At 45.2% G+C, this 115,343-nt stretch carries 89 protein-coding genes, 3 tRNA genes and 3 rRNA genes (1 of these 95 cut by a window edge); 51 read left to right on the top strand and 44 right to left on the bottom strand.

Features of this window, described 5'->3' with window-relative positions:
- The 5 genes from C1N53_RS19840 to C1N53_RS19820 all read left to right on the top strand — a co-directional run.
- A protein-coding gene (locus C1N53_RS19840; protein ID WP_137760967.1) for a hypothetical protein crosses the window boundary here: on the top strand, positions 1-615 show its end. It extends 1,269 nt beyond the left edge of the window; the window shows 615 of its 1,884 coding nt (coding positions 1,270-1,884); its start codon lies beyond the left edge, outside the window; it ends in the stop codon at positions 613-615.
- A gap of 115 nt (positions 616-730) precedes the next feature.
- Complete coding sequence (locus C1N53_RS19835) at positions 731-1,582, top strand: S1 RNA-binding domain-containing protein (RefSeq protein WP_137760966.1); 852 nt, start codon at positions 731-733, stop codon at positions 1,580-1,582.
- A gap of 77 nt (positions 1,583-1,659) precedes the next feature.
- Positions 1,660-2,331: an oxidoreductase gene (locus C1N53_RS19830; RefSeq protein ID WP_137760965.1), complete on the top strand. Its 672-nt coding sequence runs from the start codon at positions 1,660-1,662 to the stop codon at positions 2,329-2,331.
- 101 nt (positions 2,332-2,432) lie between these two features.
- On the top strand, positions 2,433-3,218 hold the full coding sequence (locus C1N53_RS19825; protein ID WP_137760964.1) for a cyclopropane-fatty-acyl-phospholipid synthase family protein: 786 nt from the start codon (positions 2,433-2,435) through the stop codon (positions 3,216-3,218).
- A 109-nt stretch (positions 3,219-3,327) separates the two neighbouring features.
- Positions 3,328-3,816: a hypothetical protein gene (locus tag C1N53_RS19820; protein ID WP_137760963.1), complete on the top strand. Its 489-nt coding sequence runs from the start codon at positions 3,328-3,330 to the stop codon at positions 3,814-3,816.
- Between the two features lie 127 nt (positions 3,817-3,943).
- On the opposite strand, the gene C1N53_RS19815 is transcribed toward C1N53_RS19820, so the two are convergent.
- The 4 genes from C1N53_RS19815 to C1N53_RS19800 all read right to left on the bottom strand — a co-directional run bounded on the left by C1N53_RS19815 (position 3,944) and on the right by C1N53_RS19800 (position 7,715).
- Complete coding sequence (locus tag C1N53_RS19815) at positions 3,944-4,885, bottom strand: succinylglutamate desuccinylase/aspartoacylase family protein (RefSeq protein WP_137760962.1); 942 nt, start codon at positions 4,883-4,885, stop codon at positions 3,944-3,946.
- 3 nt (positions 4,886-4,888) lie between these two features.
- Complete coding sequence (gene rimK / locus C1N53_RS19810; protein WP_137760961.1) at positions 4,889-5,791, bottom strand: 30S ribosomal protein S6--L-glutamate ligase; 903 nt, start codon at positions 5,789-5,791, stop codon at positions 4,889-4,891.
- A gap of 5 nt (positions 5,792-5,796) precedes the next feature.
- Positions 5,797-6,282, bottom strand: a complete 486-nt coding sequence (locus tag C1N53_RS19805; protein ID WP_137760960.1) for a RimK/LysX family protein — start codon at positions 6,280-6,282, stop codon at positions 5,797-5,799.
- Between the two features lie 209 nt (positions 6,283-6,491).
- Positions 6,492-7,715, bottom strand: a complete 1,224-nt coding sequence (locus C1N53_RS19800; RefSeq protein ID WP_137760959.1) for a sorbosone dehydrogenase family protein — start codon at positions 7,713-7,715, stop codon at positions 6,492-6,494.
- 159 nt (positions 7,716-7,874) lie between these two features.
- On the opposite strand from C1N53_RS19800, the gene C1N53_RS19795 reads away from it, so the two are divergent.
- A complete protein-coding gene (locus C1N53_RS19795; protein WP_137760958.1) occupies positions 7,875-8,402 on the top strand; it encodes a hypothetical protein in 528 nt (175 codons plus the stop codon).
- A 60-nt stretch (positions 8,403-8,462) separates the two neighbouring features.
- On the opposite strand, the gene C1N53_RS19790 is transcribed toward C1N53_RS19795, so the two are convergent.
- From C1N53_RS19790 to C1N53_RS19780, 3 genes are all read right to left on the bottom strand, one after another.
- The gene (locus C1N53_RS19790; protein WP_137760957.1) at positions 8,463-9,473 is read right to left on the bottom strand and encodes a M28 family peptidase; all 1,011 of its coding nucleotides are present in this window, start codon (positions 9,471-9,473) and stop codon (positions 8,463-8,465) included.
- Positions 9,463-10,953, bottom strand: a complete 1,491-nt coding sequence (gene cysS, locus C1N53_RS19785; RefSeq protein ID WP_137760956.1) for a cysteine--tRNA ligase — start codon at positions 10,951-10,953, stop codon at positions 9,463-9,465. Before cysS ends, C1N53_RS19790 begins: the two co-directional genes overlap by 11 nt.
- Positions 10,954-11,114: 161 nt before the next feature.
- The gene (locus C1N53_RS19780) at positions 11,115-12,239 is read right to left on the bottom strand and encodes an endonuclease/exonuclease/phosphatase family protein (protein WP_137760955.1); all 1,125 of its coding nucleotides are present in this window, start codon (positions 12,237-12,239) and stop codon (positions 11,115-11,117) included.
- Positions 12,240-12,544: 305 nt separating this feature from the next.
- Here C1N53_RS19780 and rimP point away from each other — a divergent pair, with 305 nt between their 5' ends.
- From rimP to infB, 3 genes are all read left to right on the top strand, one after another.
- Positions 12,545-13,018: a ribosome maturation factor gene (gene rimP, locus C1N53_RS19775; RefSeq protein WP_240773293.1), complete on the top strand. Its 474-nt coding sequence runs from the start codon at positions 12,545-12,547 to the stop codon at positions 13,016-13,018.
- Between the two features lie 7 nt (positions 13,019-13,025).
- On the top strand, positions 13,026-14,279 hold the full coding sequence (gene nusA / locus C1N53_RS19770; RefSeq protein WP_137760954.1) for a transcription termination factor NusA: 1,254 nt from the start codon (positions 13,026-13,028) through the stop codon (positions 14,277-14,279).
- 121 nt (positions 14,280-14,400) lie between these two features.
- Positions 14,401-17,619, top strand: coding sequence for a translation initiation factor IF-2 (gene infB / locus C1N53_RS19765; RefSeq protein ID WP_137760953.1), 3,219 nt, complete (start codon positions 14,401-14,403; stop codon positions 17,617-17,619).
- Between the two features lie 121 nt (positions 17,620-17,740).
- Here infB and C1N53_RS19760 read toward each other — a convergent pair whose 3' ends face one another.
- The 3 genes from C1N53_RS19760 to mscL all read right to left on the bottom strand — a co-directional run bounded on the left by C1N53_RS19760 (position 17,741) and on the right by mscL (position 19,732).
- Entirely contained in the window at positions 17,741-18,079 is a 339-nt protein-coding gene (locus C1N53_RS19760; RefSeq protein ID WP_137760952.1) for a hypothetical protein, read from the bottom strand.
- 91 nt (positions 18,080-18,170) lie between these two features.
- Entirely contained in the window at positions 18,171-19,133 is a 963-nt protein-coding gene (locus tag C1N53_RS19755) for a DUF3078 domain-containing protein (RefSeq protein ID WP_137760951.1), read from the bottom strand.
- A gap of 152 nt (positions 19,134-19,285) precedes the next feature.
- Positions 19,286-19,732 (bottom strand): large-conductance mechanosensitive channel protein MscL, encoded by a 447-nt coding sequence (gene mscL / locus C1N53_RS19750; RefSeq protein ID WP_137760950.1) that lies wholly within the window; start codon positions 19,730-19,732, stop codon positions 19,286-19,288.
- Between the two features lie 191 nt (positions 19,733-19,923).
- On the opposite strand from mscL, the gene C1N53_RS19745 reads away from it, so the two are divergent.
- The 17 genes from C1N53_RS19745 (at position 19,924) to C1N53_RS19665 (ending at position 45,959) form a co-directional block, all read left to right on the top strand.
- Positions 19,924-20,709 (top strand): enoyl-CoA hydratase/isomerase family protein, encoded by a 786-nt coding sequence (locus C1N53_RS19745; RefSeq protein ID WP_137760949.1) that lies wholly within the window; start codon positions 19,924-19,926, stop codon positions 20,707-20,709.
- A gap of 36 nt (positions 20,710-20,745) precedes the next feature.
- Positions 20,746-22,257 (top strand): lipopolysaccharide biosynthesis protein, encoded by a 1,512-nt coding sequence (locus C1N53_RS19740; protein WP_137760948.1) that lies wholly within the window; start codon positions 20,746-20,748, stop codon positions 22,255-22,257.
- Positions 22,258-22,480: 223 nt separating this feature from the next.
- On the top strand, positions 22,481-22,930 hold the full coding sequence (gene dut / locus C1N53_RS19735; RefSeq protein WP_137760947.1) for a dUTP diphosphatase: 450 nt from the start codon (positions 22,481-22,483) through the stop codon (positions 22,928-22,930).
- A gap of 132 nt (positions 22,931-23,062) precedes the next feature.
- The gene (locus C1N53_RS19730) at positions 23,063-24,070 is read left to right on the top strand and encodes a sugar phosphate nucleotidyltransferase (RefSeq protein ID WP_137760946.1); all 1,008 of its coding nucleotides are present in this window, start codon (positions 23,063-23,065) and stop codon (positions 24,068-24,070) included.
- A gap of 7 nt (positions 24,071-24,077) precedes the next feature.
- Complete coding sequence (locus C1N53_RS19725; protein ID WP_240773292.1) at positions 24,078-25,847, top strand: tetratricopeptide repeat protein; 1,770 nt, start codon at positions 24,078-24,080, stop codon at positions 25,845-25,847.
- A complete protein-coding gene (locus C1N53_RS19720) occupies positions 25,840-26,583 on the top strand; it encodes a DUF4292 domain-containing protein (protein WP_137760945.1) in 744 nt (247 codons plus the stop codon). The genes C1N53_RS19725 and C1N53_RS19720 overlap by 8 nt, the downstream gene beginning before the upstream one ends.
- Positions 26,584-26,666: 83 nt before the next feature.
- On the top strand, positions 26,667-27,908 hold the full coding sequence (locus C1N53_RS19715; protein ID WP_137760944.1) for a murein hydrolase activator EnvC: 1,242 nt from the start codon (positions 26,667-26,669) through the stop codon (positions 27,906-27,908).
- Positions 27,909-28,537: 629 nt separating this feature from the next.
- A complete protein-coding gene (locus C1N53_RS19710; protein ID WP_137760943.1) occupies positions 28,538-28,750 on the top strand; it encodes a twin-arginine translocase TatA/TatE family subunit in 213 nt (70 codons plus the stop codon).
- Positions 28,751-28,779: 29 nt separating this feature from the next.
- On the top strand, positions 28,780-28,992 hold the full coding sequence (locus C1N53_RS19705) for a twin-arginine translocase TatA/TatE family subunit (protein ID WP_137760942.1): 213 nt from the start codon (positions 28,780-28,782) through the stop codon (positions 28,990-28,992).
- A gap of 1 nt (position 28,993) precedes the next feature.
- Positions 28,994-30,436, top strand: coding sequence for an Asp-tRNA(Asn)/Glu-tRNA(Gln) amidotransferase subunit GatA (gene gatA, locus C1N53_RS19700; RefSeq protein ID WP_137760941.1), 1,443 nt, complete (start codon positions 28,994-28,996; stop codon positions 30,434-30,436).
- A 6-nt stretch (positions 30,437-30,442) separates the two neighbouring features.
- A complete protein-coding gene (locus C1N53_RS19695; RefSeq protein ID WP_240773291.1) occupies positions 30,443-31,987 on the top strand; it encodes a lytic transglycosylase domain-containing protein in 1,545 nt (514 codons plus the stop codon).
- Positions 31,988-32,292: 305 nt separating this feature from the next.
- The gene (locus C1N53_RS19690; RefSeq protein WP_206077587.1) at positions 32,293-34,566 is read left to right on the top strand and encodes an NADP-dependent malic enzyme; all 2,274 of its coding nucleotides are present in this window, start codon (positions 32,293-32,295) and stop codon (positions 34,564-34,566) included.
- Positions 34,567-35,157: a Holliday junction branch migration protein RuvA gene (ruvA, locus tag C1N53_RS19685; protein WP_137760940.1), complete on the top strand. Its 591-nt coding sequence runs from the start codon at positions 34,567-34,569 to the stop codon at positions 35,155-35,157.
- Positions 35,158-35,289: 132 nt separating this feature from the next.
- Positions 35,290-42,348, top strand: coding sequence for a cell surface protein SprA (gene sprA, locus C1N53_RS19680; RefSeq protein WP_240773290.1), 7,059 nt, complete (start codon positions 35,290-35,292; stop codon positions 42,346-42,348).
- Positions 42,349-42,410: 62 nt separating this feature from the next.
- Positions 42,411-42,791, top strand: a complete 381-nt coding sequence (gcvH, locus tag C1N53_RS19675) for a glycine cleavage system protein GcvH (RefSeq protein ID WP_137760939.1) — start codon at positions 42,411-42,413, stop codon at positions 42,789-42,791.
- A 69-nt stretch (positions 42,792-42,860) separates the two neighbouring features.
- Positions 42,861-43,190, top strand: a complete 330-nt coding sequence (locus C1N53_RS19670; protein ID WP_240773289.1) for a VanZ family protein — start codon at positions 42,861-42,863, stop codon at positions 43,188-43,190.
- Between the two features lie 105 nt (positions 43,191-43,295).
- Positions 43,296-45,959 carry a S8 family serine peptidase gene (locus tag C1N53_RS19665; protein ID WP_137760937.1) on the top strand — a complete coding sequence of 888 codons (2,664 nt, stop codon included), beginning with the start codon at positions 43,296-43,298 and terminating at the stop codon, positions 45,957-45,959.
- Positions 45,960-46,025: 66 nt separating this feature from the next.
- Here the strand turns inward: C1N53_RS19665 and C1N53_RS19660 are convergent, their stop codons facing one another.
- Positions 46,026-46,832 carry a M57 family metalloprotease gene (locus tag C1N53_RS19660; RefSeq protein ID WP_137760936.1) on the bottom strand — a complete coding sequence of 269 codons (807 nt, stop codon included), beginning with the start codon at positions 46,830-46,832 and terminating at the stop codon, positions 46,026-46,028.
- Between the two features lie 608 nt (positions 46,833-47,440).
- Positions 47,441-48,322 (bottom strand): YicC/YloC family endoribonuclease, encoded by an 882-nt coding sequence (locus C1N53_RS19655; protein ID WP_137760935.1) that lies wholly within the window; start codon positions 48,320-48,322, stop codon positions 47,441-47,443.
- A 437-nt stretch (positions 48,323-48,759) separates the two neighbouring features.
- Here C1N53_RS19655 and C1N53_RS19650 point away from each other — a divergent pair, with 437 nt between their 5' ends.
- Positions 48,760-50,292, top strand: a complete 1,533-nt coding sequence (locus C1N53_RS19650; protein ID WP_206077586.1) for a SulP family inorganic anion transporter — start codon at positions 48,760-48,762, stop codon at positions 50,290-50,292.
- A gap of 92 nt (positions 50,293-50,384) precedes the next feature.
- Here the strand turns inward: C1N53_RS19650 and C1N53_RS19645 are convergent, their stop codons facing one another.
- Together C1N53_RS19645 and C1N53_RS19640 are read right to left on the bottom strand one after the other, a co-directional pair.
- The gene (locus C1N53_RS19645) at positions 50,385-53,606 is read right to left on the bottom strand and encodes a hypothetical protein (protein WP_137760934.1); all 3,222 of its coding nucleotides are present in this window, start codon (positions 53,604-53,606) and stop codon (positions 50,385-50,387) included.
- A gap of 30 nt (positions 53,607-53,636) precedes the next feature.
- Complete coding sequence (locus C1N53_RS19640; RefSeq protein WP_137760933.1) at positions 53,637-54,698, bottom strand: FAD-binding oxidoreductase; 1,062 nt, start codon at positions 54,696-54,698, stop codon at positions 53,637-53,639.
- Positions 54,699-54,783: 85 nt separating this feature from the next.
- Here C1N53_RS19640 and C1N53_RS19635 point away from each other — a divergent pair, with 85 nt between their 5' ends.
- The 6 genes from C1N53_RS19635 (at position 54,784) to C1N53_RS19610 (ending at position 62,841) form a co-directional block, all read left to right on the top strand.
- A complete protein-coding gene (locus C1N53_RS19635) occupies positions 54,784-55,419 on the top strand; it encodes an MBL fold metallo-hydrolase (RefSeq protein WP_137760932.1) in 636 nt (211 codons plus the stop codon).
- A 23-nt stretch (positions 55,420-55,442) separates the two neighbouring features.
- Positions 55,443-56,147 carry a CDP-diacylglycerol--serine O-phosphatidyltransferase gene (gene pssA / locus C1N53_RS19630; protein WP_137760931.1) on the top strand — a complete coding sequence of 235 codons (705 nt, stop codon included), beginning with the start codon at positions 55,443-55,445 and terminating at the stop codon, positions 56,145-56,147.
- On the top strand, positions 56,144-56,386 hold the full coding sequence (locus C1N53_RS19625) for a phosphoribosylformylglycinamidine synthase subunit PurS (protein WP_137760930.1): 243 nt from the start codon (positions 56,144-56,146) through the stop codon (positions 56,384-56,386). Before pssA ends, C1N53_RS19625 begins: the two co-directional genes overlap by 4 nt.
- Before the next feature lie 111 nt (positions 56,387-56,497).
- Positions 56,498-60,373 carry a type IX secretion system sortase PorU gene (gene porU, locus C1N53_RS19620; RefSeq protein WP_137760929.1) on the top strand — a complete coding sequence of 1,292 codons (3,876 nt, stop codon included), beginning with the start codon at positions 56,498-56,500 and terminating at the stop codon, positions 60,371-60,373.
- Between the two features lie 50 nt (positions 60,374-60,423).
- Complete coding sequence (gene porV / locus C1N53_RS19615; protein WP_137760928.1) at positions 60,424-61,542, top strand: type IX secretion system outer membrane channel protein PorV; 1,119 nt, start codon at positions 60,424-60,426, stop codon at positions 61,540-61,542.
- Between the two features lie 18 nt (positions 61,543-61,560).
- The gene (locus C1N53_RS19610; protein ID WP_137760927.1) at positions 61,561-62,841 is read left to right on the top strand and encodes a pitrilysin family protein; all 1,281 of its coding nucleotides are present in this window, start codon (positions 61,561-61,563) and stop codon (positions 62,839-62,841) included.
- Positions 62,842-63,242: 401 nt separating this feature from the next.
- Here the strand turns inward: C1N53_RS19610 and rrf are convergent.
- The 10 genes from rrf to rpmH all read right to left on the bottom strand — a co-directional run bounded on the left by rrf (position 63,243) and on the right by rpmH (position 73,117).
- Positions 63,243-63,354: ribosomal RNA gene (rrf, locus tag C1N53_RS19605) — 5S ribosomal RNA — on the bottom strand.
- Between the two features lie 100 nt (positions 63,355-63,454).
- Positions 63,455-66,348: ribosomal RNA gene (locus C1N53_RS19600) — 23S ribosomal RNA — on the bottom strand.
- A gap of 216 nt (positions 66,349-66,564) precedes the next feature.
- A tRNA-Ala gene (locus C1N53_RS19595) sits at positions 66,565-66,638 on the bottom strand.
- A 90-nt stretch (positions 66,639-66,728) separates the two neighbouring features.
- Positions 66,729-66,802, bottom strand: a tRNA-Ile gene (locus C1N53_RS19590).
- 105 nt (positions 66,803-66,907) lie between these two features.
- A 16S ribosomal RNA gene (locus C1N53_RS19585) occupies positions 66,908-68,431 on the bottom strand.
- Together the 16S, 23S and 5S rRNA genes with 2 tRNA genes alongside form the textbook arrangement of a ribosomal RNA operon.
- 1,005 nt (positions 68,432-69,436) lie before the next feature.
- Positions 69,437-69,949: a DUF2480 family protein gene (locus C1N53_RS19580; protein WP_137760926.1), complete on the bottom strand. Its 513-nt coding sequence runs from the start codon at positions 69,947-69,949 to the stop codon at positions 69,437-69,439.
- Between the two features lie 9 nt (positions 69,950-69,958).
- A complete protein-coding gene (gene tsaB / locus C1N53_RS19575) occupies positions 69,959-70,657 on the bottom strand; it encodes a tRNA (adenosine(37)-N6)-threonylcarbamoyltransferase complex dimerization subunit type 1 TsaB (protein ID WP_137760925.1) in 699 nt (232 codons plus the stop codon).
- A 175-nt stretch (positions 70,658-70,832) separates the two neighbouring features.
- Positions 70,833-72,482: a S41 family peptidase gene (locus tag C1N53_RS19570; RefSeq protein ID WP_137760924.1), complete on the bottom strand. Its 1,650-nt coding sequence runs from the start codon at positions 72,480-72,482 to the stop codon at positions 70,833-70,835.
- A gap of 30 nt (positions 72,483-72,512) precedes the next feature.
- A complete protein-coding gene (locus tag C1N53_RS19565; RefSeq protein WP_137760923.1) occupies positions 72,513-72,917 on the bottom strand; it encodes a ribonuclease P protein component in 405 nt (134 codons plus the stop codon).
- 41 nt (positions 72,918-72,958) lie between these two features.
- Complete coding sequence (gene rpmH, locus C1N53_RS19560; RefSeq protein WP_074988011.1) at positions 72,959-73,117, bottom strand: 50S ribosomal protein L34; 159 nt, start codon at positions 73,115-73,117, stop codon at positions 72,959-72,961.
- 253 nt (positions 73,118-73,370) lie between these two features.
- Here rpmH and C1N53_RS19555 point away from each other — a divergent pair, with 253 nt between their 5' ends.
- Positions 73,371-75,095, top strand: coding sequence for a M61 family metallopeptidase (locus C1N53_RS19555; RefSeq protein WP_137760922.1), 1,725 nt, complete (start codon positions 73,371-73,373; stop codon positions 75,093-75,095).
- On the opposite strand, the gene C1N53_RS19550 is transcribed toward C1N53_RS19555, so the two are convergent.
- The 6 genes from C1N53_RS19550 to C1N53_RS19525 form a co-directional block, all read right to left on the bottom strand.
- Positions 75,092-76,324 (bottom strand): NAD(P)/FAD-dependent oxidoreductase, encoded by a 1,233-nt coding sequence (locus tag C1N53_RS19550; protein WP_137760921.1) that lies wholly within the window; start codon positions 76,322-76,324, stop codon positions 75,092-75,094. The two genes, C1N53_RS19555 and C1N53_RS19550, sit on opposite strands and share 4 nt — an antisense overlap.
- Positions 76,325-76,450: 126 nt before the next feature.
- Positions 76,451-76,681: a hypothetical protein gene (locus C1N53_RS19545; RefSeq protein ID WP_137760920.1), complete on the bottom strand. Its 231-nt coding sequence runs from the start codon at positions 76,679-76,681 to the stop codon at positions 76,451-76,453.
- A 123-nt stretch (positions 76,682-76,804) separates the two neighbouring features.
- Positions 76,805-77,731 (bottom strand): PfkB family carbohydrate kinase, encoded by a 927-nt coding sequence (locus tag C1N53_RS19540; protein ID WP_137760919.1) that lies wholly within the window; start codon positions 77,729-77,731, stop codon positions 76,805-76,807.
- A 118-nt stretch (positions 77,732-77,849) separates the two neighbouring features.
- Positions 77,850-77,926, bottom strand: a tRNA-His gene (locus C1N53_RS19535).
- Positions 77,927-78,052: 126 nt separating this feature from the next.
- A complete protein-coding gene (locus tag C1N53_RS19530) occupies positions 78,053-78,421 on the bottom strand; it encodes a hypothetical protein (RefSeq protein WP_137760918.1) in 369 nt (122 codons plus the stop codon).
- 15 nt (positions 78,422-78,436) lie between these two features.
- On the bottom strand, positions 78,437-79,771 hold the full coding sequence (locus C1N53_RS19525; RefSeq protein WP_137760917.1) for a dihydroorotase: 1,335 nt from the start codon (positions 79,769-79,771) through the stop codon (positions 78,437-78,439).
- A 275-nt stretch (positions 79,772-80,046) separates the two neighbouring features.
- Between C1N53_RS19525 and C1N53_RS19520 the strand changes: the two genes are divergently transcribed.
- The gene (locus C1N53_RS19520; protein ID WP_137760916.1) at positions 80,047-81,399 is read left to right on the top strand and encodes a DEAD/DEAH box helicase; all 1,353 of its coding nucleotides are present in this window, start codon (positions 80,047-80,049) and stop codon (positions 81,397-81,399) included.
- Between the two features lie 64 nt (positions 81,400-81,463).
- Here the strand turns inward: C1N53_RS19520 and C1N53_RS19515 are convergent, their stop codons facing one another.
- Both C1N53_RS19515 and upp read right to left on the bottom strand, forming a co-directional pair.
- Complete coding sequence (locus C1N53_RS19515; protein ID WP_240773288.1) at positions 81,464-81,868, bottom strand: hypothetical protein; 405 nt, start codon at positions 81,866-81,868, stop codon at positions 81,464-81,466.
- A 202-nt stretch (positions 81,869-82,070) separates the two neighbouring features.
- Positions 82,071-82,727 carry a uracil phosphoribosyltransferase gene (upp, locus tag C1N53_RS19510; protein WP_137760914.1) on the bottom strand — a complete coding sequence of 219 codons (657 nt, stop codon included), beginning with the start codon at positions 82,725-82,727 and terminating at the stop codon, positions 82,071-82,073.
- A 222-nt stretch (positions 82,728-82,949) separates the two neighbouring features.
- Here upp and C1N53_RS19505 point away from each other — a divergent pair, with 222 nt between their 5' ends.
- The 8 genes from C1N53_RS19505 (at position 82,950) to C1N53_RS19470 (ending at position 92,207) form a co-directional block, all read left to right on the top strand.
- On the top strand, positions 82,950-84,629 hold the full coding sequence (locus C1N53_RS19505) for a hypothetical protein (protein ID WP_137760913.1): 1,680 nt from the start codon (positions 82,950-82,952) through the stop codon (positions 84,627-84,629).
- A gap of 291 nt (positions 84,630-84,920) precedes the next feature.
- Positions 84,921-86,759, top strand: a complete 1,839-nt coding sequence (locus tag C1N53_RS19500) for an ABC transporter ATP-binding protein (RefSeq protein ID WP_137760912.1) — start codon at positions 84,921-84,923, stop codon at positions 86,757-86,759.
- Between the two features lie 213 nt (positions 86,760-86,972).
- On the top strand, positions 86,973-87,311 hold the full coding sequence (locus C1N53_RS19495) for a hypothetical protein (RefSeq protein ID WP_137760911.1): 339 nt from the start codon (positions 86,973-86,975) through the stop codon (positions 87,309-87,311).
- Positions 87,312-87,317: 6 nt separating this feature from the next.
- Positions 87,318-87,905 (top strand): D-sedoheptulose 7-phosphate isomerase, encoded by a 588-nt coding sequence (lpcA, locus tag C1N53_RS19490; RefSeq protein ID WP_137760910.1) that lies wholly within the window; start codon positions 87,318-87,320, stop codon positions 87,903-87,905.
- A 143-nt stretch (positions 87,906-88,048) separates the two neighbouring features.
- The gene (locus C1N53_RS19485; protein WP_137760909.1) at positions 88,049-89,587 is read left to right on the top strand and encodes a YifB family Mg chelatase-like AAA ATPase; all 1,539 of its coding nucleotides are present in this window, start codon (positions 88,049-88,051) and stop codon (positions 89,585-89,587) included.
- A gap of 247 nt (positions 89,588-89,834) precedes the next feature.
- On the top strand, positions 89,835-90,404 hold the full coding sequence (locus C1N53_RS19480) for a porin family protein (RefSeq protein WP_240773287.1): 570 nt from the start codon (positions 89,835-89,837) through the stop codon (positions 90,402-90,404).
- Positions 90,405-90,725: 321 nt separating this feature from the next.
- Positions 90,726-91,385 (top strand): porin family protein, encoded by a 660-nt coding sequence (locus C1N53_RS19475; protein ID WP_137760908.1) that lies wholly within the window; start codon positions 90,726-90,728, stop codon positions 91,383-91,385.
- A 165-nt stretch (positions 91,386-91,550) separates the two neighbouring features.
- On the top strand, positions 91,551-92,207 hold the full coding sequence (locus C1N53_RS19470; protein WP_137760907.1) for a porin family protein: 657 nt from the start codon (positions 91,551-91,553) through the stop codon (positions 92,205-92,207).
- Between the two features lie 56 nt (positions 92,208-92,263).
- On the opposite strand, the gene C1N53_RS19465 is transcribed toward C1N53_RS19470, so the two are convergent.
- From C1N53_RS19465 to uvrA, 7 genes are all read right to left on the bottom strand, one after another.
- Positions 92,264-93,625: a dipeptidase gene (locus C1N53_RS19465; RefSeq protein ID WP_137760906.1), complete on the bottom strand. Its 1,362-nt coding sequence runs from the start codon at positions 93,623-93,625 to the stop codon at positions 92,264-92,266.
- Between the two features lie 100 nt (positions 93,626-93,725).
- Positions 93,726-94,370, bottom strand: coding sequence for a glycerol-3-phosphate 1-O-acyltransferase PlsY (gene plsY, locus C1N53_RS19460; RefSeq protein ID WP_137760905.1), 645 nt, complete (start codon positions 94,368-94,370; stop codon positions 93,726-93,728).
- A gap of 171 nt (positions 94,371-94,541) precedes the next feature.
- Positions 94,542-99,332: a hypothetical protein gene (locus C1N53_RS19455; RefSeq protein WP_137760904.1), complete on the bottom strand. Its 4,791-nt coding sequence runs from the start codon at positions 99,330-99,332 to the stop codon at positions 94,542-94,544.
- A 25-nt stretch (positions 99,333-99,357) separates the two neighbouring features.
- Entirely contained in the window at positions 99,358-100,188 is an 831-nt protein-coding gene (prmA, locus tag C1N53_RS19450; protein WP_137760903.1) for a 50S ribosomal protein L11 methyltransferase, read from the bottom strand.
- A 9-nt stretch (positions 100,189-100,197) separates the two neighbouring features.
- Positions 100,198-100,569, bottom strand: a complete 372-nt coding sequence (locus C1N53_RS19445; protein ID WP_137760902.1) for a DUF6150 family protein — start codon at positions 100,567-100,569, stop codon at positions 100,198-100,200.
- A 93-nt stretch (positions 100,570-100,662) separates the two neighbouring features.
- Positions 100,663-101,424 carry a triose-phosphate isomerase gene (gene tpiA / locus C1N53_RS19440; protein WP_137760901.1) on the bottom strand — a complete coding sequence of 254 codons (762 nt, stop codon included), beginning with the start codon at positions 101,422-101,424 and terminating at the stop codon, positions 100,663-100,665.
- Positions 101,425-101,661: 237 nt separating this feature from the next.
- Entirely contained in the window at positions 101,662-104,463 is a 2,802-nt protein-coding gene (gene uvrA, locus C1N53_RS19435) for an excinuclease ABC subunit UvrA (RefSeq protein ID WP_137760900.1), read from the bottom strand.
- A gap of 428 nt (positions 104,464-104,891) precedes the next feature.
- On the opposite strand from uvrA, the gene C1N53_RS19430 reads away from it, so the two are divergent.
- Entirely contained in the window at positions 104,892-105,020 is a 129-nt protein-coding gene (locus C1N53_RS19430; RefSeq protein ID WP_137760899.1) for a 30S ribosomal protein THX, read from the top strand.
- A 74-nt stretch (positions 105,021-105,094) separates the two neighbouring features.
- Here C1N53_RS19430 and C1N53_RS19425 read toward each other — a convergent pair whose 3' ends face one another.
- Complete coding sequence (locus tag C1N53_RS19425; RefSeq protein WP_137760898.1) at positions 105,095-106,363, bottom strand: MFS transporter; 1,269 nt, start codon at positions 106,361-106,363, stop codon at positions 105,095-105,097.
- 494 nt (positions 106,364-106,857) lie between these two features.
- Between C1N53_RS19425 and C1N53_RS19420 the strand changes: the two genes are divergently transcribed.
- The 5 genes from C1N53_RS19420 to nth all read left to right on the top strand — a co-directional run bounded on the left by C1N53_RS19420 (position 106,858) and on the right by nth (position 109,969).
- Positions 106,858-107,199 carry a hypothetical protein gene (locus C1N53_RS19420; protein WP_240773286.1) on the top strand — a complete coding sequence of 114 codons (342 nt, stop codon included), beginning with the start codon at positions 106,858-106,860 and terminating at the stop codon, positions 107,197-107,199.
- A 229-nt stretch (positions 107,200-107,428) separates the two neighbouring features.
- Positions 107,429-107,824: a group III truncated hemoglobin gene (locus C1N53_RS19415; RefSeq protein ID WP_240773285.1), complete on the top strand. Its 396-nt coding sequence runs from the start codon at positions 107,429-107,431 to the stop codon at positions 107,822-107,824.
- A 358-nt stretch (positions 107,825-108,182) separates the two neighbouring features.
- Positions 108,183-108,785: an RNA polymerase sigma factor gene (locus tag C1N53_RS19410; protein WP_137760897.1), complete on the top strand. Its 603-nt coding sequence runs from the start codon at positions 108,183-108,185 to the stop codon at positions 108,783-108,785.
- On the top strand, positions 108,760-108,990 hold the full coding sequence (locus C1N53_RS19405) for a hypothetical protein (RefSeq protein ID WP_137760896.1): 231 nt from the start codon (positions 108,760-108,762) through the stop codon (positions 108,988-108,990). The genes C1N53_RS19410 and C1N53_RS19405 overlap by 26 nt, the downstream gene beginning before the upstream one ends.
- A 298-nt stretch (positions 108,991-109,288) precedes the next feature.
- Positions 109,289-109,969 carry an endonuclease III gene (nth, locus tag C1N53_RS19400; RefSeq protein ID WP_137760895.1) on the top strand — a complete coding sequence of 227 codons (681 nt, stop codon included), beginning with the start codon at positions 109,289-109,291 and terminating at the stop codon, positions 109,967-109,969.
- Here the strand turns inward: nth and C1N53_RS19395 are convergent.
- From C1N53_RS19395 to budA, 3 genes are all read right to left on the bottom strand, one after another.
- Positions 109,893-111,302: a sensor histidine kinase gene (locus C1N53_RS19395; RefSeq protein WP_137760894.1), complete on the bottom strand. Its 1,410-nt coding sequence runs from the start codon at positions 111,300-111,302 to the stop codon at positions 109,893-109,895. The genes nth and C1N53_RS19395 overlap by 77 nt on opposite strands.
- Before the next feature lies 1 nt (position 111,303).
- On the bottom strand, positions 111,304-111,879 hold the full coding sequence (locus C1N53_RS19390; RefSeq protein WP_168194065.1) for a DNA-binding response regulator: 576 nt from the start codon (positions 111,877-111,879) through the stop codon (positions 111,304-111,306).
- A gap of 142 nt (positions 111,880-112,021) precedes the next feature.
- Positions 112,022-112,774 (bottom strand): acetolactate decarboxylase, encoded by a 753-nt coding sequence (gene budA, locus C1N53_RS19385; RefSeq protein WP_168194064.1) that lies wholly within the window; start codon positions 112,772-112,774, stop codon positions 112,022-112,024.
- A gap of 289 nt (positions 112,775-113,063) precedes the next feature.
- On the opposite strand from budA, the gene C1N53_RS19380 reads away from it, so the two are divergent.
- Positions 113,064-113,573 (top strand): biopolymer transporter ExbD, encoded by a 510-nt coding sequence (locus C1N53_RS19380; protein ID WP_137760891.1) that lies wholly within the window; start codon positions 113,064-113,066, stop codon positions 113,571-113,573.
- Between the two features lie 11 nt (positions 113,574-113,584).
- Positions 113,585-114,430 carry an energy transducer TonB gene (locus tag C1N53_RS19375; RefSeq protein WP_137760890.1) on the top strand — a complete coding sequence of 282 codons (846 nt, stop codon included), beginning with the start codon at positions 113,585-113,587 and terminating at the stop codon, positions 114,428-114,430.
- Positions 114,431-114,611: 181 nt separating this feature from the next.
- On the opposite strand, the gene C1N53_RS19370 is transcribed toward C1N53_RS19375, so the two are convergent.
- Positions 114,612-115,094, bottom strand: a complete 483-nt coding sequence (locus C1N53_RS19370) for a DUF4890 domain-containing protein (protein ID WP_137760889.1) — start codon at positions 115,092-115,094, stop codon at positions 114,612-114,614.
- Positions 115,095-115,343: the final 249 nt, after the last annotated feature.

Raw genomic sequence — 115,343 nt, 5'->3', positions numbered from 1 at the left:
GGCACAGAATTCGCCTTTGCCAAATATGCCCCTAGCTTCGGTTATTTGTTTGGCAGAGCAGCTTATAGCTCTTTTGTTACCAGCAGCGAATGGGAACAAGGAGTACTTGAGCTAGAGGCCCTCTACTTTACGAAACTATACGAGCGGAACAACTGGAAGCTACGCCACTATATTATGGCTCGCACCACCTATGGCATTAACCGAAATCCCGAAGAGTTGATTTCTATTAATAACGAAGAGGGGTTGAGAGGCTTCAGATCGGAATTCCTGCGCGGAAGCAGACGCATGGTAGTTAATTACGAAGCCAACCTTTATACTCCACTTTCGGTGTTTGGCTTCAGGCTGGCTACGGTTGCTTTTGCAGATCTGGCATGGCTATCGGTCGGCAACAGCAGTTCACCACTAAAAGAAAAACCCTACCATGGTTATGGCATCGGCTTCAGGTTTCGAAACGAATATTTGTCGTTCAGTACAATCCAGATTATGCTGGGTTATTACCCCAGAATGCCCGAGTACGAAAACCTCAATAGCTTCCGCTTCTTTCAGACATCCCGCCCTTACTATGAGTTTGAGGACTTCCGGTTTAACAGGCCCGGTGTAGCACAGTTTCGCTAATCGTAGCGAACAGCTTTTTTTAACAGGCACGTACCAAGTAGCAGAGCGGCTGGCCTGAAACCTTCTGCTTTATTTTCTCTATTTTTGCAGCATACAAGAACAACCTATTAAAACTATGGTAGACCTCGGCAATTACAATGAACTGGAAATAGCACGCGAAGTGGATTTTGGTGTATACTTAACTTCTGAGGATGGCGATATTTTGCTCCCCAGGAAATATGTACCTGCTGGAGCCCGCATTGGGGACAAGGTGCGCGTGTTTGTTTACCGTGATTCCGAAGACCGTGTAATTGCCACAACCGCAGAACCAAAGGCAACGGTACGGGAATTTGCCTGCCTCAGGGTGAAAGACAGCACTCCCATTGGCGCTTTTCTGGATTGGGGATTGGAGAAAGACCTGCTGGTACCTCTGCATCATCAAAAAGAACGCATGGTTACGGGGCGCACCTACTGTGTGTACATCTACCTGGATGAAACAACAGACCGTATTGTGGCCACTACCAAACTGGGCAAATACCTGCAGAACGAAAATATAGAACTTACCGAAAATCAACAGGTGAGCCTATTGGTAACCGGCTTTACCGATATAGGGATAAAAGTTATCATTGATCAGCTTTATGCTGGTTTGCTTTACAAGAACGAAGTGTTCCAGCATGTGCAGGTTGGGGATAAACTGCAGGGCTACGTTAAGGCAATCAGGCCTGACAACAAAATAGATGTAACCCTTCGCAGAACTGCCAGTGCAAAAGATGAAATAACAGAAGCCGCTGACAAAATATTGGATGTTCTGAAAAAAGCCAAAGGCTATTTACCTATCTCTGATAAAAGCAGCCCAGATGAAATTTACGGCATGTTGAGCATGAGCAAGAAAACATTTAAAAAGGCTATTGGTTCTCTTTATAAAGCAGGCATAATCTATATAGCAGAAGATTATATCCAGCTAAATACTCCTGAAGACAAGTTTTAGCGCTCTGACAGGAGAAAGATGCTGGCTTCTTAGCCAAGTTAACTGCAAAAGCGTAATTCCAGCATAAATAGTAGCTCATGCAAAGAATAAGAACCGCCCTAATTGCCGGAGCCAGTGGTTTAGTAGGTGGCCACTGCCTCAACTACCTTTTAAGTAGCGATCGCTACAGCCAGGTTATTTCGGTTGGTCGCCGCGAGCTACCCCTCATCAACCCTAAGCTGGAACAACTGGTAGTTGATTTTGACAACCTGAAAAGGTTTGCCTCCGAACTGGCAGCTGACGATATTTACTGTTGCCTTGGCACCACTATAAAGAAGGCAGGCTCTCAGGATGCATTTTACAAGGTAGACCATACCTATGTTGTGCAGCTGGCTAACATTACCGCCAACAGGCAGGCCTCTCAGTTCTTAGTGGTTTCGGCCATGGGAGCAGATGCAGGCTCGAGCCTGTTTTATAACAGAGTGAAAGGAGAAATGGAGGCTGACATTGTGAAAAACAGCTTTACGTCAGTACAGATTTTCCGCCCTTCGCTCCTGCTTGGCGACAGACCTGAAAAACGCCTGGGAGAGGCAATTGGTGCTGCCATTATGAAGCCTCTCAGCAGTCTGATGATCGGTCCTCTAAAAAAATACAGGCCTATACAAGGCGAAACAGTTGCAAAAGCCATGTTGCAGGCTGCCTCACGGGAGCAGCCGGGTATTCATATTTACCCTTCCGACCAAATTGAAAAACTTGGTTCTCAACCGTAAGCCCAGCCTTTCCGTAAGCTGCTAAGCACTAAGCAAGAGCTTCTTTCAGGTGCAAACGAGGGAGGTAAAACCTCGTCTTATCATATAAGCAGCAATAATTTATGCAGGAGCAAACTCTACATCATATATTCCCTAAAGCATCCCGTTACGATCCGGATTGGGTGCGCAAGCACTCTATGGGCGAAAACGTGCTTTTCAACCTCGAAAGCTTAACGAAGTCGGTTCCTCTGAAAGCCGGAATGCGTGTTCTGGATCTTGGTTGTGGCAAAGCCATCAGCTCTATTTTCCTGGCAAAGGAATTTGGCGTTACAGTATGGGCTGTAGACGAGGCTATCTCGGCCAGTTCCAACTACGAACGCATCAAAAGCGAAGGCTGCGAAGACAAGGTAATTCCGCTCGAAGCCGATGCCCGCGCGCTGCCATTTGCAGAAGAGTACTTTGATGTTGTGGTAGTAGTAGACTCATATACCTATTTCGGCACCGACGAAAAATACCTGCCTTACATTGCCCGCTTCATAAAGCCTGGCGGCTACATTGCCATAGTAGATGTATGCTTCACCCAGGAAATAAAATCTTTGGAGCAGGTGCCTTCCTTTCTGCAGGAAGATTACCAAAACTACTGGTATTTTATTCATACAACCGACTGGTGGCGCAAACTCTGGGAGAAAACAGGCCTTGTGCAGATTGAGGCAGCAGAAGAGCTGGCAGAAGCCGACGTGGTCAGGCAACACTATATACAGGATTTCGAGAAGAAAGGAAAGCCTGATCCGTTTGCTAAAGCGCTACAGCTTGACCAGCAAAACTTTATCTCTTTTTTTAAGCTGATAGCCCGACGAACAAAAAAGACAGTTTACCTGCAGGACTATAAAACCACAGCTAAAAAATAAAACCTCTGTGTAATATTTTCTCTTCTCTTCGTTAGAAGTTATAATTTTGCGGCATAAACAGGACGAGCAATGCTCTTCTGCCACAGTTCAACCTTTTTAACAATAAAACATGAAAACTTTTATCCGCCTATTTTTTACTCTTGCGCTTGTAGCCGCTTTTTCTGCAGTGCAGGCACAGGAATACACAACAGGCATTGGCTTAAGAGGTGGTGTAGCCTCAGGTCTTACTGTAAAGCACTTCATAGAACGTGATGCCGCTATCGAAGGGATTTTAAGTACAAGCTTTAACTACAGAGGCACTGTAATTACCGTGCTGTATGAAAAGCATGCTCCTGCCTTTAACGCAAGAGGCCTGCAATGGTACTATGGTATTGGCGGACACGTTGGTTTTTATAATGGCCGTTATTATTATAACGCGGGCCACAGACGCTATGGCGATAAGGGCATTTTTGGAGTGGGTGTAGATGGCATTCTGGGCCTTGAGTACTATATCCGCGATATTCCTTTCACAATTGGTGCTGATATCAAGCCTTACATAAACATACCTAGCGGAGGTGGCTTCTGGGATAGCGCCCTGCATGTACGCTATGTATTCTAAACTAGAAACCTGCTTAACCTAAAGCAAGAGGGGCCGTTGCACATCTGCAGCGGCCCCTCTTGCTTTAAAGCTCTTCACAAAGGAGTAGCGGTACCTTATCTGTTACCTACACTTTTAAAGCCAAGGCTTAAAACCCGATATGCACCAAAGCATCGCCTTGATTTACAACGGGCATGTTATTTACTCCTATAATATAACCGGCGGCAGGTGAGTTAACCTTTACCTCCATTTCTCCATAAGGATCTGTAATGGTACCTATTAATTGGTTTTTCCTGATATAATCACCTGACCGGATGCTGCTTCTGAATAAACCTGCGTTCTTGGCTCTTATCCACAGATCTTTTGAACACACAATTGTTTCTTTAGTAGCTGCAGGAGCTGCTTCAACCATTCCCAGGTGGCGCAGCAAGCGGCAGGTGCCTTCTATACCGGTTGCGATGCCTACTTCATCAAAGCGCAGGCTCTCACCTGTTTCGTATACCAGAATGTGTTTTCCTAATTTAAAAGCTTCTTTTCGCAAGGAGCCCTGCCGGTAAGGTGCATTTAAGATAAAGGGAGCCGCAAAGGCTTTTGCCAGTTCCACATTTTCCGGCTCACTCATCACACAGCGGATTTGCGGATAGTTTGTACGGCTGGCGCCACCGGTATGAAAGTCTACGCCATAATCTACATAGGGCATTACTTCTTTCATGAAACGATGCGCTACACGACTTGCCAAAGAGCCATCTCTGCTACCCGGAAAGCTGCGGTTAACATCTTTTCCATCCGGCACCTCCCTGGAGAAATTCAGGAAACCATAGATATTAAGTATAGGCACTGCAATAATGGTCCCTTTTAGCGGGTACAGCATCTTTTTGGTAAGCATACGCCGCACAATTTCAATACCGTTCACCTCATCGCCATGCATACCTGCCATAAGCAGCACAACAGGCCCATCGTGCACCGAACGGAAAACATACACAGGTATTTCGATAACGGTGCCACTCGGCAGCTTTGAAATGACCAGCTTTGTTAATACTTTTTCTCCTCTGTCTATAGACTTACCATTGATAATAATTGATTCGGGCATGCTTTACTCGGTCATTTTCTTGGTGGTCTTCTTCTGCACCAGGTCTTCCACATATTTGATCACCTTTCCGGCAATATCTTTGTTTGTAGCTTTTTCAATTCCTTCGAGCCCCGGAGAAGAGTTTACCTCCAGTATAAGCGGTCCTCTTTTCGACTGCAGCATATCTACGCCTGCAATACCTAGGCCCAAAGATTTAGCGGCCAGCAGTGCCGCCGCTTTCTCCTGCCGGGTAAGCTTAATCAGGCTGGCATTGCCGCCACGATGCAGGTTAGAGCGGAATTCACCTTCTTTTCCTTGCCGCTTCATGGCTCCCACCACCTCGCCATTTACCACAAAAGCACGAATGTCGGCACCGCCCGCTTCGGCTATAAATTCCTGCACAATAATGCGCGCCTTCAGGTTATGAAATGCCTCAATAACAGATTCAGCAGCTTTTTTTGTTTCGGCCAGCACTACTCCGAGGCCTTGCGTACCTTCCAGTAACTTTATCACCAGCGGAGCACCACCTACTTCTTTCACCAGTTCAGCCGTGTTTTTAGAGTAATTGGTAAAAGCGGTTTTAGGCATACCCAACCCTGCTCTTGACAAGATCTGAAGGCTGCGCAGCTTATCGCGGGAGCGCAGAATAGCCTGAGAGTCTACCGCGCTTTTTACTTTCATCATGGCAAACTGCCGTACTACCGCCGTTCCGTAAAACGTAACCGAAGCACCTATACGAGGTATAACAGCATCAATTCCGCTTAGCCTCTCTCCTTTATAAAGAATATGCGGGTTACCTTGCTCTATTACCAAGTCGCAGCGCAAGTGGTCGAGTACGATGGCCTCATGCCCCCGCTGTTGTGCCGCCTCTACTAATCGCCTTGTAGAGTACAGCTTGGGATTACGGGAGAGAATGGCTATTTTCATAAATATTATATCTTCTTTTGTTGCTTGTTTCTTGATTTAAAGGCGACATTTTTTCGGGAAACATCTACCACAAACCTGCCTTTCAGGAGCTTCCGGCCAATCAGAACAGGGTATTTCATATCGCTACGGTCCGAAAGCGAAAACTCTGCTTCTATCACTTCGTCGAAAACCTGAATTTTAGTAGTGATAACGTATCGTTCCTGCACATCGCCAAAAGAGTTTTTAATTTCCCTGAAATCGTACTCAGAGAATTTTAATTTTTTATGGTTGTACTGCGGATGGGAAGGATCGAGCAAATCCAGTGCTATTACTTTTGTACCGTCTGGCTGCACCTCTTCGTGTATATCAGAGCAATGAATAGCTGAAGTATAAGCCCCGGTATCAATTTTGGCTTCAATCTCCTCTATTCCGAGTTCTGGGAAAGAGACTTTCTCCCGTCTCCCGATTAACTTCTTTTCAACGTCTGATCTTTTAACATCCTTGTTTTTCATCAATTGCTAGTTAGAGGCTTCCTGATTTAGAAATTGGCAATATGCACCAGTTACGCTTCTTATTTCCTTTCTCCTGCCCAGGCACTACTGGCTTACCTTTATAAAAGAAGTAAAAGTACAGGTAACATTCTTTAGGTAAAAGCCCCTGTACTTTTACCTAAAGCTTATTCTGATACATCCGTTGCTCAGGTTCTGTACAGCAACCAACCCTACTGATTGGCGGTAGCGGCGGCATTACTACTGTACGTGATCCGGTAGATGGCATTGTGCTTATCATCTGACACCAGCAAAGAACCATCCCGCATTGTTACCACGTCCACAGGGCGCCCCCAATCATCTTCGCCCTCCAGCCAGCCTTCGGCAAATGGTTCATAAGCCACGGCTTTGTTTCCTTCCAGCGTTACCGTCATTAGCCTGTAGCCTACTTTGCTGTCTCTGTTCCAGGAGCCATGCTGTGCCATTATAATCTGATTTTTATACTTGGCAGGAAACATGTTACCTGTGTAAAACTTAAAGCCTAAAGAGGCAACGTGCGCTCCCAGTTTCTGAACAGGCTTTTCGAACTCGTTACAGTTGCGCTGGTTGCCAAATTCCGGATCAGAAATATCGCCCTGGTGGCAGTACGGATAACCAAAATGTAAACCTTTCTGAGGTGCTCTGTTCAACTCATCCGAAGGAACATCATTGCCTAACATATCGCGGCCGTTGTCGGTAAACCAAAGCTCTTCTGTTTCAGGATGCCAGGCGAACCCTACTGAGTTACGCACACCTTCTGCATAAATTTCCTGGCCTGTACCATCTTCATTGATGCGTGTGATGGTAGCATAAACAGGATTATCACTCTTGCAAATATTACAAGGCGCACCAACAGGCACATACAGTTTCCCGTCAGGGCCAAAGGCTATATACTTCCAGCCATGGTGCGCGTCGCTCGGATACGTATCGGTTACTACTTCAAATTGAGGTTTATTGCGAAAACTCTGTTCTATATTACGGAAACGAATGATACGGTTGATCTCTCCTACATACAAATCCCCATCTTTAAAAGCCACTCCGTTGGGTGAGTTCAGCCCGGAAGCAATTTCTACTACCTCATCTGCTTTTCCGTCTCTGTTCTCATCCACCACAGCATACACCTTGTCTTCAGTACGCGTACCTACAAACACAATCCCAGACGGGCTTATAGCCATTGAACGTGCGTTTTCAACACCTTTGGCATAGTAATCTATCCGGAAACCCTGCGGCAGCTTTATTCTTTCCAGGTCTTTATCCAGAGGACCTGTCGGTAAGCTGATGCCTGTATCTTCTGCCTGCTCATTTTCGGTCGGGCCGGTTTTAGCTACATCATTATTCGATTTGTTGTCGGATGAGCAGCCTGCGTTTAGAGCCAAGGCAGTTATACCGCAGCACACGTACAAGAATATTCTTTTCATAGAGGTTTAAATATGTCTGGTGTAGTATTAGTTAACAGAGATTATTTGCGCGGTGCTCTTTAACGACTGTTGCACCTGTATTGCTAAGATACGTATACTTGATAATATACCTCACAGTTTTTGCCTGAAGGTAGTATTCACACTACAAAAAACAGCCCGATGCTTTACACACTTGCTTTTCTATGTATAACAGTTCTACAGCCCCAACAGGTTAGGCCTGGTGCGCCTGAGGCCTTTGCCTCTGCACTGCACACTTCTATAAAACCTGATGGCGCGAGCACCCTGGATGAGTTAGGAAACAGGCTGCTCGATGCTTTAAGCGCCGGTTCTTCTGATGAGCTAATGCCTTATGTGCTAAACCAGCAGGCATACGAAAGGCTTCAAAAACAAAGTTCCGCACAGGTAAGCCAAACCTTGGAGTTAACATCTCCGGAAACTCTGGTGGAGGCGTTTCAAAGCGGGTTTAAGACTGTTATAGCAGAAGGCGTTTCAGCCAACATAAACTGGTCGCAGGTTTCGCCCGGCGGAGTAGAGCAACAGAAGGCGGCTAAAGCACAGCAAATCATTCCTGCCGTACTCCTGCTTTCTGACCAGAACAACCGCCAGATCAAAATTGATTTCGAAGCGGTGGAAGTAAGCGGCAGGTACTATTTCTTCAGGCAGATGCGCCTGGCAACAGCTCCTTAAGCTTTAGGTAAAGCTGAGCCGTTTATTCACAGTTACCAAACTAAATCAGCAGAAAAACTGCTATTCGTTATAAATAACATGCAGCACTGTCTGCCCCACTGCCTTAAGAGTGTTGCGGCTGATAACATCCATGTTATCTGTATGCCTGTGATGATAGTCGCCAAAGTAGTCGCCGTCAGAAGACACTAAATTGTACTCGATAATATCGATCATGCGAACACCGCCCCACTCGTTTACATACACATGGTCGTCGGTTATAGCCGGAGCATTTTCGTAAATAAAATATTCAGAAAAGCCCAGGTTATTGCCTGCTCTCCACACCTTATCCACCACCTCTTTGGCATAATTCATAGAGGCTCCTTCACGGGCAAACTTAGCGCCCTCGGCTCCCACCATATCTAACAGAATGCCGTATTTGGCCCTGTAGTTTGGCACATGCTTGTTTTTACTCCAGTATTGTGCTCCAAGGCACCAGGTGTTATCCTGGTAAGGGAATTCGCTATTATCCGGCTGGCCATAGTCTTCTCCATCAAAAAGAATAATATCAACACCAACATTGGGTTTAAGCTCAGCAGCATGCATGGCACGCGCCACTTCAAGCAATATGCCTACACCACTGCCTCCGTCGTTAGCTCCGTCTATTGGTTTATCCTGATCTGTTTCTGCTTTATCGGCAAAAGGACGCGTATCCCAGTGGGCTGCCAGTAACACACGGTTGGCAGCTTTTGGGTTATAGCTGGCAATAATATTGCGCAGGTTCAGCATGGTGCCGTTAAAGGCCCGCATCTGGAAGCTTTGCACCTGTACTTCCAGGCCATAGCTTCTCAGTTGGCTGATAAGCCAGTCGCCTGTGGCATAATGTTCTGCTGTGTTAGGAACACGAGGGCCAAAGGCCACTTGCTTTTCCACAAACTGATAGGCAGAATCAGCATTAAAGGCAGGAGCCTCTACAACGGGTTTCTCTACTTCGACTGTTGCCTGCCCGTTACTACCTCTCTCAGACGAATCGCAACGGTAGAGAATAACAGTAAAGAAGAGCAGCACCGCCAGCGTGTTGAGTCTATTCTTCATAAGCCCAGTCTATTCCAGTTTTAAGATCTTTAATGACAATGCCCTGCTTTTTAAGCTCTGCACGAATAACATCTACCTTATCGTATGCTTTTGCCTCTTTCGCTTCTTTGTAAAAGTCGAGTACCAGGTCCAGCATATTTTCCAGGTCGCCGGTCGGTTCTTCTCTTAAGCCCAGCACATCCAGCACCAGCTCATTATAGGTATTGCGGATAGTATCGAAAGTACCTCTAGACAAGGCATCTATCGGCAACTGCCCCAGGTAAAGGCTGTTAATCTTTTTAAGCAGGTTAAAGAGCGAAGCAATGGTTCTGGCTGTATTCAGGTCGTCATTCAACCCACGATAGCAATCCTCGCTAAGTTTGAGCAGCTCCTGGTTCAGCTTTTCATCGGGAGTGGCCTCTGCTTCTGAATACTGCAGTTTCTCCAGTACACGCAGGCCGTTTATAAGCTTGGTATAGCCTTTCCGCGCAGCCTGCAAAGCTTCATTACTAAAATCGAGCGTGCTTCTGTAGTGTGCCTGCAGTATAAAGAAACGTATTGTCATAGGACTATACGCCTGCTCCAGCATCGGATGATTTCCGCTAAAAAGGTCGCTCAGGTTAATGAAGTTACCCAGCGATTTGCCCATTTTCTGGCCATTTACTGTAATCATGTTATTATGAATCCAGTAGCGGGCAGAGTCAGAATGGTTATGGCTGGCCTGGCTTTGCGCAATTTCACATTCGTGGTGCGGGAACATCAGGTCCAGGCCTCCTCCATGAATATCGAACATAGTGCCCAGGTACTTCCGGCTCATGGCAGAGCATTCGAGGTGCCAGCCCGGGAAGCCATCTCCCCAGGGCGATGGCCAGCGCATGATATGTGTTGGTGAAGCCTTTTTCCAGAGGGCAAAATCCAGCGGCGAATGCTTCTCTCCCTGCCCCTCCAGCTCACGTGTATTATTCAGGAGGTCCTCCACTATACGCCCCGAAAGCTTTCCGTAGTTATGGTTTTTGTGGTAAGCCGGTACATCAAAGTAAACCGATCCGTTTTCGATATAGGCCATACCGTTTTCCAGTATCTCCTCAATCATCTGGATCTGCTCGATAATGTGCCCGGAAGCACGCGGCTCAATATCAGGCGAAAGAACATTCAGCTTGCCTATATCACGCTGGTAAAGATTAGTATAATACTGTACCACCTCCATGGGCTCCAGATGGTGCAGTTTTGCCTTCTTCTGGATTTTGTCTTCTCCTTCGTCAGCATCGTTTTCCAGGTGCCCTACATCAGTTATGTTTTTTACATAACGCACTTTATAGTTAAGTTGCTTCAGGTAGCGGTACAGCACATCGAATGTAACAGCACTACGGGCATGCCCCAGGTGCGGCTCGCCATACACTGTTGGCCCGCATACATACATGCCAACAAATGGCGCATGTAAAGGCTCAAATACTTCTTTCTTGCGTGTAAGCGTGTTATAAAGACTTAGTTTATGTTGCATGTGTATCTTCAGACAAAGCTTTTCACCAGCTTTGTAATTTATACTTTAATGTTAATTATTCAGGTACTGTACAAAAAACAGACCTGTCAGGGGCTACTAAGGCAGCAATTCCGGTTTCACGCCTCAAAACTATAAATTCCACACCCTAACTCCTAATAGTTCTATTCCGTGTTTGGTTCCAGTACGTATTTGGCTGCTATCGGCAGGTGATCCGATAGCCCCATTTCCTGGTGTGTTCGGAATTCATAGGCTTTCAAACCCTGACTATAAAACTGGTTATCAATCCGGAGAAAAGGTATTGGCCCGTTATAAGTTGCACCAAGCCCGCTCCCCGCTTCCTCGAAAGCATTGCTCAGATCCTGCCGCAACACCTGGTAAGTATAACTAAAAGGAATGTCGTTAAAATCTCCGCAAACTATAAAAGGATACGGACAATCATCAAAGTGAGCCTTCAGCACCTCTACCTGGTGGCCTCTGGCAACAAAACCATTTCTTAAACGCCTGGCTAAATTACGCCCCTCCTTCTCCATAGCATCCTGGTCACCGATAGACTGATACGTATTTTCTATGTCTTCGCTTTTGATGCTCATCGACTGCAGGTGTGTCGCATATACACGTACCGTATCTCCCTGTATATTAATATCAGCCCATGCAACACGATTAAGGCTGGATTCCGAGAAATGAATTGTTCCCTGATTTACTATGGGATATTTTGAAAAGACAGCCACTCCAAATCCCTTCTGTCTCCTGTCGGAATTCACTGCTGAAAAATATTGCGCTTTATCATACCTGGTCCCGATCCGGCTGATAGCATTAAACACATCAGAGCTTGGGTCGTTGTAAAATTCCTGTATGCAGTAGATATCGGCAGGATGAGTGGCTACCCAATCTACCATTTCGGCTGTTGCCTCACGCTCACTTTCATCGTGGTTGGCATGCCTGTTAAACATGTGCACATTGTAGCTCAATACCTGAAAGGCTTTAGAGTTATCAGGTATTGCCCCTTCACCGCCATGTATCGAGAACTGCCTCCCGTAGTAGCTCCAGCCTAATACCAGCACCATTAAAGAAAGTACCAGCAACCATGACCGCTTTAAGATCCAGTAAACTAAAAAAAGAAGATTGAGCAGAAGTGCCCCCGGCAAAGAGAAGGCAATAAAACCGGCAGGCCAGAACTGGTAAGGCGGTATTTTCAGGCATATCACCCCCGCGAGCACCCAGAACACCACCCCGATGTTCAGGATTACCCAAATCCATTTCCTTACTTTTTTAAAAACTCCAGCCACAGCGGCAAACTTACTAAATCTGCATTTATGTAGGTTAACGAATGGCTTAGAATATATTTTAAATTAAATAGATGCTTTCGAACTATGTTTAGCAGATACATGTTATCCTAGCATTATCCCCTCATTCTGCCTTGCACAGGATTTTCAGAAACATTTTATACTATTTTTTATTGATAATGATTAATTCCTGACGCTGTAATCACTATCTATTGTTTATAAAATGTTTTTATAGTAAATTTGTGGCATAATTTCTAAGGAGATGAGGGGGACACAAAGTCCCCTTCTTTATTTTCTTTTAGCGAACTATGGCACTAACAGCACAAACTATACGCGCAATGGCGGAAGCAAGTCTTCCGGATTCGGATCTGTTTATAGTAGACGTGGCCGTGTCTGACACACCTGTACGCCCGAAGATTACGGTTCTGGCAGATGGTGAGCAAGGCATCACCATTGATCAGTGTGCCACTATCAGCCGCCGCATAAACAGCAGGATAGCAGAAACGTTCGGCGAGGAAATGAGCTATGTACTGGAGGTTAGTTCTCCGGGGGTAGATTTTCCTCTGTCGCAGCCGCAGCAGTTCAGACGCAATATCGGGCGTAACCTGAAACTGAAGCTGCAGGACGGATCAGAAAAAACCGGAAAACTGGAGGAGGTAACGGAGAGCGGCATTAACCTGATGGAGGAAATTAAACAAAAAGGTAAAAAAGCTTCGTATCTGCCGGTGCAGGTACCTTTCGAAGAGATTGTGAAAGCAAATGTTGTAATATCTTTTAAATGATAAAATAATGAATAGTTCAGTCCTGATCGAGTCGTTCGCTGAATTTGCGAAATTCAAGAACATAGACCGCCCAACCATGATGCGTATCCTGGAGGATGTATTCCGCACCATGATCCGCAAAAAGTGGGGTACTGACGAGAACTTTGACATCATCCTGAACGTGGAGAAGGGTGACCTGGAAATCTGGCGTAACCGTGAAATTGTAGACGATAACTCAGAAGATATCTGGGATCATGACAAGATCAGCCTGTCTGAAGCTCAGAAAATTGAGCCTGACTTTGAGGTAGGTGAAGAAGTATCGGAAGAGATACAGCTGGAAGACTTTGGCCGCCGTGCTGTACTTACTGCCCGCCAGACCCTGATCCAGCGCATCAAGGATATGGAGAAGGAACTGCTGTTCCAGAAGTACAAAGACCTGGTAGGTGAGATTATCTCCGGCGAAGTGTACCAGGTGTGGAACCGCGAAGTGTTGTTACTGGATCAGGAAGAAAACGAGCTGCTTATCCCAAAAGGAGAGCAGATACCAAAAGACCGTTACCGCAAAGGCGATGTGGTACGTGCCGTAGTACAGCGTGTGGAGATTGTGAACGGAAACCCGAAGATCATTCTGTCGCGCACCGCACCGGCCTTTTTAGAGCGCCTGTTCGAAAACGAAGTGCCTGAAATTTTTGATGGCCTGATCGCTATCAAGAAAATTGTGCGTGAGCCAGGTGAGCGCGCCAAGGTAGCAGTTGAGTCCTTTGATGATCGTATCGACCCTGTTGGTGCCTGCGTAGGTATGAAAGGATCGCGCATCCACAGCATTGTGCGTGAACTGGAAAACGAAAACATAGATGTGATCAACTATACAGATAACCTGGAACTCTACATTCAGCGTGCCCTTAGCCCTGCTAAGATCAGCAGCATGAAAATAGACGATGAAAACGGAAGGGTTTCTGTTTTCCTGAAGCCGGACCAGGTATCACTTGCCATTGGTAAAGGTGGCCAAAACATTAAGCTGGCCAGCAAGTTAGTAGATATGGAGATTGATGTGTTCAGAGAGTCTGAAAGCTATGAAGAAGACATCAGCCTGGAAGAATTTACAGATGAAATTGAAGACTGGGTAATTGCTGAATTGCGCCGCATTGGCCTTGATACGGCGAAAAGCGTACTGGCAGTTTCCAAGGAAGATTTATTGCGCAGAACAGAACTGGAGGAAGAAACGATTGATGATGTGCTCTCTATTCTGCGCGAAGAGTTAGAAGAAGAAGATAACCAATAGTTGTAAGTTGTGCTCTATTCGTATTATTTTTGAAAATCAATAAGAATAGAGCACCATTTTACCTGAAGCTTAGGTTACCATTACGAACATTAAAGAATTAAAAAAGACAGCATATTAGAACATGGCAGAAGAAAAAATAAGGAGGCTTAAACAGGTTGCAACTACTTTGAACATTGGTACATCTACAATTGTAGATTACCTCTCTGCTAAAGGTTTTGATGTGGAAAATAAACCCACATCCAAAATCACAGGAGAACAGTTCAATATGCTGGCTAAAGAGTTTGCTTCTTCTATGCAAGATAAGATAGAAGCAGAAGAATTATCCATCAGCAAAAAACCGCAGAGCAACCAGGTTATAGCTTCAGAACAACCGCAGGAAACTAAAAAGCCTGCAGAATCTGACCAGGATATTCTTATTAAAACAGTGCATCAGCCTAAAGCAGACACTACTCCTAAAGCCCCGGCAGAACCTGCCAAACCAGAGCCTACTCCGGTAACCAGTAAATTGCCCGGCTTTAAAGTATTAGGTAAAATTGAACTGGATGAAAGAGGACGTCCGATTCCGAAGCAATCAGAACCTAAACCGGCAGCACAGCCTGCTGCACCAGCTCCTAAGCAGGAGGCAGCTCCACAGGCAAAAACAGAAGCACCTAAAGTTGAAGAACCTAAGCCGCAACCTGTTGTAGCGCCTGAACCTGCTAAACCAGCACCTGTAGCTCAGGCACCGCAACAGCCAGCAGCTCCACAGGCAGAGGTTCCTGCAAAACCTGCACCAGAGGTAAAACCTCAGGCACAACCAGAGGCTCCGAAGCAAGAAGCTCCGGCCCCTGTTGTAGCTCAACCAAAACCAGAAGCACCGGCTGCACCAAAACAGTCTGCCGCGACACCGGCTGCAGCCACAACACCAGCACCGCAAGCACCAGCAGCTCCTTCACAGGAAGGCAATAAAGCTCCGGCGCAACCGACTGCTCCAACAGAAGATAGAGAGACAGAACAAATAGAAACAATTACAGCAAAAGCCGACCAACTGAAAGGCCTTACTGTACTGGGCAAAATTGAATTACCCGATAGCTCACGCAGAAAAGGTTCTAAACCAGTTGCATCCTCAGATGACAGGAAGAACGGCAAAAAGAAAAAGCGCAAGCGCATTATTGTACCTGGCCCTGAAGGGAACCAACCAGGACAAGGACAACAAGGCGGAGGACAAGGTAATCAACAGCAACGTCCTCAGGGCCAGGGAGGCCAGCAACAGGGTAATCGTCCGCAAGGTGGTGGAAACCGTCCTGGCGGAGGCGGTCACCCAGGCGGACCCCGTACAGGAGGCGGCCCCGGTGGTCAGCGCCCAGGAGGAGGTTACCAGGGTAACCGGCCTGCCGGAGGCGGACAAGGAGGACGCAACAACTTTACGCCACGCCCTGAGAAAGCAGAGGTTTCGGATAAAGAAATCCAGGAGCAGATCAAGGCTACGCTTGCTAAGCTGAGCAGTGGCAAAGGCGGAGGCGGTAACCGTGCGAAGTATCGCCGTGAGAAGCGCTCAGCTATAGCTGACTCTCTGGAAGAGCGTCGTATGCAGGAGCAGGAAGAATCTAAAACACTACGTGTAACAGAGTTCGTTTCTGCTAATGACCTGGCGGCTCTCATGAATGTGAGTGTAAACGACGTTATCAAGGTGTGTATGCAGCTAGGTATGTTCGTTTCTATAAACCAGCGCCTGGATGCAGAAGCCATTACCATTATTGCTGATGAATTTGGCTATAACATCGACTTTATTACATCTGAAGACGAACAAAGCTTAGATGTAGTAGCAGAAGATAGCGACGCAGATTTACAGGAGCGTGCCCCTATTGTAACAATCATGGGCCACGTTGACCACGGTAAAACATCTTTGCTCGATTACATCCGAAATGCCAACGTAACGGCTGGTGAGGCTGGTGGTATTACCCAGCACATTGGTGCCTACAGCGTTAAAACAGAAGATGGCCGTCAGGTAACCTTCCTCGATACACCAGGTCACGAAGCCTTTACAGCGATGCGTGCCCGTGGTGCTAAGGTAACAGACGTTGTTATTATTGTGGTAGCAGCTGACGACTCTGTAATGCCACAGACGAAAGAAGCCATTAACCACGCTCAGGCGGCAGGTGTACCAATTATTATTGCCCTGAACAAAATCGATAAACCGGGAGCAAACCCTGATAAAGTTCGTGAAGAGCTTGCCCAGATGAACATTCTGGTAGAAGAATGGGGTGGTAAATACCAGGCCCAGGAAGTTTCGGCTAAAACAGGTGTTGGTATACCAGATCTGTTAGAAAAAGTATTGCTTGAGGCCGAGTTACTGGAACTGAAAGCGAATCCTGATCGAAATGCAGTAGGTACAGTTATAGAAGCCTCCCTTGATAAAGGACGTGGCTATGTAGCTACCGTACTGGTACAGACAGGTACTCTTAAAATTGGAGATGTGGTATTGGCTGGTTCTCACTACGGTAGAGTGAAAGCAATGACCGATCACCGTGGTAAGAAAATGAAGATAGCCGGCCCATCTACTCCAGTGCAGTTATTAGGCCTGGATGGCGCACCACAGGCAGGTGATAAGTTTGTTGTGATGGAATCTGAGCGTGAAGCAAGAGAGATCGCGTCTAACCGTTCTCAGGTACAGCGTGAGCAAAGCCTGCGCACACGTAAGCATATCACCCTTGATGAGATTGGCCGTCGATTGGCAATCGGTTCATTTAAAGAGCTGAATGTAATTGTAAAAGGCGACGTGGATGGTTCGGTAGAAGCACTTTCCGATTCATTACTGAGACTTTCTACAAACGAAGTACAGGTTAACATTATCGGTAAAGGTGTAGGTGCTATATCTGAATCAGATGTACTGCTAGCTTCGGCATCGGATGCCATTATCATCGGCTTCCAGGTTCGTCCGTCGATTAACGCTCGTAAACTGGCAGAACAGGAACAAATTGACGTTCGCCTGTACTCTATTATCTACGATGCGATTAACGAGGTAAAAGACGCCATGGAAGGTATGCTTGCCCCAACCGTGAAAGAAGAAATTGTGGGTAACGCTGAAGTTCGTGATGTATTCAGAATTTCGAAGGTGGGTACCATTGCCGGATGTATGATTACAGATGGCTCTATCCACCGTAACTCTAAAATACGTCTGGTTCGGGATGGTATCGTGGTGCATGATGGTGAAATCCTGGCTTTGAAACGATTCAAAGACGATGTTTCGGAAGTACGCCAAGGCTACGAATGCGGTATCAGCATCAGAAACTACAATGAAATTGAAATAGGCGACGTAATAGAAGCTTACGAAGAAAAAGAAGTGAAGCGTACACTGTAAACTATGCTTCAAAAGAAAAGCCCTGGTTGTTTGCAACAGCCAGGGCTTTTTCGTTTTATAGGTAGAGCCTAAAAAAGGGAAGGCTGCTCCATGGAGCAGCCTTCCCTTTTTTAGGCAAATGTTAGTTACGATTCTTTTTTAACCGCTTTCTGTCACGCTCACGCTTCTTCAGCATTTTCTTTTCTTTCTTCTCGATTTCTTTCATCTTCTTCAACCTGAAGCTTGATTTGGTAAAGCCACTCTGCTTTTTCCCCTCATACGCATTTAAACGTTTGTCGACGTTCGCTCCGCGGGCACCAATGGCATCAGCAGATGTGCCTTTGTGTTCGACTTTGCGTGTACCCCAGAATTCATCTTTAGCAGCCGAAGTAGATGTAGTAGTTTGCGCCGTCTGCGCCTGGGCATTGGTTAGCAAGGAGATGGCTCCCAGCAGCAGTATAGATAAAAAGAGTTTCTTCATAAGGAATCAAGGCTTTTAAGTAAGGAACGTAGTTCTCCTTCTAAAGTATATAAATTAAATCAGAAACATAGCACCTGCCAAAGAAGTTCTACTATTTAAACTTGTAAGATAAGCCTATACCCAATGTCTCTTTAAGCTGAAGCCTTGGCCCTGTACCATCTAACACGCCATCACCAGTACGATCAACCTTTACCGGAATATCATCATCATATATCATGTGCACAAAAATGCTGGCCGACACAAACTTGTTTACTTTAAAGTTCAGCAGGTTCTCGAAGTTCACATCTATATTCTGAGGCCTGACAACATAATTGGAGAACAAATCAATTTTAGACTGCAAGGTGATGTTCTTCATGATCTCCTGCCGGAACCGAACATTTACAAAGCCACCAAACTCACCCCTGAAGTGCCTTCCTGTACCCGGCACAGGATTTCCCAATATGTCTGGCATAGCCGGTTGCACACCAAAAGCACCCGTATCTGCCAGGCCCTGGCTAGCTACAATGGTAAACTTACTGGTTAGAGGCGATAAGAAAACAGAAAGCTTCTCATTAGGCTTATAATCCATCCCTAAAGATGAAGTGATAAAAGCAGGTGAAAAGAAGTTAGACAGCCTGTTTGTTCTGGTATCGTTATAGGTAGGGGTAAGCTGGGTGCGGGCATTTAACTGTGCGGTGTAGAACCACTGTTCAGAAGCTCTGCGGCCATACTTCAAGTTCAGCTCAATACGGTCATCACTTTTCCGCAGGCGCTGGTTCTCAATTTTTACAGTTCCAAACGTCACATCCAGATTATTATTCCAGGTATTAGGTCCGTCTTTATAATTGGCATACAGATTAGCAATACCTAACACAGAAAGTGAGTTCTGCCCTCCGGCAGCCCAGTTGCTCAGGCTAACCTGGCTAAAGTTGATTGTGCCTGTGCCACCATGGTCCCACAACACCCTGGCTGTTACACTGTCTGCCAGAGTAGTATCCTGGGCAAGAGCAGGTTGTAACCAAAAACAGGCACAAAAAAAAAGTATAGCAATGAGTCGACGAAAAAACTTGGACATCTAAATGAAAGTAAAATGCAGGATGCTAACGAAGTAAAGGCATCCGAGCAGGTACGATAGTTATGATACAGAGAAGGGTTTAGCCGGAGTAAGAGAAAACTTTAGTATAACGAAAAGCAGAACTTCTTCCGGAATATCCGGTTTCTTGCCCGCTACACCACCTTTTCACCCGACGAAGCCTCACCTCCACCCTGCGCCTTTAAAATATCGCGAATTTCGGCTAGCAGTTGCTCTTCTTTATTGACAGGAGGAGCAGGTTTAGCCGCTTCTTTTTCTCTTGTTCTGTTTATTAAGCGCACCAACAGAAATATGGCAAAGGCAATAATGATAAAATTCATGACAGCCTGCATAAAATTACCATAAAGTATAGCTACTTCCGGTTCAACTACCTCTCCATTTTCTATAACAGCGGCTTTAAGAATCAATTTTAGTTTTGTAAAGTCTACCTTACTGATAATAAGACCTAACGGAGGCATGATTACATCTTTTACCAAAGAAGAAGTAATGGCACCAAAGGCAGTACCAATAACCACACCTACAGCTAAATCTATTACATTGCCTTTTACAGCAAACTTCTTAAACTCTCCCAGAAAACCCATATCTGCTAAATTATTTTAATTTTTGATTGAATTAAATCTTCACACAAAAGCCTCTTCACCACAAAAATAGCCATGAATGACTGAGTTTTGCAATAAAACAGGAGAGTTGGATGCTATTTAGCTTTTCAGGGATACGAATGAAATCTTTATCTTTGCAGCAAAATTGTCATTCTGACCAGCGTATAGAAACTATGGCTACATTCCAAAACCTACTGCTTCAACTCGAAGATAACGGCATCCTTACTATCTCTATCAACAGAGCTGATAAGTTGAACGCCCTCAACAGCACAACCATACTAGAGCTGCAGCAGGCTATACAGGAGGTTTACGACGACACCACTATAAAAGGAGTTATTATAACCGGCGTAGGCGCAAAAGCCTTTGTTGCCGGAGCTGATATTGCAGAAATAGCAGAACTAAGCGAAGTTAATGCCCGCAGTTTTGCAGAGCGTGGCCAGGAGGTGTTCAGCATGATTGAGCGCTGCAATAAACCTGTAATTGCCGCTGTAAATGGTTTTGCCCTGGGTGGCGGTTGCGAGCTCGCCATGGCCTGCCACATGCGCATTGCCAGCGAGAATGCTAAATTCGGACAGCCAGAAGTTAATCTTGGTCTTATTCCGGGGTACGGTGGCACACAACGCCTGACACAGCTTATAGGCAAAGGCAAGGCCATGGAACTGATGATGACAGCCGACATGCTTTCTGCCCCGGAGGCTTTAGCCTTAGGTTTAGCCAACCATGTGGTAGCTCAGGAAGAACTGCTGCCTAAATGCCACGAAATATTAACAAAAATATTAGCAAAAGCACCTCTCGCTATCGGTATGGTAATAGATTGTGTAAATGCCGTTTACGCCAAAGATGAAAACGGCTACCAGACCGAGGCCAATTCTTTTGCCCGCTGCTGCACTTCCGAAGACTTTGTAGAAGGCACCAATGCTTTCCTGGAAAAACGCAAGGCCAATTTCAAAGGCATATAACCTGAATTACTGTATTCCCGGCCACAGAAAGAGAGTATGAGTATAGCCAAAAAACTGGTTGGGCAAACAGCTGCCTATGGTTTAAGCAGTATAGTAGGCAGAGCGATAAACTATCTGCTTGTGCCTATTTATACAGCCGTGCTCCTGCGTGAGGAATATGGCGTTATTTCTTATTTATACTCGTTTACGGCATTCTTCAACATCCTCTACACCTACGGAATGGAGACTGCCTTTTTCCGCTTCGCCAACAAAACAGGAGCCGACAAGCGCGCCTTGTATAACAGAACACTAAGTTCGATTCTCGTTAGCAGCTCGATCTTTACGACTGTTCTTATAGTTGCCGCTCAGCCTATTGCTGTTTATGTAGGCTTACCCGATCATCCGGAATATATTATATGGCTGGCACTGGTACTGGCAATCGATGCTATTGTAGCCATACCTTTCGCCTGGCTTCGGCTCCACAACAAGGCTATAAAGTTCGCTTCTCTTAAACTCGCCAATATTCTGCTTACGGTGGGGGCCAATACATTTTTCCTGGTAATTTGCCGCGACATTTATGGAGGCGAATATCTAATAGGATTACAGCCCATAGTAGCGCAGATATATGACCCAGGCTTTAATATAGGCTACATATTCCTAATTAATTTAGTAGCCAATGCGCTGCTACTGCCTATGCTTTGGCGTGAGCTAAGCATTTTCAGGTTTAAACTTGATTTCGGTCAGCTTAAGCCAATGCTGCAATACGCTTACCCGCTTCTCTTTATGGGAATTGCTGGTATCGTAAATGAGGTAATAGACCGCATTCTGCTGGAGCGGTGGCTACCGGAAGGCTTTTACCCAAACACTAGCAATATGGCGGCAGTAGGAGTTTATAGTGCCTGTTATAAACTCGCTATTTTTATGACACTAGCGATACAAGCATTTCGTTATGCGGCCGAGCCTTTCTTTTTCTCACAGGCACAGGATAAAAGCTCACCACAGACCTTTGCGCTTATTATGAAATGGTTTGTAATTGTGTGCGCCTTTATTTTTCTATTCATATCTGCTAACCTCGAAGACTTTGCTATTCTAATACGTACTCCTGCTTTCCGGGAAGGAATTGCCATTGTTCCGGTGCTGTTGCTAGCGAATCTTTTCTTAGGAGTTTACTATAACCTTACCGTCTGGTTTAAGCTTTCAGATAAGACGCACTATGGCACCTATATAAGCCTGGGCGGTGCCGCTATCACAATACTTTTTAACCTGCTGCTCATCCCGGTGCTGGGTTATATGGGATCTGCTATTGCCACCCTTATCTGCTATTTTAGCATGGCACTGATTTGCTACCTGCTAGGCAATAAACATTATCCCATCCCCTATCCTGTTGCTACCATTACGGCTTACATTGCCTTGGCTACCGGTTTGGTTATAATTGCCCGCTATATTACACTTGAAAATTTCTGGCTGGAGCACCTGCTTAATCTGGGCATTTGCGCCCTGTTTGCCCTCGTGATATGGCAGCGTGAGGGAGCAAAGCTATGGAAGCAAAGAACTGCAAAAGTTAATTAAGCCACTCAGACACCTGTTCAGCCATTTCAGGTTCAACGCTGTAATTATCGCCTTACCTGATTTACAGTCATTTTTTAATGCCCCTTTCTAAGATTCTTTGAGGACTTTAAAAAATTATTCTTGAAATTTACAAAATCCTATATACCTTCATCTATATAGAATAAAAGGCACATGTCTTTTGGCAAAAGCTTGTGTACCATCGCATAATCTTTATTTTTGAAAGATGAATAAAAACAGCTTACAGGTTAATGTAATTAACCAATCCAAACACGCACTTCCTTCTTACCAGACAGTGCATTCGGCTGGCATGGATTTACGTGCCAACTTAGATGCTCCTGTTACGTTAAAGCCTCTTCAGCGAACCTTAGTATCCACTGGTTTATTTATAGAGCTTCCCGAAGGGCACGAGGCACAGATACGGCCCAGAAGTGGCCTGGCCTTTAAACATGGTATTTCTATAGTAAACAGCCCTGGTACTATTGATGCCGATTACCGTGGCGAAATTAAAGTATTACTGGTGAATTTGTCGGATCAGGACTTTGTGATAGAAGACGGAGAGCGTATTGCCCAAATGGTTGTAGCAAAGTATGAGCGTGTATCGTGGCTGGAGGCAGCCACTCTAACGAACACAGAAAGAGGTGCAGGTGGCTATGGCAGCACAGGCACTAATTAATACCTTCGTTTATTGCAGATAAACGTTAACCTGCTTTGCCCACGTAGTTAGAGTAAAATAAATTTTAAATAGATCATACCCAGGCAGCCTTTGCTCCCTGGCTTCACTTTAACAATAAATAAAAAACACGCTATGAGGATTATAATACCAATGGCTGGTATGGGAAAGCGCATGCGCCCACACACTTTAACTATTCCAAAACCACTTATCCCTATCGCAGGCAAGCCCATCGTGCAGCGCCTGGTTGAAGATATTGCTAAAGTTTGTCAGGAACCTATAGAAGAGGTTGCTTTTATTATAGGTCACTTCGGTGATAAAGTGGAGCAGGACCTGAAAAAGATTGCACAGGCTGTTGGTGCTAAAGGCAGCATTTACTACCAGGAGGAGGCCTTGGGCACTGCACACGCTATTTTGTGTGCACAAGAGTCGCTGGAAGGTAAAGTGGTAGTAGCTTTTGCTGACACACTTTTTAAAGCAGATTTCCAATTAGACACCAATGCAGATGGCACTATCTGGGTACAGCGCGTAGAAGACCCTCGCCCGTTTGGTGTAGTTAAGCTAAACGAGAACAACGAAATCACAGATTTTGTAGAAAAACCAGAAGAGTTTATTTCTGACCTGGCCATTATTGGTATCTATTACTTCCAAGACGGAGCCTACCTGCGCAGCGAGCTGCAATACCTGCTCGATAACGACATCAAAGATAAAGGAGAATACCAGCTAACCAATGCCTTGGAGAACATGAAGAACAAAGGCACCACCTTTATACCTGCTGTCATATCCGAATGGCTCGATTGCGGAAATAAAAACGCAACTGTGTATACTAATCAGCGGTATTTGGAGTATATAAAGGATGAGGAAGGTTTAGTCGCTTCGTCGGCGCAGCTGCAGAACTCTGTTATTATACCTCCGGTATACATAGGTGAAAATGCTATTATCAACAACTCTGTGATAGGGCCTCACGTTTCCATAGGAAACAACACCAGCGTAAACAGTTCTGTAGTAAGCAACTCCATCGTACAGGAGAACGCTACCCTTACAAACGGAAACATATCAAACTCAATGGTGGGTAACTTTGTTTCCTATGAAGGGCGCCAGTCTGACCTCAGCCTCGGCGACTACAATACGCTTAAAGACTAGTACTAAAATGAATCGATTCAGAAACATTGTCCTTGCAGCAAGCTGCCTGGCCTTGGTAATGGTGGCGGAAGACAGCCAGGCGCAGTCTTCCAGGAAGAAGAAAGAGAAGGTGACGCGAGAGACAGCTGAATCTGCTATCGCTCCTGTGCCACAACCCTCGGAGCAGGAAAAGCAAATAAGCGAGGCACTGTTTCTGGATGGTTTAAAGTTTTTTATGCTGGAGGACTACGACCAGGCCCTCAAGCTTTTTCAAAAAGCACATACGCTTACACCTGCCAATGCTGCCCTCAACTATAAGCTGGCAGAAACAAACCTGATGCTCCAGAAAGCGACCAACGCTTTACCCTATGCGCAGGCTGCTGTAAGCCAGGACCCGAACAACTCCTACTATTACCTGTTGCTTGCCCAGTTATATACAGAGCAAAAGCAATATACCGAAGCAGCCCAGGTTTTTAACGATTTGCTGCAGAAAGTTCCTAACACAGAGCAATACCTTTTTAACCTGGCCGATTTATACATGTCGCAGTCTAAGTTTGAGGATGCCCTGAAAACGTATGAGCGCATAGAAAAACAGTTCGGCCCGATCGAGCAGGTTTCTATCAGCCGACAGCAGATTTACCTGAGGCAGAAAAATGTGGCAAAAGCCATAGCGGAGGGTGAAAAGCTTATTGCCACAAACCCTACCGAAATACGCTATTTTCTGGCTCAGGCCGAGCTATACAATGCTTCTCAAAAGCCTGACATTGCCATTGAAACACTTCAACGCGCCTTACGGTTAGATCCGAACAATCCTTTTGCGCACCTGATGCTTTCTGACCTTAATCGCCAGAAAGGTAATAAGGCGGAGTCGGAGCGGCAGGCTAAACTGGCTTTTTCCAGCTCAGAGCTGGAGATCGACACCAAAGTCCGTATCCTGGTTGACTTTATACGCCAGCTACCAAACCCGGAAGTAGAGAAAGTAGCGCTGGATCTGGTAAACCTGACCATAAAGGCTCATCCGGAAGAAGCAAAAGCATATGCCGTTGCTGGTGATTTACAAGCCATTGCCGGTAAAAAAGAGCAAGCCCGCAATAACTACTTAAAAGCAGTTAAACTAGACGATTCGCACTTTAAAATCTGGCAGCAGATTGTATTGCTGGATGCAGAGTTAGCACAGTCTGATTCGCTTATTAAGCACTCGGAGCAGGCATTAGAGCTATTCCCTAACCAGGCTGTGTTCTGGTTCTACAACGGCACAGGTTACCTGATAGAGCAGAACTTCGATAAAGCTGTTAAGTCGCTGGAATATGGCAAACGTTTATCAGCCAGCGAGCCTGAGCTGGTGATGCAGTTTAACATGCAGCTGGGTGATGGCTACAATTCGCTGAAAAACTTTAAAAAATCAGATGAAGCCTATGAAGCTGTACTGGCACAGGATGCTGATAATGAGCATGTATTAAACAATTACAGTTATTTTCTTTCGCTCCGCAACGAGAAGCTGGGCAAAGCAAAAGAAATGGCGGATCGCCTGGTAAGAAAGCACCCGAACAACCCTACTTACCTGGATACTTACGCCTGGGTACTATATAAGCTGGAAGACTACGAGGGAGCTTTAAAACATTTAGAAGAAGCTATTGCCCTCTCAGACGATGCCACTATTGTAGAACACTATGGCGATGTACTTTTTAAAATCGGGAAAAAAGACGATGCTGTGCGCCAGTGGCAAAAAGCTAAAATAAAAGGCGAAGCATCTGCCTACATTGATAAAAAAATAAAAGAAAAGAAACTGTATGAATAAACAGTTCTTCATTTACCTGCTGGCTATAGTTATGTTTTCAGCATGTAAAAAAGAAATTGCACCTACCACCGCCTCTACCACTACCGAAACTGTTGGAAATGTATCTATCAAAAACCTCGAGTTTAACTACCTGAGCGCAAGAGGCAATTTAAAATTTGAAGATAAAGGCCAGACCACTTCCTCGGGTTATGCTCTTCGCATGAAGAAGGATAGTGTTATCTGGATATCTGTGCTTCCCGGTTTGGGCATAGAGGCTGCCCGCATTAAAATAACGCAGGACTCTGTTTATGTTATGAACAGGCTGCAGAAAGAGTACATTGCCACAGACTACAGGTTCCTGAGCAACCAGTTTCGGGTAAACCTGAACTTTGATGCCGTGCAAGCCATCCTGATTGGCAACTACCAGCCTGTTGGCAGGGAAAAGGCGATAGATGAAGGCCAGATGCACCATGTACAGCAACTGCGGAATTATTTGCTTTTCGACTACTTTATTAACAAAGAAAGCGAAAAGCTGCAGCAGCTTCATGTAAACGACCAGCAATCCGGCAATAACATTGTGGTAAAATACGAGAACTTTCAGAACATTGGCGCGGTTCCCTTTGCCCATGCGCTGGCTGCACAGATACTCCAGGCAGGCCAGACCTCTGTTTTTAACCTGACACATAACAGAGTTACCATTACAGATGATCCTCAGGACTTTCCGTTTACTGTACCAGGCGACTACAAAAAGTTATAAAGCCCAATAAAATTCTCTTGCCTACTGGTACTTCGTATTTAGATTCGCCATATTTGTAAGCTAGAGTTACGAACCCACATTACATGAAGGCCCTTTACAAACCTGCCTTCTTTCTGTTGCTGTTATTGCTGCCTTTTGCCACTTATGCGCAAAAGCAGAAGCCTAAGTCGAAGGCTCAGCTAGAGAAAGAAAAGACAGAAAACCTGAAACGCATCAAAGAAGCAAACCGCATTCTGCAGCAAACAAAGGCGCAGAAGGAAGCGTCGCTTGGGCAGTTAAATGCTATACAGGAAAAGATTACAGTGCAACAAGGGGTAATCACTAATATTTCAAAAGAAGTTAGCTTTATAGATTCTGAGGTACGGGAAACAGAAAGCATTGTAAATGCACTGGAGTCGGACCTGGAAAAGCTCAAGAAAGAGTATGCCACTATGGTATACGCTGCTTCCAAGTCAGCGAACAGCTACAACAAACTCATGTTTTTATTTGCTGCCGACTCTTTTAATCAACTGGTAAGGCGGATGCGTTACCTGCAGCAGTATTCCGAGGCGCGCAAAAAGCAGGTAGAGCAAATTAATAAAGTACAAATTGCGCTTACACGCCAGCTTAATCTCCTGGCTTCGAAACGGCAGGAAAAGAGAGGCTTGCTGAATAAACAGATTGCGGAGAGTAAAAATCTGCAGAGCCTAAAACAGGAGCAGAATAATGTAGTGAGCCGCCTAAGCCAGCAGGAGCAAAACCTGAAGCAGGAGGTAGCACAACGGCAATCGGCAGTAAAGAAACTTGACAACCTGATTGCAGACATCGTTCGGGAAGAGATGGCCAGAGCTGCCCGCGAAGCCAGAGAAGCAGGCAGAGCCACCAGTGGCAGTGCCAACAAAATTACCCTTACGCCAGAGGCTGCTCTTATTTCGTCTTCGTTTGCCGGTAATAGAGGCCGTTTAGCATGGCCGGTAGAAAAAGGCTTTATCTCACAACGCTTTGGCCGTCATAATCACCCTGTTTTAAAAGGAGTTGTGGTGGAAAACCGGGGCATTGATATTCAGACAGCACAAGGCGAAAATGCCAGGGCTATTTTCGAAGGTAAGGTGCTTACAGTAGCCAGTGTACCAGGCATGAACAACATTGTCATGGTTCAGCATGGGGAATACTTTACCGTATATGCCAAGTTACGGACAGTAAATGTAAAAGAAGGGCAGAATGTAAAGATGAAGGATGTAATCGGCACTGTTTACACCGACGCAGATGGCACAACAGAGCTTCAGTTCCAAATCTGGAAAAACAATGCAAACCTGGACCCTTCCGGCTGGATCATCAGCAAATAATTTCTCTGTTTAAGGGCTGGTTTCTCAGCCCCTGAAAATATTCTCGGCAGAAACCGCTAAAAACAAAAAAAGCACCCCACAATGTAGAGCGCCTTTCCAAGCTATGAAAACAAACTTAATGTTTTTATCTATGTACAAACCCCATCAGGGGCTGAAGATTTCATTTTATTAAACCGAAAGATACCTTCATCTAAGATATTCTGTTCTATTCACCCGAAGTAATTTTCAGGTCGGTTTCTATGCGTTGCTATAAACTATATTCAAGCAACCTTGTTGGAACAGCCTCTTTCTGTTTAATGGTTGAACAACAATGATACCAAAGTTAAATAAAATTACAACACACTGATTATCAACAATAAATTTAAAAACAAAATTTAAAATCATCCCATATTTGGAATAATTTTATCATTTTTGGGAAATTCAGAAAATCAAACCAGCTCTTTTAGAATTTAGCCTGACAAGCTAAGCAAAAATCCGAAAGTCTCAAACTGTGTGCTGCAAAATCCGGTGAAGTGCTGCCATTCGTATATTTTATATTATCAGGCTAAAATAAACTTATATCACCTTATATGAGTTTATTTAAAATATTAACTTTAATTTTGTAGCAGTTACCTTTAAAATCTAATATTATGGCAATCACCAACATTTTCTTGTTTTTAGGTGCATTAGGCGGTACAGAGATCCTTATCATCTTGTTCGCTATCCTATTGCTTTTTGGAGCTAAACGTATTCCGGAACTGGCAAGAGGCATGGGGCGCGGCATTCGTGAGTTCAAAGACGCTACTAAAGAAATCAAAAGCGACATTGAGAACTCTGTAAAAGACGATAAGCAAACCAAGTAATATTAACCAACTAGTTATCAGTTACTAGTATGTACGCAGGTACAGTTCTTCTCTTCCTATCGGATTTAGGTGGTGGAGAAATCTTTGTGATTCTTGTAGCAGTTCTGCTAATGTTCGGTGCAGACAAAATTCCAGGCATTGCCCGATCATTTGGCCGCGGTATACGGGAATTTAAAGACGCAACAAACGAAATTAAATCAGAACTCGAACGACACGTCGACGACATAAAGAAGCAGGATTAGTTTGAAACAGTATAATTCGTTAAGTGAGATCCGCGCGGATATTGCCAATGGGCAGGTTACGTGCAGACAGCTGGTAGAGCATTACCTCCACAATATTAAGGAGCAGGAGAAGCTGAATGCCTTTTTAGAGACATTTGATGAAGAAGCCTATGCACAGGCCGATACCGTAGACCAAAAGCTTGCTGATGGTAGTGCCGGTAAATTGGCTGGCATGGTGATCGGCATCAAAGATGTACTGGCTTATAAAGGCCATAGCTTACAGGCTTCCAGTAAGATTCTGGATGGCTTTAAATCGCTTTATACTGCCACTGCCGTAGAACGCTTACTTGCAGAAGATGCCATTATTATTGGCAGACAAAACTGCGATGAGTTTGCAATGGGTGGCTCTAACGAAAATTCTGCTTTTGGACCGGCACTGAATGCCGACGACCATACCCGTGTTCCCGGAGGCTCTTCTGGCGGTTCTGCAGTAGCGGTACAGGCCGATTTATGCCTGGCTTCTATTGGCTCAGATACAGGAGGTTCTGTTAGGCAACCGGCATCCTTTTGTGGTATTGTGGGCTTAAAGCCAACATATTCCAGAATATCACGCTTCGGCCTTATCGCTTATGCTTCTTCTTTCGACCAGATTGGCATTATAGCCAAAAGCGTAGAAGATGCGGCGCTGCTGCTAGAAGTAATGGCTGGTAACGATGAGCTGGACAGCACTGTTAGCCGCCGCGAAGTACCGGTTTATAGCCAGCAGTTAGCTATAGAAGAAGGCAAAAAGTATAGAATAGGGTATATCAGAGACTGCTTCGAAAGCGAAGGGCTGGATGCTGAAGTAAAAGAAAGCATCTTGAGCGTAAAAGATATGCTGCGGGAAGCCGGGCATACCGTTGAAGCAGTTGAATTCCCATACCTGGACTACATAGTTCCAACTTATTACATCCTGACAACAGCCGAAGCCAGTTCAAACCTGGGCCGTTATGACGGGGTAAAGTATGGCTTTCGCAGCCCAAATGTAACAGACCTTAACTCTCTTTATAAAAAAACCAGGTCTGAAGGCTTTGGAGAAGAAGTGAAGCGCCGCATCATGCTGGGCACTTTTGTGCTCAGTGCCGATTATTACGACGCTTACTATACCAAGGCGCAGAAGGTAAGAAGGCTGATAAAGGAGAAGACAGATGAGTTGCTTCAGTCTTACGATTTTCTTATATTGCCTACAGCTCCAACCACAGCCTTTAAGTTTGGAGAAAATGCAACAAATCCGGTAGCAGTTTACCTGGAGGATATCTTTACGGTTCAGGCCTCTTTAGCAGGGGTTCCGGCTATTTCAATACCAGTCGGACGCGATTCAAAAGGCCTTTCCATTGGGTTACAGCTTATGACCCGCTCATTCGAAGAGTCAGCACTGCTTTCTTTCTCGAATTATATCTTGGACAAGATAACCGTTGAAGCATAATATATAATGACTTACTCTAAACTCTTTACAGTACTTGCAGCTTTTATAGGCAGCATGGGGATGGGGTATGCCCAAAGCTCCGGCTCCTTTAGCTTCAAGCACGAAAAGCCAATAGCAGAAGATACATTTGCATCAGACACAACGCTTCTTTCGCCAGAGGAGCTTGCACTGTTAGTAGAGTACATTCCCAATGTACCCAACGATGTTATCCAGGACAGGCTAAACTGTATTGAGGCAGATATTCCGCTTGTGTTCAATCCTTTTGTAAGGAGCCACATCGATTATTTTACCATCAGAAACAGGAAGTATACCCGCACCATGCTTACGCGTGAGAATGTATACTTTCCGCTTTTTGAAAAGTACCTTAAGAAGTACAACATGCCACAGGACATGAAGTACCTCTCTATAGTTGAATCGGGCCTTAACCCAAAGGCGGCATCCTGGGCCGGTGCTGTAGGCCTCTGGCAGTTTATCAAAACAACCGGCAAAGAGTATGGCCTGGACCAGAACCAGTACATTGATGAGCGCATGGACCCTGAAAAGGCCACTGATGCAGCTTGTCGTTTCTTAAGCAGGCTTTACAAAACCTATGGCGACTGGGAACTGGCTATGGCCGCTTATAACTGTGGCCCCGGCAACGTGAACAAGGCCATAAAAAGAGCTGGTGGAGGCCAGAAAGGCTTCTGGGATATTTTCCCATACCTGCCAAAAGAAACCCGTAGTTATGTACCGTCCATGACGGCTGTTATCTACTCGATGAAGTACGCCCCTGAGCATAATATTTTCTCTGATTCCATACTTTATGCACAGGATGTAGAAACGCTTAAGGTAAGTCATGCCCTGGACCTGGAAAAACTGGCGGAGGAGCTGCATATGGCTCCGGAAGTAATTTTGGCACTGAACCCCGAAATAAAGCAAAAAATGCTTCCTGATCATACCCGCAATTACGCTTTGCGTATTCCGGCCCATCGTTCTGCTTTGTTAGCCTCTTCTACAGACCTTAGCTGTATTTTAGCTGCGGCTAAACCTACTCCGCCGCCCGTTATACAAGATATACCAGCAAAAGCACCTGTTATGCTGGCATCTGCTAACACAAGCAATAACGATACTATTACCGCAAAAAGCCCGGCTCCTAAAAAGGCAGAAGAAAAGACCTATCTGGTACAAAAAGGAGATAACCTGATACAAATTGCGCGCAGCCATAATGTAACAGTTGAAGAATTAAAAGAGTGGAACAACTTGAATGGTGCGTACATTACTGTAAATCAAAAACTTACTATACATCAATCAGCAGCTGCACAGCCTGAAGAAAATACATTGTTAGCTTCAGCCGAGGCAAAGGCAGAGCCTGTCGCTAAAACAACTGCCAAGGCAGCTCCCAAACAAGCACCTGTAGCCAAAGTAAAAGAAATGATCCATCATGTGCAGCCAGGAGATACACTCTGGAACATTTCACAGCGCTACGATGGCATTTCAGTCGAACAGATCAAAAAACTAAACAAGTTAAAGTCTGATAATCTGAAACCAGGACAGAAACTTATATTAAGCTAACCTTATCCAGCAACAACAAAAAAGCACCTTCAACCGAATGGTGCTTTTTTGTTATACCTGAGCCGCTTCATACAAGCCAGCAATTTGTTGCGCTAACGTATGATTTTCCGGTTCTTTTCATCAAAAAAATTAATTTAACCAAAATATAAAGCCGAAAAAGCCACAAAAAGTATTAGAACAAAACCAACTGATGTATCTTTGAAGCTTGTATTTTGAATAACCGCAAATTCTTAGGAAATTGGTTTTTAGCAAACTTAACCAGCTAAATTGCTAAAGCCGCTTCCGCTACAAAACAAATACCGACAATGATTAAAGTAAACAAAGAAGACGCTCTAAACTACCACATGCAAGGGCAGCCAGGAAAGATTGAGGTAGTCCCGACAAAAATGCTTAGCACCCAACACGATTTAGCATTAGCGTATTCTCCAGGAGTAGCCGAGCCATGTAAAGCGATCGCAGCTAACAAAGACGATGTGTACAAGTATACAGCTAAAGGCAACCTGGTTGGTGTAATTTCGAATGGTACGGCTGTACTTGGCCTGGGCAACATTGGCCCGGATGCATCCAAGCCAGTAATGGAAGGGAAAGGCGTATTATTTAAGAAGTTTGCCGGCATTGATGTTTTCGATATAGAAATAGACAGTACCGACCCGGAAGAATTTATCCGGATTGTAAAATCGCTGGAGCCAACTTTCGGGGGCATCAACCTGGAAGACATAAAGGCTCCGGAGAGCTTTAAAATTGAGATGGCGCTGAAAGAGCAGATGAACATTCCGCTCATGCACGACGACCAGCACGGCACGGCCATTATTTCAGCTGCCGCGCTTCTGAATGCGCTTGAACTGACAGGCCGGACAATAACAGAAACACGCCTAGTTATAAATGGAGCCGGAGCAGCGGCCATCGCCTGTGCCAAACTATATGTGGCCCTTGGCGCAAAGCTGGATCATATTGTTATGTTCGATAAGAACGGCATCATCAGCCCGGACCGTAACGATTTAGACATTTACCAGGCGCAGTTTGTTACGATGCGCAAAATTACGACGCTCGCAGAAGCAATGGAAGGGGCAGATGTGTTTATTGGCCTTTCTGCAGGCAATGTGCTGGCACCTGAGCTGGTAAAAACCATGGCAGCAAATCCGATTATTTTTGCCCTGGCTAACCCTGATCCTGAAATTGCTTACGATGTAGCAATGGAAACCAGAACCGACCTGATTATGGCAACAGGGCGTTCTGACCATCCTAACCAGGTAAATAATGTGTTAGGGTTTCCTTATATTTTCAGGGGAGCATTAGACGTACGTGCGACAGAAATAAACGAAGCTATGAAATTGGCTGCTGTACACGCCCTGGCTACTTTGGCAAAGGAACCTGTACCAGACATTGTACACAAAGCCTATGGCGACAATACCATTTCTTTTGGCCGTACTTACCTGATACCAAAGCCCCTGGACCCACGCCTGATTACCACGGTTTCGCCGGCTGTGGCAAAAGCAGCTATGGAAAGTGGCGTGGCGCGCCAGCCTATCACCAACTGGGAAAACTACGAGCAGGAACTGCAGGAGCGTATCGGTATAGACCAGAAGCTCATGACCCGCATCACCAACCAGGCTAAAAAGGACCCTAAAACTATTGTTTTTGCCGAAGCGGATAACTATAAGATTCTGAAGGCAGCTCAAACAGTAAAAGAACAACGGATCGCTAACCCTATTCTACTGGGTAGAAAAGAAGTTATCGCTTCTATCATCGAAGAGTTTAACCTCGACCTCCAGGACTGTGTTATCATGGACCCTTACGAAGAAGAGAAGAGACGAGAAACCTATGCGCAGCTATTCTACAGAAAACGCCAGCGCAAAGGCCTTACCTTATTCGACAGCCGTCGCCTGATGCGGGACCGTAACTACTTTGGCAGTATGATGGTGGAGGTAGGAGAAGCAGATGCCCTGATTTCTGGTCTGACGCACGATTATTCCAAAACTATTCTTCCAGCCTTACAGGTTATCGGCGTTGAGCCGGGCATCAACAAGGTAGCAGGTATGTATATTATCCTGAGCAAAAAAGAGCCTTTCTTCTTTGCCGATACCACCGTAAACGTAAATCCTACGGCTGATGAGCTGGTAGACATCACGAACCTGACAGCGCGTGCAGTACGCTTTTTCGATACAGAGCCACGCATAGCCATGCTTTCTTACTCTAACTTTGGTTCTGTACGGGGCGATATACCAAATAAAGCGGCAGAAGCAGTAAGAAAAGTTAAGGAACGTTTCCCTGACTTGCTTATTGACGGAGAGATGCAGGCGAATACAGCCCTTAACCGTGACTTATTGCGCGAACACTATCCGTTCAGCGAATTGGCCGATAAAGGAGCCAACACCCTGATATTCCCTACACTGGCCTCAGGCAATATTGCCTATAAAGTGTTACAGGAAATAGGCGGCAACGAAGTTATCGGGCCCGTTTTGATGGGTATGCGTAAGCCGGTACATATTCTACAGCTGGGAAGCTCTATCCGTGAGATCATCAACATGATTTCGATTGCCGTTGTAGATGCACAGAACCAAGTAAATAAACCTTTATAAATGATAGCCTACATTGATGGTAAGTTAGCCTACAAAGAGCCCGCTTATGTTATTATTGATGTGAACGGCGTAGGCTACCAAATTAAAATTTCTCTCAGCACCTACTCTGCCCTGCCTCAGGGCGAGAGGTGCCGATTGCAAACGTACCTGCACATTAAAGAAGATGCGCATACCTTGTATGGCTTTTTAACAACAGCCGAGAAAGATCTTTTCCTGCACCTGATCTCCATTTCAGGGGTTGGGCCCAATACAGGACTTACCATTCTTTCCTCGCTTTCGGTAGAAGAAGTACAACAAGCTATCCTCCGGGAAGATGTTCGCACCATACAGCATGTGAAAGGGATAGGAGCTAAAACAGCACAACGTATTATCCTGGAGCTGCGGGATAAAATTAAAAAAGAAACTTTAACAGCAGACTCTGTTGTTCCTGCTGCAACGCACAATACTGTACGGGCAGAAGCGTTATCTGCTTTAGTTACACTGGGTTTTGCAAAAAACGTGGCCGAGAAAACCATAGATGCCATTATCAAGCGTGAAAGCAGGAACTTAAGCGTAGAAGAGCTGATAAAATTTGCATTAAAATCTTCATAAGAGTTATATCCAATTTTGATCTGGAAAAGTAAAAAGAACAGCCTCCTATTTACTCTGGTTGTTGTTATAGCTTTGCTGTCTTTGTGGTCGCAGGCCGAGGCCGAGCGCATTCAAAAACAGTTCACCTCTGCTATGATTCCAAGTTTACTGTTGCTGCAGGACACTACAGGAACAGATACTACTAAATATAAACCGAGCCGCAGACCTACTGTTACACCACAGGATAGAGTTGGTGATCCTTTTGGTAATAGAACAGGCTCCTCTCCCCTGTTGCTGGGCAAGCCAAGCAAGATTGAGCTTGAGATGCAGTATAACGATAGCCTGCAGCAGTATAACATTAATGAATCGATCGGGGATCTGAACTACAGAACTCCTTCTTCCATGACGCTAAAGGAGTATTCTGAGTGGCAGCAGAAAGAAGCCATAAGAAGCTACTGGCGTAGCAAGTCTGCGGGCTTAGACGGAGAGAGCGTTGTGAGTGGACGTCGCCTGGTTCCAAAGATCTATATTAGCCCTATTTTCGACAGAATATTTGGTGGAAACTTTGTAGATATACAGCCTAACGGAAACGTGGCCGTTAAATTTGGAGCACGCTTTAACCGTAACTCCAACCCGACCATTCCGATACGCCAGCAGCGCACCGGCGACTTTGAGTTTGACCAGAATATTTCCCTGAACCTGGTCGGCAAAGTAGGCGAGAAAATGCGCATAAACTTTAACTGGGATAATAACGCCAACTTCGACTTCGAGAATAACATGAAGTTGGATTATACTGGTTACGAAGAAGAAATTATCAGAAAAGTGGAGGCCGGTAATGTAAGCCTTCCGCTGAACAACTCTCTTATAACAGGTGCTCAGAACCTGTTCGGCATAAAAACCCAGTTACAGTTTGGCCGACTGGCTGTAACAGCTATTGCGGCCAATGTAAGGGGCAGAAACGATGAAATCGTAGTGCAGAACGGGGCTCAGAACAAGCCTTTTGAAATCCGGGTAGACCAGTATGACAGGGACCGCCATTATTTCCTGTCGCAGTTCTTTCGCAATCGCTACGACAATACGCTTAAGAACCTGCCGCTGGTTAATTCAGGTATTGTGATCCGTCGCCTGGAGCTCTATGTTACCAATAACAACCGCTCTACAGAAAACCTACGTAACATGGTTGCCTTTATGGACTTAGGTGAGCCTGACCCGTACCGCGACCAGTACGAGACACAACCTACAGCACCCGCAGCCAACAGCGCCAATACACTTTACAGCCAGATTTCATCCAACAGAAATGCCCGCGACAACAACCAGGTAGCTGCTTACCTGGAAGGTTTAGGGCTACGCAAAACAGTAGATTTTGAGCACGTAAGAGCCAGAAAGTTAGATCCGAGAGAATATAATTTCAACCCTCAGCTAGGCTACATCTCTTTAAATACAGCACTGCTTCCAGACCAGGTACTAGGTGTTGCTTTTGAGTATACCTATAACGGCAAAACCTATAAAGTTGGGGAGCTACAGGAAGATTATCAGAACCTGAGCGATGAGCAGGTAATTCACATGAAGTTGCTTAAAGCAACTAATCCTTCCCTGCAGTACCCTACCTGGGACCTGATGATGAAAAACGTGTATAGCCTGGATGCAACCCAGATCAACCGTCAGAATTTTCAGCTCCAGATCATCTATAAAGACGATGAAACAGGTGTAGATATAACCAGCTTAAAAGAGGCAAGTCCCATCCAGAATATACCACTTGTAGAGGTAATGAACTTGGATAATGTAAACACAAACAACGACAAACCTAGCGACGGTAACTTCGACTTTTTACCGGGCATCACCATCGATCCGGAATCAGGGCGCATCTTCTTTCCGCAGGTGGAGCCTTTTGGCAGCTACCTGCGCACACAACTGGCAGGCAGGCCTGAACTAATAGATCGTTACGTTTTTCAGGAGTTGTATGAGCAAACGCAGACAGATGCCCAGCAGAATACTTTAAAAGCAAAATTCTTTCTGAAGGGGCGCGTGCAGGGCTCCTCAGCCGATGAAATTATGCTTCCAGGATTTAGAATAGCAGAAGGTTCGGTAGCCGTATATTCCGGGGGAACACGCCTGGTAGAAGGCACCGATTACCAGGTATTCTACGACATGGGCCGTATTAAAATCCTGAATCCAAGCTATATCAGTTCGGCCAGCGATTTACGTGTAACCTACGAAAAGGCAGAGCTGCTTAACATACAGCCCCGCTCTCTGCTAGGTGCCCGCTTCGACTATAGAGTGAATGACGACCTGAATTTGGGCGCAACCGTTCTGCACCTGAATGAGCGTCCATACATCAACCGTGTGAGCATTGGGGATGAACCAACCAATAATACCATCTATGGTTTTGATGTTACCTTAAACAAAGAATCCAGGTTTCTGACAAAGCTAACAGATGCTATTCCGCTGGTGCAAACAAAGGCACCTTCCAGTATATCATTTACAGGTGAATTCGCCCAGCTTGTGCCATCCAACTCTAAACTACCGGCTAATGAAGACGGCACATCCTACCTCGATGACTTTGAAGGAGCAGAAACGCCGTATAGTTTAGGTGGTTTTAACAATACCGGCTGGCGCCTGGCAGCTACACCTGCACCACTCATACCAGGTGCGGGCCTGGCTTATTCTTATAATCGCGCAAAAATGGCCTGGTACACTATAGATCAGCTTTTTTACCGCCAGAACGATAACCAGCGGCCAAGTAATATTACAAAAGAAGAACTGGAAAACCATTACGTGCGGGGTATACGCCGCAATGAGGTATTTCCTGGCCGGGATCCCGAGGTTGCCAACGCTTTTGAGTATACTTTCGACTTGGCCTATTACCCGAGGGAGCGTGGCCAGTACAACTATAATCCGAACCTCGACCCACAAGGCAGGCTGTTAAGTGATCCCCGCAAAAACTGGGGTGGCGTAAGCCGTGATATAGCTTTTGACACTGACTTTGATAATGCCAACATAGAGTATGTAGAGTTCTGGCTCATGGACCCGTTTATTACAGGTGTGAACGGCCGGAAAGATGAATTTGGGAACCCTGTTCAGAATAACGAAGGTGGGGAGCTGGTTCTGAACTTAGGCAGTGTTTCAGAGGATGTATTGCGCGATAACCGTTATTCTTTTGAGAACGGCTTACCTATCTCGGCTACCGATATCCAGAATCTGCAAAACACAGATTGGGGACGTGTAACCACACAGCAATTCTTAACAGATGCTTTTACAGGTACAGCAGGAGGCCGGCAATTCCAGGATATTGGCTTAGACGGCCTAAGCGATAGCGATGAGCAGCTGTTCTTTCAGAATGCGTTCCTGAGTAGGATACCTGGCGGTGCTCCACAATCAGTTTTAAGCGATCCTTCTGCTGATAACTTCCTGCACCACCTCGACCCGGCTTACGATGCTCAAAATGCTGGTGTACTGGCTCGCTATAAAAACTTTAACGGCATGGAGGGCAACTCCCCCGAAAACAGCCGATTCTCCAACTATGCTTATCCGGATAAAGAGGACCTGAACCGCGACAACGTGATCAGTGACCTGGAGCAGTACTGGGAGTATAAGATAAACCTGCGCCCAGACCAGCTGAACGTAGGCCAGAACTTTATTGTGGATCGCATTGTACACGAAAACATTAACGGTGACAGAGTTACCTGGTACCAGTTTCGAATTCCTGTTCGCCAGCCAACAGGTAGCGTAGGCGATATCAGTGGGTTCAAGTCTATTCGCTTTATGCGTATGTACCTAACCGAATTTGCCGATCCGGTGGTGCTTCGTTTTGTACAGTTCCAGTTTATTGCGAACCAATGGCGAACTTTCCTGCAACCTATCACAGACGGTACTCCTTGTATTAACTGTACCGACGATGCCAAATCCTTTACCGTTTCTACTGTAAACATAGAAGAAAACGGCCAGGCTGTAGAAGGCGATATCCCTTATGTATTACCGCCAGGCATTGAGCGTTTACGTGATTATGCGGCTACAAACAACCGTCGCCAGAACGAGCAATCGATGCAGCTATGTGTAGAAGACCTGAGAGACTCTTTCTCGAAGGCGGTTTACAAAAACCTTAGCCTGGACATGCTTATTTACAAGCGCCTGAAGCTTTACCTGCATGCTCAGACCAACGATCCTAACACGCGCGACGGAGACGTGGAAGCTTTCATCCGGATAGGTACAGATTATACCCAGAACTACTACGAGTATGTAGTGCCTCTCAAAATCACACCCAGAGGTACTACAACCCGCGAAGCTATCTGGCCGGCCGAAAACGAAATAGATATTGCGCTGGAAGAGTTTGTAAACGCAAAAGTAGCCCGCAACAAAGCGGCAGGATTTGATACTCGCATTCCGTTTGAGGTAAACTACAACGGAAAGAAAATTCGTGTTGTTGGTAACCCCGACTTTAGTGAGGTACAGAGCGTGATGATCGGAGTAAGAAACCCAAGAACACCTGACGACGACGGCAGGCCTCAATCTGTTTGTATCTGGGTGGATGAGCTGCGGGTTAATGACTTCAGAAACCAATCCGGTTGGGCCACCAATGCCAGGTTAAACACCAAACTGGCAGACTTTGCCAACATAACTGCAACAGGCGCATATACCACCGTTGGATTTGGAGCCCTGCAGCAAAAGATTGCGCAGCGTTCGCGCGAGAACACAGCTTTGTTTGATGTAAGTGCCAACATTGTGGCCGATAAATTCCTGCCAGAGAAGCTGGGAATTAAGATACCTGTTACGGTGCAGTACGGCACGCTTAACAGTTCTCCTCAATTCGACCCACTGGATAAAGATGTACCGCTGGAACAGTCGCTAACCAGGTTCGAAACAGATGCAGAAAGAGATGCTTATAAGAAAGAGGTAATTACACAGGAAACCAGGAAGAGCTTTAGCCTTCTGAATGTACGAAAAGAGCGCACTAACCCGGATGCCAAGGTAAGGCCATACGATGTGGAGAACCTCTCCTTCTCCTACTCTTATGCAGAACGGCTTTATACTGATATTGAAACAGACCGCGACTTTACGAAAACCTATACAGGCGCGATAGCCTATACTTATACCAATACACCTAAGAACTATAGTCCTTTTGCCAAAAGCCAGGCCCTAAACTCACCGTACCTGCGCCTGCTGAAAGACCTGAACTTTACCCCGCTGCCAAGCAGGTTCTCGTTCAGGGCCGACTTAGACAGAAGGTATAATGAAACATTCCTGCAAAGGCGTGATCCTGAAACAGGCCTAATCACCAGCAGAGGTATAAATCCGACTTTCCAGAAGTACTTCTTTATTAACAGAATATACGACCTGAGGTGGGATATCAGTAAAAACCTGTCGTTCGACTACACAGCCACTAATCGCTCGGTAGTAGACGAGCCGGATAATCGTATCAACAAAGACATCGATTCGTTACGCTACAAGAACCAGGTAATATGGGATAACCTGAGAAGAGGGGGCCGTAATACAAACTTTAACCAGGTAGCAGCTGTTAATTACAAACTGCCGCTTGATAAGTTTCCGCTAACAGACTGGATTGGTGCCGAAACACGTTATGCTGTAACTTACATCTGGACAGCCGGCTCTACAGCCCTTAACCAAGATGCTACATTCAGATTGGGTAATACAGCAGAAAATAACACAGAGTTTAACGTGAACGGACGCTTGGACCTGGTGAAGCTGTATAATAAAGTTAAGTTTCTGAAAGAAGTTAACTCCCCTACACCTCAGCGGCCTAATCCAGCACCAGCGCCTACTGATACAACTGCGCAGAAGCCAAAATCTGAAATGAGAGTGGCAAAGGCTTTGGCACGCGTGCTCATGATGACGCGTTCTATAAACTTTACCTACCTGCAAAACCAGGGAACATTAATGCCGGGCTACCTGCCAAGTACCAAGATGTTTGGTTTTGATGAAGGATTTACGGCACCGGGCTTACCATTTATCTTAGGCAGACAGTATGACCTGGATGAGCTTTACTACAGAGCTAATTCAAACGGCTGGTATACCGACAGCAGCCAATATCTGAATACCGCCTTTAGCTCAATCTTAACAGAAACTTTTACGGCAAGAGCTAACCTGGAGCCGTTCCGCAACTTTAACCTGCAGCTCGATGCCAGACGCAATAAATCAGAGATAGCAGAAGTGTTTTACAGAAAGGAGATTGACGATTTCGGAGAGATCAGCCAGGAAGATCGCCGGCAGAACCCAATCAATACAGGCTCTTTCAGTACTTCCTTCATTGCAATAGGTACCTTGTTCGAATCAACTTCAGGAGGCAGCTCTAATGCATTTGAAAACTTTATCAGAAACCGCTATGCCATTCAGGAGAGGCTTATGGCTGCCAATGCTGCTGCAGGCGATTCTGGGTATTCTCTTAATTCGCAGAATGTACTTATAAAAGCATTTGAGTATGCCTATCAGGGCCGTGACATAGATGGATACCGAGCTAAAGCAAGCAATCCGTTCAGCCGCCTGCCTATCCCGAACTGGAACATTACTTATAATGGTTTGTCGCAGCTAGCCTTCTTTAAGCAATGGTTCAGCCAGGTAAACCTGCGGCACGGCTATAATGCCAGCTATAACATCAGCAACTTTACAACATCGCTTGCTTATGATCAGGCTCCGGCAGACTTTCCAACACAACTGAATGAGTTTGGCAGAATTGTACCTTACTATATTGTTACACAGCTAACAGTTTCTGAAAGACTTGCACCTCTGCTAGGGGTCGATTTCAGAACCAATAAAAACCTGACAGGTCGCCTGGAGTATAAAATTGAGCGTAACTTGTCGCTGAACCTGACAAATGCCCAGATTACAGAAACCAATGTGAAAGACTATGTAATTGGCCTGGGTTATGCTACTACCAATTTTAAAATACCATTTAGAATTCGCGGCCAGCGCAAGGTGCTCGAGAATGAGCTAACGATGCGCCTCGATCTTTCGGTGCGCGATAACCAGACGATACAGCGGGCCATTGCACGCGATGAATTTGGAAACGAATACAGCCAGAACCAGATTACAAACGGCACAAGGCAATTGCAATTGCGACCTACAGTAGACTATGTTCTGAGCCAGCGCGTGAACCTGCAATTTTATGTATTGCGTACTGTATCAGATCCAAAAATCTCAACCTCTTTCCGTAGCAGTGTATCGGAAGGGGGAGTGCAGCTCCGAGTTAGTTTGCAATAATGTTTTGGCATTGCAAAAAAGACTGTAATTTTGGAAGGTCAATTTATTAACAGATAAAACAGATGAACTTACCTGAAACACTAAAGTATACAAAAGATCACGAGTGGGTACGTATTGAAGGAGATGTAGCCTACATAGGTATTACCGACTTTGCTCAAAGCGAACTGGGTGACATTGTATATGTAGACATTGATACAGTTGATAAGCAAATCAGCAAAGAGGATGTATTTGGCACAGTAGAGGCTGTAAAGACAGTTTCTGATTTGTTCAGCCCACTTAGCGGTACCGTTTTAGAGTTTAACAGCGAACTAGAGAACAGCCCTGAATTAGTAAACTCCGATCCGTATGGCGAAGGCTGGATCATTAAGTTATCTATAGAAGATACAAGCGAAATAGAAGGTCTGCTTTCAGCAGAGGCTTACCGTGAACTTATCGGCCAGTAACCGAAAAAACATTAAGTAGGTTTGATACTCCGATACAACCTATTTACTATTATGTGGGCAGCAATGATTATGTTAACAACATTGCTGCCCTCTTCTTCTATGCCCTCCACCCTTTCTATCTGGGATTTGCTTTCTTTTGATTCGTTTGCCCATGCTTTTATGTTTGCTGTTCTCACTTTCTTTATGATCGTGGGGCTTAAAAAACAGTTCTCTTACCCGAGGTTAAAGCATTACGCCATCCGAACCTCCTTCTTTATCTGCTCCATATTCGGTATCCTGATCGAGCTATTACAGCACTTTTTTATTCAAGGCAGAGAAGGTGATATCATAGACATTATCAGCGACACCATCGGCAGCCTCACCGGGATTCTCCTCTATAAGTGGATCTACGGGCAATAGCGATACAAGCCATAAAATAATTGTAAGTATAGAGGTAATTAATTAGCTTTAAGACTGCTGCTAAAGCTAGAGCGGCTACTCGCCGGCATATTACCTGATTACCTTATGTTTACATCCTGTGGCTACCCTACTACCATAGCAGGCTGGCTGTTTATATACTTGCTTCTGTGGCAACTGCCTCAGCCGCTGCTTGCTCAAAGCAAAGCGCTGGCTCCTGTATACCAGGTCCGGTACCATAAACTCGCTGCTCCACTACAGGCAACCATAGTCAGTGGCCGGGATTCTGTGCGGGTGCTTTTAACAGATCCTGACAAAGCCAGGGAATGGTTAAAGCAGCAGGACATCAGCTTAAAAGCTACTGTTTCGCCAGATATATACCTGGCAAGCCTATCAAATCCAGCTCAACTACAGGCACTACAAAACTGCCCCTGGGTAAAGTACATCGACAGGACCAGCCGTACGCCCCGGGAAGAACTGGAGCTGAAGGATGCCGATTTCAGTGCCAATTATATTACAGCTGTGCATGGCCTGTACCCTCACCTGAACGGCCAGGGTGTAGCAGCCTCCGTAAAGGAAAATGCTTTCGATGCTTCCGATGTCGATTTTAAAGGACGCGTAATTTCTTCGCCATTTCTGCATACTGCTTCTTCTTCCCATGCCACCACTATGGCTACGATTATTGCAGGGGGAGGTAATTCGGCTCCGGCTGGAAAAGGAATAGCCTGGAATGCCAAAATCGCTTCCGCTGATTTTGCAGAGCTGATGCCAGATGACAGCCAGCAACTTCTTGAGGCGGGTGTTAGCGTGCAGAACCATTCTTACGGCGTCGGACCAGAAAACTACTACGGCTTGGAAAGCTATGAATACGACAGGCAGGTCAGGCGCTTCCCCACACTGCTCCACATATTTTCTTCCGGTAACAGTGGTAACTTGACACCTGAAACTGGCCCTTATGCAGGTATACCAGCTATGGCAAACCTGACCGGGCAGTTTAAACTTTCTAAAAACACCTTGAGTGTAGGAGCCCTGGACGCTGATGGTAAAGTTGGCACATTGAGTTCCAGAGGCCCCGCCTATGACGGCAGAATAAAACCCGAACTGGTAGCGCACGGAGCAGGCGGTACTTCAGAGGCATCGGCAGTGGTGTCGGGTATAGCCCTTCTGGTGCAGCAGGCTTACAAAGAGGTTCATAACGGCCTGCTACCATCAGCAGCATTGGTAAAAGCCATACTTATAAACAGTGCCGACGACAGAGGAGCACCGGAAGCCGACTTTGAAAGCGGTTTTGGCAATGCTGATGCCATTGGTGCTGTGCAGGCTGTTCTGGCGCAACGGCATTTCTCGGGAGAGGCTACAACAGGTAGCTCTCAAATATTCAGAATACAGGTTCCGGAAGGTACACAGCAGCTCAAAGTAACGCTTGTGTGGCACGAACCCGAAGCAGAACCCGATGCTCCCGCCGCACTCGTAAATGATTTAGACCTTGTTTTAAGGCATCCTACAACAGGTACAGAGTGGCTGCCCTGGGTACTGAATGCTTACCCACACCCCGACTCGCTACGCCTTCCGGCCAAACGAGGTATAGACCGAACAAATAATGTAGAGCAAATCACACTGCTTACTCCTGCCGCTGGTGTATACGAGATTCAGGTAGAGGGGCATCAGGTAACTTCTAACCCTCAGGTGTTTGAAATTGCTTACGAATACGAGGCAACGCCACAGTGGATTTACCCTTCGAAAGGTAGCAATCTAAGCGCGGCAGGTATTAACCGTATTCGCTGGCAGGCAAAACCAGCTTCTGCGGCCGCTACCAAAGCCAGGCTGGAGTTTAAAGGCGGAGGGACAGAAAACTGGGTTCTGGTAGCCGATAACATCGATGTTGCCCTCGGCTACTACGACTGGTCTGCACCAGCCATATCAAGCACAGGGCAGTTACGCATATCTACAGCAGAAGAGGTTTTATATTCCGAAGAGTTTATACTGTCGGCTACTTTACAACCTGCCATTGCCCTTTATTGCGGTAATACCTTATTGCTTCAGTGGGATGCCATACCCTATGTTTCTGAATATGCACTTTATCAGCTAGGAGCAACGCACCTGGAACTTATGCAAACTATATCCGACACACTTGTTGTGTTAGAGAAGCACCCGGGAGATGATGCGCAATTGTACGCCGTGGCACCGGTTTTATCCGGCCTTACAGGAAATAAAAGCCGTGGCTTGAGGTATGATCCACAACAGGAACTGTGCTATATCAAAACGTTTCTTCCCCGCCAGTTGGTAATGGATACAGTAGTTTTCGACCTGGAGCTAAGTACTAATTATAATCTGGCCTCTATCCGATTTGAAAAATGGCAGCAGGGTGCTTTTCAGACTATACAGACACTTTCACCTGCACAAAGTTTACGCTTTACATTAGAAGACCTGCAGGCAACACCCGGCCTGAACAGGTATAGGGTTAAAGCCACAGATATCTACCAAAACACCTACTATAGCTCTGTTGAAGAAGTATTTAACTCAGACAAGGGTTTTATACAGGTGGCACCCAATCCTGTAGTAGCTGGCCAGAACCTGGAGGTATTGGCAGGCGAAGGAGATGGAGTTGCCCGCATTCAGTTGATTAGCCCTGTTGGTAAGCTAATGTACGAAACAGCAGACAGTGGTGCACTAAAAACGATTCCAACGACTGGTTTAACAAAAGGCTTATACCTGCTGCGAATTTATACAGCAAAAGGAGAGATACTAACCAGCAGAGTAGTGATTTTGTAAAGCTTCTAACAGCAAAAAAGGCGGCTGCTCCCAGGAGCAACCGCCTTTTTTGCTGTTAGAAGCCTGTTAGTACAGGTAGTTCAAAGCAATTCTGTCGTTCGCGTTAAACGGACGGTTTTGCCCTGTTGCCACACAAGCCAGCATCCAGGATGTTGCATCAGCAGTAGTTGGCGTACCCGGAATGTGTACCGCGCCAACAGAACTTGCACCTTCGTTTGTGTAAGCACCACCACAGCTATAGCTTCTGTCCATATAGTCGGTATGTCGGAAGCCGATGCAATGGCCCAACTCATGTGCCAATACAGTAGCCAGATAATTCGTACCTGGGTTTGAGCCCATATACGTAGAGTTAACCAACACCTGGTTGTAAGGGTTTCCACCAGACGGGAAGCCTGCAGAGGCCAGGTAGCTGGCATTGTTAGGCGCTTTAGTTAACAAGATGTTATAGCCGGAAGAAACACGTGCAAACCTGATCCGAAGGTTTTCGGCATTATATCTTCTAATGGCTTCATCAACAGCTGCCACATAACTTTGCGGAAGCGTGGTAGATATAGCCACGTTGATTGTACGTACAGAGCTGCCTACACTTACCAGGTTGTTGGTTCGGTATTGCTCCACCTCCCCTACACGTAGTGCCTGTGTCTCAAAATTGCTGCTTAGCTCTTTTTCAGAAATCATGATGTCTCCCTCCACCAGATAGCCACCTGCTACACGCTGCACCCCCTGGTTACTAAAGCCCATTTGTGAGATTTTGATCAGTGCCTGTTCAGAAATTTCATCTGTACTTGTTACGGCATCTTCTTCTTGCTGGCAGGAGGTAAAGCCTAGAGTTAGCGCAATAGCTGAAAGGAAAAATAAACGTTTGGTTTTCATAAAATTAGATTTTTAAATAGTTAAAAATGTGAGCTTAAAAACACAAAACATCGGTTTCCCGCAATTACAAAAGCAAAGGCAATAGTTGTTCACCAGGCGCTCGGAAGCTACTCCGGCGTCTTATACTATCAGCACCTATTGTAATGGTGGAAAATCTAAATCAACAGCAATAAGTAGCGCGCTATACTGGTTGAGGCTTTGTATAGTGCTATTTTAGCAGATAAGTTTCAAATGGAACAGGAATAAGTATGGTAAAAAGTAACATCAAAATAATGCAACTACATTGCAGTAGCACACCTGCACCGGCAGCCCCAGATGTAATTTTTAATGATCTGTTTTGCAAAATTATTCTATTTATAGTGTAGCTACTTTTTGCCCGCACTTTTAGAAACAACTATACCAAGTATAGTTAAGCCAGAAAGTAGTTAAAAGTAACATCCGACAACCCGAAAACTTTTATGAATTCTTGCTTCGACACCACGTATAGCTCTTATGTTATACACTATTCTGATGCTATACCACTGTTAACCTTATTCGGAGCATACATCAACAGCCATAAAAAAAGCAGCCCTCCTGCGAGAGCTGCTTTAGCTGTAAGCTGTATTAGCCTATAAGATATTGTTGATTTGCTCTTTTATCTTCTCCAGCTCCTCCTTCATTTCCACTACATGATGCTGTATGGTAACATCGTTGGCTTTGGAACCGATCGTATTGATTTCACGACCGATCTCCTGCGAAATAAAGCCTAGCTTTTTGCCTGTTGGCTCTGGCAGGTAAACTGTCTCGGTAAAGTAGTGTAAATGGTTTAAAAGCCTTACCTTCTCTTCTGCAATATCGAGTTTCTCCATAAAATAAATCATTTCCTGCTCAAAACGGTTCGCGTCGAAATGATCGGAGCTGGAAATATCTGCTAAATGTCCTTTTATACGTGCCCGAATCTGCTCCATACGCACCGGATCATGCTTCTCTACCTCTGCCAGCAAAATACGGATGCGGTCGATATAAGAAATAATTTCGGCTGTAAGTGCTTTGCCTTCATCCACTCTAAATGTTGTAATGCTCTCAATGGCTTCAGACAACAATGGCTGAATCAGGCTCCACTCACCTGCTCCGCTGCCACTTTCCTCCTGCTCCTGCTGCAGTACATCAGGCATTTGAAGGGCAAGGCGAAAAAGATCTGCTTTAGATGCCCCCACCATATCTGCGGCATCGCTCAGCTCCGTATAATAAGCCTGTAATAACTCTTTGTTTATATTATTCTTTGCTTTTTGGGCTTTGTTTCGGGTTAGGTCGATGTTTATGCTAACTTTTCCCCGTACTAATGCTTTTGTGACTAAATTCCTGACTTCATACTCGTGCTCTGCCAGAAAGCGCGGTAAACGCACACTCAAATCCATGCCTTTAGAATTAAGCGAACGAATCTCTACTGTGATCGAAAATTGGTCGGTATCCAGGCGGGCACTGCCAAAGCCTGTCATAGACTGTAACATAAATCTCTACTAAATGATATTTTGGCAAATTAAGTATTATTATTCACTTTTACGCAGTCGGAGCACTAAAGCCCCCAAAACTACAAGTTAATCATCGTCGTTCAACCATGAATTTTTATGCTACTCTGCACGATAAAACTAGGTGTAGTTGTTTTTCCAAAGTCTAACCGTCCCTAAGATTTTGTTGATGACATCAGCCATGGCATACTAATAATTGTTTTTAAGTTTTATAAAGAAGAGTAAGGTTTCAACCCCTGAAAAAAGCTACCTTTGCAGCTGTTATGGAAAGCCCCTTATTATTTATCGCTCTTACTCCACCCTGATCCTCACGCTCCCTGAGGCTTTTTAACCTCTTCCTTTTCCTCATTCTTATTTGAAGTATTCGCGCGTGTACAATTTTCTATTGTATACATCTTAACTATTATAGTACATTTAGTATGATTTACAGTCCTATTAACTTTAGAGAGATTAACTATAAAAATGAAATTCTCTCTGGTTTAACGGTTGCTCTGGCTTTAGTACCAGAAGCAGTAGCCTTTGCTTTTGTGGCAGGTGTAGAACCTTTAGTTGGCTTATATGCCGCCTTTATAGTTTGCTTTATTACTTCCGTTTTTGGCGGAAGACCAGGCATGATCTCTGGCGCCACCGGTGCTTTGGCCGTTGTTATGGTAAGTCTGGTTGCCACACATGGTATAGAGTACTTATTTGCAGCTGTTGTATTGATGGGGATTATCCAAATCCTTTTCGGGGTACTCCGGCTAGGTAAATTTATTCGCCTGGTACCGGAGCCTGTTATTTATGGCTTTGTAAACGGATTGGCTATCGTCATTTTTATGGCTCAATTCGGGCAGTTTAAAATACCTGCTGCCACCGGTGGTTTAGCCTGGCTTACAGGAACGCCACTCTATATTATGCTGGGATTGGTTGCGCTTACCATGTTCATCATTTTTGTATTACCAAAACTTACCAAAGCAGTGCCAGCCGCTCTTACAGCTATTGTAGTAGTTTCGGCCGTGGCTATCGGGTTTAACCTCGACACCAGAACAGTAGGCGATATGGCATCTGTGGGAGGAGGTTTACCTCAGTTTCACATTCCGATGGTACCTCTGAACCTGGAAACACTGCAGATCATTTTCCCTTACTCGCTTATTCTGGCAGGTATAGGCCTGCTGGAATCGCTGTTAACCTTAACGCTTGTCGATGAACTGACCGATACCCGCGGACGTGGCAATAAAGAAAGTATCGCACAGGGAACAGCCAATGTGGTAGCCGGCTTTTTTGGTAGCATGGGTGGTTGCGCAATGATCGGGCAAAGTATTATCAATGTTAGCTCCGGTGGCCGTACCCGTTTATCTGGAATTACTGCCGCAGTTATGCTGCTGGTATTTATTGTTTTTGCTTCCAGCCTGATCGAAATGGTACCTCTGGCCGCACTTGTAGGCCTAATGTTTATGGTAGCAATTGGCACGTTTGAATGGGCAAGCTTTAGAGTATTGCGCAGAATTCCTAAATCTGATGCTATTGTACTGGTAGCTGTAACTGTACTTACTGTCGTATTCGACCTAGCTATTGCTGTAGCCATTGGTGTTGTCATTGCTGCCCTTGTTTTTGCCTGGGACAGCGCCATCCGGATCAGAGCGCGTAAGTATGTAGATGAAAAAGGCGCAAAGCATTACGAGATATTCGGCCCGCTATTTTTTGGTTCTACCTCTACTTTCCTGGAGAAATTCGACATCGCCAACGATCCTGATGAAGTTATAGTTGATTTTAAAGAGTCGAGAGTGGTAGACCATTCTGGTATTGAAGCTTTAAATAAGCTAACGGAAAAATATTTAAATGCAGGCAAAAAACTCCATTTGCGCCACTTAAGCCCAGACTGCAGACGCTTGTTAGCCAAAGCAGGAGACATGGTAGAAGTAAATATACTAGAAGACCCACATTATGCAGTTTTGACAGACGAACTTGCATAACCAGGCTTTTACAAAAGCAGCGGCCCCGCTTACTAAAAAGTATAAGCGGGGCCGCTGCTTTTATATTATTATAAGAGAAATTACCTATGTCTTTAAAAATCGTATCCTAGCGTAACATAAAATTTAGGTCCTCTTCTTGATTCTGTGGTTACATTAAAGATGTCATCATCCTGGCTCCAGGCTACATCCAGCTTGCCATATACTCCAAAAAGACTGCTTCGCGCTCCAACACCATATCCCATCAGGAAGGGGTTCCGATAATTGATTACTGTAATTTCAAATGGGTTATTACCTGTTGTACTCTCACCACCAACTATACGGGTATTAATTGAGTTATTGCCTGAGAAAGGGTTGATACCATCGTAAGCAGATCCTGCATCAAAAAAGCCGGTAAACTGTAGGTTCCTGAAAAAGCCGGAAGGAATTGGCCCATCATATAAATACTGCACAATTGGCACCCGCAACTCAATATTGGCCAACAGGTGTTTGCTGCCGTTTCGGGCATTAAAATTAAACCCTCTCATAGGCATAATATATTCCATATACAGAAGGTCAGCTGGTCCACCAATGGTAATGTCGTTCCGCTCATTATCCTCAGCCTGGCTTGCAAACAGCCAGTTGTCCATGCCACCAATCAGATACGATTTAGGAGCATTGCCAAAGAAAGCGCCATAGCTCAGTCGTGTAGCTAATGTAATTTGGCGGTGTAGTTTCTGATACCGGCGAAAATCGAAGTAAAACTTATTAAAGTTTACGGCTGAGTTAGAGAAGCTTTTCATTGTCATTACGCCCACTTTAAAGCGGGTGCCTTCCAACATATTTACTCCTTTAACAATGCTGTTGTCGAATACCAGTTCCAGGTTACCGCCCCAGAAATTATTCACGCTGTCGGGCAGCGGGAAATTATTGATATAAGTAAAGCGGGTATTGGCAAACCGTGGCTGCGCCCTTAAGCTAGTGCTATAGGTCAGGGGATATACAAGCACGGGCGAAATCTCATTTTTGCCATACCAAACATAAGAATCAGGTAGATTGTAGTACGACCCGTAAATTACATCTCTTCTGTATTGGAAGCCCATGTTAAACCGGTGAGAGCGGTTCATATATTCACCGAATATCCGGCTGGTTTTCAGATCGGAGGTGCGCAGGAAAGCCTGCCCCCGGATAGTATGGTTTTCAAACAGGTCGCTCATGTTAACGCCGGCTACTATTCCGAAGCCGTATAGCGGGTCTGAGTAAACGGTTGTAACAATTTCCTGCACACTAAAGCGCAGATCGTAGTCAATTGGGCCAGCCATACTACTATTACCTGCACCCGAAGCTCTTCTTTGCGTAGTACCTGCATTACTATTTTGTGTCGCCTCTTGTGCCTGATCCGAATTGAACTCATAGTTCTCAATATTCACTTCTCCGTCTGTCCTCTGGGTTCTTCTTCTCCTGTTATTGTTTTCCAGTAAGCGCCTGCTGGAGTTTGCAGGATTTAGAGAAGGATTTCTGGCACGAGTTTCCAGTATGATCTGTCTGGAAGTTTTAGGTAAGGTATCAAGAGCTGTTGCCTCAAAATCAGGAAACAGGTAAACAAAGCTCTTCGCCAGGTCATTGGCTGTAACTGCCAGTGTGTTGTTTGTGGCGTTATAGTCGAAGTTTTCAATGTTCTGATAAAAGTTAGAGAACGGAACCGCTCTGCCTGTAGCCATATCATACTTAAACAAGCTCCGGATGCCGCTTTCTTCACTTACATATATAAAACCACCATCATTGGTAGCTCTTGGGCGAACTTCACTGGCTATAGAAGAGGTCAGCTGCTCCAGGTTGGCCTCACGCCCTGTTTTCTCTAATAAAAAGATATCATAGTTATTTACCACCGCCGTAAACCCGGCAGCAGTTGCTGTTGCAGTAGTATCTATCCAACGATTAGAACTAAAGGCAATCTTATTGCTATTCTTCAGGAAAACAGGATTTATATCATCAAAGATATCGTTTGTAAGCCTGTCTAAAACCCGCCCATTGCTCCTTAGCAGAAACAAGTCTGACTGGCCGTTTATAACTGCACTTACCACAATGCTTTGCCCATCTTCAGAATAACTCATATCACGCACCTGCGAAAAGTCTCCCAGGGTAGCCGCAGGCGTAGTTACTTCGTCGTAGAAAGGAATACGGGAACGCCTGTCTCTGGCACTTACCTGCCGCAGCGTCATTTTCCCTTTTTTCGCTTCTATAAAACCCAGTTCGGAGTTAGTGCGCCATGCTAATACAGGCAGCTTATAGTCTATTTGCTGGTCTACTGCTTTATAGCCACTTTTCCATACTTCACGGGTACGGCGGCTCTTCACATCCTGCACAATAATTTTATAGCTTCCTTCATCGTTTTCAGCATAAGCAAGCAGGGTACCTGCCGGGTTTAAAACAGGTTCTGTATAATGATGGTTTTTCTTATTCTGGTTAAAGAGCTTGTTGTTTTCAGGTAAGGAAACCAGGGGGTTGTTAGCTCTATTGTTGATCTGCATGTAATAGTTGTACCAATCCTGCTGAAATCTTTTGTAAGGAATATTCAGGCTACTGGTAATCCCTATTTCTACATCTCGTGTGATACGGGTGAGGTTTAGTATATTCTGAATAGAGGTATAGCCGTAACGCTCTGCAATATAATTCCAGATAGCGTGCCCTGCCAAACCCTGGTTCATCTTTACGAGCTGCTCAGATCCGTTCTTAGGATCTTTAACAAGCATATCCCGCACGAAATTATCCATTGGCAAACTCCAGCCTTCTGCTGTATAGGCTGCCACACCACTGATAAACCAATCCGGCAGCTTTAACAGATAGCTGCTTTGCAGCGCCTCCTTTAAGCTACCGCCATACATCATGTCGTTTAACAGCAGTTCTGTTAAGCCATAGCTTAAATCACGCTTAAAATCAGTTTGAGTACCATTAAAAGCCAGTTCGATCTTGTTCTTCAGAAAAAGAGTTTCTCCTCCGGTTTCAAACTGATCGCTGTTGAGGCCAATGTTACTTTGCTTCAGGTCTGTGGCTGAATTGTAGAGAATGAGAGTAACTTTAGAGTAAGGATAGTATCCTATAAAGCTGGTAATGCGCTTTAGCTCCTGCTCGGCATAAGCTGAAGCATTTTTGGCCGCCTGCTCCCCATCCTGATAGAAGTACACATTAAAGTTCTGGGTGCTGTAAAGCTTCCAATCGAAGTTTTTGAATTGGATCCGGCTTCTGCCGAATGTATCGTTGTTGGGTTGTGCCTGCAGAGTAAAACCCGACAGCCAGCAAAGCATTAGCATCAACGATAACTTCGTAGTAAAACGCATGCGTCTGGATTTATTTTTGTAGTGTTATTTCTATTCGTAATATAACGATAAATATCGTGAAATATTTACTCCAGGCAGCAATTCTGCCTGACCGGCCAGGTAAGCTGCATAATGATCTGCCAGATATGGCGCCATCATAACCCCCTTAGAGCCCATGCCATTAAAAATACTCAGTTGTGCATGCTCCGGATGAACCCCCACCAAAGGTCTCCTGTCCCGCACCGCCGGCCTGATACCCGCCCAATGCTCCAGTACACTATACGTATGGGAGGTTATCTGTTCAAAGCGCTCCGTCAGTTCCTGCTCCCCTTCTCTGCTCACCTGCTCATCAGGCTGACGCCAGTTGTAAGTTGCGCCTATTTTAAATCTGCCTTCCCCTACGGGAACAACGTAAACTGCTTTATTGTAGATACATTCAGGAGCAAAATTGTCTGCTTTTACTTCTAAGACTTCTCCTTTGGTAGGTTGTAAAGGTAGCCATTTAAAGTAAGGATTATGTATAACCTGGTAGCCCTCACAAAATACCAGGTGCTTTGCCACCAGGTGCTTATACCTGACTCCCTCCTTATCGAGCTGCAGATGTGTCATTTCAAAACGTTCAGGCAAAAGCAAGCCAAGCTCCTGAAGTTCCTGTGCCAGCAAAAACAGCATCTCCGATACTTGTAAATATCCTCCTCTCCCGATCATGATTCCTCCATTCTCATCGTGCACTGCTGGCTCTCCCTTGCTTTGGGTATAAGTATCCTGGATATAATCGCCCCATCCTCCTCCGGCACTTTTAGCCATCCAGTTATTCTGCTCTTCAATAGATGAGAATATTTTATAAATCGGCTTATGATAAAATAATGGTTTCTGAAACCGCCTCTCCAGCTCATCATAAAAAGCATCTGCAAACGGAATAAACTCATCTGCCATCCAAGACTTTGCAAATCGTTTACCTGCCAGCGGGTTCAGCAGCCCCGCCGCTACATTGGAAGCAGAATTAGGTTTAGGTTCATCTATAACCATTACCTGATGCCCCTTCTTACGTAAGGTATAAGCCAGAATTGCTCCGGCCAGGCCATGGCCAACAACTATAAAATCATAAATCATAAGGGCAATTTACGACAAGTACGCCTTTAATTTGTAACTTCGAAGCTGATTTTGTCAGTTTGCCTGGTGAATAAATATCATAGCTATGAAAGTGACCTGCCTAACTTTTAACCCATTTCAGGAAAATACCTACCTACTCCACGACGACTCAAAAGAATGTGTAGTAGTAGACCCAGGCTGCTACGAAAAGCACGAGCAGGAAGAGCTGAAACAATACATTGAGGCGCAAGGGCTTCGGGTAGTAAAGCTGCTTAACACGCACTGCCACATAGACCATGTACTGGGTAACCACTTTGTAGCACAAGCTTATAACGTTGCGCTGGAGATACACCAGGACGACCTGCAAACACTACGGGCAGTGCCGGCTTATGCACCGGCTTATGGCTTTCCGATGTACCAGGAAGAATTACCTGCTTCTCATCTGAAAGAAGGCGACACAGTAAAATTCGGTACTACCGAACTTCAGGTTCTCTTTACGCCAGGCCACGCTCCGGGACACGTTGTATTTTATAATGCAAAAGAGAAAATATGCATCGGCGGCGATGTTCTCTTCCAGAACAGTATAGGTCGAACCGACCTGCCCGGCGGAGATTTTAACACTCTCATTCAGAGTATCCGCACAAAGCTGTTTACCTTGCCTGAAGAGGTAACTGTTTACCCTGGCCATGGCCCTGAAACAACAATCGGGCACGAGAAAAAATATAACCCATTTTTACGGTAATTAAACCGTTGCTATACCCTTTCATGAAAAAGCACATACCAAACGCAATCACATGCCTTAACCTGCTCTCAGGGTGCCTGGCTCTTTATTACGCATTTGGAGGAAAACTGACCTATGCAGCCTACATGGTGGTGATTGCAGCAATTTTTGACTTTTTAGATGGTATGATTGCCCGGGTTATAAAAGCTTATTCAGAAATTGGAAAGCAGTTGGATTCTCTGGCCGATATGGTATCTTTTGGTGTGGTACCAGGTGTTATTATGTTTGGCTTACTGTCTCAGTCAGGGGCGTCTTTTTTTGGTATTCCCGCAACTATACTGCCTTTCTCCGGATTCATCATCACTGTATTTTCAGCCTTAAGATTAGCTAAATTTAATATAGATACACGCCAGGCCGAATCGTTTATAGGAGTACCTACGCCAGCCTGTACCATGTTTATTGCTTCGCTTCCGCTTATACTGGCTACTTCGGGTTTTTTGTACGAAGATATAATTCTGAACCCTTACTTTTTGCTGGCCGTTACTTTTATTTTTTCGTTTTTGCTGATAGCAGAGCTGCCTTTATTTGCTCTTAAGTTCAAGAACCTGACCTGGAAAGACAACTCTATCCGCTTTATTTTTCTTGGAATTTCGGTAATCTTACTAGCGCTTGTTAAATTCGCAGCTGTACCACTAATTATAGTACTTTACATACTTTTATCGATCGTTAAAAGAACATCACATTCATGATATTTACTGCCGCCACTGATATGATGCTTCGTCCTGAGTTAGTAGACCTGCAAAGAAAAGCAGTGCTGCCGGGTCTGGGGCATCTTGGGCTTAACCAGGCAGACGATGTACGCATTGGCAAGCTCAGCAACATGCAGCTTGAGGCAGAGAATGAAGAAATAAGCAGAGATAAAATCTCTAACAAACTTTTAGCTAATCTTATTATGGAGTCTTTTACTTATGAGCTTAGGCAGCGCTAAGTAATGCAGGCATCCCACAATAACTTAAGGCTTTATCAGTTAAATTAGCGTAATGCTGTGTTTAAAATTTAAATCTGCAACAGCAACACACTACTATCACTCAGCATTATTATGAGGCCTTTCCGACTTCTTTACATATGCATATGGCTGCAGGGTATGCTGGCTGTAGGGGCAAAGGCACAAGGTCAGGCTTCCTCAAACGTAGTAGCATTGAACTGGAATAGCTACGAAACCGTTCTGCCAAGCCAAAATTTTCCCTCAGGCAAAATTCCGTCTTTTTCCGGTGCCAGCATAGATGCTACCTCACAGCTCCCATACTACAAGCTCCAACTGCCAGGCATCAGTATAAACGATTTTCAGATAACGGCACCTATCTATGAGCCACTGTCTGCCGACGACCAGAAGCTATATGCAGATGCTGCAATCAGTTCTGAACCCGCCGTTACTATCAATAACAGCAGGCAAAATAAGGTACCTGTGAGCTTGATCTCAGTTATTCCTCTGCGCCGAAACCCACAATCAGGCCAGGTAGAAAAACTGGTGAGCTTCAGCTATACCTATATCACACCGAGCCAGACGGTGCAAAGCCTCCGGCGCGATAACACAAGTAATATTAAAAACACCTCGGCCCTTAGCTCAGGCGAATGGTATAAAATAGGCGTAACGGCATCTGGCATTCATAAAATAGACAAAACCACCCTGCAGGCGCTGGGGCTTAACACCCAAAGCCTGGACCCCAGAACCATTCAACTTTATGGGAACGGTGGCGGTATGCTGCCGCAGAAGAACAGCGATACCAGAATAGATGACCTGGCCGAAAACGCGATTTTTGTTAACGGAGAATCAGATGGCCGCTTCGACGACAGCGACTATATTTTATTTTATGCACAAGGGCCGCATACCTGGAGCTATGATGCCAGCCAAAGCACGTTCTCGCATCAATATAATGTTTATTCTGATACCTCTTTTTACTTTATAAGAGTAGGCGGCGCTACTGCCGGAATGCGGATAAGTACACGTGGTCAGTCTGCTGGCAGCAACCAGACGATTACGAGCTACGATGAACGATTCTTTCATGAGAGAGACATCAACAAAGGGCTGATACCATCCGGCAGAGAGTGGTATGGCGAAGAATTTAATTTCTTTACCGCTTCCCGTGAGGTCACTTTTCCTGTTACAGATGTTGTACCTGGTTCCACGATCAGGTATAAAGCAGCCATGATGGCAAATGCACCAACCGCTACATCATACACGCATACGCTCAACACACACACTTTAGGCACACAGAGCATTGGCGGCAGGGGCACCTACGACTATCACCCGGAGGGAATAGAGAACATCCGTTCTTTTACGGTTGCACAGCAGGCACTGGGAAACTTTTCAGAACTAAAAGCTAACATTAGTCTCAACTCATCCGGCAGTAGTTCTGCACTTGGTTACATAAACTACCTTGAGCTGCATGTGCAAAGGCTTTTAAAACTGTACGGTAACCAGACCGCCTTCAGGTCCATAGCAAGTCTGGCAGCGGCTAACACTACGTTTCAAATAGATGCACCAGCAAGTGCTGTTGTATGGGATGTGACAAATCACCTGCAACCTGTTGTGCAGGCAACCCAATCAGTAAATGGCCTTAGCTTTAGCACCTCCACCACTACTTTACGCGAATTCGTGGTTTTTCAGAATGGTACCGGCATCAGGCCTATTGCTTTAGGCAAGTTGCAAAACCAAAATCTGCATGCCCTGAACCTGAACGGAGATCTAGATTTTGTTATTGTTACACATCCGCTGTTCCTGCAGGAAGCCACCAGGCTGGCCCGGCACCGGGAGCAGCACAGCAATCTGAAAACCGTAGTGGTAACAACAAGGGAGATCTATAACGAATTTTCTTCCGGAGCACAAGATGTGACAGCGATCCGTGATTTTATGCGCATGATTCACCGCCGCAGTCGTAAATCAAGAGACGAGATACTATACCTGTTGCTCTTTGGCGATACCTCATACGATTTTAAAAACAGGATTCCGAACAATACAAATTTCATTCCTGCTTACCAGTCACGGCAATCTCTGCACCCCATTACCAGCTATTCATCCGAAGACTACTATGGCTTTTTAGATGATGATGAAGGAGAATGGGCTGAAGATAATTCTGGCGATCACTTGCTGGATATAGGTGTAGGGCGTTTGCCTGTAAAGTCCTCTGCCGAAGCTGCCACTATAGTTGATAAAATAATAGCCTACGAAAGTCCGTCTCATTTTGGCAAATGGCGGAACCAGATTACTTTCATAGCCGACGATGGCGACGGGAATGAACACCAGGACGATGCTGAGTTCTTGGCTAATTACATAGAGCAGGAGCATCCGGCTTATAATAATAACAAGGTTTACCTCGACCTGTTCCGCCAGGTAGTCGTTTCAAACGGTCAACGTTCTCCTGAGGCTTCCGCAGCAGTAGACAAGGCGGCAGAGCAAGGCTCTCTGATTATGAACTATACGGGCCACGGAAATGAAACCTGGCTAGCTTCAGAACAGCTTTTAACCCTGCCACAAATCACCAGCTGGCGCAACAAAGATAAGCTTACTTTTATGCTTACAGCTACCTGCGAATTTGGCCGCTACGATAATCCGGCACGTGTATCAGGCGCAGAAATAGCTTTGTTACACAAACAGGGAGGTGCAGTAGGATTGATAGCCACGACACGTCCTGTGTACTCGAACGGTAACCGTGTATTAAACCGCAACTTCTTTCAGAGTGCATTTACACCTATAAATGGCCGCATGCCACGGCTTGGGGATCTGGTACAGCAGACCAAAAATAAAAGCATAACCGATAATGTCAGCGGTTCAAGAGGAGTAAACAACAGAAACTTCACCTTGCTGGCTGACCCATCTATGCAATTAGCTTATCCTACCTACCAGGCCCAGGTTACTCGTATTACGAATGCTGCAGATGTAGCCACCGATACACTAAGTGCCTTGGGTAAGATAACGATAGAAGGTCAAATTGTTTCTGCATCAGGAGTGAAAGCAGATAACTTCGATGGCAACATTCATTTAACAGTATACGAAAAGCAAACCACTTTAAACACACTAGGCGACGAGGACTCTAAGATTGTGCCTGTAAAACTGCGGGAGAATATTATATACGATGGACAAGCCTCTGTTAAAAATGGTATTTACAATATTTCGTTTGTTGTACCTAAAGACATTGCGTATAACTATGGTGCAGGGAAAATAAGCTTGTATGCCAATAGCCAAACACAGGATGCTTTAGGAGCTACAACGTCAATAACTATAGGTGGAACAGCTAAAAATGTACCGGCAGATAATACGCCCCCTACAATTGAGTTATTTATGAATGATGAGTCTTTTGTGTTTGGTGGGCACACAGGCAGAAATCCTGTTTTGCTGGCTAAGTTTTACGATGAAAACGGTATAAACACTGCTGGTTTAGGTATAGGGCACGAAATTACCGGCACACTTAACGATAACCGCGACAATCCTCTTATCCTGAACGACTATTATACTGCAGACGTAGATAGCTATCAGTCAGGAAAATTGAATTATAATTTTAAAGACCTCGAAGATGGGCTGCATACTATTAAAGTAAAAGCCTGGGATACGCATAATAATTCTACTGAGGAATATATAGAGTTTTTTGTATCAAATGACGCGAAAATTGCGTTAGAGCACTTATTGAATTATCCTAACCCGTTTTCGAACAAAACGACTTTTCATTTTGATCATAACAGGGCAGGCGAAGACCTTGATATTCAGATTCAGATTTACACTATTTCTGGCAAATTGATTAAAACACTAGAAACAACAAGCTTCAGTAGCAAAAGCCACGTAGCAGATTTAACCTGGGATGGACGCGATGAATACAATGATGTGATTGCTCGTGGCGTTTACATTTATAAGGTAAATGTCCGCTCTCACCAGGATGGCTCTAAAATCTCTAAATTTGAGAAACTCGTAATATTAAACTAAATTATTTTCCCATTATTTCTATATTTGATTTAGCTATCAACGCCCCACATATGTATAAAAGAAGTAGAATTTTAAAAGCAGCTTTATTTCTGTTCACCTTTGCTTCAGCTCCTATTACTTACGCACAGACTACAATAGGCTCAGACTTAAATGCTGTTACTACAGCTGTACCAATTTTAACAGTAGCACCTGATGCACGCTCTGCTGCACTCGGTGATGCTGGTGTTGCTCTTTCCCCAGATGCGAATGCGCCCTTTTGGAATCCCGCTAAGCTAGGTTTTGTTCCGAACGACTTGGGTGTTAGCTTTTCATATTCCCCTTGGTTAAGAAACATTGTAGATGACATGTCATTAAGCTATGTTTCAGGTTATAAAAGAGTTAGCGAAACATCAGCGCTTTCCTTGTCTTTACTCTACTTCGATTTAGGAGAAATCCAGTTTATAGATGAAAACAGAAACCCTACTCAGAATTTTAACCCTAAAGAGTATTCCGTTTCTGTTGCATACGGTCAGGCATTAAGTGAGTACCTAAGTTTAGGTATCGGTGCCCGCTTTATCCGGTCTAACATTGCCGGTAATGTAAATGTGAGCAGCACCAGCAACTACGAGTCAAGACCTGGAAATACAGCTGCTGTTGATGTGGGTGTTTACTATAACAGAGATCTAAACCAGACGCTTAACCTTGGTTTGGCAGCTGCCATATCAAATATCGGTGGCAAAATTTCTTACACCAATGCCGATCAAAAGGACTTTTTGCCTACAAACCTGAAGCTTGGTACTGCTTTAACATATAACCTCGACGCTTATAATTCCTTAACTTTTACAGTTGATGCAAACAAGCTATTAGTACCTTCTCCCAGCGCCGACAGAGACCAATCTGTTATCAGCGGTATCTTCTCTTCTTTTGGTGATGCAGAAGGAGGATTTAGTGAAGAGTTACAGGAAATAAACCTTTCCGGAGGTGTAGAGTATTGGTACAATGAATTATTCTCTGCCCGGGCAGGTTATTTTTACGAGAATCCTAACAAAGGCGGTCGGCAGTATTTCTCAATGGGTTTAGGTTTACGCTATCAAAAGTTTGGACTTGATGCTGCTTACCTGATTCCAAATGAGCAGGCAAATCCTTTAGCTCAGACATTGCGTTTTACCATTGCCCTTAATTTAGATTAATAAACTTTATAAGACAGAATGCTTGATAGAAGTAAAGCACCAGACATACAAGAAATAGAAGCAATAAGCCTTCAGACAGCTGAAGTAACAGAACTTCAGAATGGAGCAAGGTTACATATTATAAAAAGCGAAACCCAGCCTGTTGTCAGGCTGGATTTTGTTTTTAAAGCGGGTAAATGGTTTGAACCCCATAATGGCATCTCTGATCTGGCCGCCAAGATGTTGCTGGAAGGCTCTGCCAATTATACAGCCAGCCAGATAGCTGAAAAAGTAGCCTATTACGGCGCCTCTTTCGACAGCAACCATGGTTACGACCGATCAGAATTTACGCTTTACTGCTTATCTAAGTATTTAACTGATCTGCTTCCTTTAGTTTTGGATGTGCTCCAGAATCCTGTTTTCCCAGAGGAAGAGTTTAAACTTCTTAGAAAGAGGATTTCTCAGAATGTAAAGGTTCAGCGCCAGAAAAATGGTTACCTGGCCACCAATAGCTTTACCAAGCTAATTTATGGAGAAGGTCATCCTTATATATTCGGGTATGATGGTCCTGAAATAGAGCATATTGAGCTGATTCAGCTGCAGGATTATTATAAGAACAAGTTTAGCACAAAAGAACTGGAAATCTTTGCCTGTGGCAGCCTAGACGCTGAAGCTCAACTATATTTAAAGCGAGAAATTGAGCAATTAATATTGAATGCTCCTAACGTAGCTGGTACAAATAACTTTGAGAACCTACCTGCTCAAGCAGAAGCTTTTGTTAATATGCCGGAAAGCCTGCAGTCTTCTATCAGGGTTGGCAAAAGATTCCCTCATATTCAGGATGAAGAGTACCTAAAGCTGCTTGTATTAAATGAAGTACTGGGAGGGTACTTTGGTTCCAGGTTAATGCGTAATATTCGGGAAGACAAAGGCTTTACTTATGGGATATACTCTGCTGTTTCTCCTAAAGAGCATGACACTTTGTTCTACATTGGAACCGATGTGAATTATGCTGTTACAGATCAGACATTGCATGAAATTAAAAAGGAGATACAAATCCTGCAGCAGGAAGCTATTCCGGCCGACGAGCTACAAACTGTCAAGAGCTATATGATTGGTAAGTTTATAAATGATCTGGCTACCATTTTCGAACAATGCGATCGTTATAAGCGAATAGTTTTAAATAATCTACCTGCTGATTATTACAACAACTATATCTCGTCAATAAAAACTGTTAGCGCAGCTGATTTATTAGCTTTGGCAAACAAGCATCTTTCATTAGACGATTTGAAAATAGCTATAGCGGGTAAAAGAGCATAAATCAATTATTAACTTAAAACAAAGTCAAAGAGGCTGCTCAATTATAATGGGCAGCCTCTTTGATTTTGTTCCTTCTAATTTTCTTTCTCAGCTACAACTAAACACTATATTCTATAGCAGACGCATCTTCCTTAATTTTGTAAGCACATCTTCCTAAAGTAGTGATGATATATAAGAAAGTCAGAATAATCATCCGTTCCTAAGCCTGTCTGTGAGTATGTGCGGCAAACCTTGGGTTAAGGCTTCAACGGTAAGGGCCTCTGGAGGAGTAGCTACGCTTAAGCAGGACCAGCTTCTTCTTGTTGCATCCTTTCTCCTGCCGCGTGCTGTCGGTTTTCAGCGTGTGAGGTGTGCGGAATGAAAAAAGGGTTACCCTTTTTGGGGGTAACCCTTCGTGATGTGGTTGGCGGCCACCTACTCTCCCGGGTGTGACCCCAGTACCATCGGCGCAGCCGGGCTTAACTTCTCTGTTCGGGATGGGAAGAGGTGAACACCGGCGCCATAGCCACCATTGCCGTCGCACGGTTGCTGTCCGTGCCTGATGCTGTGGTGTGTCTTTGACCTTGTGGGGGAGAGGGAAAGGGGGGGAAGCGGCGGGCCGTGTCCGGCCTCTTGGAGAACGCGCCCGGGCAATTAGTACCGCTCGGCTTTGCCGTCTCCGGCTTTACACCTGCGGCCTATCGACGTGGTCGTCTCCCACGGCCCTTCAAGGGAGATCTCATCTTGGGGCGGGTTTCGCACTTAGATGCTTTCAGCGCTTATCCCGTCCGAGCGTAGCTACCCTGCGCTGCACCAGGCGGCACAACAGGTCCACCAGAGGCTCGTCCATCCCGGTCCTCTCGTACTAAGGACAGAGCCCCGCAAATCTCCGACGCCCGCAACAGATAGGGACCGAACTGTCTCACGACGTTCTGAACCCAGCTCGCGTGCCACTTTAATCGGCGAACAGCCGAACCCTTGGGACCTTCTCCAGCCCCAGGACGTGACGAGCCGACATCGAGGTGCCAAACCTCCCCGTCGATATGAGCTCTTGGGGGAGATCAGCCTGTTATCCCCAGAGTACCTTTTATCCTTTGAGCGATGGCCCTTCCATGCGGAACCACCGGATCACTATATCCGCCTTTCGGCCCTGCTCGGCTTGTGGGCCTCACAGTCAAGCCCCCTTCTGCTATTGCGCTCTGCGCACGGTTACCAAGCGTGCTGAGGGAACCTTTGAAAGCCTCCGTTATTGTTTTGGAGGCGACCACCCCAGTCAAACTACCCGCCAAGCAATGTCCCGCTCACGCGGTTAGGCTCCAAGCCACTCAAGGGCGGTATTTCAAGGACGGATCCGCGACGCCTGGCGACGCCGCCTCTTCTCCTCCCGCCTATCCTACACATGAGTGACCCAGAGGCAATGCTAAGCTGTAGTGAAGGTTCATGGGGTCTTTCCGTCCCGTTGCGGGTAATCGGCATCTTCACCGATACTACAATTTCACCGAGCTCACGGCTGAGACAGCGCCCAGATCGTTACACCATTCGTGCAGGTCGGAACTTACCCGACAAGGAATTTCGCTACCTTAGGACCGTTATAGTTACGGCCGCCGTTTACCGGGGCTTCGATTCAGAGCTTCGCCTTGCGGCTAACCCCCCCTCTTAACCTTCCGGCACCGGGCAGGTGTCAGGCCTTATACGTCATCTCTCGATTTGGCAAAGCCATGTGTTTTTGTTAAACAGTCGCCTGGGCCTTTTCACTGCGGCTTCTTGCATCGCTGCAAGGAAGCGCCCCTTCTCCCGAAGTTACAGGGCCATTTTGCCGAGTTCCTTGGCCGTGATTCACTCGAGCACCTTAGGATTCTCTCCTCGACCACCTGTGTCGGTTTGCGGTACGGGCGGCGCGCCATTTAAACGCTTAGCGGGTTTTCTAGGGAGCCTGCTTAGGGACGATCTCCGCCCCCGGGGGGTTGGAGTACTTTCCACTTTCGGCTAGCCCGGCGTGCTTGACGACCGGCCCAATACCTACGGTGTTAAACGCACTATTCCGTCAGTGCGCCGTCCTTTCACTTCTCCGTCACCGCATCGCTATGGCGCGCCGGTGCTGGAATATTAACCAGCTGTCCATCGACCTTAGCCTTCGCCTCGGCCTTAGGACCCGACTAACCCTGATCCGATTAGCGTTGATCAGGAAACCTGGGTCTTTCGGTGTGCGGGTTTCTCGCCCGCATTATCGTTACTTATGCCTACATTTGCTTTTCCAAGCACTCCAGCGCCCCTTGCCGGGACGCCTTCGCCGTCCTTGGAATGCTCCCCTACCAGTATGACCCGTGTCATAATCCGCGGCTTCGGCGCCTCGCTTGATGCCCGATTATTATCGATGCCCTGCCGCTCGACCAGTGAGCTGTTACGCACTCTTTAAAGGAATGGCTGCTTCCAAGCCAACCTCCTGGCTGTCCGGGCAGCTGGACCCCCTTTGTTCAACTTAGCGTGGACTTTGGGGCCTTAGCCGGCGGTCTGGGTTCTTTCCCTCTCGGCGCGGGACCTTAGCACCCCGCGCCTCACTGCCGCGTATGTCAAGTGGCATTCGGAGTTCGTCAGGATTCGGTAGGATGTGACTCCCCCTAGTCCTATCGGTAGCTCTACCTCCACATGACTCCACCGCGACGCTGCCCCTAAAGGCATTTCGGGGAGTACGAGCTATTTCTCAGTTTGATTGGCCTTTCACCCCTACCCACAGGTCATCCAAATGCTTTTCAACGCAAACTGGTTCGGACCTCCAGTTGGTTTTACCCAACCTTCATCCTGCCCATGGGTAGATCACAAAGTTTCGCGTCTACCCCCCCTGACTCTGCGCCCTATTCAGACTCGCTTTCGCTGCGGCTCCGCGCCTCCAGACGCTTAACCTTGCCAGGGAGGAGTAACTCGTAGGCTCATTATGCAAAAGGCACGCCGTCACCCCACACAGGGGCTCCGACCGCTTGTAGGCGCACGGTTTCAGGTTCTCTTTCACCCTCCTATTCGGAGTGCTTTTCACCTTTCCCTCACGGTACTGGTTCACTATCGGTCTCTCAGGAGTATTTAGCCTTGGCGGATGGTGCCGCCGGATTCAGGCGGGATTCCTCCGGTCCCGCCCTACTCAGGATTCCACTACGGCCAATCAACTTGCGCTCACGGGGCTATCACCCGCTCCGGCCTGCCTTCCCAGGCAGTTAAGCTTCGTTCATTGGTCCGACGGCGTGGTCCTACAACCCCAGCCCTGCCGTGACAGCGCTGGTTTGGGCTCCTGCGCGTTCGCTCGCCACTACTTGCGCAATCATTGTTATTTTCTCTTCCTCCGGGTACTTAGATGTTTCAGTTCCCCGGGTTCGCCCACCCGAAGGTGTAGTGCATCTTCAATGCACTGGGTTGCCCCATTCGGACACCCGCGGATCAAATCGTATGTGCCGATCCCCGCGGATTTTCGCAGCTTGTCGCGTCCTTCATCGCCTCTGAGAGCCTAGGCATCCCCCGTGCGCCCTTCTCTGCGTTCTCGGCCGCCCCACAAGCGTGGGGGCGGCCCGCCTCTTCTCTTCCGTCCCGGCCCTAAGGCCGGAACGTCCTTCTTTCTCTCTCTCCCATCATGTCAAAGAACTTTCCCCAGGGCACAAGTCCAGAGTCCAGAGCCAAGAGTTGTCTAACCCTTCACCCCGCTCTCTCTCAGGTACCCCAAATAGTAGCCTATGCCTGCTGCATAGGCCGTGATCCGTGTGGAGAATAACGGAGTCGAACCGTTGACCTCCTGCGTGCAAAGCAGGCGCTCTAGCCAGCTGAGCTAATCCCCCGGCTTTTGAGTTAAGCGTTATGAGCTAAGAGCGATTCCTAATTCATCATCCTTAATTCCTAATTCTACTTGCCAGGCTGCGCCTGGCTCGTGGGCCTGCGTGGACTCGAACCACGGACCTCTACATTATCAGTGTAGCGCTCTAACCACCTGAGCTACAAGCCCGCGGCGCGGCCTTGTGCCGCATCCTTCTTTTCCTTTTTGAGGTTTCGCAAGAGACACCCGGCAAACGGGCAAGACGGTCGGAAAAGGGCCCGGAGCCGTCTCTAGAAAGGAGGTGATCCAGCCGCACCTTCCGGTACGGCTACCTTGTTACGACTTAGCCCCAGTTACCAGTTTTACCCTAGACGGCTCCTTTCACGGTCACCGGCTTCAGGTCTCCCTGACTTCCATGGCTTGACGGGCGGTGTGTACAAGGCCCGGGAACGTATTCACCGCGCCGTTGCTGATGCGCGATTACTAGCGATTCCGGCTTCACGGAGTCGAGTTGCAGACTCCGATCCGAACTGAGACGCACTTTTTGAGATTGGCACCCTATCGCTAGGTAGCGACCCTCTGTATGCGCCATTGTAGCACGTGTGTAGCCCTAGGCGTAAGGGCCATGATGACTTGACGTCGTCCCCGCCTTCCTCGCTTCTTGCGAAGGCAGTCCCTTTAGAGTCCCCGGCTTGACCCGCTGGCAACTAAAGGTAGGGGTTGCGCTCGTTGCGGGACTTAACCCAACACCTCACGGCACGAGCTGACGACAGCCATGCAGCACCTTGCTTTGTGCCCCGAAGGGAAGCCCCATCTCTGGGGCCGTCACGCGCATTCTAGCCTAGGTAAGGTTCCTCGCGTATCATCGAATTAAACCACATGCTCCACCGCTTGTGCGGGCCCCCGTCAATTCCTTTGAGTTTCACCCTTGCGGGCGTACTCCCCAGGTGGGTCACTTAACGCTTTCGCTTGGACGCTGGCCGTCTATCGCCAACATCGAGTGACCATCGTTTACGGCGCGGACTACCAGGGTATCTAATCCTGTTCGCTCCCCGCGCTTTCGTGCCTCAGCGTCAGTTGCAGGCACAGCGAGCTGCCTTCGCAATCGGGGTTCTTCATGGTATCTATGCATTTCACCGCTACACCATGAGTTCCGCCCGCCTCTACCGAACTCAAGCCCGCCAGTATCAACGGCAGTTCCGGGGTTGAGCCCCGGGATTTCACCGCTGACTTAGCAGGCCGCCTACGCACCCTTTAAACCCAATAAATCCGGACAACGCTTGCACCCTCCGTATTACCGCGGCTGCTGGCACGGAGTTAGCCGGTGCTTATTCACACGGTACCGTCAGTTACCCCCGCAGGGGCGTTTTCTTCCCGTGTAAAAGCAGTTTACAACCCAGAAGGCCTTCTTCCTGCACGCGGCATGGCTGGGTCAGCCTCGCGGCCATTGCCCAATATTCCCTACTGCTGCCTCCCGTAGGAGTCTGGTCCGTGTCTCAGTACCAGTGTGGGGGACCATCCTCTCAGAACCCCTAGCCATCGTCGCCTTGGTGGTCCGTTACACCGCCAACTAGCTAATGGCACGCATGCCCATCTTCCATCGCCTCAGCTTTAACAGCAGGGTGATGCCACCCCGCTGTCTTATGCGGTATTAATCCACCTTTCGGTGGGCTATCCCCCTATGGAAGGCAGGTTGCATACGCGTTACGCACCCGTGCGCCACTAACCCAGGAACCGAAGCCCCTGGACTCGTTCGACTTGCATGTATTAGGCCTGCCGCTAGCGTTCATCCTGAGCCAGGATCAAACTCTCCATTGTAAAAGTATTACTTAATGCAGCATCGCTACCGCAAATGTGTTCGTCCGACCCCGAGCCCCTTTGTTTCCGGCGCTACCGCCGGTAGCGCCGCCTTGCCCTGTGTTGCTGTCTGTCTCTTGCAATCTCTCAAAGAACTTGCCGGGAGGACTTCCTCCTCCCGCCTGCGGCAGCCTTCCCTGCCGTGTGATGCACTGTGTCGCTCTCGCTTTACTGAGCCCCTTTCGTTAAGGGAGTGCAAAGGTAAGGACTTTTTCTAAAACCGCAAGCAAAAGCGAGAAATATTTTTTTCTCTTTTTTGCCTGCCCTTCGGCGTCGCAGCCTCTCCCTTCCGGACCTGCCGTCCGAAGCGGATGCAAAGGTAAGAACCTTTTCCCGCTTTGCAAGCAACCAGGCAACTTTTTATTTTCGGTCCCAGAAGCCCTGCAGCCCCTGTTAGCCAAACCGCTCCTGCCGAACGGGGAGGCAAAGGTAGCAATCTTTTCCCGCTTTGCAAGCGCCGGCCCCTGAAAAAAGAGCCCCGGCAGCCCCCCGAGCGGCTAAGCCCCTATGCCTCAGCCGCAATGGTTTCAAAATAATTTTCAGCGGGATGGGAAAAGGCGCCCAAGCAAGCACCTGATGCGCTTTCCCGAAGCAGGGGGCGCTTAAAGAGAACACCCGCACCTCTGCCCGGAGTTCCGGCTAAATAAAGATTTTTATGAGTGTCGGAGGTACCGCTTGTCTACCCCAAAGGCAGCACCTGAGCATAACAACTGCCCCTAAACCCAGGTTTTAGTTGAAAGATTGTTTTATTTTACAGCATCTGACCAGATCGGATGCTATAGCAGAACATGCTATCATGATAGAAGAGTTGAATATGTTACCGGCTCGAGTAGCTAGTTAATTTTGAAATTGCTTAAATGCTTAGCCTGCTGAGGCATACTTTATAAAAGGAAGAGGTGCTTCAACTATGTTAAAGCACCTCCAAAACATCTTTCACCGGTTATGGCAACAAATGACGTACAAAAGTTAAGCAACTTTTGGCTTTTTGTATAAAGGAACAGTACTGCATGGCTCTCCGTACATCAGGCTACTAGTAACTGGCAATAGCTTTCGCATAATTTCTACGTAGGCATACGTTGGCACCGGAATACTGCCACAACCTTTTACTACCACTTTTGCCTCACGATATTCTTCAGCATCGATTCCGGCAATGGCTTCCTGCATTAACGCCTGCTCCAATGCCTCCAGATCACCAAAAACGTAATAATGTGCGTGATTCTGAAGTTTAGATGCCAGGAGCATATAAGCCCAAGTTGGCACTATAGCATCAACAGAACATATAATGGCAACATTTTTACCATCATACACAGACCAATCATTCTCTTTAACAAAAGCCCTGAAATCTTTTTCTCTGAGAATCAACCCCTGAAAGAGGTTATCTTTAATATCATATACTACCCGCTCCCCTGGATGCAACAGCTCTTCCAGGTTAAGGGTTGTTAATGCGCTCTGCGCAACTCTGTTTATTAACTCAGCCATTGTTCTATTTTATTTGGAAGTGTTAGATGCACTACTCGTTATATAAACATCTTTCAGATAGAAGGGTTCATAATACGCTACATCCTCAAATACTTTTTCCTCATACTTCTGAAGAGCAAGATCTCCTATCATTCTGGCAGATGGTAAAACTCCATCAACAAAAAGAGCATTACTGTTTTCTGCTACTAAGCTTTTAAATTTTTCAGCTCCACTACCTAAAAATATGATCTTCTTCCGAGAAAGCTGCTCCTGGAATGCAGCTTCTTCCAACACTAGCGGTGCAACAGGAAGGATTTCATGCAGGTTGTGATCTACTATACAGGTATAAACCTCCATACGCCTTGCATCCAGCATAGGGCAAAACAGGTATTGCTCAGGGTTTGGAATATTAGCAATAACCTGAGCAGCCAAACTATACAAGGTTGATACTTCCAGCAATGGGATGTTTAAGGAATAGCACAAGCCTTTTGCTGTAGAACTGCCAATACGTAAGCCTGTATAAGAGCCTGGTCCACCGGAAATTGCTACAGCATTTAACTGCTTTAAATGAATGCCGCAATTCTCCAGCAACTGAGAAATCATTACCGTTATATGAGAAGAATGAGATTTTTCTATACGCAGCTCAGACATTCCAACCAGTTGCGCTCCGTTAAACAAGGCTACAGAACATACAATAGAAGATGTTTCAAGTGCGAGTAGTACCGACATATTAAAATAATTTATATTCAACGGCAAAGGTAGTGTAAGAGCTCATCTGATACAAAACTATTGAAGCCAATAGCTCCTACACCAATGCCCTTTACAGTATGAAAGATGTTGCCTTCGTAACAGAAAAGGGGGAGGTGCTTTATATGCACCTCCCCCTTTTCTGTTACGAAGTTTCTTACTTCTTCTGCAGGTAAGAATTAAATTCCTGCGGGTTGTTTAATACCTTCTTTGCCATCAGAATAGTCTCATCATCATCAAAAGTAGACTCTATATAACCTTTCTGGAAGTAATACCTGGAAGCAATTTCTGCCTCCAACATTTCCTGAATTTCAGGTTTAAACCTTGTCAGGTCGTTGGCTTTATTGTGCGAAACTTTTTTCTTAATAGCATCCAGCTCTGACTGAATATCATTTAAGTGTTTCCCTTCCTTCGCCTGCTCGGATAGCTCTATCAGTTCCCGCTCAACATTAGTTGTATAGTTTACATCCTTATCAGATAAATAAGCCATGAAATTCTGATATTCGGCATCTGACAGTTTGAATTTATTTGCGGTTGAAATAGTAGGGTGCTCCAGTTTATACTTATTTGCATAGTCAAAGAAGTATCCTTTAGAGGCAATAGCTCTTGTTATATCAGAATAAGGTTTACGCCCTACCTCCACATCGGGACTTACACCTCCACCATCATATACAACACGACCATTAGCTGTTTTAAACGCAACACGCAAAGAGTCAGCTATTTTACCTACACTACCATCTTCGTTACGATGCGTATAATCGATGGCTTGTATACAGCGCCCACTGGGTATATAATATTTGGCAGTAGTAACTTTTAACTGAGAATTGTAAGACAGCGGGCGTGTTGCCTGCACCAGGCCTTTACCAAAAGTACGCTCTCCAACCAATACTGCCCGGTCGTAGTCCTGCATAACGCCTGCCACTATTTCTGCGGCGGAGGCACTACGGGAACTGGTTAAGATCACAAGCGGAATTTCTTTATCAAGTGGTTCATCCAGTGCTTTGTATGTCTTATTCCACTCTTTAACTTTTCCTTTCGTGCTAACAATATCTTTGCCTTTATCAACAAAAACGTTTGAAATATTTACTGCCTCATGCAGCAGGCCACCCGGGTTATCGCGCAAGTCAAATATAATTTTTCTAGCCCCCTGCTCTTTCAGCTTCTGCACAGCGTTTCGTACTTCTTTAGAAGCATCCATTGTAAAACCAGACAACTGGAAATAACCTATTTCCTGGTCAACCATGCCATAGTAAGGCACATTTTCTACGGTGATGTTTGAGCGGGTAAGCTCTACAGCCTTGCTTTTTGACTGACCATAGCCTTTCACCTCGAGCTTAACAATAGTATTTGCCTGCCCCTTCAGCAACTTACTTACTTCAGACGAGTTTTTACCGGTTACAGCAATTCCATCAATCTTCAGGATTTCGTCCCCTATATTCAAGCCTGCTTTATGCGCAGGTGAATTTTCATAAGGCATCTGAACTATAATCTTACCGTCGCGTTCACCCACCAAAGCACCAATACCACCATACTGACCAGTGGTCATGGTTCTAAAATCTTCTATGTCGTCTTCAGGAATATAATTTGTGTAGGGGTCCAGCGATTTGAGCATCGCATCTATACCTGTACGCACCATTTTGGAGGGCGGTACATCATCAACGTAATAGGTATTCACTTCTTTAAAAAGAGTGGCAAAAACATCCAGGTTTTTGGCTATTTCGAAATAACGCTCAGACTCTGTTTTAAAAGAGAACAGGCCCAGGCCAAGACCTACAAGTGCAAGGCCAGTTAAAGATTTCTTCAGCATAATTTAATGGTCTTTAGGGACGAGGTAAGACTACTTAATCAAACAACGTTCCAAACCATAAATTAGTTTTTTCTGAATAGAATCAAAAAATTTTTTTTCTTTACCTATATAAAGAATAGCAAGCAACCGGGGTGATTGCTCAGGATTAGCCAGCAAAATATGCTTGTTGAGCCGGTATGCCTCCCGCACCTGCCTTTTCAGGCGGTTACGGTCAACGGCACGTTTGTAGAAACGTTTGGATACAGAAATAACTACCTGTGTAGATACAGGCGGCATGGCTTCCGGTGTGTAATATACAAACCGAAGCGGATACAAATTAAAAGAAGAGCCCTTACTAAACAGCTGCGATATTAACCGCTTACTGCATAAGCGCTCTTCTTTCGAAAATGTATTGCAAAGAGGCTTTGGAGCTTTGTTATTGTTAGCTGGATCCATTCAATTGAGCGGCTCCGTGCCAGACAAAGCACACAATTTAATTAAGCCTTATGTCTTCTTTCGTCAGAAACAGTAAGTCTCTTTCTGCCTTTGGCTCTTCTGCTGGCCAATACTCTTCTACCGTTAGCGGTTTCCATTCTAGATCTGAAACCGTGTTTGTTTCTTCTTTTTCTCTGAGAAGGCTGGAATGTTCTTTTCATCGTCTGCCAATGGTTTTATTATGGCCTGCAAAAGTAGGGAACCTTTTCTAAAATAGCAACGGTATCCGCTTAATTTTTACTGAAATATATCTGAACTCTTTACAATACTAACCCGCACCTGCCTCAGAACCACTGCTTATTTTATAAAACCTCCCATGCTACTACTGCACTGCTTTTTACTTTGAACATATTTTTCTTCCTTCGCTTACGTAAGAAGAAGTTATTTCCCGGTTCTTAAATCGCTGCATTAAAGATGATACACTACCACATTGCATATATCAACCCGCTTACCCATTTTGTAGATATTACCATCAGCATAGCTCAGATAACACAGGAGCATCTTTACCTACAGCTACCTGCTTGGCGCCCTGGGCGCTATGAGCTGCAACACTTCGCCCAAAAACTAAAAGAGGTTACAGCTAAAGCCGGAGATAAAGAGATTCCAATTAAAAAAGTAACGAAAGACAAATGGCTTATAAAGCCTGAAGGCGCTACAGCCATCCAGGTAAACTACAGCTTCTTTGCCAGGCAAATGGATGCAGGAGGATCGTGGCTGGATGAAGAACAGCTTTACCTGAACGGCATTAACTGTTTAATGGCCGTAGAAGGGCAGGAACATCAGCCGTGCCAGCTACAATTAGATTTACCAGACGACTGGCAGGTTGCCTGCGGTTTACAGGAGGTAAAGCATCACCTGCTGGAGGCCGCAAACTACGATGCGTTGGTGGACAGCCCTCTGATTGCGAGCAGCTCGCTTAAACACATCGTTTTCTATGTAAACGAGATACCTTTCCATATCTGGATACAGGGAGAATGCCTGCCTGACTGGGAAAAGATCAAGAATGATTTTACGGCTTTCACACAAGAGCAACTAGAAGTCTTTAGAGATTTTCCTGTAACGGCGTACCACTACTTAAACCAGATACTGCCTTACCGTTACTACCATGGTGTGGAACACCTCAATTCTACGGTTATTACACTTGGCCCTGGTGAATTACTCATGACACCTGCACTATATAAAGAGTTTATAGGTGTAAGTTCTCACGAGCTTTTCCACACCTGGAACATTAAGAAGATACGGCCAAAGGAAATGCAGCCTTACCATTATGCCCGCGAAAATTACTTTAGAACCGGTTATATAGCAGAAGGCATTACCACCTACTACGGCGACTACATGTTGGCAAGGGCATCCGTCTTTACAGCAGAGCAATACTTTGAAGAACTTAACACAACGCTTCAGCGCTACTTTGCCGACTATAGCCGCCATGGCCTTTCTGTAGCTGATTCTTCTTTTGATTTATGGCTTGACGGCTACAAAGCAGGTATCCCGGACCGGAAAGTCTCTATTTATGTAAAAGGTGCCTTAACGGCTTTGCTGCTCGACCTGCAAATACGGCAGGCCACCAACAATACCGCTTCCCTAGACACAGTTATGCAAAAGCTCTGGCAGGAGTTTGGTAAGAAAGATATAGGGTATACAGAACAGGATTATGAGCAGTTAGTAGAAGAGGTGGCTCAAAAACCTTTTGCCGACTATTTCCAAAAATACATTTATGGCAACGCACCTATAGAAGAGGCTTTAAATAAAGCGCTTGGCTTTGTGGGCTGTGCTTTAAAAGAAACACCAAGCCCTCTTTTATACGAACAACTATATGGCTTTAAAACCATCGCCGATGCACAAGCAACAAAGGTAACCGCCATTGCACCCCAATCTCCTGCCAGTGCATATTTAAGTATAGATGATGAGCTGATTGCTCTGAACAGCCGTAAACTAGAGCAGAACCTTCAGCCACTACTGGCAGATGCAGATAGCACAAAGCCTGTAACCCTTACTTTATTCAGAGATAAAAAACTTCGTGAAGTACAGTTACAGGCTCAGCAAGCTTCTTACTACTCCAAGTACACTATCGAAAAAAGAAATGATGCATCAGACCAGGAAAAGCAGAACTTTAAACAGTGGCTGAAGCAGGAGTTTTAGTTAAAAAGTAATTTAAAATAAAAAGAAGGCTGCTTTAATCTTTCCCGCAGATCTATATCTGTAAACATACACGAAATAGTTTCTGCCAAAGCTTTGTTTTTAACTGCCTTGTTGGCTACCTGGTTAAATAGCCAAGGGTAGTGAAGCATTTTTAGCATTTGGTGGCTAAGCTTTAATTCTTTCCAAAGCCTGTTGTAAACCGATTTGTCGTAGCCTTGCATAAAAGCAGCTGAAAAATTTTGCTGCTGCAGGCACTGCTCTGCCTGCGCCGCGGCCCATCGGCCACTGATCATGGCATTGCTGATTCCTTCTCCGGTAAAAGGATCGATCAGGGAGGCAGCATCGCCGACTAGCATATAATTATCACCTGAAATCACTCTTTTTTTAGAGCCCAGAGGTAAACCATATCCCTTAATGCTATCTACCAGTTCTGCATGTTCGAAACGCTTTTTAAGCTCGGGATGTGTTGCAATCATGTGCAGCATTTCCTTTTTCAGGTTTACCTTTTTCTTACTCACAGCTTCGCTCAACATGCCTACTCCCACGTTTGCGTAGCCATCTGGCAATGGAAATATCCAGAAGTAACCAGGCAAAAAGCCTTTAAAGAAATGAAGCTCAATAAAATTATGATCGTGCAGGCCGCTTACATTTTTGTAATAAGCCCTGAGGCCAGCTGAATAATGGCTCGGCTCCTGCTGCATGCCGGCAAAATGCCTGGCAAAAGAAGAGTGTGCTCCATTGGAGGCAATCAGCAGCTTTGTCTGGATATGTGTTCCTTTGCTGTCAGTAAGCAATATCCCTCCGGCTTTTCTTTCAGTACTTGTAATGTCGACGCCTTCCAGGAAGGTAATCTCCGGTCTTTTTCTTACTTCTTCTATCAGGAAATTATCAAAGTCTACTCGCTTGGCAATATAACCGGCCGGCAAATCGCGCTCTGTATTATAGTTGTACACAAAGGGCACATCCAGCTTCTGCCCACCCGGCGACACAAACTGTATACCCCACGACGGCACCTGGATTGGTTGTTTACTAAGGGCTTCGGGCAGTTCGGGCGCGATCCGCTTTAGCTCACTTACCACCTTGCCGCTTAAAGCATCACCACAGATTTTGTCTCTCGGAAAAATAGCTTTATCAACCAGAACAGAGGGGATACCTTTATTTGCTAAATGAAGGGCCGCCGTTGCCCCACCTGGGCCAGCCCCCAGTATACATACGTTTGTTTCCTGCATAAAAAATTGGTGAAAGAAACGTAAATATAAAAATTAGCCCTGATTTTAAATAGGAAATGTCCTATAAAACAAGAGCGGAAGACTGTTACAGTCTTCCGCTCTTGTTTTATAGGATCGCTTTACAGATCAGGATCCGCCTGATTTATGTTTGATGTTGGTATTATTACCACCTTTTGCCAGGTTTCGCATCGGGTTCTGTACTTTAGAATCGCTTGCCTGTACAGATCTTTTCGATGGATCTACCGCCAGTTTATCAGTATAGCCTTCCTGCTGGCGCTTGTTCTCAATTAAGCCAGTTGCCTGGCGTTCAGACTGCTTCTGCAGCCGCTCTTTATTTTTATTATTATCCTCAGTCATAATCTTCTCCTTTCATTAGTCTAGTTTCTTTTACCACCGACCTGCCTGCTTTGTTACGGTTTTAGCCATAAAAAAAGGGAAGCATTCGCCTCCCTTTGCAAGTATAACTTTTATAAATATCTGCTATTGCGGCAGTTCAGCATTAAAAGCAACCAGATTAACAAATTGCTGCACCCGGCTATCTATTTCCTCCTGGCTTAAATTAATAAGCCGCTCTGTACCAAATTTTTCAACACAGAAAGAAGCAAGTGCAGATCCATGAATGATAGCACGCTTCATGTTTTCGAAGCTGGTATCGCCTGTGCTGGCAATATAACCGATAAAACCTCCTGCAAACGTATCTCCGGCTCCGGTCGGGTCAAATACTTCTTCTAATGGCAGCGCAGGCGCAAAGAACACCTTATCTTCGTGGAATAGCAGAGCTCCGTGTTCACCTTTTTTGATGATCAGAAATTTAGGCCCCATAGCCATGATTTTTTTAGCGGCTTTCACCAAAGAATAATCACCGCTCAGTTGGCGTGCTTCCTCATCGTTGATAGAAAGAACATCCACCAGGGCTATTGTCTGCTTCAACTCATCCAGTGCAATGTCCATCCAGAAGTTCATCGTGTCCATCACGATCAGCTTCGGGCGTTTTGTTAGGCGTTCCAGCACAGTACGCTGTACCTGTGGCGCCAGATTTCCCAGCATCAGGTACTCACACCCCTGGTAACTTTCAGGTATAACAGGATCGAAATCGCCCAATACATTAAGTTCTGTTACCAGTGTTTCACGGCTGTTCATGTCGTTAAAGTAGCGGCCAGACCAAAAGAAAGATTTTTCGTTTTCCTTCATCTGTACCCCTTCGGTGCTGATTTCACGCGTATGCATCAGGCCGATATGGTCCTGATCGAAATCGCCGCCCACTACTGATACAACATTAACAGGCTTCACAAAATAAGAAGCTGAAAGCGAAATATAAGTAGCTGCGCCACCTACAATTTTATCTGTTTTTCCGAAAGGTGTCTCCAAGGCATCAAAAGCCATAGAACCAACAACGAGTAAGCTCATCTTATACTGGTTAAGAGTTTAATTTATAGGTTGAGAGCTGCGACAATTAGCATCCGCCCTCTTCTGTTCCTCAGCAAAGTTAAATAAAAAAGCCCTTGAAGTTTCAGCTTCAAGGGCTTGGGGTGGAAGATGGGGCTCGAACCCACGACCCCCAGAATCACAATCTGGTGCTCTAACCGACTGAGCTACAACCACCGTGTCTCATTTGAGTGTGCAAATATACACAGGAAATAACATAATGCAATATCTTAGCCTCACTTTTTGCTTAAAAATTTATCAGTTTTGGCTAACGCAAGCGCCAACCAACTGATTAAAAGAAGCTTATTCAGCAATCTTTTTTCCGCACCAGGGGCAGTAGTGAATCAGCACCATGGAGCTTCCGCCGTCATGTATCGGGATTCCGTAAAGTCCCTCATCCCATTTATTGATGATAACACTCGGATCACCATAGCGGATTTCCCCTGCATCATCCAAACTGCTATACACATTATCGGCCATCATCAGGCAACAATAGCTTTCGTAGTCGAAGCCTTTACTCTTGAGCTTTTCAGCTGTTGCCCAGTTATAGCATTCTTCATTCTCATGGATAGCATCTGTATAGGCTTCGTATTCTTCTGTTTCCCTGGCACCTTCCGGCAAATCCTGCTGCGAAAAATAAGCATGAAGCTGTTTAAATCTTTCTAAATCCATACAACACGCTCCTCCTTATCTGTCAAACAAAAGTCTCTCCCCTTTTCTACTTTCATCGAATGCTCCGTTGGCAAAAGCAAGATGACCCGATACAAAGGTATGGGTAATGCTGCTGCCAAACGTATGGCCTTCGAAAGGTGACCAGCCGCATTGGTAGTACACATTGTCTTTACCAACTGTATAAGGTTTATTTACATCCACCAACACCAGGTCAGCCCAATAGCCTTCTCTTATAAACCCTCGTTCTCTTATATTAAATAGTACGGCAGGCGCATGGCTCATTTTCTCTACCATCTTTTCTACCGTCAGTTTACCTTGCTTTACAAACTCCAGCATCATCTGGAGCGAGTGCTGCACCAACGGCACTCCCGAAGGTGCTTTTTTATACTTGCCCTGTTTTTCTTCCCATGTATGCGGCGCATGATCGGTAGCAATAACATCCAGCTTATCGTCCAGCAGGCCTTGCAGGAGGCGCTGCTTGTGGCGCGCCTCTTTAACAGCAGGGTTACACTTTATCTGTGTTCCGAGCGTATCGTAATCCTCTTTATCGAACCATAGGTGATGCACGCATACTTCCGCAGTAATTCGCTTCTGGTCTAACGGGATATCGTTACGGAAAAGCTTCAGTTCCTCTTCTGTAGAGATATGCAGAATGTGCAGGCGCGTATGATGCTTCTCTGCCAGTTTTACAGCCATAAAAGAAGATTTAAAACAGGCTGCTTCATTCCGTATTTCCGGATGACACTTTACCGGAATATCTTCTCCATACTTTTCTTCATAGATGGCCATGTTGTCGCGGATTGTTTGCTCATCCTCGCAGTGCACCGCTATAGGCAACTTAGCTTTAGAAAAGATCTGCTCCAGTGTCTCGGCATTATCTACCAGCATATTTCCGGTTGAAGAGCCCATAAAGATTTTAATTCCGCAAACGGTATTCGGGTTCGTAAGCAGCACCTCTGCCAGGTTGTCGTTGGTAGCTCCCATAAAGAAAGAGTAGTTTGCCAGCGAACTTTCGGCAGCAATGTGAAACTTATCTTCCAGCAACTCCTGTGTAACAGCATTGGGCACTGTATTAGGCATTTCCATAAAAGATGTTACGCCTCCTGCCACAGCTGCCCTTGCTTCAGAGGCAATGGTAGCTTTATGCGTTAAACCCGGCTCCCGGAAATGCACCTGATCATCTATCACACCCGGCAGCAGGAACAGGCCCGTCGCATCTATCACGCCATCAGCATCAGCTATTATATTCTTTCCAATTTGAGCAATGCGCCCTTCTTTTACCAATACATCGGCAACCATTACAGCGCCTTCGTTTACAATCTGTGCGTTCTTTATGAGAGTTGATTTCATGTTGCTAAGATACGCGACGCAGCTGTGAAAGAATAGGAAAACAGCAGAATATAGGAGTTTCTCTTAAAAGGCTGCAGCCAAATGCTTTTGCTTTACCTGCAACAGATATGCTACCTGCGCAGTACAAGCTTACATCAACCTCTTCAGCAGCATCAGAAAATGGAGCATCAGTTTTCTCTCAGGCAGCCTCAGGCTATGTACTGAGCAAAGACGATGACGAAGAAGATTAAAAGCTGTACTTTTGCAAAACAGTATCCTTACAAAAGACAAGAGCCATGGCAGAAGAAGCAGAAAAAGAAGTAACCACATTTGAAGATTTTAAGCTAAACAAGCAGTTACTAAATGCTATTGAAGAAGCTGGCTATGAAAAACCAACGCCTATACAACAGCAGGCTATACCGCAGGCGCTGGCCGGGCACGACCTGTTCGGCATTGCGCAGACAGGCACAGGTAAAACAGCAGCCTACCTGCTGCCTATCCTGATGAAAGTAAAGTATGCCCAGGGAATGAATCCGCGTGCGCTTATACTGGCTCCTACGCGTGAACTGGCCATGCAGATAGAAGAGAACATCGGTGTGCTGGCCAAGTATACCGACCTTCGCTATACAGCTATATACGGGGGGCTTGGTCCTAAAACCCAAATCGAAATAATCAGCAAGGGATTGGATATTATAGTATCTACTCCTAAACGGCTGCTGGAACTTTACCTGAAAGGCGAATTGGTTTTAAAAGAACTAAAGACACTGGTACTGGATGAGGCAGACAAGATGATGGATATGGGTTTTATGCCCCAGATACGCCAGCTACTGGAAGTAATTCCGCGCAAGCGCCAGAACCTGCTTTTCTCAGCTACCATGCACGATAAAGTGGTAGAACTATCAGAAGAGTTCTTGGAGTTTCCACTGCGCATAGAAATCACGCCCCAGGCAACACCTGTAGAAACAGTAAGCCAGGTACTGTACCAGGTACCAAACCTGCGCACTAAAATTGCGATGCTGGAGTACTTGCTAAAAGATAAAGAGTCTTTTAACCGGGTTATTATCTTCACCCGCAGCAAGAAAAACGCAGAAAACGTAGCCAAGTTCTTAGAGCGGAAAGAATACGGAGAAGTACGGGCTATACATGGCAACAAAGGGCAGAATACCCGCATCAACTCAATGGAAGCTTTTAAAAGCGGCGAGGTGCGCTTTTTAGTAGCTACCGATGTGGCATCCAGAGGTATAGATGTAAGCCTGGTGAGCCACGTTATTAATTTTGATGTTCCGTTTGTTTACGAAGATTATGTACACCGCATTGGCCGCACAGGACGCGCCGAGAACGAAGGCGCTGCTATAACATTTGCGAATGAGGCGGAGATGTACCACGTTCGGAAAATAGAGAAAGTGATCAGGATGGAGATTCCGCAGGAACCTTTACCTGAAGAGGTAGAGATACATCCTACTCCTTTTGATGAGCAACAGGAAATAGCCCGCGACATTGACCACCAGAAGCGCCTGGCAAACCCGGACTTTAAAGGGGCCTTTCATGAGAAGAAAGCTATTCCCAAAGCAAAACCAGCTAAAAGCAAAGGCGATCCCAAAAACTCCTTCTGGCAAAAAACCAAGAAAAAGGGAGGTCGACGGCGATAGCAGCTATCTTATAAGAGAGGCTGGTATATGCTACCAGCCTCTCTTATTGACTTTAATGCCTCAATTAAAAAATACCCTCTGCTAAATGCTTAAATTCAAAAGCCATGTAGGTTAAAACAAACCCCCAGAACACGGCACTCCAAAGCATATGCAGGATGATGCGCTTTTTAGGCACGCCCAACACAGCAGCTATAACGGTTCCAAAAATTGGGGTTAGCAGCAAAGGAGTTAAGAATGCGATTCCTGGTATTCCAAAGCTACTCCATACCTTTACTACCATTCTGTTTTTCTTACTGAATACAGGCTTCTTTTTCTCGGTTCGGTACTTGGAATACCACCTGAAAAAGGCCCTGCCAACAAAGCTGAACACCACCACGCTCGACATCATACCCGCTATAGTCAGCAATGCTGTTTCCAGATAAGACAACCCAAAAGAGATTCCTGCCAAAGGCCCTCCGAAAAATTTCACTGTACTTAACAAGTACACTGATAAATATTTAAACAACTCTTCCAACCTGCTTATCCTTAAAATTGTATTTTAATCTAAACGACCTTGTTAATCAATATCTTATACGTCAATGTAAGTATTTTTTATATCATTTTTCTAACAAGAATTATTGCCTGCAAAGTAAAATACGGTAATTGCTGAGGATGATAACAGGTAATGCTTTCTATACCTTGGTGCCAAAGGCCAGATCACCGGCATCTCCCAGGCCAGGCACAATATAAAACTGCTCATTTAAACGCTCGTCCATTGCTCCTAGCCACACATTTGCCTCCGGAATTTCCTGTTGCAGAAAATTTACTCCTTCGGGAGAGGCAATGGCTGCCGCCACATGTACCTGCTTTGGTTTACCGTGGCGCAACATCCCCTGGTAAGACTTTACCAGCGACCTGCCTGTCGCCAGCATGGGATCAGCCAGGATCAGAATCTTGTCATGCAGATTCGTAGAAGCCAGGTACTCCATATTAATCTGTAGTTCACTATGCGCCTCCTCCACACGGTAAGCTCCTACAAAGGTACTGAAAGCCTTATCAAAGTAATTCAGCATACCCTGGTAAAGCGGCAAACCTGCTCTTAGAACGGTAGCCAGCACAGGTTGTTCAGCCAGAAGCATAGTTTGTGTCTGAGCCAGGGGAGTAGTAACGCCGGCAACCGTGTAAGGTAGAGTCTTAGAGATTTCGTAGGCCAGCAACTCACCCAGCCTTTCCAGGTTACGACGAAAACGCATACTGTCACTCTGTACCGTAACATCGCGCAGCTCAGCCACAAAATGATTCGCAAGTGATGGTGTTTCAGTTAAAATACGGAGAATTCCTTTTTCCATGGGTGATACCAGAGTATTAGTTTACGCTTTAAAGATACAGTGCTGCTTCAAAGTTACCATAGAATTTTACGACTATCAGCACTCTAGTTGTTTTATAGGCTGCCATGATACTCTCTGGCAACTAAGGTATAAATTAAATACCTGATATGGAGTATAATAAAGACAAACCTGTAAATTTGCCGCAAATATGCAATACCATTTAGTCTAGTTTAATTCCCACTCATGAAGCATTTTTTTGCTACTATTCTCTTTTCACTTTCTCTAGTATCTTCAGTTGTTCAGGCACAGGATGTATATATGCCTTACAACCAGGACACCTATCATCTGATTGACCGTTACCAGATTAAATACGGAAACCAGGTACCACAACTGCATACCAACGTAAAGCCCTTTGGCAGAAGAGATGTGGCTGCATTGGCAGAAACCGTTGCCCCTCACGCCCAGCATGCAGTGGACCAGTTCAACACCCAATACCTGCTCAATGATAACTGGAATTATACTGCATTGGACAGCAACGAAAGCAAAAAGCCAATACTAAACTACTTTTACCGCAACAAAACCGACTTGTACCACTATGAGAACAAAGATTTTTCTGTTAGAGTAAATCCGGTTTTTCATGGAGAGCTTGGCCTGGACAACCAGATACCAGACTACTTTCAGTTCACCAATACCCGCGGTATACAACTAGAAGGCTCTCTTGATGGTAGGTTTGGTTTCTATACATTTATAGGTGAAAACCAGGTCCGCTACCCGGCTTATGTCGTAGATCGCATCAACCGCGATGGCGTAGTGCCGCACGAGGGCTACTGGAAATACTTTAAAGGAGACCAAGGGTACGATTTTATTACAGCGCGTGCTTACCTAAACTATTCTCTATCGAAGCATGTGGAAATTCAACTGGGCCACGACCGCCACTTTATAGGCGATGGCTACCGCTCACTGGTTTATTCTGATTATGCGCCACCTGCCTTTTTCCTGAAACTGAATACACGTGTCTGGAAACTTCACTACATGAATCTCTTCCAGGAATTAACCGCAGATTACGAGCGCGGCGGAGATGACCTGCTGCTTCCTAAAAAGTACATGGCCTTTCACAGGCTGGGCATAAATATTACCAACAACTTTAATTTAGGTTTGTTCGAGTCTATTATCCTTTCCAGGGAGAAAGGCCGCTTTGAGCTACAGTACCTGAACCCAATTATTTTTTACAGGAGCATTGAGCAAATGCTGGGTAGCCAGGATAACGCGATGCTGGGTGCCGACTTCCGCTGGAACATCAGAAACAGGGTACAGGTATATGGGCAACTGATGCTGGATGAGTTTCTGCTTAGAGAAATAAAAGCGATGAATGGCTGGTGGGCCAATAAACAAGCCGGTCAGGTAGGTGTAAAATATATAGACGCCCTTGGTATACCTAACCTGGATTTACAGGGCGAGGTTAACATTATAAGGCCTTACACATACCAACACATAGATCAGTATACCAATTATCAGCACTACAGGCAATCGCTGGCACACCCCAATGGCGCTAACCTATACGAGTTCATAGGTATCGTTCGGTACCAGCCTATGCCCCGTCTTAGCCTGGTTGGCAAGGCCATCGCAACGCAATTCGGGCAGGATCTTGTTACGGCCACCGATACCATCAACTGGGGGAACAACGTTAATTTGTCTTACGGTTTAAGGCCATCAACTTATGGGCATAGCATTGCACAAGGTATCTCTACCAGCCAGCTACACCTGGATGTAACTGCTACTTATCAGTTCAGGCATAACGTGTTTATGGATCTGAAGGGAATTATCCGGAATACAAATGCTACTGAAAGCAGCTTAAGCAGGAATTCTAATATAGTTTCGCTTGCTTTCAGATGGAACATTCCACAGCGTTTGAATGAGTTCTAAGATTCGGAAGTACCATAAAATCCTTTTTCAGTTAAAGAGGCAGAACCTTATGATACTCCCTTTCTTTTGTTACAGGCAGCACCAGTAAGCGGTTGGTAATAATTTATATTCTTTACCTACGTTAATTTCCCAAAGCTCCTGCATTATTAAGTATCTTTGCACCGCTATTTCCTGCCACATGGCCAGGTATGGCTTTAACTAATAAAATAAAAACAGAGGGAGGGTCCTTTGTTTTTGTCTGCCTATACTTTAAGCAGTAAATAACAGGCAGAGCAGTATTTAATTTTATACATGAAGACTTATTTCCGCATACTACAGTTTGCAAGACCTTATAGTCGTTTTGTGCCGCTGTACAGTATATACACCATTCTGGGCATCATATTCGGCCTCCTTAACTTCACCTTACTTATACCCTTACTGGGCGTATTGTTCGGAACAGTGGGAGCCGATGAGGCAGCCTCCATGTCAACTGCAAAGCCCGAGTTCTCGCTTTCAGTTGATTTCTTTAAAAACTACTTTAACTATCATTTCGGACAGATAATTTTAAATGAGGGCAGACAAGGAGCCCTGTTATTTGTCTGCTTAATTATTGTAGTTTCTGTATTCCTGGCAAACCTCTTCCGCTACCTGGCTTCACGGGTAGTCGGTAATATGCGGGCTCATGTTGTTCAAAAAATAAGACATGCAGTTTACCAGCGCATTACGGAGCTCCAACTGGGCTATTTCAGCAATGAGCGCAAAGGAGATCTTATGACACGCCTGACAGTAGATGTAGGTGAAGTAGAAGGCTCTGTTGTAAATACCCTTACTGTAGTTGTGCGGGAGCCGATCTCCATTATTGCCTTTTTTGTGATTCTTTTTACCATGTCGGTAAAACTTACGCTTTTTACCTTAATCCTGCTGCCCCTGTCTGGTCTGCTGATCGCCGGTATCTCTAAAAGGTTAAAGAGGGAGGCACAGGAAGGGCAGGAATCGCTGAGTTTTATCCTGACTATCATTGATGAAACGTTAAGCGGTATCAGGGTAATTAAAGCCTTTAATGCAGAACCTTACGTGCTGGACAAGTTCCACCAACAGAACAGCCTCTATGCCCGCATCCAACGCTCTATTACTTATAAAAGGGATCTGGCATCTCCTTTCTCTGAGTTTATGGGTGTAACGGTAGTGGCGGGTTTACTATACTTTGGCGGCACACTGGTATTAAACCAACAATCTGACCTGGCTCCTGAAGAATTCATTGCCTTTATTATACTCTTTTCGCAGGTAATGACGCCGGCCAAAGCCATGTCTGCTTCCTTCAGCAATATTCAGCGTGGCCTGGTATCGGGTGATCGGATACTTAAAATTTTAGATACACCACCGGCTATAGTAAATAAACCTGATGCCAAAGAACTCCCTGCATTCGAGGAGAAAATCGAGTTTCAAAATGTTTCTTTTGGCTACGGAGACAGAACAGTACTTAAAAACATCAACCTGGAAATAGGAAAGGGTAAAACAGTAGCATTGGTTGGCCCTTCAGGTGGCGGCAAATCTACTTTAGCGGATCTCGTGCCCCGCTTCTACGATCCGACAGGAGGCGCCATCCTGATCGACGGCCACGATATTCGCGACTATACTATGGAATCGGTGCGTGATAAAATGGGCATTGTAACACAGGAATCCATTTTATTTAACGATACTATCTTTAACAATATCGCCTTTAATAAAACCAACGCGACTGAGGAGGAAGTGATAGCCGCCGCAAAAATTGCCAATGCCCATGAGTTCATTATCCAAACACCAAACGGATATCAGACCACTATAGGCGACAGAGGAAGCAGGCTTTCCGGAGGGCAACGCCAACGTTTAAGTATTGCAAGAGCAATTCTGAAGAATCCTCCTATACTTATTCTGGATGAGGCAACTTCTGCCCTGGACACAGAATCGGAAAAACTTGTTCAGGATGCACTTACTAACCTGATGAAACACCGCACCTCTATTGTTATTGCACACCGGTTAAGCACGATACAGCACGCTGATGAGATTGTGGTGTTACAGCAGGGAGAAATTGTAGAACGCGGAACACACGAAGAACTGCTACAGAGAAGCGGGCTTTATGCTAAGCTTACGCAGATGCAATTAACGGCGTAAAGAGCCAGGGGATGCCGTGGCAGAGTAGCTTAACTAAAACACACTGCTAATTAACAGCCTTTACCTTTTGCAGGGGCTTTATACACAGTGCACAATTAATTTTAAATTCTAACTTGTATCCGCCAAAAATAATAGGCAGGACTTCGGAATAATCATATTATTTTTTTAGATTTATCCGAATCCGGAATAACAAACAAACCCTATTATTCAAAAATGAAATTTCTAAGAACATTTTTAAATCTGGTGGTATGGAGTTATGTTATATTCTCTGCCCTCTTATTATCTACCTTGTTAAATGAAAACACAACTTTTTCCATTTCCAATGAAGAACAAACAATCTTATTATACAAGATTATAGCTGGTGCCGGAGCTGCGCTACTAATTGCCAAATTGCTGGTGAATTATTTGTATGTGACATCACTCAAGCACGAGCAACACTTGCAACAACTAAAAATTAACGAGCTTAAAGCGGATTTGTATGATTCGCGCCAGGAGTTCCGAAACAATAACTATAAGTTTGCCAGAGCCGAAGAAGCCGAAGCAAGCTTTTAAGAAAGCATGATTTCTACCATTCTCGCTGAACTTGTACAGGCACAGCAAACGCTGGCTGCTTTTATTTCCGATACCAATAATTTAACAGCTGTAGAACAGGCTGCCTTTGCCATGGCAAAGGCAGTAAGAGAAGGCGGCAAAATATTATCTTGTGGCAATGGCGGCTCTATGTGCGATGCCATGCACTTTGCTGAAGAACTGACTGGTCGTTACCGGCAGAACCGCAAAGCCATTCCGGCTATTGCTATATCTGATGCCAGCCACATTAGCTGTGTAAGCAACGATTATGGCTACGACCATATTTTCTCCCGCTACATAGAAGCCCTTGGTAATACCGGTGATGTTTTACTTGCCATAAGCACCAGCGGCAACTCTGCCAATGTGCTGAAAGCTGCTGAAGCAGCCCGTGAAAAAGGCATGAAAGTGGTTGGGTTAACAGGCAAAGACGGTGGAAAGCTGGCTTCGCTCTGCGATGTTGAGATCCGTGTATCGCACCAGGGTTTCGCAGATCGCATTCAGGAAGTTCATATTAAGGTAATCCATATCCTGATTCTGCTGATAGAACAGCAGTTGGAGAAGCAAACATTCATCTAGACCTACTCCATTCGCGGTGCTAAACACCATGTTCAGAAGAGGGCTAAGAAGATAATCTCTACATTACTGCAGCTTCAAACCTATAGAGTAGAACTTTGTAGCGTCTTAGTGTGTTCCCGCACGTAAACCCCATAAGTAAACACATGTTGATTAAATCGTATGGTAGCGCCGTGCAAGGCGTTAATGCTTATACCATAACTGTAGAAGTAAACGTAAGCGCAGGTACAAAATATTTCCTGGTAGGTTTACCTGATAATGCCATTAAGGAAGGAGAACAGCGCATCGAGTCTGCCTTGAAACAGTACGGCTTTAAAGTTCCACGCCAAAAGGTAGTTATAAACATGGCTCCTGCCGATATTCGCAAAGAAGGGGCCGCCTACGATTTAACTATTGCCATGGGCATACTGGCAGCATCAGGTCAGATGGCTGCCGATAACCTAAAAAACTATATTATTATGGGAGAGCTGTCGCTCGATGGCTCTTTACGCCCTATAAAAGGTGTACTTCCTATTGCTATTCAGGCACGCAAAGAAGGCTATAAAGGCTTTATACTTCCGGCACAGAATGCACGCGAGGCAGGCATCGTGAACAACCTGGATGTTATAGGTGTGGAAAGCATAAAAGATGCCATAGATTTTCTGGATGGCAAAGTAGATATAAAGCCCCTGGTTGTAAACACTCGCGATATTTTTGAAGAAACGGTAGACCAGTACGCAGCCGATTTTGCCGATGTACAGGGCCAGGAAAACATCAAGAGAGCATTAGAGATTGCAGCTGCCGGAGGACATAATGTGATTATGATCGGACCTCCCGGAGCTGGTAAAACGATGCTGGCTAAGCGCCTGCCTTCCATTCTGCCACCTCTTTCGCTGCACGAAGCCTTAGAAACCACAAAAATACACTCGGTAGCCGGCAAGCTAGGAGAGGCGGCTTCGCTTTTCTCTACAAGGCCTTACCGCTCGCCCCATCACACCATTTCAGATGTAGCCCTAGTGGGTGGCGGCGGCATACCACAACCCGGCGAAATTTCATTAGCGCATAATGGCGTTCTGTTTCTCGACGAACTGCCCGAGTTTAAACGTACCGTACTGGAGGTAATGCGGCAGCCACTGGAAGAGCGGCGGGTAACTATATCCAGGGCTAAAACAACGATCGATTTTCCTGCTAACTTTATGTTGGTGGCTAGCATGAACCCGTGCCCGTGCGGATTTTACAATCACCCCGAGAAGGAATGCGTGTGCGGCCCAGGCATTGTGCAGCGTTACCTGAACAAAGTAAGCGGCCCCTTATTAGACAGGATTGACCTGCATGTAGAGGTAACTCCTGTTACTTTCGATGAAATGACAGCAACCCGTAAAGCCGAAGACAGTCGCACCATACGTGAGCGGGTAGTGCGTGCACGGGATCTACAGGTGCAACGCTTCAAAGAAATCAACTACATTCATTCCAACGCCATGATGCCATCGCAGATGGTAAAAGATATCTGCCAGATTAACGAGGCAGGCAGAGCACTTTTGAAAACAGCAATGGAACGTTTAGGTTTATCTGCACGAGCCTATGATCGTATCTTGAAAGTAAGCAGAACAATTGCAGATCTGGCCGACAGCCCGGAAATAAAAATTGAACATTTAGCAGAAGCCATTCAATACAGAAGCCTGGACCGCGAAGGGTGGGCCAGCTAAAATCTATATAGGTATAAAAACCTGAAAATAGGCAGCTTATAGAAGCAGCAGCTGTTTTAGCTGCTGCTTCTGCATTTTCATATATAGTAATTCCTGCTAATTTACCGGAGCCACAACAGGCATAAAAGATTGCCTAATTTTATACTTTTCTTAAAATACTGCGTAATAGGCATACATCAGGCAGTGTAAAAGAAACACCCGAAGGCCTGATATATGTAAAATTTTAAACAAGCTACTTATTACTACTATGAAAAAGTGTTTTTTATTATTAATGTTTGCTCTACTAGCAGGAGTTGCCACAGAGGCACAAGCTCAGGTAGGTGTTCGATTAGGAGCTAACTATACAGGCTTTTCAGGTTCCAATTCAAATGATTTAAGCAGAGCATGGGGCTACCATGGCGGTTTGTTTTACAGCATTCCTGTTGTGGAAGACTTCTTTGCTGTTCAGCCGGAAGTGTTGTATTCCAGAAAAGGGGCATCAGTAGGACCTCAAGATTATAGAATCCCTTACATCGATATTCCTGTACTTGCTAAAATAAACGCAGGTCCGCTTTACTTTGAAGCAGGCCCTCAGGCATCTTTCAGAGTTGGTGGTGTTATAACCACAGACGGTGCTCCGGATATTACTATAGACACAGATAGAATCCAACGTACTACTATAGGTTATGCTGCTGGTATAGGCTTTAATGCAACACAGGCCGTTAACATAGGCGTACGCTATAATGGCTACTTTACCGACGATGTAACTGATAACAGCGCCAACTTCAGACAAAACATATTCATGTTTACCTTGGGCTTTATGTTCTCAGGCAGATAAGAATTAACAACACATTAGTACAAGATAAAACTAATTTTCGAAAACCCGGCCTTTTGGTCGGGTTTTTGTATGTGTGCCAAACTATATAGAAAGCTTCTATACATACTTTGCTAATATAACAGAATGTTAACCGAACATTTGCATGTAGTTTGAAGGAAAAAGCCTGTTTACACGTATAATATGTTGTAAAAACACATACTTAATATTCTAACAACAAGAGCATAAAAATACCACAAGCATCTCTTTCAGCTTTTCATGCAAAACTCATGTAAACACGCTTATATAGCAGGTATAAAACCCTTAAATTTTAAATTAAAAGTTATGAAAAAGTTATTGCTATTCATTTTTGTTGTTGCGGCTGCTTATACCGCACAAGCTCAGTCAACTTTTGGCATCAGGGGCGGAGCCAACTTGTCTAATCTGTCAGGCGATCTGCGCGACGAAAGCCAGTTTAACAATAAGGCAGGCTTTCATGCCGGTATCACTATGAACTTTGGCATCATAAGCGACTTTTTATCGATACAGCCAGAAGTTCTTTATTCAAACAAAGGTTTTAAACTGGCAGACGAAGAGTATACTGATATTTTGCTGGGCAATGTTAGACGCACAGGTAAAGTGAACTACAACTATTTAGATGTACCTGTTTTAGCTAAAATCAAGGCAGGCCCATTATACTTCGAGGCCGGACCTCAGGCATCATACCTGATCAATGTTAATAACAAATCCCAAACTTTTATTAACGGGCAGGAACGCAGCAGCACTACTTCAGAAAGAAGCACAGACGACTTAAATAAATTTGAACTTGGCTACGCTGCAGGATTAGGCCTGGGAGCTAATGGTATGAGCATTGGTGTACGCTATAGCGGTAGCTTCAGCGATTTTGCCAGCGACGCTCCGTCAGATTATTTTGGTGGTGAACTTAAAAACGCACGTCATTCTGTCTTTATGCTGACATTGGGTTTTACCCTCCCTTCCAGATAAAACGACCTTAGTTTCGGTTTAAAAGAAAAGCCAGCTCCGGATTAGCCAGGGCTGGCTTTTCTTTTAAAGCTTAAATATTTCAACAATTTTATGCTTGTTCTAGTAAAAGTTAAGAAACAGGATGTTGCAGCTTGCCTGACCACCAGCCCTAACTCTTAACTAACTATGAAAAAGGAAATTTTACTTTTACTGATACTTTTATCTGCCACCGCCTCTTCGTATGCTCAGTATTCACGCTTTGGGGCTAAGGTAGGTGGAGGTTATACAACTATTACCGGAAGTGATGTGTCTTCCGCTTCCATCGATAACAAGGCTGGTTTACATGCCGGCATTATTTACAACTTCGATTTTGTCTCTTCCCTCTCCTTTCAGTCAGAGCTACTCTACAGCCGGAAAGGCTTTATCTACAACAACCAGCTTGTAGGCCAGAACGAGATGTATGCCGGAGATGTAAACTTCAATTACCTGGAGCTTCCGCTACTGATTAGGGTACAACGATTTGGTCTTTTCCTGGAAGCAGGTCCGTACCTGGGGTATTTGCTGCATGCAGGTAGCGATGTAAACAGAGTTAGCCTTAACAGCACAGGAGGTACAGAACCTACCGTAATAGGCAGGCAAGACTTTTCAACAGCCGATTTCAAAAGGTTTGACTATGGTTATGCTGTAGGTGCCGGTTTTATCATGGATAATGGCTTCTTTATATCCATCCGCAATACCGGCGGCCTCCGTTCTATTTCTACGCAGGATGCGGCACAGCGCAATATGGCATGGCAACTATCCTTAGGTTTTCTTATGCCTGTTTTCCAACCTGCTGGTTTATAAATAAAAAGGAGGAGCCATGTATTCACAACTCCTCCTTTTTAACTGTAAAGGCGAGGCTACCTGCTCATTTCGGTAAAGTGCTGGTAAAACAGCGGAATGGTTTCTATTCCTTTCATAAAGTTAAACAGGCCAAAGCTTTCGTTTGGCGAGTGAATTGCATCTGAATCTAACCCAAAGCCCATTAGCACTGAGTCAAGCCCTAGCTCCGACTTAAACATTGCTACAATCGGAATAGACCCACCGCTACGTACCGGAACCGGTTTTACGCCAAAAGTTGCTTCGTAAGCTTTGGCAGCAGCCTGGTAAGCAACAGAGTTAGTGGGTGTTACAACAGGCTCTCCTCCATGGTGAGGTTTTACCACTACTTTTACACTGGCAGGTGCAATATTCTCAAAATGCTTCTGGAACTTTGCTGTAATTTCATCTGCCGTTTGGTTTGGTACCAGGCGCATCGAGATTTTGGCATAGGCTTTTGATGCAATAACCGTTTTGGCACCCTCACCTGTATAACCGCCCCAGATACCATTCACATCCAGTGTAGGCCTGATAGAAGTACGCTCCATGGTAGAGTAACCTGCTTCACCGTGCACATCACCTAAATCCAGCGCTTGTTTATACTTCTGCAAGTTAAAGGGTGCGCGGGCCATTTCTTCGCGTTCTTCGCTGCTTAGCTCCTGCACATTGTCGTAAAAACCAGGAATGGTAATGTGGTTGTTCTCATCATGCAAAGAAGCAATCATTTGGCACAGGATATTAATAGGGTTAGCCACTGCACCACCGTACATACCTGAATGCAGATCGCGGTTAGGTCCTGTCACTTCTACTTCTACATAGCTTAACCCACGTAAACCCGTTGTGATGGATGGTGTTTCGTTGCCCAGCATACTTGTATCTGAAATAACTATTACATCGCCTTTCAGCCTTTCTTTGTTTTCTTTTACGAAAGTGCCAAGGTTAACTGAGCCAATCTCCTCCTCCCCTTCAATCATAAACCTAACATTACAGGGCAGGCTGTTGTTGCGCATCATCACTTCAAATGCTTTTATATGCATATACATCTGGCCTTTGTCGTCGCAGGCACCACGCGCATATATTTTGCCGTCTTTCACAACAGGCTCAAAAGGTGGCGAGGCCCAGAGTTCATACGGATCGGCAGGTTGCACATCGTAGTGCCCATACACCAGCACAGTAGGCAAAGCAGGGTCTATTATTTTCTCGCCATAGACAACCGGATAGCCGGCTGTTTCACATAGTTCTACTTGGTCGGCTCCTGCTTCTTCCAGTTTCTGTTTTACAAATTCTGCCGTACGTATTACATCCTGCTTAAACTTGGCATCGGCACTTACCGAAGGAATGCGCAACATGTCCAGCAGTTCATCTACAAAGCGATTCTGGTTTTCGGAGATATATTGGTTCATAAACAGCGTAATTAGTTTGCATAAAGGTACAAAAAAAGCCACCCTCTTCTGCAAGGGTGGCTTTATAAAGGAGTTGTTACTCCTGCAAATCGTTTTATAACTACTTCTTCCGGCCTAATTTAATGTTGGCTTTACTTTCTTCGCCCTGCAGCAGGCGATTAATATTTTTGCGGTGTGTAAGCACTACAACAGCAAAAAGTATAAACCCAAACACAATCAAGATAGGGCTCTCAGGGCTGAAGCGTGGCAACAACAACAGAATCGGGAAAGCCAGCGCTGCTATCATAGAGCCTAAGGAAACATATTTGGAAGTAAGCAGCACAATTACAAAAATGATGATACACATTAAAGCCACTTCTGTTTGAATGGCCAGCATCATTCCCAATAAAGTAGCTACTCCCTTACCTCCTACAAAGCGCTCATAGATCGGGAAAATATGACCTACAACCGATAAAGCTCCCAGTATCAGCTGAAATATAATCAGATTGCCAGGCTCTATCAGATCGAAAATAATCAGGAAACCCGCTAACGATGTGGCTGTCCATCCTTTAAAAATATCGATCAACATAACGATAGTGCCTGGCTTCTTACCCAGCACCCGGAAAGTATTGGTAGCGCCTGAGTTCCCGCTACCATGCTGGCGTATATCAATCCCATAGTACGCCTTCCCAAGCCAGACAGCTGTTGGGATAGAGCCTATCAGATAAGCAGCAACACAAAGTATAGCAATAATCAGTAATTCCATGTACAAAAGCAGTATCTCTTTAAGCTTGTGGCAAGCTGTTGATGCTTCGCCAAGCTACAAATTTATATAACAAAACAAGTCCAAATATAGCAAGAAGTTAATTTAAATTCTAAAACTATACATCTTTCCTTATATACGTACTAATATTTACTACTGGTTATACGAATCGCTTTACTCCTCTATTCCGAAGGGATCTCCCTTTTTCTTCTTTTTCTTGTCTTTTTGATCTTTTGGGTCGTCTGCACCTGCATCTAAGGGAGCAGCATCATAACTGGGCTGATCAGTTGCTGCCTTAAATCCTTCTTTCCCCTTCAGGTAGCTCTTCTGGAAGTGCTCCATAAACTGGTTCTTCTCAATTGGTTCGCCTGGATACACACCATATTTTGCACCTCGGCTACCCTTTGCCTTGGCTTTCTGCACAGCCTTATTAAACTCAGCATTAGACGATGCCAGCGTAAGCCCGTTTTCGTAATGGCTGACATAATACCAGGTGTAAGGATCGGCCTGAATGTACATGTTTACCACTGGCTCACCGTTAGCATCTTCATAGAGCTCCACATACCCGTCCAGTTGCGCATTTACGTCTTCTTTCAGCATGTTAGAGAGGTGCAGTTTACCAACGCTGTACCAGGCTTTATGCTCGGCAGACCACTGCAGGTTTACCTCACTAAAAACCATACTGCGGGCAAACCTGCCTGAGAACTTAGGCAGTGCAACCGGAGCAACAGCAGCCTCGGCTTTATACTTGCGCGCATCCTTATCGCCAACAAATTCACCCAGCTTAAAGAGCAGTTCTTCGCTTCTGTCTAAAGCTTCTGCCGAACCGCCTGCATTGCCGGCAATACCTTTTGCCATTAATGTAAGTGCCTGTGCAGGAGCCTCCAAATCAAAAGCCATAAAAGCATCCAGGTTATACAGGCTGCTGTCTACGTTGGCTTTGCCACTTCCTGCCACTTCCAGGTTAAAGTGCTTCGTTGGCCTTACCAGATTCATCTTGCCTTCAAAAGTAATTGCTTTTGTTGCCTCATTAAACTTGAGCAGATTACCCTCATAAGCATTTCCGTAAGCACGCTCTTCTCCACCTATCTTAAATTCTTTTAAGTCTTTGTCGTAATTCAGCAGGCCGTTCACCACAAACAGATCCAGGTCTTCTTCATGCTGCTTTTTAGAAACGAATGTGTTGTAGATACTGGAGTAACCGTTAGCTATATGCAGGCCTATGTATAAAGGCGTTCCGCTGGCAGTTTTCGCGTTAATGATCGGAATTCGCGCATCAGCAGGGTTAAAGGTACTCACGTTGTATGGGAACCAGTCTGAAGCACCTTCTCCACCCATAAAGTTGAGTTTAAGATCTCCGGCAAAATCCATGTGTTGTTTGGAGGCATGCATGGTTACCTTACCCCGGTACAACACCCTCGGGAAAATGTAAAAAGGTGTAGCCTCGTTAACATTGGCAGAAGCATAGGTATAAAAGCGAGCCTCTTCTTTCTCTAATTTTTTCTTATACTTCTCATCCTGGTACTCCGGCAAGCCATACATAAAGTCGGAGAACTTTAATTTAAAGGAGTCGGTACCGGCATTATAGTAATCGTGAAGCGCCTCTCCCTTAAAAGCTTTACGGGAAAGCACATTAATGTTACCGGCATACAGCTTGTGGAACTGCTGCAGAGAGTCGGCCATTACGCGGGCATTGCGCAGTGTTTTGATAGTGGCATCGCCAGCTACCACTACCTTACCGCTATCGGGCACAACATAGGTATCAGCAACAGAAATGTAAGGCACACCACCTGCCAAGATAATATTCTCTTTCAGATCATACTCCCCTGTTGCCACTTTAAAGCGCAGCCCGTGCTGCTGTGGGTGCATTGAGTAGAAATAATTGTTTCCGTTCTGGGCATCAGCCTTCAGACTTACCTTCTGCTTGGCAATATCCCAGAAAGCACTTGTCATAGATGTTTTATACTGAGCCTTGGGGAACTCAATACTGGCTACGCCTTTCTGCTCACTGGAAAATTCAACGTTGTTTTTGGAAAGGTCATAGGCAATGGCCACGTCCTGTGCTTTTATAGCGGCCTTACCCTCCACATCTGATTTCACCGTCATCTGGGCGTGGTTGCCGGAAAAGCTTCTTTCCTTAAACTGAAGTGCTGGCGAAACAATGCTGGCTGTCGGGTTGCTCAACTCTCCGCTTCCATACAAGCCTCCAGGTGCCAGTTTTGCAGTACCTTTAAATTTGTATTGCTCTTTGTATACCTGCATCGGCTCCTTTGCCGCCACTATATACATGGTATCCTGCTTCGGCAGCCATGTTAACTCATACGAAGGCACATCCACAACCGGATAGCTGGCACTTCCACCCTCCTTTATAGTAGCCTTTGTGCCAGACTTGGTCGTAACGGCTTCTTTGTAATAGGTAAAATCAGGAGCCTCTAAAGTAGCCGCCAAGTATTTAATCCTACCTTTACTTTGTATACCGCTGGAGCTCATCATAATGGTATCGTATACCATGCCCTTACCGCCATAGGCTGGTAAGCCGTTAGAGGAAGGCTGATAGTAGAAGCCCAGCGTTTTATCTGGCATCAGGGTAAGCTTTGTTTTGATAGGCGGAAAAATCCCCCCTGAGTTAAAGGTTCCGTCAAAGGCAACAGCACTTTTACCTGTACTCAAACTATCCATTTTGAAAGGAGGAATATCGAAGTATACCGTACTATCGTAGGCTCCACCCAACACGCCTGGCTTGCTAAAGGCTACCTGCCCCCCTTGTGGAGCATCAAATTTTGGGTAATCTGAGAATGTTTCTTTGCCGGATTTATTATTCGGTTTGTTGATGTAAAGTTTGCCTGACATTTTGCCCGACCTGCTCGTAAGCACCTGTTCCAACGACAGAGGCTTTGTTGCCAGACGCCGGTTGGTCTGCATCAGGGCAACAGTGTCCAGCTTCTGCATGTCGATCATAAAATCATCGTAATTAAACAGGAACTGAGTACCTCTGAAAGCCAACCGGCCTGCAAACACCTGCCCATTAAATTCTATATCCCGCTTACTCAATACCCTTACAATGCCACTATCAGGCTTGGCATAAACACTAACCGAATCGTTGTTGAAGGTGATCTTATCAACCCCGCGCACAAGCAGTTTGTTGTCGTTGAGGTTAAGAGTGGCATTTTTACCTGATGGGGCAATAGATTTAATTACCAGGTGGTCGTAATCTATTGTTTTGTGGGAAGCTCCCACATAATGCAAAGCTTTGGGCTTTAAAGCTATATGACCTGTTTCGCCATTAAAACTTAAGTAACCATCGTAAGCCAGGTTTTTAGCGGCTTCCTTTATCGCCGCTTCATTAATCTTGCTGGTACTGGCTACCTCAGCTGCGTAAAACTCCATTTTCTTGGTTTTAGCGGCATGAGAAACAATTACCTGCAGCGGATGAAAAGTGGCTACACCTATGAGCTGCTGATAGCGGTTATTAGAATAGTATTGCGTAGACTCCAGCTGCACCGGCACATAAGTGTTGGCACTTACTGTCATAAAGTGTACTTCAGGTGAGCTTAAGTTCCATTGCAGCCGCTCTGCTGTAATTTCCATTTTATGATAGGTGTCGAAAAAAGGCGTTTTTTTATAGCTTCCTTTGTCTTTTGAGAGCACCAGCTCATTCTGCGCTTTAGAGAATCGAAGCTGCATGGCCGGGTGTGTAATAGAATCTTTCTTCTGATAAAGCACAATAGAAGCACGGGAAGCGGTAAAGGTAGAGTCGCTTAAGTTGAAATTGTGAGACTTAGATCTGAATTTACGTTCCCCATTATGCGAAACCACTACTTCAGACAAGCTGCCATCGAGTGGGCGGCTACCAATTCTATCGCCTACCAAAGTAAAACCGCCTCTGTAGCCTATGTTATTACCCAGGTTCTTCATTTTAGCATCGTTGGTAAAAGAAGCAAAGCGAGGATATTCTTTCTGGCCTTTGTTGTTCCGTTTGGTGCTCCTGAACTCAAAGCCTCCTTCAACAGACGCCTCGAGTGTGGCAGGATAGCTTAAGGTAACATCCGGCACTTTAAAAGCAGGTGTCCGGATTTCGAAGCTGTACTTCCTGAAAATTGCAGAAGCAGGCTTACCAATAGCTTCCCATTCGTATGACCCTCCTTCTCCAACAAACAGGTATTGAGCCGGCATCAGCTGTCCGCTAGTTTTCTGCACAGAAGTTGAATCGTATGCAGTTACGATCGTCAGATTTACATTTTCGAGTTTAATAACCGGCCCGTAGACCTTCGGCTGAACCGGAATAAAGCTTTGCTTTATAGCTTCTTTGCGTTTCTGCTCCGCTACCTTCGGATCTATCTTTTTTGCAGGCTTGTCCCCTGGAGTTCCCCAGCCATCATCAATAGATTCTTCCGGTGCTGTTTCATCATCCCAAGAAAAGTTATCCCACTCACTTGCTCCCGTAGCACTATCTTCTGATTTACCGGAAGCATTTCCTGCATGCACAAAGCTAAATGAGCCGCCTGTAGCATACAGTTTATAGTTCTTGCTTTCGAAAAGCTTACCAGTGCTCAGGAACAGGCTGCTGGTGCTCATAAAGCGCTCCAGATTAGTTCCTTTTTCATCCTCCACAACTTTTGCAACCAGCTGCAACAGGTTGTCTAATTCACTTCCAGGCAAGTTGTGTTTGCTAACAGACGCTGTTACTATCTGAAAGTAATAGCCCATGTATGGGTTAACCGGGAGGCGCTTACGCTGTATCAGCTGAGCGATATCAATCACCTGCTTTTGCTGCTTCTGGCTTAATTTGTTGCTGTTCCAAACTGCCTCCAGCTCCGATGCCAGCTTTTCTGCTTCGCTTACTTTGCTGGTCACAAGAAGGGTTTTGGCATCGCCTACAAAGGCAGCCGGCTCATTAGAAAGTTTGTTTTGCCCCTGTGCTGTAAAAAATATCAGGAGGAATAAGAGTGGTAAAAGTGTTTTCATGGTACTTGGTGCTGGTACACAATAGTTAGTTTGCCTGAAAAATGGCAGACACCCAATTGTTCTTTACTCGGTGGGAGATATACTTTAATCCTAGTTTGCTTGCTCTATCCTGAAGGATGCTCAGATCTTCGGTATAGAAGCCGCTTAACAGAAGCCGGCCCTGTGGCTTTAGAACAGCAACATAAGCGGGCATATCTTCCAGTAAAACATTCCGGTTTATATTGGCCAGAACTATATCATAAGGCTCATCTCCGGCAATGGTTTCGGCCCCGCCTAATCGCACTTCTATACCCGGAAAAGCATTTATCTGGGCATTTTCCCGCGCATTTTCTACGGTCCAGTCTTCAATATCCACACCCACAATTTCAGATGCACCCAGCTTACCTGCCATGATAGCCAGAATGGCCGTTCCACATCCCATATCCAGCACACGTTTGCCTTCATGATCTACCGTTAACTGGTTCTCGATCATCAGAGTAGTGGTTTCGTGGTGGCCTGTGCCGAAAGACATTTTAGGGTTAATAACAATGTCGTAAGTTGCGTTGGCAGGAGCTTCATGAAAAGAAGCCCGCACCGACACCTGACCGGCAATAAAAAGAGGCTCAAAATTACGTTCCCACTCCTCGTTCCAGTTTTGGCGTGCAATTTTTTGGGTGGTATAACTTACCTCCACTAAACCTTTGTAGCGCTCCAGCATTTCATCCAGCTCTTCCTGCGAAAAATTTGCTTCTTCGGCATAGGCACTAAATCCATCTTCTGTTTCAACAAAGGCATCAAAGCCTAACTCTCCTAATTCAGCCGTAAGAATATCGGCAAAATCAGCATCAACCTTTAAGGTTACTTCTATAAAATCCATGGGTATGTGTTATTCGCGACACCCGGCAAGGGAGCGCACTTGGGTAAAATGAACGGTAAATTGGGCCAGATTGCGATTCTCGGTCACAAAAAGCACATGATCAGCAAAAGCTTTGTTCGGAGTGATGTACCAGGTGCCGGTTACATCTGCAAACAGCTTGTTGTTCTCCTTAAAAACCACCAAGTTAGCAAAGGCTTCCTCTTCACCCAGAAAAACGGTATAAGCAGCACTATTCTTATATTTAGGGTCCCGCTCCAGGTATACTGCGCCATAAATTTTACAGTAATCCTGCTCTGCTACAACTGGCTTATCAGTTGATTCTAAAGCTGATACATCAAAAAAAGTGATTAACTTTAGTAGAATAGTAATATAAATCAGCATGAAATTAGATTTTATTCAAATATAGTCATTACTAAACAAAAAAGGCTGCCGAAAATTCATCGGCAGCCTTTTTTGTTTAAGAAATTCTATGTGTTAGAAAGACTTGATTATATCTAAAAAGTCTCTCGACTTAAGCGATGCTCCACCTATCAGTCCACCGTCTACATCTTCTTTAGAGAAGATTTCCTTCGCATTACCCGGGTTACAGCTACCGCCGTACAAAATAGTGCAATTGTAAGCCGCTTCGGCATCGAACATGCGCGACAGCTGCTCACGAATATAAGCATGCATTTCCTGTGCCTGATCTGAAGTAGCAGTTTTACCTGTACCGATTGCCCAGATTGGCTCATAGGCAATTACTATCTGGTCGAATTCTTCGTTGCTCAGGTATGATACGCTCTCTTTCAGTTGCTTTCCTACATACTCGAAGTGGCGCTCGGCATCGCGCTCTTCCAGGGGTTCGCCGCAGCAGAAAATCGGCTTTAGTCCATGTGCAATAGCAGCCTTCATTTTTTTATAGAGCGTCTGGTCATCTTCGTGGTGGTACATGCGGCGCTCGCTATGGCCAATAATTACGTACTCTACTCCCACAGATTTTAACATGGCGGCAGAAACCTCGCCTGTGTAGGCACCACTTTCATGCTCGCTCACGTTCTGAGCAGCCAGGAACATTTTATCGTTGCCCTGAGTTAATTTGCCTACACTCTGCAGGTATGGAAATGGAGGTGTTACGACTACAGTTACATCGCCGTTCACTTCATCTTTCACCATGTTATCTATTTCCGATACCAGCGAAAGCGCCTCTTCATAGGTCTTATTCATTTTCCAGTTACCTGCAACGATTTTCTTTCTCATGTTCTAAATATTTTTAGTAGTTGATTACAAATTCACTAGCTGATGTACGGCAAAAATAGTAAATTCTAATAGAGGCTGCTATTTTACCTTTTAAATTCGTGCTATAAAACGTTAGACATCATTTCGGTGCGCAGTGTATTCTGGTAGCACCGACTACTGAATTACTTACCTTTCAAAAAGCAGCCGCAGAAGAAGTATTTCTGCGGCTGTCTTACAGTTTGTTTAAAAATAAATAATTTATAGTTTCTCTTTCAGGAACCTGGCAGTGTCGTTATTTTCCAGCTTAGCCATTTCCTCCGGAGTACCTGTAAACAATAAGTTACCTCCGTTTTTTCCACCTTCAGGCCCTAAGTCAATCAACCAGTCAGCCGATTTAATAATATCCATGTTGTGCTCTATAATCACAACGGTATTCCCATTCTCAATTAATGCATTAATGGCTTTCAGCAGTTTACTGATGTCGTGGAAGTGCAGTCCTGTACTGGGTTCATCAAAAATAAACAAAATGTTCTCATGATGCGAAGTAGCACCTTTGGTTAAGAAAGACGCCAGTTTTACACGCTGCGCCTCTCCTCCGGACAATGTATTGCTCGACTGCCCCAGGCGGATATATCCTAAACCCACATCGTCCAGCGGCTTTAAACGCTCCACAATTTTAGGCTGGTCGGCAAAAAACGTAATGCTATCGGCAATGGTCATATCCAGCACCTCCGAAATACTCTTTTCTTTGTACTTGATATCAAGCACATCCTGCTTGAACCGTTGCCCGTTGCAACTTTCGCAGGTCAGGAAGATATCAGCCATAAACTGCATTTCTATCTTTACCTGCCCCTCTCCCTGGCACACTTCACATCTCCCTCCTTCAATGTTGAAAGAGAAGTGAGACGGTTTAAACCCACGCGATTTGGCCAAAGGCTGATCAGCATACAAGGTACGGATAGCATCGTAGGCCTTAACATAAGTTACCGGGTTTGAACGGGAAGATTTGCCAATCGGGTTCTGATCCACAAACTCCACATGCTCAATTTTGCTATAGTCGCCCTGTAGTTTATCGAATTTGCCTGTTGCTTCGGCAGTTGCGCCATGCAGCTTTTGCATAGCCGGAAAAAGTATTTTCTTGATCAGAGTCGATTTTCCTGATCCGCTGACACCTGTTACTACTGTGAGCACGTTCAGCGGAAACTTAACCGTCAGGTTCTTCAGGTTGTTCTCTCTTGCTCCGACTATCTCTATGGCATTACGCCACTTACGCCGCTCAGCAGGCACGGGCACTTCCATTTTACCGCTCAGGTACTTGCCGGTATAGGTTTCGGCTGTCTGTGTCATCTCTTCGAAGGAACCCTGGAACATGAGGTTACCGCCGCCAGAACCAGCTTCAGGACCAATATCGATAAGCTGATCCGCCGCCTTCATCATTTCCTCCTCGTGCTCTACCACAATTACGGTATTGCCAATTTCCTGCAGCGAACGCAGCACCCCAATCAGCTGCTCAGAGTCTTTCGGATGCAGGCCTATGCTTGGCTCATCCAGAATATACATAGACCCCACCAATGCGCTACCCAGAGAAGTTGCCAAGTTAATGCGCTGGCTTTCGCCACCCGACAATGTATTTGACAATCGGTTTAACGTAAGGTAGCCTAAGCCCACGCGGTTCAGGTAGCCTAAGCGGTTGGCAACTTCCACTACCAGCCGATCTGCAACCTTATGCTCATGTTCTGAAAGCTGCAGGTTTTCAAAAAATGGCAGCACTTCTGTAATCGGCAGCAGCACCAGGTCCGTTATACTTTTGCCATCAATCTTTACATAGCCGGCATCTTTGCGAAGGCGGGAGCCTTTACAATCGGGGCAGGTGGTCCGGCCACGGTAACGCGACAACATCACGCGATACTGTATTTTGTGTGTCTGCGACTGTAGGTGTTTAAAGAAGTCGTTCAGGCCTTCAAAATATTTGTTGCCTGTCCATAGCAGTTCCTGTTCAGCCTCTGAAAGCTCGCTATAAGGCCGGTGAATAGGAAAATCAAAGCGAATACCATTTTTCAGCAGGGGCTGCACCCACTCATTCATTTTATCGGAACGCCATGGGGCTATGGCTCCTTCGTAAATAGTAAGGCTTTTATCAGGAATTACCAGATCGGGATCAATACCAAGCACACTACCGAAACCTTCGCAAGTCTGGCAGGCACCGTATGGATTGTTAAAACTGAAGAAGTTAACCGACGGTTCTTCAAACACCATACCGTCCAGTTCGAATCTATCAGAAAACACCCGCTCCTGCTCTCCATAAATGACGCGGCACTCGCCATGGCCTTCGTAAAAAGCTGTTTGCACCGAGTCGCCGATACGGAACGCGAGGTCTTCATCAGACTTATAAATAACAGCTCTGTCAACCAGAATATAAACTTCTTTACCTAGGTCCTGCCCGTTTTCCAGCAGCTCTTCGATAAAGTATACCTGACCGTTAGCATAAATACGGGAGTATCCTTTCTGCAGCAACAGGTCCAGCTCTTTTGCCAGCGTACGATCGGTCTGCAAATGCAGCGGTGCCAGAATCATCACACGCGCCTCGTCCTCCAGAGAAAAGATAAAGTCTACCACATCTGCCACAGTGTCTTTCTGCACTACCTGCCCTGAAACCGGGGAATAGGTTTTACCGATACGGGCATAGAGCAGCTTCAGGTAATCGTAAATTTCGGTGCTGGTGCCAACGGTAGAACGGTTGTTCTTGATGCTTACCTTCTGCTCAATGGCAATGGCAGGACTGATGCCTTTGATATAATCTACCTCAGGTTTATCCATACGGCCCAGGAACTGGCGTGCGTAAGAACTTAAGCTTTCGACATACATGCGCTGGCCTTCGGCATACAATGTATCGAATGCCAGCGAAGACTTGCCGGAACCGGAAAGGCCGGTAACTACTATAAATTTATTGCGTGGCAGCGCCACACTCAGATTTTTAAGATTATTCACCCGAGCTCCCTTTATAATAATATTTTGGCGGGCGTCGAGTTCGTCGAGGTTATAATCAGGAATTTTTGCCATACAGACAGTAGCTTTTGCCTTTTCAACCTTTAAACAGGCATTCGGCTAAGCTATTTTTTTGCTTTAGTTTAACATGTAAAGTTACACATACTTAACCTTTTTTCGAAGGCCTTAGTTGCATCTGGAGCAGATAAGACGGCTATAGCGCCTCACCAAATTCAGAATTAGAAAATATAGAGGAAGAATGGAGTCATACTTGCTTCTCAGGCTTTTTCCCCGCTAAAGAGTTGTTTGGCAATAAAGCCTGCCATAGCAATAAACAGGAAGTGCTACTATTTGCCTGCATTTAATTTTCGGTAGCCTTACCTCTTTTATTTCAGGTAATGATTTTTTAAATTGGCATAAGCAACAACAACATTTTTTAAAACCTGTTGCCACGCTTTACCCGTAAGGGATACTTACCATTTAACTATTTTAAACTGATTTTTATGGGAAAAGGAGATAAAAAAACTAAAAAAGGCAAAATCTCAAAAGGCACATTTGGAAACAGCCGACCAAGACAGGCTACTAAAAATAAAGCCCAAAGCAATTCGAAAGAGGCAGCAGCTTCTAAATAACTTTAAATAAAAGCTTCATGAGCAGCCAGAGCTTGTAAACATATTACAGGCCCTGGCTGCTCATGAAGCTTTTATCAGGCCAGTTCCGCATCCGGGGTTAAATCCAGACTCCGCAGTTTGTCTGCTTTAAAAGCCGTTACGCCCACCACAAACAACGTCATGGCTCCGCCAAATACTACGGCAGGCACTACTCCCATTATTTTGGCTGTAAATCCAGATTCGAAAGCACCAATCTCATTCGAAGAACCAACAAAAATACTATTAACAGACGACACTCTCCCTTTCATGTACTCAGGTGTAAGAGTATGAATGAGTGTAGACCGTATGATCACGCTTATACTGTCAAAAGCCCCGCTCAAGGCCAGCAGCAGCAGCGAAAACCAGAAGCTGGTGGATAAGCCGAACAACACAATACATACCCCGAAACCGGCCACTGCCCATAGCATCTTTTTACCGGCTTGTATAGTTACAGGGCGGTAAGCCATGAACACCGCCATTATAACCGATCCAACAGCCGGAGCAGCACGCAGAAATCCGAGTCCCTGAGGCCCGATCAGCAGAATATCGGAGGCAAAAATCGGAAGCAAAGCTACAGCTCCTCCAAAAAGTACGGCAAACATATCCAGGGATATGGCACCAAGTATAATCTGATTACCAAAGACAAATTGTATACCAGTGCGTAAGCTCTCTTTCAGATTTTGAGGGTTAATATCTTCGGGCAAAGGCCTGGCTCCAATCAGGGAGAAAGCAAGCAGCGAAAGCAATACCAGCAATGCGTCTGTGGCATAGGCTGCCTGTATTCCATAAAAACCGTAGATCAGGCCACCTATAGCTGGCCCGGCCAGCGAAGCAGCCTGCCATGTTGTACTGCTCCAGGTTATAGCATTGGCGTATAGTTGTTTGCCGGTTACTAATTGCGGCATAAAAGAAAAAACAGCCGGACTCATAAATCCCCTGGCTATTCCGCTTAAAAATATAATGCCGTAAATCGGGAGCACCCCGTAGAGCAGCAATATATTACTTATATCCAAAGTAAAGAAAAGCAGTAGTGTAGAGCATAACAGCAGAACCGATATTACCACCAGAATAATTTTCTTCCTCGGAATTTTATCTGCTACATAACCGGCGTAGAGCGAGACGAAGATCGATGGTATCGCCTCGGCAAGTCCTATCAATCCCAAGGAAAGTGGGTCTTTTGTAATATCGTAGATCTGCCAGCCAACTATGACAGCCTGTATTTGCATAGCCAGTGTAATGCATAGCCTGGCAGAAACATATAATCGAAAATCGGGTATTCTTAATACGGCATAAGGATCATGCTTTTGCCCGGAACGGTTATTCATATTATTTTGTATAAAAACTAAAGGGTCAAAATTACACAGAACCAACCTTATGCACGCTACACATGTAGATTTATAGTTATACAGGAAAGACAGGGACAGGCTGAAAACATGTGTCTCCTGTACCTGCCTGCACACTGCATTTAGCTACCAGGAGCCGGTGATTTTACAGGTTAATTTTTCGCCCTAAACCGTAACACAGTTCTGTAAATAGAAGTATACTTTTTGTAGTACGGCAATTGATATCTTGTGAGCTTACCCGCGTCGGAGAAGAGCTTTTTTAAGCGTAAGTAATTGTATTATTATCTTTCTGTTTAGCGTAACAGCCTAAGATTAATTTCATGTTATGTTTACTTCAAAGCTGAAATCTAATTTCAGCTAACGGCTCAGGCATGGACATGATAGTCATGTTATATTAACAATACATCAATAAATATAACATTACTTTGCCTTTTAAATAATTTATTACTATATTCAATTAACACTTACTAATTGATATGATGAAACAACTAGACATCCGAAGCTTACTGGAGAACATAGAGAAGAAGGTATCTCAGCAGGAGATCACAACAGACGCAGATGTTACTAAACTTATAAACAGCGAGATAGCAGAAGCAATAAATCTACAGTATAAGAAAAAGGAAAACAGCACCGACACAGCTTATAGCAATGTGTCTTATACAACACTCGAAAGTTATCTGCAAAACCTTAAAACGTTAGAGAAAAAATTGCAGGCTCCTGCTGATATAACAGCACAATGCACCCCGGTAGAAGAGCGCGAAATTAACCGTCGTTTGTTACTGATCCTGAACCGCCTGAAAGGCTATAGCAGAAGATAATATTTCTTATTTTTAACCAACCATCCTTCGCTAAGACACCACTCTTTCGAAGGATTTTTTATGTCCTTTCGTTTAACTTTTGCCGCATTTATTCCTGTTCTTCTAACATCCACGGTACAGGCTGCTGTGCCAGCCCTGCGTATGCTGTAATACCACAACTGACAAAAATCATTTCATCGCAATAGTCTTACCTGTATACTTGCATTCATATCTGCAAAACATTAGCCTTATGGCATATACCTATTCTCTGCAAGCGATGAAAGACCTGGAAAACGAAGCCGATATCAAGCAACTGGTAGATACATTTTATGATCATGTAAATCATGATGCATTGCTTTCTCCTGTTTTCAACGAAATTGCTCAGGTCGATTGGGAGCATCATTTGCCCGTTATGTATAACTTCTGGAGTTCTGTGCTTTTTGGCACTATGGCCTATAAAGGGCAGCCTTTCCCGAAGCACCTGCGCCTTCCTGTAACAGGAGAACATTTTGATAAATGGATAGCTTTATTTAAAGCAACAGTAGATGCACTCTTTAGTGGCAAGAAAGCAGAAGAAGCAAAACAAAAAGCGCAGAGCATCGCTCGTATTTTTCAAATGAAAATGGGCTTACTGCCATATGTTTAGCAGTGTAGTTTAGTTTCTAAAGTCTTTCTCTCCCAAACTACCTGCGTCGGCACCTAAGAAAAAGCAGCCTGAAAATGCAGCATAAAGGCTTTTGCTATATGTGGAAAATTAAATTTAACTAAGTGTTGACTTTTTTTAACTTTTCTTGCGTAGAAGGAGTGTCTGCAAAAATTATTTTGTTTAGCAAAAATAAAACTACTCCGGCAGTAATTATTTTTTTTTAGTAAACAGCTCACTATCTGTTGCAAACTAAAAAGTGATTACTTATATTTGAATCTACCATTCAAAAAAAGTTGTTCAAACCCCTTAACGCCACAATATGATATAAAGCTCTACGTTACCTTAATGTAGCTTTAAAATGAATACGACTACGCAGTTAAGCGATTCTGCATTGGTATCGCTTTACATAGCCGGAAACGAAAACGCGTTCGAACAGCTAGTAAACAGACACAAAAATAAAGTTTATACTACAATCTTATTGATTGTAAAAGATTCTTATACGGCCGAAGATTTGCTGCAGGATGCCTTTATAAAGGCAGTGCATACCATGAAAAGCGGCCGCTATAACGAAGAAGGCAAGTTTTCTTCCTGGATTTGTCGAATTGCCCATAACCTGGCAATTGACTACTTCCGTAAAGAGAAGCGAAGCCCGATGATCACTCTTGAAGACGGGAGCAATGTGTTTAATAACTTATCGTTTGCAGAAGACTCTGCTGAGTCGCTGCAGATTAAAGAAGACACTTTTGCCCGACTGCGTGAGCTAATCCAAACGTTGCCACAATCGCAGCGGGAAGTACTTATGATGCGCCATTATGCCGACATGAGTTTCCAGGAAATAGCAGAAGCAACAGGAGTGAGCATCAACACCGCCTTAGGTCGTATGCGCTATGCGCTCATCAACCTGAGAAAGAAGATGCTAAATACGAATATTGCTTATGATAAAAACCTCTACTCAGAATGAGCTGATCCAGTATGTTTATGATGAATTGGCAGAAAATGCCTGTAAGCATTTGGAGGCAGCCTTGCTGCAAGACATGGAGCTAGCTGACAACTGCTCTGAGCTCTTGCTTATCCAAAACTTACTAAGTGGCGCCACTAAAAGCCCAGGTGATCGCGCTATAGATAATATCCTGCAATACTCCAGGAGTTTAAGCTTTCAATCGTAGGTTGTTTGCTTGACGAGGCTTAAAACCGCTGCTAACAATAGCAGCGGTTTTTTTTATATTAAACGGCATAAGCACCAGCGGCCTTCGCGCTGTGCTGCGAAGGCCGCTGGAATGTCGGGAGTAAAGCTTGCTATTTGTACTATAGCTAACGCAGACTGTTTCCTTTGGTTTACCTCCTGTTAGAGAAGCCCTGATCCAGAAATTACACTTCCTCATTTTATCCTGAAGTATTTAACGCTTAAATTCACAGCCTGTCAACATTAAAGGAAGCTGCACGCCAGGCAGCGGAAAGAATATTATGCGCAAAAAGGAAAGATACAAGTTGCTGATTGAGCACTTTACCCAGAATTTTCCAGAACCAGAAACCGAACTGCACTATACAAACCCATACGAACTGATACTTGCAGTTGTACTAAGTGCCCAGTGCACAGATAAGCGAGTAAATATAGTTACACCGGCCCTTTTTGAGGCTTTTCCTACTCCTGCGCATTTGGCAACAGCTACGCCGGATGAGATTCTGCCGTATATTAAAAGTATCTCCTACCCTAACAACAAAGCCAAGCACCTGGCCGGGTTAGGCAAAATGCTGGTGGAGCAGTTTAACTCAGAAGTACCCAACACAGTAGAGGAATTGGTGAAGCTGCCCGGTGTGGGGCGCAAAACGGCCAATGTTATTGTCTCCGTTATCTGGAACCAGCCTGCCATGGCGGTAGACACACACGTGTTCAGGGTAAGCAAGCGTTTGGGCTTAGTGGCTAAAACGGCTAAAACACCTTTAGAAGTTGAAAAGGAGTTAATTGCCAACCTTCCGCAGGAACTTATTGCCAAAGCACATCACTGGCTTATTTTACACGGCAGGTATATCTGCATTGCCCGAAGGCCAAAGTGCGAAGAATGCCCCCTTACCCATTTCTGCCAGTTTTTTCAGAAAAATTTTCCGAATATTCCAGACGATCCGGAAAATAAACTGGGAGGCTAAGGTTATCAACGCTTCTGTTTTCAGAGGCGCCCTGTTTATTTTTTCCCAGCGAAAAGAGTACAGAAACGCTGGTACCACGAGCGACTGTTATAGACAAATTTCCGTTTAGCTGCTTTACCATGCTGTTCACGAGATCCATACCGAAGGTTTTGGAACTGGCCGAATGCCTGATACCGGAACCATTGTCTTCGATCTCCAGCAGGTACTGAGCACCTTTATCTTTGAAAGTTACTTTCAGGCGTGGCTCCGGTGTATCTTTAAAGGCGTGCTTAAAAGCATTTGAAATTAACTCGTTGCAAATCAATCCTAAGGGAATCGTTGCTTCTATATTCAACCAAACCGGCTCAATATCATACTCCAGCATCTCGTCTTCAAAAATGCCGTTATACGAAAACATGATTGTTTCTGCAAGTTCGCGCAGGTAATCCATCATGTATACATCGGTGGCACTTCCTACCTGGTAGAGCCGCTGGTGCACCAGAATCATAGAAAGCAGCCTGTTCTTGCTTTCAAGTATGGCGTGGCGGGCATTTTCGTCCTGCACAGCAAAGGCCTGCAGGTTTAGCAGGCTGCTTATCACCTGCAGGTTGTTCTTCACCCGATGGTTCAGCTCCCTGAGCAGGGTGTTGATATGCTCGTGCCGGTCGTTGGCAATTTTTACTGCTGCCTCCAGCTCCTGTGTTTTATCTTCCAGCTTTTGCCGCTGCCAGGTAATCTGCTCGTTCAGCGAAAGAAGCTCCCGGTTTTGAGCAGCCACTCTTTCCCGCTCCGTATAGTAGCTCTTCCGGTATGCAGCAATTACCACCGTTGTATACAGCAGCGTGTACAGCATTGTAACAGCATGGTCTATTATTTTTTCCTCTCTGCTGCTATAAGGCAGCACCCAATGCGGAAATATGTACTCCAGCAGCAGCAGGGCCAGTATATTTAAGTAGAACAGACTATAAATCCAGTACTGGTATTTAGCCGGGGCAATCAGCAGAAAAATGTTCTGCAGCATAATAATCAGGTAAATCACATTGCCTTCCAGCCCTCCGTTGTAGAAGTTCATCCAGCTAAGGATAGTCATTGTAGCTATAATGTAAATAACTATTAGGCTGATAGAGAAATGATTCCGGAACCGGGAGTAGTAGTAGAGGGCACCGGAGATAAGGGCACCTGCCAGGCTGAGCCAAACAGTGAGCATGTGAAGGCCGATCAGGTAATTGGCAGTAGCGCCTAACACTGCAAAGCTTGTAATCAAGAAGCTTGACATGTTAAAGATACGATGCTCCAGCGCGAAAGCTACCTCGTTTCCCCTGATGTGCTGCATGTATTCATCCAGGTTCCGCATATTACAAAAGCTTAATCCAGCGCTGCTTCACGGCCATAGCAATCAGTTCAGAGCTGGTGCCAACATCAAACTTTCTTAAAATGTTGCGACGGTGGGTGTTTACGGTATATTCACTGATAAAAAGCTTTTCAGCAATTTTTTTGCTACTCATTCCTTCGGCCAGATACTGTATAATATCCAGCTCACGGGCAGAGGGCTTTGGTTCATTACCGGGTGTTACGGCTTCTGTTTGGCGAAGGGCCATTTTTACGGCTACCAGCAACTGACGCTCTGTAAAAGGCTTTAGTACATAAGCTGCAGGAGCTGTCAGAAGGGCATCATCAAGCGTTTGCTGCTCTGAGTAGGCAGTAAGATATACTACAGGCGCAGGTCTTATAGCCAGCAACTCTCTAATTATCAGCGGGCCTTCATGCTGACCATATAAATTTATATCGCTGATAATCAAATCGACTCCCTGCTGCCTGTAAAGCTGCATTGCATCCTTCCGGTTGTTGGCAATGACCACATGCTCATACTGTGCCTGCTTTAGCACAGAGGCGACATGCTCAGCTACCAGCCGCTCATCTTCAATTATCAAAATGCAATGCTGCATACTACCTGCGGGGTTATTATCCTGTTGAAGTTATCAACCTGATAAAAATAAGCAAATGCAGCCAGTATATTGCGGACCAGCTTAAAAATACCCTTTTTTAGGTATAGCTTTTACGCTGAGTACCTATTTATTCCGAGATCGGCTTGTTCAGTTCCAGGTGCTGCAGCAAGGCAGGGTCTGGTAATTGCACCTCTAGCCCATTGGCATAGTCTATCTGCACCTCCACCTGCTCTACTACCAGATCGTTTACATGGCCTCCTGTCGTTCTGGCCTCGTCTACAAAATGGAAGTGATACACAGGACTGTTTAATACTTCTGCCGATTCCGGTGTAAAGAGGCCTACCAGCGTTGCCTCTATTCCTGAACGCTCAAAGGTCTCCTCCGGAACATCGTCGGTAGGCTGATAAGGCCGCTGCTGTGGCTCAAAGCTTCTGTACTTTAACGAAGCAAACCTACCCGTCACTTTAAGGGCAGCAAAAGCATTTTTAGTGATCACCGAATCCAGGTAGGCTTCCAATGCCTCCAGGGTTAATGGCTTCACAATTGTTATTGTTTGATCCGGATTGAACAACTTAACAGCGGCAAAAGGAATTTGCACTGTGTCGGCCAGTTCGTATACTTTCCCGTCGGCAGGTATGCCGTAAGCAGTACCATCCAGCAACACCAGCTCATAGGCTAACCGGGCAGCACTTCCTACACCTAAGTTCCCATGCTTCTTCAGTTCTTCTACAGACATTGTGCCGTCATACTGTCCCTGGTGGATAGCCCGATTGAGCGAAGCATAAAATATCTTATCGTGCTGCTCCTCCTGGCTGGAAGCAGTATTTGTCTGGTTCTCAGCTTTATTGTTACTGTTGCAAGCTGCTAATGCAGCAAGCATAAAGGCTAAAATATAAACTACGCGCATTGTAAATAATGTTGGGTACCTTTTCTATATCGTATCGTGGCTTTGCAGGTTCTGCATCAGCAAGGTAAATTTCTTGTTCCTGCCTCTAATTTTAACTATACATACCTTCTCTCCCACCTCCTTTACAAATGCTTTATCGCTACGGCCCCAGCCTTCATCTACCTGGGGAGTAATATTTTTTAATTTTTTCTTCTCCTTTCTTATGGAATTTCTGCGGCACCTGCATCATCATACTAAAAACCACTAAGAGAAAGGAGACCGCATGGCCGAAGTTCAGGAAAAAGCAGAAACCGGTAAAGGAGGAGGCAAGCAAAGAACTAAAAAGATACCCGTCCACCTGGACATGACACCTATGGTAGATCTGGCTTTTTTGCTGCTCACCTTTTTTATGTTAACCACCACATTTGCCCTGCCACAGGCAATGCAGCTAACCATGCCAGCCGATGGCCCACCATCTGCTTTAGCGGCCAGTAATGCACTAACTATTTTGCTGGGCGAAAATAACAGGCTTTTCTACTACTTCGGTTCAGGCGATCCTGCCGAACACCCAGCAGTAACGGAAACAGACTTTTCAAACACCGGCATCAGGAAGGTGCTGCTATCGGAAAGGGTAAAGTCAAATCCGAAACTAATGGTTTCGATCAAGCCTATGGAAAAGTCGCGCTACCAGAACACGGTAGATATTCTGGATGAAATGAAAATTACCGACACCAGAAAATATGCCCTGGTAGACATTACTGAAAACGACAAAAAATTAATAGCAACCAGATAAATGACACAGATATGGAAGTAACTAATTTAAGAAAGCTTACGATGGATGACATTATCTTTTCGGGGCGCAACAAAGCCTACGGTGCTTACCTGCTACGTAAAATCTACAACAAGCACGTTACTGCAGCTACCTTTATAGCCACCTCTCTTTTCCTGCTGCTCATCAGTACACCGCTAATTGCCAAGTATGTGAAAGGGGATGTGGATGTAGTGCTGCCAACAAAGGATGATGGGGGGTTAATAGTAGAATTACCACCAACACCGGCTCTACCGGAAGAGGAGGTTATAATACCTCCAGCCGCACCTATAACTCCCCCTCCGGCGCCTCCGGCTGCCAGACCTCAGATGCGATATACACCGCCTGTCGTAAAACCCAACAACCAGGTAGATGACCAATCAGATGTGCCGGATGTTGCGCAATTAGAAGGCGTAGACATTGGCACTAAGAACATAGAGGGTGTTATAGGTGGCGAGCCCGCAGACTTAAATGCACTTGAAGGTGTACCTGGTGGAACAGGCATTGTGAGTGATGCCATGCCGGAGGCGCCATACGAATATGTAGAGCAAATGCCGGAATTTCCGGGTGGGGAAAAAGCCATGATGGCTTATTTAGGCAAAAACATCCGGTATCCGGCTGCAGCAACCAGAGTTGGCATTGAGGGGATATGCGTACTCTCCTTTGTGGTGAGCAAAACCGGTGAGATATCTGATATCCAGGTGGTTAAAAATTTAGGTGGCGGTACCGGAGAGGAAGCAGTGCGTGTAGTAAAAACAATGCCCCGTTGGACTCCCGGAAAGCAAAATGGCCGTGCTGTGCCTGTACGTTATACTTTACCTGTTCGCTATACTTTAAGATAACCTACTATTTTTTTATTAATAAAAAAGGCCATGCACATGCATGGCCTTTTTTGCTTCAGGAGGTAAGCACCTAATACACGGTCAGCTTAATTTCATAATTTTCATGATTCATGAAAAGCTTCGTGCAGCACGTTCTCTACCATTTTTAATTCATAATTTTTAATTTCTAATTGATGAGGCACTAGCTTCTTTGCTGTCTGCTTTCACCGCCTTTAAAGCGCTGTCCTTTTTCCTGGCTTCTTTTCTCGAAACGAGCACGCATTTCTGCCTGATCAGCTTGATATTTGGCATATTGTTGAGGCGTTAAGATACCTTTCAGTTCGGCATCGTATTGCACGTGTCTCGCCTTCATGGCTTCACGGTTTTTACCTGCATCTTCTTTAGATTTTGCGTCGGCACGCATTGCCTGCATTTCTTTTGCCTGCTTTAAGTGTAAGGCTTGCACCTTTTGCTTTTGAGAGGCATTCAGCTCCAGCCGCTCGCTCATACGCTCTGTTCTTAGCTGTGCTCTTTCTTCAGGAGTTCTCTTCTCTTTTCCGTCTTGTCCTTTTCCAGGACCACGCTGTTCGGTACGGGCTTTTTTATCTTTCTGAGGTGCAGTTTGTGCAAATGAGCTACCAGCTACTAACACACCTAACGAGAGCATCACAATTATCTTTTTCATCTTTCTTTCTCTTAAAGTTTAGGGTTCATTAAAGTGAGAATAAAACTCTAGGCCTGGTTTATTTCTTGTTCGGAAAGGCATATCCAAACGGTGTGCCAAAAATGAAAAAGCACAAATTTAATGTCATAACATCTAAATAAAATGTATGCCTCTATCCATCACCCCGCTTCACATCCCAAAAACCTGACGACTAACATCCAGGTACTTATGCCTTTTTATTATCTTTCCTACAGATTAAGCATTGGTAAA

Source organism: Pontibacter sp. SGAir0037, assembly GCF_005491705.1.
In the GTDB taxonomy this organism is placed as follows: Bacteria; Bacteroidota; Bacteroidia; order Cytophagales; family Hymenobacteraceae; genus Pontibacter.
The sequence above is the reverse complement of the archived record's forward strand: the minus strand, read 5'-3'. Positions and strand labels throughout refer to the sequence as shown.

Excerpts from the sequence above, each read along its gene's own strand:
- C1N53_RS19710 (WP_137760943.1), top strand. The coding sequence starts at position 28,538 with ATGGCAATCACCAACATTTTCTTGTTTTTAGGTGCATTAGGCGGTACA.
- C1N53_RS19660 (WP_137760936.1), bottom strand. The coding sequence starts at position 46,832 with ATGAAAACCAAACGTTTATTTTTCCTTTCAGCTATTGCGCTAACTCTA.
- C1N53_RS19695 (WP_240773291.1), top strand. The coding sequence starts at position 30,443 with ATGACTTACTCTAAACTCTTTACAGTACTTGCAGCTTTTATAGGCAGC.
- C1N53_RS19475 (WP_137760908.1), top strand. The coding sequence starts at position 90,726 with ATGAAAAAGTTATTGCTATTCATTTTTGTTGTTGCGGCTGCTTATACC.
- C1N53_RS19495 (WP_137760911.1), top strand. The coding sequence starts at position 86,973 with ATGAAATTTCTAAGAACATTTTTAAATCTGGTGGTATGGAGTTATGTT.
- C1N53_RS19645 (WP_137760934.1), bottom strand. The coding sequence starts at position 53,606 with ATGCGTTTTACTACGAAGTTATCGTTGATGCTAATGCTTTGCTGGCTG.
- C1N53_RS19725 (WP_240773292.1), top strand. The coding sequence starts at position 24,078 with ATGAATCGATTCAGAAACATTGTCCTTGCAGCAAGCTGCCTGGCCTTG.
- C1N53_RS19720 (WP_137760945.1), top strand. The coding sequence starts at position 25,840 with ATGAATAAACAGTTCTTCATTTACCTGCTGGCTATAGTTATGTTTTCA.
- rimP (WP_240773293.1), top strand. The coding sequence starts at position 12,545 with ATGGCACTAACAGCACAAACTATACGCGCAATGGCGGAAGCAAGTCTT.
- upp (WP_137760914.1), bottom strand. The coding sequence starts at position 82,727 with ATGGAAAAAGGAATTCTCCGTATTTTAACTGAAACACCATCACTTGCG.
- tsaB (WP_137760925.1), bottom strand. The coding sequence starts at position 70,657 with ATGTCGGTACTACTCGCACTTGAAACATCTTCTATTGTATGTTCTGTA.
- infB (WP_137760953.1), top strand. The coding sequence starts at position 14,401 with ATGGCAGAAGAAAAAATAAGGAGGCTTAAACAGGTTGCAACTACTTTG.
- C1N53_RS19500 (WP_137760912.1), top strand. The coding sequence starts at position 84,921 with ATGAAGACTTATTTCCGCATACTACAGTTTGCAAGACCTTATAGTCGT.
- C1N53_RS19830 (WP_137760965.1), top strand. The coding sequence starts at position 1,660 with ATGCAAAGAATAAGAACCGCCCTAATTGCCGGAGCCAGTGGTTTAGTA.
- C1N53_RS19425 (WP_137760898.1), bottom strand. The coding sequence starts at position 106,363 with ATGAATAACCGTTCCGGGCAAAAGCATGATCCTTATGCCGTATTAAGA.
- C1N53_RS19380 (WP_137760891.1), top strand. The coding sequence starts at position 113,064 with ATGGCCGAAGTTCAGGAAAAAGCAGAAACCGGTAAAGGAGGAGGCAAG.
- C1N53_RS19835 (WP_137760966.1), top strand. The coding sequence starts at position 731 with ATGGTAGACCTCGGCAATTACAATGAACTGGAAATAGCACGCGAAGTG.
- C1N53_RS19755 (WP_137760951.1), bottom strand. The coding sequence starts at position 19,133 with ATGTCCAAGTTTTTTCGTCGACTCATTGCTATACTTTTTTTTTGTGCC.
- C1N53_RS19740 (WP_137760948.1), top strand. The coding sequence starts at position 20,746 with ATGAGTATAGCCAAAAAACTGGTTGGGCAAACAGCTGCCTATGGTTTA.
- C1N53_RS19470 (WP_137760907.1), top strand. The coding sequence starts at position 91,551 with ATGAAAAAGGAAATTTTACTTTTACTGATACTTTTATCTGCCACCGCC.
- C1N53_RS19505 (WP_137760913.1), top strand. The coding sequence starts at position 82,950 with ATGAAGCATTTTTTTGCTACTATTCTCTTTTCACTTTCTCTAGTATCT.
- porV (WP_137760928.1), top strand. The coding sequence starts at position 60,424 with ATGTATAAAAGAAGTAGAATTTTAAAAGCAGCTTTATTTCTGTTCACC.
- budA (WP_168194064.1), bottom strand. The coding sequence starts at position 112,774 with ATGCTTGCTGCATTAGCAGCTTGCAACAGTAACAATAAAGCTGAGAAC.
- C1N53_RS19485 (WP_137760909.1), top strand. The coding sequence starts at position 88,049 with ATGTTGATTAAATCGTATGGTAGCGCCGTGCAAGGCGTTAATGCTTAT.
- nusA (WP_137760954.1), top strand. The coding sequence starts at position 13,026 with ATGAATAGTTCAGTCCTGATCGAGTCGTTCGCTGAATTTGCGAAATTC.
- C1N53_RS19415 (WP_240773285.1), top strand. The coding sequence starts at position 107,429 with ATGGCATATACCTATTCTCTGCAAGCGATGAAAGACCTGGAAAACGAA.
- ruvA (WP_137760940.1), top strand. The coding sequence starts at position 34,567 with ATGATAGCCTACATTGATGGTAAGTTAGCCTACAAAGAGCCCGCTTAT.
- C1N53_RS19410 (WP_137760897.1), top strand. The coding sequence starts at position 108,183 with ATGAATACGACTACGCAGTTAAGCGATTCTGCATTGGTATCGCTTTAC.
- C1N53_RS19715 (WP_137760944.1), top strand. The coding sequence starts at position 26,667 with ATGAAGGCCCTTTACAAACCTGCCTTCTTTCTGTTGCTGTTATTGCTG.
- C1N53_RS19815 (WP_137760962.1), bottom strand. The coding sequence starts at position 4,885 with ATGCCCGAATCAATTATTATCAATGGTAAGTCTATAGACAGAGGAGAA.
- C1N53_RS19690 (WP_206077587.1), top strand. The coding sequence starts at position 32,293 with ATGATTAAAGTAAACAAAGAAGACGCTCTAAACTACCACATGCAAGGG.
- C1N53_RS19760 (WP_137760952.1), bottom strand. The coding sequence starts at position 18,079 with ATGAAGAAACTCTTTTTATCTATACTGCTGCTGGGAGCCATCTCCTTG.
- C1N53_RS19805 (WP_137760960.1), bottom strand. The coding sequence starts at position 6,282 with ATGAAAAACAAGGATGTTAAAAGATCAGACGTTGAAAAGAAGTTAATC.
- C1N53_RS19580 (WP_137760926.1), bottom strand. The coding sequence starts at position 69,949 with ATGGCTGAGTTAATAAACAGAGTTGCGCAGAGCGCATTAACAACCCTT.
- C1N53_RS19795 (WP_137760958.1), top strand. The coding sequence starts at position 7,875 with ATGCTTTACACACTTGCTTTTCTATGTATAACAGTTCTACAGCCCCAA.
- mscL (WP_137760950.1), bottom strand. The coding sequence starts at position 19,732 with ATGGGTTTTCTGGGAGAGTTTAAGAAGTTTGCTGTAAAAGGCAATGTA.
- C1N53_RS19565 (WP_137760923.1), bottom strand. The coding sequence starts at position 72,917 with ATGGATCCAGCTAACAATAACAAAGCTCCAAAGCCTCTTTGCAATACA.
- porU (WP_137760929.1), top strand. The coding sequence starts at position 56,498 with ATGAGGCCTTTCCGACTTCTTTACATATGCATATGGCTGCAGGGTATG.
- C1N53_RS19555 (WP_137760922.1), top strand. The coding sequence starts at position 73,371 with ATGATACACTACCACATTGCATATATCAACCCGCTTACCCATTTTGTA.
- C1N53_RS19705 (WP_137760942.1), top strand. The coding sequence starts at position 28,780 with ATGTACGCAGGTACAGTTCTTCTCTTCCTATCGGATTTAGGTGGTGGA.
- cysS (WP_137760956.1), bottom strand. The coding sequence starts at position 10,953 with ATGCAACATAAACTAAGTCTTTATAACACGCTTACACGCAAGAAAGAA.
- pssA (WP_137760931.1), top strand. The coding sequence starts at position 55,443 with ATGAAAAAGCACATACCAAACGCAATCACATGCCTTAACCTGCTCTCA.
- C1N53_RS19530 (WP_137760918.1), bottom strand. The coding sequence starts at position 78,421 with ATGGATTTAGAAAGATTTAAACAGCTTCATGCTTATTTTTCGCAGCAG.
- prmA (WP_137760903.1), bottom strand. The coding sequence starts at position 100,188 with ATGGATTTTATAGAAGTAACCTTAAAGGTTGATGCTGATTTTGCCGAT.
- sprA (WP_240773290.1), top strand. The coding sequence starts at position 35,290 with ATGATTCCAAGTTTACTGTTGCTGCAGGACACTACAGGAACAGATACT.
- C1N53_RS19375 (WP_137760890.1), top strand. The coding sequence starts at position 113,585 with ATGGAAGTAACTAATTTAAGAAAGCTTACGATGGATGACATTATCTTT.
- C1N53_RS19445 (WP_137760902.1), bottom strand. The coding sequence starts at position 100,569 with ATGCTGATTTATATTACTATTCTACTAAAGTTAATCACTTTTTTTGAT.
- C1N53_RS19525 (WP_137760917.1), bottom strand. The coding sequence starts at position 79,771 with ATGAAATCAACTCTCATAAAGAACGCACAGATTGTAAACGAAGGCGCT.
- C1N53_RS19610 (WP_137760927.1), top strand. The coding sequence starts at position 61,561 with ATGCTTGATAGAAGTAAAGCACCAGACATACAAGAAATAGAAGCAATA.
- C1N53_RS19430 (WP_137760899.1), top strand. The coding sequence starts at position 104,892 with ATGGGAAAAGGAGATAAAAAAACTAAAAAAGGCAAAATCTCAAAAGGC.
- C1N53_RS19550 (WP_137760921.1), bottom strand. The coding sequence starts at position 76,324 with ATGCAGGAAACAAACGTATGTATACTGGGGGCTGGCCCAGGTGGGGCA.
- C1N53_RS19545 (WP_137760920.1), bottom strand. The coding sequence starts at position 76,681 with ATGACTGAGGATAATAATAAAAATAAAGAGCGGCTGCAGAAGCAGTCT.
- rpmH (WP_074988011.1), bottom strand. The coding sequence starts at position 73,117 with ATGAAAAGAACATTCCAGCCTTCTCAGAGAAAAAGAAGAAACAAACAC.
- C1N53_RS19570 (WP_137760924.1), bottom strand. The coding sequence starts at position 72,482 with ATGCTGAAGAAATCTTTAACTGGCCTTGCACTTGTAGGTCTTGGCCTG.
- C1N53_RS19395 (WP_137760894.1), bottom strand. The coding sequence starts at position 111,302 with ATGCGGAACCTGGATGAATACATGCAGCACATCAGGGGAAACGAGGTA.
- C1N53_RS19745 (WP_137760949.1), top strand. The coding sequence starts at position 19,924 with ATGGCTACATTCCAAAACCTACTGCTTCAACTCGAAGATAACGGCATC.
- C1N53_RS19790 (WP_137760957.1), bottom strand. The coding sequence starts at position 9,473 with ATGAAGAATAGACTCAACACGCTGGCGGTGCTGCTCTTCTTTACTGTT.
- C1N53_RS19405 (WP_137760896.1), top strand. The coding sequence starts at position 108,760 with ATGATAAAAACCTCTACTCAGAATGAGCTGATCCAGTATGTTTATGAT.
- C1N53_RS19800 (WP_137760959.1), bottom strand. The coding sequence starts at position 7,715 with ATGAAAAGAATATTCTTGTACGTGTGCTGCGGTATAACTGCCTTGGCT.
- C1N53_RS19650 (WP_206077586.1), top strand. The coding sequence starts at position 48,760 with ATGATTTACAGTCCTATTAACTTTAGAGAGATTAACTATAAAAATGAA.
- C1N53_RS19455 (WP_137760904.1), bottom strand. The coding sequence starts at position 99,332 with ATGAAAACACTTTTACCACTCTTATTCCTCCTGATATTTTTTACAGCA.
- C1N53_RS19730 (WP_137760946.1), top strand. The coding sequence starts at position 23,063 with ATGAGGATTATAATACCAATGGCTGGTATGGGAAAGCGCATGCGCCCA.
- tpiA (WP_137760901.1), bottom strand. The coding sequence starts at position 101,424 with ATGAGAAAGAAAATCGTTGCAGGTAACTGGAAAATGAATAAGACCTAT.
- rimK (WP_137760961.1), bottom strand. The coding sequence starts at position 5,791 with ATGAAAATAGCCATTCTCTCCCGTAATCCCAAGCTGTACTCTACAAGG.
- C1N53_RS19665 (WP_137760937.1), top strand. The coding sequence starts at position 43,296 with ATGTTTACATCCTGTGGCTACCCTACTACCATAGCAGGCTGGCTGTTT.
- C1N53_RS19370 (WP_137760889.1), bottom strand. The coding sequence starts at position 115,094 with ATGAAAAAGATAATTGTGATGCTCTCGTTAGGTGTGTTAGTAGCTGGT.
- plsY (WP_137760905.1), bottom strand. The coding sequence starts at position 94,370 with ATGGAATTACTGATTATTGCTATACTTTGTGTTGCTGCTTATCTGATA.
- C1N53_RS19625 (WP_137760930.1), top strand. The coding sequence starts at position 56,144 with ATGATATTTACTGCCGCCACTGATATGATGCTTCGTCCTGAGTTAGTA.
- C1N53_RS19420 (WP_240773286.1), top strand. The coding sequence starts at position 106,858 with ATGATGAAACAACTAGACATCCGAAGCTTACTGGAGAACATAGAGAAG.
- nth (WP_137760895.1), top strand. The coding sequence starts at position 109,289 with ATGCGCAAAAAGGAAAGATACAAGTTGCTGATTGAGCACTTTACCCAG.
- dut (WP_137760947.1), top strand. The coding sequence starts at position 22,481 with ATGAATAAAAACAGCTTACAGGTTAATGTAATTAACCAATCCAAACAC.
- C1N53_RS19820 (WP_137760963.1), top strand. The coding sequence starts at position 3,328 with ATGAAAACTTTTATCCGCCTATTTTTTACTCTTGCGCTTGTAGCCGCT.
- C1N53_RS19480 (WP_240773287.1), top strand. The coding sequence starts at position 89,835 with ATGAAAAAGTGTTTTTTATTATTAATGTTTGCTCTACTAGCAGGAGTT.
- C1N53_RS19520 (WP_137760916.1), top strand. The coding sequence starts at position 80,047 with ATGGCAGAAGAAGCAGAAAAAGAAGTAACCACATTTGAAGATTTTAAG.
- C1N53_RS19825 (WP_137760964.1), top strand. The coding sequence starts at position 2,433 with ATGCAGGAGCAAACTCTACATCATATATTCCCTAAAGCATCCCGTTAC.
- uvrA (WP_137760900.1), bottom strand. The coding sequence starts at position 104,463 with ATGGCAAAAATTCCTGATTATAACCTCGACGAACTCGACGCCCGCCAA.
- C1N53_RS19640 (WP_137760933.1), bottom strand. The coding sequence starts at position 54,698 with ATGATTTATGATTTTATAGTTGTTGGCCATGGCCTGGCCGGAGCAATT.
- gcvH (WP_137760939.1), top strand. The coding sequence starts at position 42,411 with ATGAACTTACCTGAAACACTAAAGTATACAAAAGATCACGAGTGGGTA.
- lpcA (WP_137760910.1), top strand. The coding sequence starts at position 87,318 with ATGATTTCTACCATTCTCGCTGAACTTGTACAGGCACAGCAAACGCTG.
- C1N53_RS19635 (WP_137760932.1), top strand. The coding sequence starts at position 54,784 with ATGAAAGTGACCTGCCTAACTTTTAACCCATTTCAGGAAAATACCTAC.
- C1N53_RS19655 (WP_137760935.1), bottom strand. The coding sequence starts at position 48,322 with ATGTTACAGTCTATGACAGGCTTTGGCAGTGCCCGCCTGGATACCGAC.
- C1N53_RS19465 (WP_137760906.1), bottom strand. The coding sequence starts at position 93,625 with ATGAACCAATATATCTCCGAAAACCAGAATCGCTTTGTAGATGAACTG.
- C1N53_RS19540 (WP_137760919.1), bottom strand. The coding sequence starts at position 77,731 with ATGAGCTTACTCGTTGTTGGTTCTATGGCTTTTGATGCCTTGGAGACA.
- C1N53_RS19670 (WP_240773289.1), top strand. The coding sequence starts at position 42,861 with ATGTTAACAACATTGCTGCCCTCTTCTTCTATGCCCTCCACCCTTTCT.